General features: G+C 72.3%; 46 protein-coding genes and 1 pseudogene (2 of these 47 cut by a window edge). 23 read left to right on the top strand and 24 right to left on the bottom strand.

Going from position 1 to position 115,343, the window contains the following annotated elements:
* The 9 genes from ACWCO8_RS01525 to eccD all read right to left on the bottom strand — a co-directional run.
* Positions 1-52,852, bottom strand: partial view of a hypothetical protein gene (locus ACWCO8_RS01525; protein WP_451030394.1) — the 5' portion only. 728 nt of this gene lie to the left of the window's left edge; 52,852 of the gene's 53,580 nt are visible here — the first part of the coding sequence; the start codon lies at positions 52,850-52,852; the stop codon falls past the left edge of the window.
* Between the two features lie 44 nt (positions 52,853-52,896).
* A complete protein-coding gene (locus ACWCO8_RS01530) occupies positions 52,897-53,241 on the bottom strand; it encodes a hypothetical protein (RefSeq protein WP_451030395.1) in 345 nt (114 codons plus the stop codon).
* A gap of 156 nt (positions 53,242-53,397) precedes the next feature.
* Positions 53,398-53,910 carry a YbaB/EbfC family nucleoid-associated protein gene (locus tag ACWCO8_RS01535; protein ID WP_451030396.1) on the bottom strand — a complete coding sequence of 171 codons (513 nt, stop codon included), beginning with the start codon at positions 53,908-53,910 and terminating at the stop codon, positions 53,398-53,400.
* A complete protein-coding gene (locus tag ACWCO8_RS01540; RefSeq protein ID WP_451030397.1) occupies positions 53,907-56,708 on the bottom strand; it encodes an AAWKG family protein in 2,802 nt (933 codons plus the stop codon). The genes ACWCO8_RS01535 and ACWCO8_RS01540 overlap by 4 nt, the downstream gene beginning before the upstream one ends.
* 42 nt (positions 56,709-56,750) lie before the next feature.
* Positions 56,751-57,224: a type VII secretion system-associated protein gene (locus ACWCO8_RS01545; RefSeq protein ID WP_451030398.1), complete on the bottom strand. Its 474-nt coding sequence runs from the start codon at positions 57,222-57,224 to the stop codon at positions 56,751-56,753.
* Between the two features lie 29 nt (positions 57,225-57,253).
* Positions 57,254-57,577 carry a WXG100 family type VII secretion target gene (locus tag ACWCO8_RS01550; protein WP_451030399.1) on the bottom strand — a complete coding sequence of 108 codons (324 nt, stop codon included), beginning with the start codon at positions 57,575-57,577 and terminating at the stop codon, positions 57,254-57,256.
* 70 nt (positions 57,578-57,647) lie between these two features.
* Positions 57,648-57,992, bottom strand: coding sequence for a WXG100 family type VII secretion target (locus ACWCO8_RS01555; protein ID WP_451030400.1), 345 nt, complete (start codon positions 57,990-57,992; stop codon positions 57,648-57,650).
* A 123-nt stretch (positions 57,993-58,115) separates the two neighbouring features.
* On the bottom strand, positions 58,116-59,660 hold the full coding sequence (gene eccB / locus ACWCO8_RS01560) for a type VII secretion protein EccB (RefSeq protein ID WP_451030401.1): 1,545 nt from the start codon (positions 59,658-59,660) through the stop codon (positions 58,116-58,118).
* 62 nt (positions 59,661-59,722) lie between these two features.
* The gene (eccD, locus tag ACWCO8_RS01565) at positions 59,723-61,114 is read right to left on the bottom strand and encodes a type VII secretion integral membrane protein EccD (RefSeq protein WP_451030402.1); all 1,392 of its coding nucleotides are present in this window, start codon (positions 61,112-61,114) and stop codon (positions 59,723-59,725) included.
* 185 nt (positions 61,115-61,299) lie between these two features.
* Between eccD and eccCa the strand changes: the two genes are divergently transcribed.
* The gene (gene eccCa / locus ACWCO8_RS01570) at positions 61,300-65,247 is read left to right on the top strand and encodes a type VII secretion protein EccCa (protein ID WP_451030403.1); all 3,948 of its coding nucleotides are present in this window, start codon (positions 61,300-61,302) and stop codon (positions 65,245-65,247) included.
* Positions 65,248-65,277: 30 nt separating this feature from the next.
* Here the strand turns inward: eccCa and ACWCO8_RS01575 are convergent, their stop codons facing one another.
* On the bottom strand, positions 65,278-66,453 hold the full coding sequence (locus ACWCO8_RS01575) for a S8 family serine peptidase (RefSeq protein WP_451030404.1): 1,176 nt from the start codon (positions 66,451-66,453) through the stop codon (positions 65,278-65,280).
* 225 nt (positions 66,454-66,678) lie between these two features.
* Between ACWCO8_RS01575 and ACWCO8_RS01580 the strand changes: the two genes are divergently transcribed.
* The 4 genes from ACWCO8_RS01580 (at position 66,679) to ACWCO8_RS01595 (ending at position 77,363) form a co-directional block, all read left to right on the top strand.
* Positions 66,679-70,068, top strand: coding sequence for a right-handed parallel beta-helix repeat-containing protein (locus ACWCO8_RS01580; protein WP_451030405.1), 3,390 nt, complete (start codon positions 66,679-66,681; stop codon positions 70,066-70,068).
* The gene (locus tag ACWCO8_RS01585) at positions 70,065-72,749 is read left to right on the top strand and encodes a hypothetical protein (RefSeq protein WP_451030406.1); all 2,685 of its coding nucleotides are present in this window, start codon (positions 70,065-70,067) and stop codon (positions 72,747-72,749) included. The genes ACWCO8_RS01580 and ACWCO8_RS01585 overlap by 4 nt, the downstream gene beginning before the upstream one ends.
* 58 nt (positions 72,750-72,807) lie before the next feature.
* A complete protein-coding gene (locus tag ACWCO8_RS01590) occupies positions 72,808-74,376 on the top strand; it encodes a hypothetical protein (RefSeq protein WP_451030407.1) in 1,569 nt (522 codons plus the stop codon).
* A 188-nt stretch (positions 74,377-74,564) separates the two neighbouring features.
* A complete protein-coding gene (locus ACWCO8_RS01595) occupies positions 74,565-77,363 on the top strand; it encodes an AAA family ATPase (RefSeq protein ID WP_451030408.1) in 2,799 nt (932 codons plus the stop codon).
* Between the two features lie 14 nt (positions 77,364-77,377).
* Here ACWCO8_RS01595 and ACWCO8_RS01600 read toward each other — a convergent pair whose 3' ends face one another.
* The 8 genes from ACWCO8_RS01600 to ACWCO8_RS01635 all read right to left on the bottom strand — a co-directional run bounded on the left by ACWCO8_RS01600 (position 77,378) and on the right by ACWCO8_RS01635 (position 87,182).
* Entirely contained in the window at positions 77,378-78,142 is a 765-nt protein-coding gene (locus tag ACWCO8_RS01600; protein ID WP_451030409.1) for an SDR family NAD(P)-dependent oxidoreductase, read from the bottom strand.
* Positions 78,143-78,154: 12 nt separating this feature from the next.
* A complete protein-coding gene (locus tag ACWCO8_RS01605) occupies positions 78,155-79,357 on the bottom strand; it encodes an acyl-CoA dehydrogenase family protein (RefSeq protein WP_451030410.1) in 1,203 nt (400 codons plus the stop codon).
* A gap of 12 nt (positions 79,358-79,369) precedes the next feature.
* Entirely contained in the window at positions 79,370-80,320 is a 951-nt protein-coding gene (locus tag ACWCO8_RS01610; RefSeq protein ID WP_451030411.1) for a 2-hydroxyacid dehydrogenase, read from the bottom strand.
* A 53-nt stretch (positions 80,321-80,373) separates the two neighbouring features.
* The gene (locus tag ACWCO8_RS01615; protein WP_451030412.1) at positions 80,374-81,294 is read right to left on the bottom strand and encodes a carbohydrate ABC transporter permease; all 921 of its coding nucleotides are present in this window, start codon (positions 81,292-81,294) and stop codon (positions 80,374-80,376) included.
* Positions 81,291-82,619, bottom strand: coding sequence for an ABC transporter permease subunit (locus ACWCO8_RS01620; RefSeq protein WP_451030413.1), 1,329 nt, complete (start codon positions 82,617-82,619; stop codon positions 81,291-81,293). Before ACWCO8_RS01620 ends, ACWCO8_RS01615 begins: the two co-directional genes overlap by 4 nt.
* A 13-nt stretch (positions 82,620-82,632) precedes the next feature.
* Entirely contained in the window at positions 82,633-83,967 is a 1,335-nt protein-coding gene (locus tag ACWCO8_RS01625; RefSeq protein WP_451030414.1) for an ABC transporter substrate-binding protein, read from the bottom strand.
* A 38-nt stretch (positions 83,968-84,005) separates the two neighbouring features.
* Positions 84,006-85,682, bottom strand: coding sequence for a glycoside hydrolase family 13 protein (locus ACWCO8_RS01630; protein ID WP_451030415.1), 1,677 nt, complete (start codon positions 85,680-85,682; stop codon positions 84,006-84,008).
* A 228-nt stretch (positions 85,683-85,910) separates the two neighbouring features.
* A complete protein-coding gene (locus ACWCO8_RS01635; protein ID WP_451030416.1) occupies positions 85,911-87,182 on the bottom strand; it encodes an ABC transporter substrate-binding protein in 1,272 nt (423 codons plus the stop codon).
* Positions 87,183-87,344: 162 nt separating this feature from the next.
* On the opposite strand from ACWCO8_RS01635, the gene ACWCO8_RS01640 reads away from it, so the two are divergent.
* Genes ACWCO8_RS01640 through ACWCO8_RS01650 form a run of 3 tightly spaced genes read left to right on the top strand, consistent with a single transcriptional unit; the run spans position 87,345 to position 91,023 of the window.
* A complete protein-coding gene (locus ACWCO8_RS01640) occupies positions 87,345-87,851 on the top strand; it encodes a PadR family transcriptional regulator (protein WP_362012908.1) in 507 nt (168 codons plus the stop codon).
* Positions 87,848-88,615 (top strand): ABC transporter ATP-binding protein, encoded by a 768-nt coding sequence (locus tag ACWCO8_RS01645; RefSeq protein ID WP_362012906.1) that lies wholly within the window; start codon positions 87,848-87,850, stop codon positions 88,613-88,615. Before ACWCO8_RS01640 ends, ACWCO8_RS01645 begins: the two co-directional genes overlap by 4 nt.
* An 11-nt stretch (positions 88,616-88,626) precedes the next feature.
* Positions 88,627-91,023: an FtsX-like permease family protein gene (locus ACWCO8_RS01650; RefSeq protein WP_451030417.1), complete on the top strand. Its 2,397-nt coding sequence runs from the start codon at positions 88,627-88,629 to the stop codon at positions 91,021-91,023.
* Here ACWCO8_RS01650 and ACWCO8_RS01655 read toward each other — a convergent pair.
* The 3 genes from ACWCO8_RS01655 to ACWCO8_RS01665 form a co-directional block, all read right to left on the bottom strand.
* Positions 90,995-91,675: a hypothetical protein gene (locus ACWCO8_RS01655; RefSeq protein WP_451030418.1), complete on the bottom strand. Its 681-nt coding sequence runs from the start codon at positions 91,673-91,675 to the stop codon at positions 90,995-90,997. The two genes, ACWCO8_RS01650 and ACWCO8_RS01655, sit on opposite strands and share 29 nt — an antisense overlap.
* A 111-nt stretch (positions 91,676-91,786) precedes the next feature.
* Positions 91,787-93,271 (bottom strand): sensor histidine kinase, encoded by a 1,485-nt coding sequence (locus tag ACWCO8_RS01660; protein WP_451030419.1) that lies wholly within the window; start codon positions 93,269-93,271, stop codon positions 91,787-91,789.
* Positions 93,268-93,957, bottom strand: coding sequence for a response regulator transcription factor (locus tag ACWCO8_RS01665; RefSeq protein WP_451030420.1), 690 nt, complete (start codon positions 93,955-93,957; stop codon positions 93,268-93,270). Before ACWCO8_RS01665 ends, ACWCO8_RS01660 begins: the two co-directional genes overlap by 4 nt.
* A gap of 292 nt (positions 93,958-94,249) precedes the next feature.
* On the opposite strand from ACWCO8_RS01665, the gene ACWCO8_RS01670 reads away from it, so the two are divergent.
* The 3 genes from ACWCO8_RS01670 to ACWCO8_RS01680 are packed head-to-tail and all read left to right on the top strand — an operon-like array spanning position 94,250 to position 96,766.
* Entirely contained in the window at positions 94,250-95,536 is a 1,287-nt protein-coding gene (locus ACWCO8_RS01670; protein WP_451030878.1) for a ferredoxin reductase family protein, read from the top strand.
* 32 nt (positions 95,537-95,568) lie between these two features.
* Positions 95,569-96,015 carry an FMN-binding protein gene (locus tag ACWCO8_RS01675; protein ID WP_451030421.1) on the top strand — a complete coding sequence of 149 codons (447 nt, stop codon included), beginning with the start codon at positions 95,569-95,571 and terminating at the stop codon, positions 96,013-96,015.
* Position 96,016: 1 nt separating this feature from the next.
* A complete protein-coding gene (locus ACWCO8_RS01680) occupies positions 96,017-96,766 on the top strand; it encodes an FAD:protein FMN transferase (protein ID WP_451030422.1) in 750 nt (249 codons plus the stop codon).
* Here ACWCO8_RS01680 and ACWCO8_RS01685 read toward each other — a convergent pair.
* Positions 96,747-99,707 carry an AfsR/SARP family transcriptional regulator gene (locus ACWCO8_RS01685; protein WP_451030423.1) on the bottom strand — a complete coding sequence of 987 codons (2,961 nt, stop codon included), beginning with the start codon at positions 99,705-99,707 and terminating at the stop codon, positions 96,747-96,749. The genes ACWCO8_RS01680 and ACWCO8_RS01685 overlap by 20 nt on opposite strands.
* An 80-nt stretch (positions 99,708-99,787) precedes the next feature.
* Between ACWCO8_RS01685 and ACWCO8_RS01690 the strand changes: the two genes are divergently transcribed.
* The 12 genes and pseudogenes from ACWCO8_RS01690 (at position 99,788) to ACWCO8_RS01745 (ending at position 112,627) form a co-directional block, all read left to right on the top strand.
* Positions 99,788-100,330 carry a carboxymuconolactone decarboxylase family protein gene (locus tag ACWCO8_RS01690; RefSeq protein ID WP_451030424.1) on the top strand — a complete coding sequence of 181 codons (543 nt, stop codon included), beginning with the start codon at positions 99,788-99,790 and terminating at the stop codon, positions 100,328-100,330.
* A gap of 13 nt (positions 100,331-100,343) precedes the next feature.
* Positions 100,344-101,345, top strand: coding sequence for a GNAT family N-acetyltransferase (locus ACWCO8_RS01695; protein ID WP_451030425.1), 1,002 nt, complete (start codon positions 100,344-100,346; stop codon positions 101,343-101,345).
* A gap of 39 nt (positions 101,346-101,384) precedes the next feature.
* Entirely contained in the window at positions 101,385-101,960 is a 576-nt protein-coding gene (locus ACWCO8_RS01700) for a dihydrofolate reductase family protein (RefSeq protein ID WP_451030426.1), read from the top strand.
* Positions 101,957-102,334, top strand: a complete 378-nt coding sequence (locus ACWCO8_RS01705; protein ID WP_362012888.1) for a VOC family protein — start codon at positions 101,957-101,959, stop codon at positions 102,332-102,334. The genes ACWCO8_RS01700 and ACWCO8_RS01705 overlap by 4 nt, the downstream gene beginning before the upstream one ends.
* A 68-nt stretch (positions 102,335-102,402) precedes the next feature.
* Positions 102,403-103,620 (top strand): glycosyltransferase, encoded by a 1,218-nt coding sequence (locus tag ACWCO8_RS01710; protein WP_451030427.1) that lies wholly within the window; start codon positions 102,403-102,405, stop codon positions 103,618-103,620.
* 39 nt (positions 103,621-103,659) lie between these two features.
* Positions 103,660-104,859, top strand: a pseudogene (locus ACWCO8_RS01715) (glycosyltransferase); the annotation flags it as partial.
* Between the two features lie 9 nt (positions 104,860-104,868).
* Complete coding sequence (locus ACWCO8_RS01720) at positions 104,869-105,600, top strand: SAM-dependent methyltransferase (RefSeq protein ID WP_451030879.1); 732 nt, start codon at positions 104,869-104,871, stop codon at positions 105,598-105,600.
* A 140-nt stretch (positions 105,601-105,740) separates the two neighbouring features.
* Positions 105,741-106,619 carry a hypothetical protein gene (locus ACWCO8_RS01725; protein ID WP_451030428.1) on the top strand — a complete coding sequence of 293 codons (879 nt, stop codon included), beginning with the start codon at positions 105,741-105,743 and terminating at the stop codon, positions 106,617-106,619.
* Positions 106,620-106,992: 373 nt separating this feature from the next.
* Positions 106,993-108,078, top strand: coding sequence for a UDP-glucuronic acid decarboxylase family protein (locus ACWCO8_RS01730; protein WP_451030429.1), 1,086 nt, complete (start codon positions 106,993-106,995; stop codon positions 108,076-108,078).
* A gap of 109 nt (positions 108,079-108,187) precedes the next feature.
* Positions 108,188-110,077, top strand: coding sequence for a glycosyltransferase family 2 protein (locus ACWCO8_RS01735; RefSeq protein ID WP_451030430.1), 1,890 nt, complete (start codon positions 108,188-108,190; stop codon positions 110,075-110,077).
* Positions 110,078-110,112: 35 nt separating this feature from the next.
* On the top strand, positions 110,113-111,135 hold the full coding sequence (gene galE / locus ACWCO8_RS01740) for a UDP-glucose 4-epimerase GalE (RefSeq protein WP_451030431.1): 1,023 nt from the start codon (positions 110,113-110,115) through the stop codon (positions 111,133-111,135).
* 55 nt (positions 111,136-111,190) lie between these two features.
* Complete coding sequence (locus ACWCO8_RS01745; RefSeq protein WP_451030432.1) at positions 111,191-112,627, top strand: UDP-glucose dehydrogenase family protein; 1,437 nt, start codon at positions 111,191-111,193, stop codon at positions 112,625-112,627.
* A 94-nt stretch (positions 112,628-112,721) separates the two neighbouring features.
* Here the strand turns inward: ACWCO8_RS01745 and ACWCO8_RS01750 are convergent, their stop codons facing one another.
* The gene (locus tag ACWCO8_RS01750; protein ID WP_451030880.1) at positions 112,722-114,395 is read right to left on the bottom strand and encodes a right-handed parallel beta-helix repeat-containing protein; all 1,674 of its coding nucleotides are present in this window, start codon (positions 114,393-114,395) and stop codon (positions 112,722-112,724) included.
* 175 nt (positions 114,396-114,570) lie between these two features.
* Positions 114,571-115,343 carry the 3' portion of an alpha/beta fold hydrolase gene (locus tag ACWCO8_RS01755; protein WP_451030433.1) on the bottom strand. The gene runs 16 nt beyond the window's last position, so the window shows 773 of its 789 coding nt (coding positions 17-789); the start codon falls outside the window, past its right edge — the gene reads right to left on this strand; it ends in the stop codon at positions 114,571-114,573.

Raw genomic sequence — 115,343 nt, forward strand, 5'->3', positions numbered from 1 at the left:
GGTCGTCCACCACACCCAACAGGAGTCGCAGCCGCCTGGACGTCAGGGGATCCTCACCCTGCGCCTGCGGGTTGAACATACTGTCGATCGCCGTCAAGCGATTCCCCGGCGAACCGGCAGGGTCGTAGAAGACGTTGTCCGTGCGCAGCGCATCGAAGCGTTTTTCCTCACCCATGAGAGCATCCTCGACGAGCATCGCACCGTACTGATTGAGAGAGATTTCATCATCGAGGAGAGCCAAACGCCCCTCCTCCTCGATGCGTTCGATCGCGACTCCAGGGGCCCGGTCCATGACGAAGAAGGTGTCCCGTTCTTCTTCCTCGGCGGATACAATCAGGTCTTTCCGGGCGTTCATGTCGTCTCGGATTTCATCATCGAATGAGTCCGGATCGGCATCCTCTCCCCAATACTCTTGCGACTTTTCTGCGGTGATCGGACGCAGGATTTGATTCAATTTCTGGCCGCTCGGGGACTTCGCGGAATACAGGCGGCCGTGCGGTGTCGGTACCCCCAGAACTCTCCGCACAAAGGTGTTCGCATAGAAGAAGGTGAATCTGTGGGGACTGTCTGCTTCGACGTCGATCTTGATGACGGCAGTGTTTTCTGAGCCATCCGACACCGCCAGTACGGCCGTCCCCTTGTAGCTTGCGACGGTCAGTTCGTCCGGCCACAGCATGGGGGAGGTCGCGCTGTTGACCATCCCGGCCGCGCCGGGGGCCGTGGCCTGGCTCCGCACGGACGCCTCGGGTGCGGACAGGTCGAATCCCGGGGGCAGGACTTCGTCAGGGGCAGGGGCGGTTCCGGCGTTCGCCTGCGGCAGGACGGGCGTCGGCCGAGTGGCTTCCAGGAGCCGCTGCAGCACGTTCCTCATCGGGTTGTCGCGCCCGGCCTCGGAGGTGTCCTGCGACGACAGCAGGAAGTCCGCGTACGCGTGCATGGTCGCGGCGGTGAGCGGCCGGTCGGCGAACTGCGGGTGCGCCCTACGCCGGGTCTCCAAGGTCGCGTACAGGGTCATGGCCTTCAAGTGGCCATCCACTTGGTCCTCGATGCTGGCCCCGTCGACGTGCCGCACCAGACGAACCAGGCGGAGCGCGGTCTCCACGTCGGGGATCCCGTTCTTGCCGACCAGCTGCTGCAGCTGCGCCTGGTCGGGTTCCGGTCGCCGTTCGATCCACCGCGGGTCGGGGACATCGCTGCGAAGGTTCAGGGACGCCTCGCGGAGGCTTCCGTCCGGCGCTCGCCACGGGACGATGATGGTCACCTTGGCGTTCGAGGCGTAGACCCGGCGACCGATTTCGTTGGCGAGCTGCCCGCCGACGGTGAGGTGGGTGAGCGGATCCTCATCGGGGAGCAGGAGCTCGGAGTTGCATGCGAGAAGCACGACCGGGTCGGCCGCCGGGCGTCCGGACAGACTGGGCCGACGGCGTAGCACCTGCGCGAAGTCGCCGCGGTCGATCGGGTGTTCGTTGCCGTCGCTGCGCAGTACGTGCACCGTCTGGTTGGCGGCGTGGGCACTGAAGAAGTACGGCTGCTCGCCACGCTCCGCCCAGGGCAGCGGGAGGCCGGAGCGTACGACCGCGTTGGCCGCGACGTTGATGACGCCGTGGGTGCGCACGGAGTTCAGCGTTCCGAAGAAGCGCTCGGTCCCGGCCCAGAAGTCCGGGGGCAGCGAGGCGCGACCGATCGCGCGCCCGTCGCCGTCGACCATGGGGTCGCTGATCAGGGGGTCGGTCGGGCCGGTCGGCCCGCTCAGGCCGGGGAACAGGTGGCTGTCGCCGACATCGGACCTGACCCATACTCCGGTCGGCACGTTCCGCCGGTCGTCACGGTGCGCGCCGAAGAGCAGACGGGTGGTCTCCTCTCCGTCCGGGCCCGTCTGGACCACCTCGCGCGGGAAGAGCGTGCTCGTGTACGACCAGGTGGGCCTGCCCACCGCGTTCGCGACCGCGCGCGGGGCCGTCAACGGGCCGCTGCCCATGCCGGATCCGGCAAGCACCACATGCACAGCGGTGGGCTGGTCTTCCAGCAGGGGATCACGGGCCAGCAGCTGCGCCAGTTCCTCGTCACCCAGGTGGTAGTCGGTGCCGGCGTGGTGAAGCAGGAGTCCGAACTCGTCCCGACGCAGCAGGACGGGGTAGGCGTTGCCCTTCGCACGGACCCAGGGTGCGGGCGTCAACACGTCGTACGTGAGCTGGCCTGGGGTGGCATCGGGGACCAGGACCTCGTCGGTGACCAGCGTGCCCAGGTCCGCCGCGGCGTCGTGGACGGCCCAGTTCCGGCCGGGTCGGCCGTGGGCGTCGCGGAAGAGGGAGCCCCCTGCGAGCAGCGGCATCAGGTGGTGGAGGGACAAGTCGGCCAGGGAGGTCAACTCGGCTGCCCGGCCCGCACCGATGACTGCCTCGACCAGGTCGAGCACGGCGATGCGGTGGGATTCGTCCACCTCGCTGCCGGGCCGCAGGTGCAGTACGGTGCCGGCCACCAGGTCCAGGTCCAGCGTGCCTTCGTACTCCCGGCGCCACAGACCTTCCAGCAGGGCCACCACTTCGGCCTCGCCCTCCGAGACCGACTCGGCGGACGGGGAGGAGACTTGCCACGGCTGATGTGCCATGGCGGCGAAGGTGCGGAGGGCTTCGCTCACGGCCTCCGCGGCCTGCTCGAAATTCGTCCGGATGTCGGGGGCGACACCGGCAGGAAGGGAGGCGAGCCCGTACTGGAGATTCGTGTGGAGCTCGTTGAGCCGCCGGCCGATGTCCGACGACTGGAGCAGGGCGTTCCTGGCGTGGGCGGATACCTCCTTGGCCAGCAGGGCTTTGTCGAGGGTGGACAGCACGGGGTGCGGGTTGCCCTCGGAGTCGGGCTGCGCCAGATTGCCTGTGCGTTCGAAGACATCGGCGACCTGGACGACCAGGGGTTGGTTGAGAACGTGCACGGCCTGTTCGGGGGACAGCCTCATGCGGCCGGCCTGTTCGTAGGCCTCGACCGCGAGATCACTGATCTCGTCGAAAGCCCCTTGGAGGACCGCATCCGTCAGGTATCGGCGGTCCTGGCCCGCGGCAGGTCGGGCGGAGTCCGCGCTGAAGTAGCGCAGTTCTATCAGGGCCAGCGGGTTGGCGGTCATACGTCCGCCGTTGTCGTCCAGGTCCGGGTAGTCCTCCATCGCGAGCAAGGCATGCTGGGTGACCTCGGCGCCGGACCGGGCAGAGCCGAGAAGAGCCGTCTCCAGGTAGTCCCTCGTGGATATCGTCCCCTGATTCCAGGTCTCCTCCAGGATCTGCTGCGTGTCGTCCGCGTGTTCGGGGAAGGCCACTCGAAACTCGTCCGCGAGCTTGCGCACGTGGTTCTCGAACAAGGTCGTGATGGCGGCCTCGTGGTCCCGCAGGAAGTCCTTGACCTCTCCGTCCAGTGACCCGCGCAGGACATCGAGGGGCGTCCGGGACGCGGCCGCCAGCATGTTCTTGGCCAGCGTGCTGTACCCGCTCCTCTTCCACAGGGGGAGAGCTGCGACATGGGTGAAGGCCAGCCATGCGTAGCCGTGCAGTTCGTCCAGACCGAGGAGATCGGTCAGGAACAGCGCCTCGTCCGGTGTCACCGGTCGTCCGAGCTGCCCGAGCCGCCGCTGTGCGTAGTCCGCGGCCAGACGGTCCGCGAAGCCACGTCCCTCGTCCATCAGCATGCCCAACCACGGGTACTCCAGGTGGGAGCGCACCAGCTGGAGCAGGGGGCCGAGTCCGGCGGCGGGAACGCCGACGGTGAACTGGGTGTAGGCGGCATGGCCCGCTCCCGCGGGAGACGGAAGGACCTCGACGGGCGTCTCATGCGCCATCTCCCAGCCTTCCTCCGGGGTCAGGAGTTCAGCCAGAGGGAATCGACCCTCTCGGTCGGTCCTCTCCAGGAGCTGACGGGTGCGCACGTGCAGGTCGAACCCCACCTGGCTGTCCACCCACCCGGCGTCCTCCTCCAGCACTGCCAGCGGCGAAGTGACCAACTCGGCGATCAACTTTATTTCCGAACGCGAAACTCCCCCTGATTCCTCGACCGCCTCTTCCCGCGTCCTGTACCAGATGTCGTCCTGGCCGCGGAAGAACTCGCGTTCGTCGGTGAGGATCTCAAACTGGGAAGCGGGATGCCTGGCCACTACCTTCTTGGGAAGAAGACCGACTCCTTCGAGGATGTATTCGAACTCGACTTCCCAGCCGATCTTGCCCAATTCGTGAATGACGGCAGGGTCGACCAGTACGTGTTCCGGTGAGGTGGATTCGATGTGGCCGGGGAGGGCGTCGGCGGCGACCCGGGCGGTGCCGTCGACGACGATCGCGCGTGCCTCGGAAGGTGCGATGAGCGGAGGCTTGTTCCTGATGTGCCGCCGGCTCGGGTCTCGAAGGTCGACCCAGACGACGCGCGTCTTTCCCTTACCGTTGTCGCCGACGGGAAGCGCGTACGCGGCGAAGGCATGACCCTTGTCGTTGGGGCGTCGGGCGAGAACGAACGCGACGCTGCCAGGACCGGTGGCCGCGACTGCGGACTTCACGGATCCCCAGGAGCCGACGCGCTTCCAGCCCTCGCCGAGAGCCAAGGGACCTTCCTGCGGACGGACATCCAGCACGCTGTCGTCCACGGCACGCGGCCCGGCAGGGGCGACGCCCTCCGGGAACAGCCTGTCCCGGAGCGCGTGCAGCAGGATCAGGCATTCCTGCTCGGTCATGGCGTCCGTAGACAGCCGCGCCGGCCCGGAATCGGCCCGGTTGCCCGCTCCCTCGCCCCTCTGTCCCGGGTGAGCGGCCAGAACATCCGCGACCGCCTGCTCAAGGCCCGGCAGATCCAACGCCCGGGGTATGCGCGGCCCGACCTTCTGCCGCACCTCCTCCACGATCTCCGCTTGTCGGTGAGAGGCGCGGTCCGGCTCGACAGTGACGGGAGACGCGAGGCTCAGTCGGTCGTTCAGCCGTGCCGCCACCTGCTCGGCGACGGCCGAGCCATGGGCGCGGTAGAGGTGGACGGCGTAGGCCACCCAAGGCTGCGCCCAGTCCCGTCGGGCGGTCGCCGAGGGCCCGTCCGGGAAGTGACGCTCGACGATGCGCCCGGCCTCCGCCCACGTCTCGGTGAAGACGGCCGGCTCTGTCTCCTGCAACCGGCGCTGTTCGTCGCGCACCCTGTCGGCGGGAAGCGCGGCGATGCTGATCGCCGGCCGGTGCGTGGGCGAGTACCGCGGGTTGGGTACGAAGGTGACCGGCGTCGTGTACCGGCCCGTCTCGCTGTCCAGCTCCGCTCCGTTCACGATCTCGGCGCCGACGATGAAGCGCGGCGCGATGCTGTCCGGGTGGAGCACGGTGTCCTCGAAGTCCGTCCCCTCCGAATCCGGGAAGGTCGCGAGGATGTCGAATCCGCCGGGGGCGTCGATGAACAGTCGGATGCCCACGCCCTCCTCCGCGCCGCCAGTGCTGTCGGAGCGGCTGGTGGCTACATAGCCCATGGTTTCGGGGTCGACCAGATACGTCACGAGGTCCGGCAGGGGTCCCTCGCTCGTCGGCGGGATCCCGTTGGCGAAGACCTGGTCCAGGACGCTCGGGTTGTCGGTTTCGAGGTCGAGGAAGAGCAGACTCTCGTCATACCGGTACTGGGGCGGGGTGCCGTCCTGGTTGGCTCGGATCGTCGTGAAGTCGACCTCTGTCAGGGGAACGTAGCGGGACCAGGGGTTGTGCTGGGTGTGTGCGGAACGAGGTGCGGGCAGCGGGATGAAGCCCGTCGTGAGCGGTGCCGCGTTCTCGTGGAGGTGCACGTTACGGCTCCGCAGCCACTCGGCCGACGTGGGGTCGAGCGGAGGGGGTCCCTGCGGCGGGATGAACTCCGGGGCGGATTCCTGAGACTGGCCGGTGGACGGCGCGGGGGCTTCCGGGCGTGGACCGTCGTCGGCCGGCTGGAAGACCTTCCACGGCTGCCAGTTCTCGTCACCGGTGCGTACGACGTCGCCCGGGCGGGCCACGGCGATCACGGGCTCGAGCCGGCCGTTGAGGTCGCCCTGGTGCACCCGGCCCGCGGGAGCGTAAACGTACGCGTTCAGTGCCGGGACGAGACGCTCCGCCATGCTCTGCGTCCGTGCGAGCACGTCTCCCGCGTTGTCAGCTCCCTCCGGCGCCACTTCTGCCACATCGCCCAAGCCCGCGTTGTCCCAGAGCAACAGAACAGGCTGGCCCTCGACGTACAACTCTCCGCCGGCGTCCGGGATCTCACGGATCCACCGCGCCAACTCCCGCTCACCAATGTTCTCGCCGAAGCTCTTCCTAACGGGGTCATAGACCTTCACATGCGGTCCGAAGCCCTGGGCGTGGACGACGAACGGCCTGCCACCCGGAGTCCGGTCCTCGATCAGCTTCTTGAGAGCGTCGTCCGGAACAAACGGAAGACGCATCCGGGAGTTCCCAGGACCGTCCAGCGAGATCGCACCCGAGAACAGAGGGGACGCCACGGCTACCCGCTTCCGCCCCGACGAAGCGGCCTTGAACCGGATGAAGGGCGTCTCGGACACCTGGTCAGCCGGGTCGTCCGGGGAGACGGCGAGCTCGCCCGACGGCATGAGGAAGACCTCGTACGGCGAGGCGAACGTGTTCGCGCTGTCCAGAGCGTCGGCGACCGCCTGCGCCGCAAGGGTCGCCAGCACAGTCTGCTTGCCCGCCCGGCACCCGACGATGACAATGTTGGGCTCCTTGTCCTGCGCCCTCCAGTGGTCGAGGAATTCCGTGAACGCCGGCATCCTCCGCAGCAGATCGGTGATCGTCTCGGGCGGCACCCGGACGTGTCCGTGTTCGTACGTTGCAGGGAAAAAGCTCTCCGGATACGCGTGCAGGTCAAGATAGGCCGTGGGCCCGCTCCACTGATGCGTCTTGGTGTCCAGGATCTTGCGCGAACCCTTCGGGTCCTTCGGGCTCAGATGGAACACCGCGGAGTCCGCCCCGTCGGGGTTGTGCAGTCTCCATCGGTCGGGCTTGTACGCGCGCTCGTCGTCCGCGAGCAACGAGAACACCTTGGCATGCGGCACAGCGGTGTCCAGCACCCGCAACTGGAACGTCTTGGGCGTCAGCGACCCGGGATGCTCCGCGTCCCAGCCTTTCGCGCGTTCGACGGCGGCCTCCGGAGAGTTTCCGGGCCCATGCAGATCGTTGGCGATCCGCATCAGCTTCTGGTGCCGCTCGGCGTCGCTGAGGCTGAGCGTCGACCATCCCGCGTAGTGCCGCTCGATGACCTCGTACGCGGCCTCCAACCCGGTCCTGAGCAGCGCCGGATCCGACAGGGACGTCCGCAGGACCTCCTCGTCCCGCAGCTGGTCGGCCAGCTTCGCCGCCGCGCCGACGCCGTGCGACCAGTACTCGTGGGCCACCAGCTCCACCGCGGCGTTCTGGCGCCCCGCACCGACCTGCTCCCACAACGAATCCTCGGAGAGCGCCACACGGACCCTCGCCCTCAACTCGGTGAGCCCGTCAGGCGTCAGGTAGAGATTCGTCAGGCCCTCGCCCGCAAGACTCCGCTTCGGAGTCTCCCCGGCCAGCCTCCGCGCCAACACCTTCAGCGCATCCGGCCCCTGCAGCGCCGCCCGCTCCATCTCCGCCTTCGCCCACAACGCCCTCGGCTGCACATCCATCGCATGCCCACCGATCGCACTCATGGCGAAGTCGACGACACGTTCCTTCGTCGGCGGCCGGAACGTCGGGGAGTCGATGGCCCCACTGGCTTCGCCCTCCGCTTCGGGGTCGCCTCCGAGGTCGTCATCGGGCCCAGGGCCGTCCGTCTGCTCCCGCTCCCCGAGGTCCTCGGACCGTGGGGGGTCGACGCGTTCCCACTCGGCGCCCGCCTCGGTGCGGACGCGCGCGATCCCGTCGTCGCCCGCCTCCAGGCGTGACGGTTCGGCGGAGATCCATACCGGTGTGCGCAACCTGTAGGACAGGTGGTCGGCGAGGTCCGGCCGGCCGTCGCCGGTTCCCTCGCCGACCAGGACGTAGGCCGCGGGGACCGCTCCGGCTTCGCGGCCGTGCCGGAGGGTGTCCTCGATGAGCTGCGCCGCCTGGTCGGGGGCGTACTGCTCCGTGATCCCGTCCTGGTCGCTGAGCATCACGGCGTCGTCGTCGATCTCGACGAGAAGGAAGCGCACCCGGTCGGCCGCCCAGGGTGCCGGAACGGGCTCGGGCCCTCCGTCCTCCGCCGGGTGCAGGTGCCGGGTGTCCACCCGGGTTCCCGGCTCCACGTCGCCGTCCGGGCGCAGGTCGGTCAGGGCTTCGGCCGCGGGCAGGTTCGACTCGGCCGGGACGGTGGCGGGTTCGGAGCGAGGCGCGGCGGGCCGCCCCGTCTCCGACTCGACGTCGCTGCCCCCGCGCGGGGCGCCCCAGCTGCCCGGCATCAGCTGTTGGACGCCTCGCGCGGGAGGCTCCCCGCCCACGAGGGGCTCGGTGATGGCCGTCGGTTCGAGCGCCAGGAGCCGCTGGGCCCGTTCCTCGGGCGCGAAGAAGGTGAGGGCGTCCTGCTCCACCGTGACCTGGACACCGGCTCCCGTACCGCCGGACAGCTCCAGGCCGATGTTCCAGCGGGCCCGCCCCACGGAGAGGTGCGCGAACTTGCGCTGGTCCGGGTCGGTCAGCTCCTCGCCCAGCGTGCCCATCGACTTGTCCCCGCTCTCCAGCATGCTGGAGAGGCCCCCACCGCTCTGTCCGATCCCCCGGCTCCGCCCCACGTCCGCACCGACACCGGGCCGCAGGACGTCCGGGCCCTCGGAGGCCAGACCGGAACGCAACGACGCCGAACCCGTCAGACGCAGCGCGGCGTCGACGGCACCGCCGACCGAGCGGTGCGAACGCCGGAAGTCCTTGACGATGGATCCGGTGATCGTCCCCTCACCCGCGCCGTGCGTCGAGATGGCGCTCAGGTCGTCGTGGTCGAGGGACAGGACGAGGGTGAGCCCCTGGCTGGTGAACATGCCCGGGACCGTGAGGGGGACGCGGAGCGTGCCGCCGCTCAGCAGGTGGACGGCCCTCTGGTGCATGAAGGCCATGCTGAACACGGCGGCCATACGGCTTCCGAGGTGGGCGCGGGCCCCGTGCCAGCCGGTGCTGCCCAGCGCCGGGGACACGTTCTCCTCCACCAGGCTCTCCGCCTGGGCCACGAGCTCACGCAGTCCGCCGATGGTGCCGATGAACGACTCGGTCAGGTCCTCGGGAACCGGCCGCAGCCCGGTGCGCGGCCCGGCCCTGTGCGCGGGAACCGTCCGCGGCGCCGGCCGGTCGGTGCCCGTGGGAGGTGCGGGCTGCATCAACTGCTGCGCATGCGCCAGCGTCAGCTCGCCCGACAGGTTCGACTCGGCGAGCTGGTGCCGGGTGTGCTTGCCGACCAGGGAGAGCATCGGGCCGATCACACCGGTCGACGCGGTCGCCCCCCAGTAGTGGTCGAGAGAGAGCGTGACCCGGACGTCGTAGGCCACCAGAGCGGGCGTGTCCACGTGCAGCAGACCAGAACTGCGCGTCTGACCGAGCGAGGAACCGAGATTGCGTCCCTGCCCGTAGGCGGCTCCGAAACCGACACCGCCGCCGCCGTCCACCACGGGCTGGGTCGGGTCGTGCAGCGCGTGCCCGTAGTTCCAGCCGGCGTTGCCGGAGTGCGACCACGCGTAGGAGGTCGAGTACGACACGTCCTCCCGGCGGACGTTCTTGCCCTCGAGGACGTGGAGAGCGTCCGCGTCTCCCGTGTGGCGGGGGTTGGACAGGTCGACCCGGGCCGTGACCACGGCCAGCGCCGTGGACACGGCACCCCGATGGGGCACCACGATCCGGAAGACACCCGAAGCCATCGGCTCCATGGCGGCCTTGGTGCCCTGCCGGGTTGTCAGAGCGGCACGCAGGCGGGTCAGTACGAGCTCGGCGTGATCGGGGTCCAGCTGCTGGAACAAGGTGCGCCGGGCCTGCTCGACCACCGGCCTGAGATCGGGGACGTCGTGCAGCACCGCGTGCCCCAGACCGTCGGCCGGATGGGTGGTGGGGAACGGGCCCTCGCCGCCCGTGACCGACAGCTCCGGGAGTTCCGGGGACGATGTCGAGGGCCCCGGCTCGGCGGTCCCGGTCGACGCGCGCCCCTGAGCTCGCGCGCGCATCTGCTCCGCGAGCCCGGCCGGCATGACCAGCAGGGCGTGGGCGTTGTCGATCAGACGGTCGGCCGTGCGCTCCCCGTAGGTGCGCGCGGTGGCCGGATCGCCGCCCAGGGGCACCGGGCTGCGTGAGGAGAGCGTGGCGACGAGCCGGTAGTCCATCCGGGCGTAGATGTGCTCCTGAGGACCGAGGACGATGTCGACCCGGTCGCTCTGCCCCTCGGCGCTCACCGTCAGAGTGCGCGGAGTTCCTTCCCCGTAGCGGTAACCAACGGTCGGAGTGTGTGAGTTGTCGGTGGCCGCGTTCCGCTCCTCGGCCGTGCCGCCGTAACCGTCGGGACGGGGGTCGGAGGTGAAGGAGGCGTTCGCACCTGCGGATACGTTCCAGTTGACCAGGTCTCGGGTGGCACTGTCACTCACCGAGGCCGTCGTCAGGGTGTGGTCGTACTGGTACGACGTCTGGCTGACTCCCCTGGTCGTCATGTCCTTGACGGTCGCCCGGAGTTGGAATTCGAGCCGGGTCGGCACGCCGAACGCGTCCCGGCCGACGGTGCGGGTCCAGAACGGGTAGCTGCCGCCGATGAAGTCCTCCACGCGCGAGCCCATCGCGTTCAGCGCCGTGTGCAGACCGACCCGCTCCGAGGGCTCGAGATCCACGTCCAGTTCAGTGAGGAGTTCCTCCACCTTGGCGTGCATCCGGCTGGTGTCCGCCATGAACAGGGTGTGCAGCGGCGGGCGTTCGTTCTCGTCCGGCTCGTGGACGAGCTCCTGCCGGTCCGGGTCGAGCACGCGCTCGGCCATCCGCGTGTCGGGGTCCAGGTGCGAGCGCATGCCGACCGAGTCGTGCCACTCCCCGTCCGGCCCCCACTCCTCCAGCAGGTCGTCGGCGACCATCAGCCGCACGTTCAGCGCGACCGGCGCGAGGGTGTCCTCGCCGGCCCGGCCCTCCTCCACGGTGCCCGGATCCGCCTCCCGGCCCTGTTCCGGCGCCCCGGTCGTGGACCGGACGGTCGTCAACTCGACGACGTCGCCGCCGTCCGTGACCGTCGCGGGCGGCTGGGCCTGCTCGGGCGCGGGCGGGCGGGACCGGGTCACCGTGACATCGATACCGACCGCGCCCTCGAAGCCGGCCATGAACCGCGACCCGCCGCCCGAGGCACCCCCCACGGAGAAACCGCCGCCCGTGGTCGCGACCCAACCGGTTCCCACCCGGGGCGCGATACGGCCGCCCGCACCGCGGAAGGTGAACTGGTCGGGCGTCGTGCTGTAGTTCAGCGGCACGTCGAAGCCGCCCTCCAGGGAGGACGCGGTGGACCGGGCACCCTGGAGCTCGTAGAAACCGCCGTAGTACGTCTCGCTGTTGCCGTCCCACATTCCCCGGTGGGTCAGGCCGTCCGGGTCGAGCGTGCCCGAGAGAGTCAGGACGACCTCCTGCGGGCCGGTCGGTCCGGGCCTGCTCAGTACGACGGAGATCCCGCCGTTGAGGATGTCGTGCAGCCGCGCGGCGAGCGGTTCCGGGCGCACCAGGTTGGTGAGGGTCATGAAGTTGGTGTGCTCGTGGGCCTTCGCCCCCTGCACCTGGTCGCCCGGCGGCAGCATGTCCGGGGCCGCCGCGCGCACCGCGCGCACCACCCGCTCCATCAGGCGTCGGGCATCGTCGTGATCCACGGAGTCGACCCGGCTGAGCTGAGGCAGCCAACTGCCCAGCGTCGAGGCGAGACGCAGCCGCCGGTCGGGAGACGTACGGGCGTGCAGTTCGACATTGCCGGCGTGCGGCCCGTCCACGGTGGCCCGGGGAACGGGGAATCCGTCCATCAGCCCGAGCCGGACGGCGTCCTGCAGGAGGATGCGCAGTCGGGCCGTGCCCTCCACGGTCTTCGCACCGCCGCGGCCCTGGACCGTGGTCAGGGTGTGCCCGGAGAGCACCACGCTGGGCTCTTCCAGTTTGACCTTGTGCAAGGTCACCGAACCCGCCTGCTGTCCGGGGTCCGACACCCCCACCGAGCGGCTGCCCCCGAGCGCGGGAACGGACAACGTGGACCCGAACTGCCCGGTGCCCGTGCCCCACAGCCCCGCCGCGGAGAGCGACAGGCCATCACTGCCGCTGTGACGGTGAGCGACGTTGTCGACGTTCACGTCCTCGGTGTCGATGTGGATCATCCAGTCGACCTGAGGAGTGCCGTCCTCGGTCACCAGCTCCACGTCGTGGAAGACGGTGCTCAGCTCGACGGACTCGATCACCCCGCCACGGGTGTTGAAGGGAACGGACAGATAGCCGCCCGCCATGGCCCGGTGCAGGGCGCCGGCGATCGAATGGACAGCCGTGAACGCGTCGACCGCGCTCTTCTCCGGCGTACCGACCCGCGACATCGACGCGGGCAGCACGGAGAACACCGCCCGGCGCAACTCCTCGGTGTGGTCGAAGGATTCGACGACCGACGTACGCGGCACACGCAACGGGCGACGCAACTGATCCGGAACCACCTGCGTGACGGCCGGGTCCGTACCGCCCGCTTCCTCCTCCGGTCGGCCGAACGGCCACCACTCCTGATGGGCGAGGGCGTCCCGGTCGGTGCGTCCCCGGTGCTGCCCCAGGGTTTCCAGGGCGCTCCGGAGCAGGCCGGTGCCGGCGTCCCGGCCGTCCTGAGCCGGGGCGTCCCACCACTCGGAGGTCGCGTGGGTGACCCCTTGCGGAGGCCTGGGCCGGCTCTGCACCAACCGCCGGTCGTGCCGGCCCACCAGCGCCCGTTCCAGAACGGCCTGGCGCTGCCCCGGTGCCATGGAGCTGCCGGCGCCCTGCACGGTCACGTCGTACAGCACGTCGTAGAGGAAATCGACGGCCCGGTACGTGCCCTTGGTGTAGCGGGCGGTGGTCGCTCCCGAGGAGACCGTGCTCGTCGAAGCCGCGCTGTACCCGGCGAGCACCGAACTGAACAACGCCGCCGCCGAAGTGAGGTGCGGAATCGCGTCGAGCGTGTAGTTGAGCACCATCGCGGCGGGCAGGGCGACGCCGTGGGCCGTGGTCCGGCTGCTGCTGACCGACTCGCCCGACTCCAGGAGCTGGCGGGTACGCGGCTCCCGCTTCGCGGACACCGTCAGCGGCAGATAGTCCTCGGTTCCGGACAGGCGGCGGCCGTGCGGATCGGTGATCTGACGCCAGTCACCCACCCGCACGCGGACAGCGGCTTCGATGTGCCTGCCGTCCACATGCAGCCCCAGAACGAGACGGTCACCGATCGCCTGCGGCAGCTCGCTGATGAAGCTCTCCACCGAGAACTGGACGTCCAGTGCCCGCCGCACCTCCTCACGCACGCCCTCGGGGGCCGCCCGCACGATCGCGTCGCGGATCGCCCCGTGCAGACGCCCGTCGGGCAGGTCGAACGTACCCGCCCCGGCGTACTGCCTCAGGCTCGCGGAGGTGACGGTCGCGGGCGGGGCGAAAAGGAGCTCCTCGTCCCGGGTGTCCCGGTCGCGTATCCAGTCCTGCGGGGACCGGTCGGCGACCCGCACCGGGTCGGCAACGGCAAGCGGGTCGGAGCCGGAGCCCGAGGCGCCCGGCGTGGCGAGGTCGTAGTCCGCCGGGTCGTCGGCCGGCTGCGCGCCGCCCTTCTTGGGGGCATCGCCGACGGGCAGATCGCTGAGCACCTCGTGCAGGGCGGTGAGCAGGACGGTACCCCGGGCGGGCGGCTCGCCCTTGTCGGGGTTCTGGGAACCGTGGTGCTCGAGGAGGGCCACCGTCTCACCCGGAGTGTCGTACAGGGCCGCGGCGGTCAGCACCGTCGCCTCGCGGTGCGCGATCTGCTCCTCCGACGTCTCGGCCCACGGCAGCGCGAGGCGGTTGGAAGCCTTGCCCATCTGCCTCTGCCAGGAATCGGGGAGCTCGCGGCGCAACCGGGCCATGGCCCCCGCGGCCAGCGGGCTCAGCTCCGCGTCCTCGGGCTCCGCCTCCTCGTCCGCCGCTTCCCGGTCCACGGCAGCGCCGGCCTCTTCGGGACCGGCGCCCCCCGTGTCCCTGCGCTTGCCGAGTGACCTCTCCGTCCTCGGCTCCTGCTCCGTTGCCGGCTCGGTGTCGCTGTCGGTGTCGCTGTCACTGTCCGGGTCCGGGTCCGACGGCCAGCCGCCCGGTATCAGGCGCCGGAGGCCGCTCTTCGGCGGTTGCGAGCCCACGAGGGCCTCGGTGAGGGGCGTCGGTTCGAGCGCGAGGAGCTGGGCCGCCCGTTCCTCGGGCGCGAAGAAGGTGAGGGCGTCCTGCTCCACCGTGGTCCGGATGCCGACCGCGGTTCCGTTCTCCCGCTCCAGGGCGATGTTCCAGTGCGCACGGCCCACGGAGAGGTGGGCGTACTTCCGCTGGTCCGCGTCGGCCAGTTCCGCGCCCCAGGTGCCCGCCGACTTGTCCCCGCTCTCCAGCATGCTGGAGAGGCCACCGCCACGCTGCCCGGTCCCCCGGGTCTGTCCGGCGTCCGCGGTGACGCCGGGCCGCAGGACGTCCGGGCCCTCCGTGGCGAAGCCGGAGCGCAGCGCCGCCGATCCCCGCAGGCCGAGGGCGGCGTCGACGGCGCCGCCGACCGAGCGGTGCGAGCGCCGGAAGTCCTTGACGATGGTGCCGGTGATCGTCCCCTCGCCCGAGCCGTGGGTCGAGGTGCGGCCCAGGTTGTCGTGGTCGAGGGAGAGGACGAGGGTGAGTTGTTCGTTGACGAACATGCCGGGGTCGGTGAGGGCGACACGGATCGTGCCGCCGCTCACCAGGTGCACGGCGCGCTGGTGCAGCCAGGCCATGCTGAACACGACGGCGAGGCGGCTCGCGACGTGGGCGCGGGCGCCGTGCCAGCTGTTGCTGCCGAGCGCCGAGGACACGTTGTCGTTCAGCAGGTTCTCGGCCTGGGCCAGGAGTTCGCGCAGTCCGCCGATGGTGCCGATGAACGACTCGGTCAGGTGCGCCGGTTCGGGTCGCAGGCCGGTGCGGTCCCGGACCTCGGGGGCGGCGGTCGTCCGCGGCGCCGGCCGGCCGGCGCTCGACGTGGGGGTTTGAGGCTGCATCAGCTGCTGCGGATATGCGAGGGTCAGCGCTCCGGGCAGGTCCGTCTCGACGAGTGTGTGCTGCGTGTGATCGCCGACGAGGGAGAGCATCGGTCCGACCAAGGCGGTCGAGGCGGTGGCGCCCCAGTAGGCGTCGAGGGAGATGGTGACCCGGACGTCGTACGCCACAAGGGCGGGGTTCTTGTCCACGTGCAGCATGCCGGAGCTGCGCGTCTGGCCGAGGGACGAGCTGAGGGAGCGCCCCTGCCCGTAGGTGGCGGAGAAGCCGACGCCACCACCGCCGTCCACGACGATGGGCGGGTTCGCGTCGTGCGGGTTGAACCCGTAGTTCCAGCCGGCGTTGAAGCCGTGGGACCAGGAGTGCGAGGTCGAGAAGGAGACGTCGTCCTTGCGGACGTTCTTGCCCTCGAGGACGTGGAGGGTGTCCGCGTCGCCCGTGTGGCGCGCGTTCGTGAGGTCGACCCTGGCCGTAACCACGGCGAGCGCCGTGGAGGCGTCACCTCGGTACGGCACGACGATCCGGAAGACACCGGAGGCCATGGGCTCGATGGCGGCCTTGGTGCCCTGTCGGGTGGCCAGGCCGGCGCGCAGCCGGGTCATCACGAGCTCGGCGTGATCGGCGTCCAGCGCACGGAAGAGCGTGCCCCGGGCCTGCTCGACCACCGGCATGAGGTCGGGGATGTCGTACAGCACCGCGTGGCCCAGGCCGTCGGAGGGGTGGGTGCTGGGAAGCAGGCCGGCGGAGACGGTGGTCGGGACCTCCGGGACCTCCGGGACCTCCGTAACCTCCGTGGTGCCCGCAACCTCCTCGACCTCCGGGACCTCCGCGACCGGGGCCAGTCGCGAGGGCCCGGGCACGCCCGTATCGGCCACGCGTGGGCGGCCGTGCTCACGCATCCGCTTCGCGCGCCCCTCCGGAATCACGAGCAGGGCGTGGGCGTCGCGGATCGTACGCTCGGCGGTGCGCAGACCGTACGAGCGCGTGGCGGCCGGATCGAGCCCCAGGCGTACGGGGCTTCGGGAGGACAACTCGGCGACGAGCTGGTACTCCATCCGGGCACGGATGTGCTCCTGGGGGCCGGTGACGATGTCGACCCGGTCGCTCTGCCCCTCGGCGCCGACCGTCAGGGTGCGCGGGGCGCCCACTCCGTAGCGGTAACCGGCCGTCGGAGTGTGGGAGTGGTCCGTCGCCGCGTTCCGTTCGTCCGCGGTGCCGCCGTAGTCCTGGGGGGTGGGGTCGGAGGTGAAGGAGGCGTTCACGCCGATGGATCCGCTCAGTTGGAGCAGGTCCCGGGTGGCGCTGTCGCTCATCGAAGCCGTCGTCAGGGTGTGGTCGTACTGGTACGAGGTCTGGCTGACGCCCCTGGTCCGCATCCCCCGAACGACGGCCCGGAGTTTCAGTTCGAGGCGGCGCCGCATGCCGAAGCCGTCCCGGCCGATGGTGCGGGTCCAGAAGGGGCGGCTGCCGCCGATGAAGTCCTCGACGCGTGAGCCCATGGCGTTGAGCGCCGTGTGCAGGCCGACCTGTTCGGCGGGCTCCAGGGTCACGCCCAGTTCGGTGAGCAGTTCGTCCACCGCGGGGTGCATCTGGCTGGTGTCCGACATGAACAGGGTGTGCAGCGGCGGGCGTTCGTTCTCGTCGGGTACGTAGTGGAGCGGCTCCTTCGAGACCGGGCCGACGGCCCGGCGGGGCGCCCCCGTCTCGGGGTGGAGCTCCGAGCGCAGGGCGACCGAGTCGCGCCACGCCCCGTCCGACCCCCGCTCCTCCAGCAGGTCGTCGGCGACCATCAAGCGCATGGCGAGCGGGACGGGCGCGGTGATGTCCTCGGCCCGGCCCTCCTCCGCGGCGGCCGGCGTCGTCTCCGGCGTCTCCTGCGTCGCCACCGTGCCGGTCGTGGGCGGGACGTTCGTGGGCGCGAAGGTCGTCAGCTCCACGGTGTTGCCGCCGTCCGTGACCTGGGCGGGCTGTTGTGCGGGGGCGGCCGGCGCCGGCGCGGGCCGCGGGGACGGGGTCACCTTGACGGTGATGCCGACGGTGCCCTCGAAGCCTGCCATGAACCGCGATCCGCCGCCCGAGGCACCGCCCACGGAGAACCCGCCGCCGGTGCTCCTCACCCAACTGGTGCCGATCCGGGGCCCGATGCGGCCGCCCACGCCGCGGAGTCTGAACTCGTCCGGGTTCGTGCTGTAGTTCAGCGGTACGTCGAAGCCGCCCTCCACGGAGTAGGCCGTGGACCGGTCTCCCTGGAGCTCGTAGAAGCCGCCGTAGTACGTCTCGCTGTTGCCGTCCCACATCATCCCCTTGCGGTGGGTGAGGGAGGCCGGGTCGAGGGTGCCGGAGAGGTTCAGGACCACTTCCTGCGGGCCACCGGGCCCCATCCTGCTCAGGATGACGGAGATCCCGCCGTTGAGGATGTCGTGCAGCCGCGCCGCGAGCGGTTCGGGACGCACGAGGTTGGCGATGGTCATGAGGTTGGTGTACTCGTGGGCCTTCACCCCACGCACCTCTCTTGCCAGCGTGACCAGCAGGTTCCCCCTGTTGTTCTCCTCGGGCGGCAGCATGTCCGGGGCCGCCGCGCGTACCGCGCGCATCACCCGGTCGTACAGCCTCCCGGCGTCGTCGTGGCTGACCCAGTCGACCCGGCTGAGCTGGGGCAGCCAGGTGCCCAGGGTCGAGGAGAAGCGCAGCTGCCGGCCGGGGGCGCTGCGGGCGTGGAGCTCGACGTTGCCGGCGTGCGGTCCGTCGACGGTGGCGCGGGGAACGTACCCGGTCATCAGCCGCATCCGCTCGGCGTCCCGCAGGAGGATGCGCACCCGCGCGGTGCCTTCCACGGTCGCCGTCCGGCCGCCGCGGCCCCTGACCGTGGTGCTGGTGCGTCCGGCCAGGACGACGGTGGGCTCTTCCAGCTTGACCTTGTGCAGGGTCACGGAGCCCGCCTGCTGTCCGGGGTCCGACATCCCCACCGAGCGGCTGCCGGCGAGCGTGGGGACGGAGATGGTGGACCCGAACTGACCGGAGACCGCTCCGAACAGCGCCGCCGTGGAGGCGGACAGGGCGTCGCTGCCGCTGTGGCGGTGGGCGACGTTGTCGACGTTCACGTCCTCGGTGTCGATGTGGATCATCCAGTCGACCTGGGGCTTGCCGTCCTCCCCGGTGACCAGGTCCGCCTCGTGGAAGACGGTGGTCAGTTCGACGAACTCGGTCGCTCCACCGTTGGTGTTGAAGGGGACGGAGTAGTAGCCGCCCGCCATGGCCCGGTGGAGGGCGCCGGCGATCGAGTGGACGCCGGTGAAGGTGTCGATCGCGGCCTTCTCCGGTGTCCCGATCCGCGACATCGAGTCGGGCAGTACGGAGAACACGGCGCGGCGCAGCTCTTCGGTGTGGTCGAAGGACTCGACGACCGAGGTACGGGGGACGTGCACGGGGACGACCGACGGGGTCGGGGTCGGAGGCGTGACGGCCTGGTCCGTGGTGGGGGCGTCGGCGGGGGCGTCGGCGGGGGCCGGGTTCGTGGGAGCCGGGTCCGTACCTTCCGCTTCTTCGTTCGGCCTGCCGAACGGCCACCACTCCTGGTAGGCCACGGTGTTCGGTCCGGCGTTCTCCCGGTGCAGCCCCAGGGTCGGCAGGGCCGTCTTGAGCAGACCGGTGCCGGTGTCCAGGTGCTCCGGCTCCGACTCCGGGTCCGGGTCGTTCCACCACCTGGAGGTCGCGTGGGTGACCTCCGCCGAGGGTCGGGGGCGGCTCCGCAGCAGCCGGCGGTCGTGCCGGCCCACCAGCGCCCGTTCCAGGACGGCCTGGCGCTGGCTCGGTGCCGTGGATCCGTCGGCGCTCTGGACGGTGACGTCGTACAGCACGTCGTAGAGGAAGTCGACGGCGCGGTACGTGCCCTTGGTGTAGCGGGCGGTGGTGGCTCCGGAGGAGACCGTGCTCGTCGAGGACGCGTTGTACCCGGCGAGGACCGAGTTGAAGACGGCCGCGACCGAGCCGAGGTGCGGGATCGATTCGAGCGTCTGGTTGAGCAGCATGCCGGCGGGCAGCGCGACGCCGTGCGCCAGGGTCCGGCTGCTGGCCACCGCCTCGCCCGACTCGAAGAGCTGGCGGGTGCGTGGCTCCCGCTTCTCGGACACCGTGGGCAGGAGGATCCCGTCGGGTCCTGAGAGGGGGCGGCCGTGCGGGTCGGTGACCTGCAGCCAGTCGCCGACCCGGACGCGCACGGCGACCTCGTAGTGCCTGCCGTCCACGTGCAGGCCGAGGACGAGGCGGTCGCCGATCGCCTGCGGCAGCTCGCTGATGAAGTTCTCCACCGAGAAGCGCTGTTCGAGCGCCCGCCGCACGCTGTCGCGCCTGGCCTCGGGCGTCGCTGCCACGATCGCGTCGCTGATCGCCGTGTGGAGGGCCGGGCTCGGCAGGTCGAAGGTGCCGGCCCCGGCGGACTGCCTGAGGTTCACGGCGGTGAGGGCCTCGGGCGGGGCGAAGAGGAGGTCCCGGTCCAGGGCGTCCTGGTCCTGCACCCACTGCGTGGGGGTCCGATCGGGGAGCTTCCAGGGAGCCGCCACGGCGAGCGGCTCGGGAGCCGGGTCCCCGTCCCCGGGATCCGGGTCCTGGCCCCCGCCCGCGAGAGTCTCCGCCGGTTGGTCCGCCGGACCCAGGTCGGTCCTCAGGGCCTCGGGCTCACTGCTCATGAAGGCGCTGGGCCGGAGCGCCACGTCCTCGGAATCCCGCTCCTCCGAGTGGCGGGTGCCGGAGCCCGAGGCGCCCGGGGTGAAGATGTCACCGTATGCCAGCCCGCCGCCGCCCGAGAACGAGCCGCCCTTCTTGCGGTGTTGGCCCACGGGGAGGTCGCTCAGCACCTCGTGCACGGCGGTGAGAAGGGCGGTGTCACGGGCGGGCGGCTCGTTCTCGTCACGGCGCCGGGAGCCGTGGTGGCCGAGGAGGGCCATCGTCTCGTGCAGCGACTCGTGCAGGGCCGCGGCGGTCAGCACCGTCGCCTCGCGCTGCGCGGCCTGGTCCTCCGGCGTCGCCGCCCACGGCAGGGCGAGGAGGCTCGACGCGTCGCCGAGCTGATCCTGCCAAGTGTCGGGCAGTTCGCGGCGCAGCCGGGCGAGGGCCTCCACGGCCATCGGGCTCAGCTGGTCCGCGCCCTCGAACTCCTCATTGCCGTCGCGGACTTCGGCCTTCCCGTCCGTACCGGACGACTCGGTGCCGGAACCCTCCGTGGACCGTCGTTTGCCGAGGGACCTCTCGGAAGGCTGCCGAGTCGAGCCGTCCTCCCCGGCCTCGTCGCTCAGGGCCGACAGCAGCCCGTCGACGGTCTCGTCGACCATCCGCCCCTCGGAGTCGAGCCGGATCAGCAGGTGCAGACCGGCCGGGACGTCGAAGCGGAGTACTCCGCCGACGGTGACCGTGAGGTCCGCCTCAAGGCCGCCGTAGACGCCCTGGGAGACCGCGTTGACCTCCTCGGTACGGCTCTGCCCGCCCGCGGTGTCGTCTCCGGTGGACCTGCCGTACGAGCCGACGAGCCGCTCGAAGAGCCGTACGCCGTCCGTGTCGGCGCCGCCGTCGGGCCCCAGGGTGGTCTCCACTCCGGAGGAGGCGTGGGTGGACGCCTCGGCGGAGCTGTCCGACTGCTGATAGCGCCGGGCCGTGAGGTTCGTGCCCTCGGCCGGCCCGAACCGCCGGACGCGGGAGAGTTCGAAGCGGACCGTCCGCTTGGTGTTCCCGACGGGAACCTCGTACGAGCCGCGCAGCAGGTCCTCCAGGCGCGGGCGCATCACCTCGGGGCTGGTGGCGTGCGCGTACCGCAGACCGGCCATCGTCGTCAGCTCGGACGGGGTCGGCCCCGAGTCCTCCTCCGCCGCGAGGGCTTCGAGGTCGGGGCGCCGCCCGACGGGCGCGGGCGCGTACCTCGCCCACCGCTGTACGGCGTGGGCCGCCGGCATGTCGAGCGGGAGGACGTGGTCCGCGAGGAGCGCGGCCATGTCGACGGGTCCGCGCGAGGCCGGCTCGCCCGAGGCGGTCTCGCGCGGCGAGGTCGCGGCGGTGTCGCCGCGCGGTGCGAGGTCGACCCAGCGCGGGTTGTCGCCCTGGGGGCGATGGATCAGCGGAGACCGCTCCGCCGCGGGTCCGCTCTCGGTCGGAACGGTGAACCGGGTGGGGACCAGGAGGCGCATCGAGCCGTCGACGGTCGCCGAGTCGTGCCATTCCGCGTACCTGCCGAGTCCGGTCCCCAGAGTCGGGTTGAACGGCACTCCGAGGCCCCTCGCGACCACGGGCAGGTTCAGCGCCGCGTCGAGCGCGCCGGTCACCAGGCGGATCGGCGCCGAGACGAGCTCCATGGGCTGCTTCGACATGCTGACGTTCACGCGCAGGGTGAAGGCGTGGCTGAAGGCCGTGGCCCCGCCGACGGTCATCCGGTGGATGTCCAGCTCGGTGGCCGAAGTCGTCGTACCGGCGCCGCGGCTGCGCGAGTAGCCGCCGATCGCCTCGAAGCCGCCGTGCCCGTGGGTCGTGCCGGAGTCCTCGGCGGCGAGCCGCAGCCTGACCCCGGCCTCGGCGCCGAAGGAGCGTCCGGTCGTCTCGTTCTCCGCCTCCTCGGTGGAACCCTGGGCGCGGCCGGTCAGCTCCACGTCGTCGTGGTCCGCCTGCTCGTGGGCGGCGGCCACGGACTCCATGCGCACGCGGACGGCCAGGTACTCGGTCGTACCGAACGGCGACGGCTTCGGGATCACCCGCAGCACGCCCGAGCCGAGCAGGGCCGGGACCTGTGCGCCCAGCGCGCGCGGGGAGAACGCGGAGCGCACGGCGTCGAGAACGCCCGGTGAGGTGACCCCGTGGGCGTCCAGGATCCGCTGGATCCCGCCCAGCACGCCGTCCGCGCGGAACACCTCGGGGTGCGCGACACCGACGCGCAGCAGCTGCCCGTCGTAGGTGTGCGTCGGGGCGTTCGGAGCCGGGTCCGCGACAGCCTCCGGTGCGGGGGCGGGTGCCGATTCCGGTGTCGGTGCCGACGTGAGCACGAGCGCCGGCCGGAGGATCTCCGCCGCGCGGTACGCGGGCATGAGCATCTCCAGGCCGCCCTGGACCCGCAGCCACCGCTCCCCCGTCTCCGTACGGTTCCCCTTGCGGCGTTCGAGCCGCACGTGGAACACCGGGTCCGCAGTGAGCCGGTCCTTCGTACCCGCGTACGTGGCCCGGCTGATGCTCATCATGCCCTCGGCCGTCTTCCGGGAGACGCCGCTGACCGCGCTGCCCGACACCTGGAGGACCCCGGCCGCGCGGTTCTTCGTGGCACCGCTCTGCTGCCCCTGCTCCGAAGTGCCGCCGTCCTCGTCGTCGTCCATCGACGAGCCCTCGTCCCGACCGCCCCAGCTCCCCTGCGGGCCGAACTGGAACGCCAGGGAGGCGGTGGCGGCGCGGCCGTCCTCGACGGCGCGGCGCGAGGTGAGCTGGCTGTACTGCTCGATCTCCACGGGGTCGGAAGTCTCGCCCTGGTTACGGGCGTTGTACGCGGACATCCGCAGCGTCAGGCGCTGCTTCCAGCCGTCGCGGTCGGGCAGGCCGACCTCCATGCCCTCGGCGGAGGTCAGCGCCCCGAAGTACGCGGCCAGGGTGTCCGGCCCCGTCGCCTCCAGGAACTCCTCGGGCCACAGGGCGGAGTCGGCGAGCCAGTGGCCCGGCATCGCGTTCAGCCCCTGGTAGACCTCCGCGATGTGCCGTCCGAGGGCCCGCACCCCGAGGAACGCCGGGCGTACGCCGGAGGAGCCGGTCGTGATGAAGTCGGCGCGGACCTCACCGGGCGCGTCGTCCGGTGCCGTCCCGTGGTGCGTGACCGTCCCGACCGGCGCCAGGACAGCGGGGGCGAGCGGGGTCGTGGGGGCGAACACCTTCGGCAGCAGAACCTGCGCCGAGGACCCTCCCGGCCTGTTCATCTCCCAGACCCTGCTGCTGCGGACGGAACCCGTCGAGGACATCCGGTGGACCGCCAGCTCCCAGCGGAGCTCGTAGTTCCCCTGGTGGACCTGGCCGCCCGTCTCGTGACGGTTGGTCTCCTTCACCGTGCCGACGACGTCCTCGCCACGCTCCCTCTCGTACTCCAGGCGGCCGCGCAACGCGCCCAGTTGCAGGCGCAGCTTGGAGCCCACGGGGACCCGCAAGGCTGCGCCCAGGCCCCCGGAGACGCTCCACCCGGTGGACATGCTGCCGGTGAGGCCCCAGGCCGCGGTGGCCCGTGTGTTGACGGACATCGCGTAGTCGGCGCCGCCGAGACGTCGTCCGAGCGTGGCCCTCAGGCCCAGCCGGTACTCCTTGCCGTTCAGGCGCAGTACGTGCGTCCGCCCGACCAGGAGATCGGACAGCGAGGCCTCCAGGGCGGGAGTGCCGAAGAAGACCGAGAGCCGGCGCAGGACGGGGGCCGTGACGTGAGCCTCGCCCGCCATGGTCCGCAGGGTGTCGGCGAACTCGTCGAGGACGGACTCCGAGCCGGGCAGCGCGAGGAGCGTGCTGAAACCGAGACCCTGCGCCTGGTCGCGGCGCGCCGCGAGGGGCAGCGGCTCGGAGGCGTGTGGCGGTCGCGGGGGTTCCCGGCGCGGCCCGCCGCCGCTCGGCAGGCCGGCCTCCCGCATGAGGGCGAGCACCGCGGGCGAGAGGCTGAACTCGGCCTCAGGGGCCGGGTCCGGGGCCGTGGTCGATTCCGTGATCCCGGTCGTCCGAGGCTCGACGCCGGCGTGGATGTCGAGTCCCTGGGTGCGGACGGCGCCCAGGGTACGGGTCTCCCAGTCGGCCGCGCCCTGCCCGTACCGCCAGGGCACGCCGATCTCGCCGTACGTCTCCTCCACCACGGGCTGGATGTCCGGGTGGGTGTCGGACTCGATGGTGACGGTGAGCCGGACGCTCGCGTCGTAGCGCGCGTACTCCTGGGAGGAGGTGTTGAGCACGGTGTGGCTCAGGGTCTTGGCGGAGGTCGAGAAACCGTCGCTCCGGCTCGAGCCGAAGGAGAGCGCGGCCAGCGGAAGCACACCGCGCGCCCGGTCCTCGACCGGGAGGTGAGTGAGTCCGAGCACGGAGTTGCCGAAGGCGATGGAGGCCCCGCTCGAACCGGTGCGGGACTGCCCGCGGGTGGCACCGAGGCCGAGGTCGGCCCGGGTGCGCAGGGCCTCGGTCACCTCGCGCAGGGTGGCGTCGGCGACCTCCGCGCGGATCACGACGTGGCCACGGAACTCGCCGAACCGGGTGAGCCGGCGACGGATCGGCGCGGCACGGTCGCCGCTGGTGAACCAGAAGCGGCTGCGGTCCAGCGCGGCCGCCTCGCTGACGACCTTCTGGATCTCGCCGGACACCGTGGCCACCGCGTCGGGTCGCAGTCCCGCCCCGCGCAGCCCGGCTTGGATCCTGGCGACGACGGGAACGAGGTCGAGGGCGTGCAGCGTGCCCTGGGTGTGGTCGGCGTCGTTCTCCTGACCGGCCGGGATGTCCGCGGGTGAACTGAGCGAGTCGAGCCGCAGAGGCACGGGCGGCGCTGAGAAGATCTTCGGGAACTCGACCCCGATGTCTCGCGGCACGACGGCGGAGGTCGCCTCCTGGACGCCGTCCACGAAGACCTGGATCCGCAGGGAGCTTCCGAACGTGGCCGTTCCCCTGGTGAGCGGCTTCTGGCCGGAGATGACCTCCTGTTCCCAGCTGCGGGCCCGGCCGCGCGCGAAGTTCAGGCCGAGGTGCGGTACGCCCGCGGTGGCGGCCGAGGCGAAGGAGGAGGCGAGCTGGAAACCGAGCTGGAGCATCGACTCCAGGCCGGTCGTGGTCTCCGTCGAGCGCTCCCCGCTGTCGCTGGTGGAGCCGAAGGCGATGCGGTAGCGGGTGAGCGCGCCCGGCGCGGGCCCGGAGCCGGGCAGCGGGACCTTGAGAGCGGCGGGGGTGGGAAGCAGCCAGACGAGCTTGTCCCCGACGGCCAGCCGGACACCGTCACGGAAGAGGGCGGACCAGGCCTCCGGGGTGTTGTTCAGGAGGAGTTGGACCATGGCGTCCTCGACCTCGGGCCGAATCGACTCGTCCAGTCCGTGGGCGCTCGCGGCGGCCCACAGCCGGGCACGCTGCTCGGTCCAGACGGGGACGGTCTCCACGGTCATCGAGCCGACGGCACCGCCCCGGACGAAGGCCGGCGGCACGACCGGGGGCTTCTCGGACTTCTCCGCCGGAAGTTGGGAGAACGCGATCCGCTCGGGGACGGGCGGCTGCTCGGCGGTGAGGGAGCGCTCCTCGGTCTCCCGCTCCCAAGGCTGCGGCTCCTGAGGCTGCGACTCCTGGGGCTGCGACTCGTCCGTCCGCTCCTCGTTCCGCGACTCCTCGTTCTCCGGGTCCTCCTGGATGGTCTCCAGGGCCTGCTGGTCTTCGGTCGAGGTGGTGACCGGCGGGTTCGGGGTCAGGGTCAGGTTGTACGGCTGCGGGCCGGGGACGATCGGCTTGAGCCGGGTCAGGGCGTTGGCCGCGGCGGTGGGGCTGAAGAGCACCGCACCCTCGGGGATCACGACCCGCGCGGTGGCGGGTGTGCCGCCCTCGGGCCGCCAGGTGAGGGTCCACGCCACGTCGCCGGTCCGAAGGTGCCGGTAGGTGCGCCGGCTGCGCTTCTCGCCGGTGTCCGCGGTGTTGCGGTCGCCTCCGGTCTCCGCGATCCAGTTCGTCGCGAGGGTGCCGATGCCGGTGACGCCCTCGTGCACGTTCCCGGTCGGCGGGGTCGTGCTCGGGCCGGAGACCCGCTGGTTGAGGCGGAGGGACAGGTCTCCCCGGACCAAGGACGCGTGGTACTGGTTGCTCCACGCCTTCTTGCCCGACCGGACGAAGTAACGGCTGGTCGCTCCGGAGATGGTGAGGGCGCCGGGCTTCACGGCGCGGAGGCTCTGGACGTCCGCGGAGACGGTGAGCACTCCGGTCGTGTCGCCGAGCACGCCCGGGATCGTCAGCTCGATGTCCAGACCCGCCTGCGTCATCGGCAGGAAGCGACCCGGCATGGACGCGGGGCCGAAGACCGTTTCGAGAGCCTCGGTGACGGAGATGGGCATCCCGTGCCACGAGTGGGCCGCCGGGGAGAAGCCGCTCAACAGGTCGTGGGCCGCCTGCCGCAGGGTCCCGAGCCCGGACACCGAGGAGACCAGGGTGTCCCTGAGGAGCACCGGGGTGAGGGGCAGTCCGGTACGGTCGGGGGCCGCGTCGACCCGGGTGATCAAGGGCGCGGTGGGGGTTGTGTGGGCGGCGGGAACGGACCGTACGCCGATCTCCTTCGGGAAGGCGAGCCGCAGCTGCCCGGGGAGGTCGGCCGGGCCGATGCGGTGGCTGACGACCCGCCCGACGGCGGGGGCGAGTACCGGAACGGCCATCGGGGGCAGCAACGAACCCACGGCCGGGAGACCCGCCGTCAGGGCGCGGTGGACCCGGATGTCGACGGCCATGGTGACCGTGTGGCCGCTGAGTCGGAGCACGTCCATGCCGCGCAGCGCGCCGAGGACGGTGTGCTCGGTCGACACCGACTGCCGGAAGCCGCCGGTCCGGGTGAGGGTGCCCTGGAGCGTGGTCGTCGCGTCCCGGTTGATGTCCCAGGGCGCGAAGTTGGCGCCGGCCACAGCGAGGTTGCCCTGCGCTCCGTGGGAGGCGACGACGTCGGCCGCGGTCTGGCGCAGCCGGGTGGCGACGGAGGCCCGGTCCCACAGGCGCATCTCGGTCGTGGTGCCCAGCGGCACGCCGCGGTGGACGCTCGCCTTGAACGCGATCTCGGCGACGGAGGTGCTGACCGGGTCACGATCGGGGACGTGCAGGGTGAGCCCGTCCAGCAGGGCGTCCAGTGCCGAGCGGAGGCCGGTGCGCGAGGACAGTTTGACGAACTCCCGCTCCACGGCTGCGGCGTGCTCGCGTCCGAGGTTGGCCCGCATCCACGGCATCACCTGGTCCGCGAGGAACGTCCGCAGGTCGGGTACTTCGCGGACCAGCGTGATCCCGACCGAGCCGTCCTCCTGGACGGGCGCGACCAGTTGCTCGACGGGTCCGTCCGTGGCGGCGCCGTCGACGCCTGCGGCGTCCTCGGGGACCTCGGGCAGAGCCGCGTGGGGGTGACCCTCCGGCAGCAGGTCCATGGCCGCGGCCTCCACGGCGTTGAACATCATCACGCCGTCGACGACCACGTCGTCGTTGCCGGCCCGCTCGTTGAAGCGGCCGAGGCCGAGGGCGCCGCCGACGGCCTCGGGCAGACCGCTCTCGTTCCATGTGGAGAAGCCGAGCCGCAGGCGCACCCGGGCGTCGGCCCACACCTGGGCGCCGATGGAGGCGTCGATGACATCCGTGCGGCCGATCAGGCCCTCGATCGAGGTCTCCGGGGCGTCCTGGGAGTACTGGTAGCCGCCGCGGGCGCGCAGGGTCTGGTCGTCCGGGAGTCCGAAGGGCAGTTCCACGCCCCCGCCGAGGCCGTTGAGGGCGTTGCTCCTGTTCTGGGTGACGACGGTGCGCGCGCTGTGCCCGTACAGGGAGTAGCCCAGGGAGGTGGTGGGGCCGATGGACGTCAGCCCCACGACCTCGGCGTGCAGGGTGACGGTCGCGATCTCCTTGGCCCCCGACCAGTGGGTGCCGACCTCGCGCTGGAACAGCGTCTGGGGTCCTCCGGTGAAGTCCGGCAGCCGCTGGCCGAGCGTGTGCAGGATCGAGCGCAGGGCCGCGTGGTCGACCGCGTGGACGCCGCTGACGCCGAGCCTCGCGAGCCCGGCCTCGATCACGGTGAGCGCCGGGCCCGTGTGCAGGTAGGTGAGGGTGTCGACGGGCAGGTTCCCGGTGGGGTCGGGGGTCCCCACCAGGCCGTTGTCGGCGTGTCCTGTGGGGACACGGACGGCCCGGCCGTCAGGTCCTTCCTCGGACTTCAGGGACATCACGGAGACGGGGTCGTCGCCGTCGGTGGGCGTCTCGTCGAGGAGTTCGTCGGGCAGGACGAAGGACCCGGAGAACGTGACCGCCTGCGTCTTGAGCGTGCGGGGCGTCGCGCCGGCTCCGGCGGTGACGGGGCGCGGGAGCCCGGCGTCGGCGTCGCCCGGGTCCGTGTCCTCCGCACCGACGTCGTTGGCGTTGTCGACATCGGAGTCGGCGTCGTCCGGGTAGGCGCCGGGCATGGTCCCGGTGGTGGTGGTGGCGGGGGGAGCGGGCGTGGGGGCGGGCGCCGGGTCGGGCACCGGCAGTTTCTGCTCCACGCCGACCTGGACCGTGAACTCCGTCGTGAACTCGGTCATCCACTCGGCGAGTACACCCGTGCCGGCGCGCGCGGTGACACCGCTCTGCGTGATCCGCGTGCGGGTCATACCGCGGGAGACGTTGCCCCGGGGCACCACCCCGTCGAGCGGACCGATCCGGGCGGCGGCCACGTTCAGGGACAGGTCGGCCGCGCCGGTGAGGGCGCCCGCGCGCGTGGAGGTCGTCGTCAGGTCGTGCCCGTACCCGCTCAGGATCTCCATGTCGCCGGTGAGGGTGCGGACCTTGGACGCCCGCTCCTGGTCGTAGGTGGCGGTCGCGGTGACGTGGATCTGGTGCTCGTCGTCCTGCCCGGTCAGGACGATCGACTCGCCGACGTTCAGCATGGCGGGGAGGCGACCGCGCAGCTGCTGGCCGCCGAGGAACGCCGTCAGCTTGGTGAGGTTGCCGTGCAGCCGCAGGGTCTCCGCGTCGGCGCGCGGGCCCGGTCCACGGGTGCCCTCGGGCGGCAGGAAGCCGGGGAACTCGGCCCGGACCAGCGCCAGGGTCCGCTCCAGGATCTGCCGGGGGCCCTCCGGGTCGAGGTCGCCGATCCAGGCCGCGCCGGGCAGGTAGTCGCGGAACCTGTCCGGAACGGCGAGGCGGCGCTCGGGGGCCGTGCGGGCGAGCTGCTCCGCACCGTGCGCCTCCGGCTCCTCGGCGGGTTCCGTACGCCAGCCGTCCGGGACCTCGGCGGCGAGCATGCGTACGTACGAGGTGAGCGGGACGGTCTCGACGCGGCCCTGCTCGTCGGTGAGGGTCAGTTCGGTGTCGAACCGGACCACCGTGGAGCGTTCGTGGAGCATCAGCTTGGCCGTGTCGAGCCCGGTTACGGACTCCCCCGGCGTGCTCGTGCGGACGGTACGGGTGCCGGTCAGCCCGAAGTTGGCGGTGAGCCGCGCCCGTGCGGTGCCGGCCGTGAAGTTGACGGAACCGCCGAGCTGCAGCCGGTCCGTCTTGGTGAGCTGGCGCCCGGAGGTCGTGATGTGCGCCCGCTCGAACTCGGTACGGCTGAAGTCGTCGTCGCGCACCACGCTCGGGTTCAGGTGACGGGCCGCGACGCTGATCGTCCCGTGCCGGCTGCCGCCGGCGGAGAAGTACTCCGGCGAGCGGAAGAACCCGTCGGTGGCGTCGTGCATGCCGCCGATCAGGGTGTCGAAGGAGGCGAAGTCCATGAGGGCGGCGTGGCTCGGGTGGCCCACGTCGGTGAACTCGGGCCCGGCGAGCCGGAACACGGCCGCCCGGAAGCCGGCGGCGCCCTGGAGCACCTCGAAGGTGGCGCGGTTGCCGAGGCGTACGGGGGCGGTCGGGTTCGGCGGGGTCGGGACCGGGTTGTCGGCCGGGGTCCAGGCCTGCCAGTCGAGTTGGCCCGCTGCCGCGTTCTGCTCCCGCAGGAGGGAGGCGTTGTCGAGCGCGGCACGCAGCAGGTCGGGGTCGGCCTCGCGGGTGCCGGTCTGCTGGTTCCAGGTGGCGGAGGTGGCGTAGTCGGGTCCGCCCTCGGTACGGGGGCGGGAACGGGCGGCTTCGCGCGCGACGTTGATGAAGAGCGCGTTGTCCCTGAAGCCGTGCCACTGGCCCCGCCCGCCACCCGGCAACAGGACGACGGCGTCCAGGCCGAGGCCGGCCAGGAACGTCACGGCGCGGTAGGAGGAGTGCTTGACGCCCTGGTGGTCGAGGACGGTGGAGCCCGCGTACGTGGTCTCCGCGGTGTTCCCGATCGTCCACGGACCGCGCAGCAGGGCGCCGAGGCCGCTCAGACGGCCGCCCAGGGTGACGGCGCCGGACACGGAGGAGTCCTGCTCGGCCGTTCCGGTCCGGGTACGGCCGGCGAACTGGGTGGCCCGCCGGTCGGTCATCCCGTGGACGCGGGCCTGTCGTCCACCGTCCTCCTCGCGCAGTTCGCGCGTGGTCGTGTCGAACACATCGGTACCGGCGAGGACTTCGCCGCGGGGGTTGGTCAACTGCGTCCAGCCGGCCGGGCGGGCGCGGAGGATGAGGGTGAAGGCGGCGTCGCCGCGGCCGATGGGAAGGATGAGCGCGTCGCTGATCGCGGCGTGCAGGTCGTTGCCGGACGCGAGACCGCTCAGGCGCCGGTCGAGGGCTGGGCCTGCCTGGGCGCGCAGGGACTGCGGCAGCAGCCGGAGCACTTCGTCCCGTACGGAGGTCAGCAGCGCGTCGTCGACGATCTCGTACCCCTCGCTCCCGGTGGCGAGGCGGAAGTCGGCGTCGGTGAGGTGGCTCGGCGGCGCGAACACCAACAGGTCGTCGGCGGCGTCCTGTTCGGCAACCCGGTCGGCCGGCTCGTGCTCGGCCTCGTGCGTCTCGCCCGAGTCCGTCCCCTGTATCGGCGCCACAGCCCCGAGCGGGTCCTCGTCGACGGGGACGGTGGTGGTGACGGGCGGGTTGGGGCGAGCGGGCTGCGGTCCGAGGTCGGACTCGGGCGCCGTCTCGGGGTCGCGTGTGGTCTCGGGGTCGCGTGTGGTCTCGGGGCCCCGTGTGGTCTCGGGGTCCGTCGGGGCGGAGAGCCGGTGGAGGTCGCCCAGGTCGATGCCCTTGACGCGGGAGACCGCGGTGAAGGCCGCCCGGGAGACGGACTCGGACCACTCGGGGGCCGTGACGAGGGCATAGCGGGTCAGCTGGAGGCTTTCCAGCGCGTCGGGGCGCAGGGTGCCGCCGTTGAGGAGCGCACGGGTCTTCTGACCTGTGGTCAGCTGGATACCGGCGTCCTGGAGTTCGCCTGTGGCGATGGCGGAGCCGGTGAGGTCGGCGGGACCGTCCGGTCGGTCACCCTCGATCAGCACACCCGCGACCCACCGGCGCAGCGCCGCCAGGTCGGGGCGGCCGTCGGCGTCCCGAAGGCCGGGCTCCAGGGCGTACTGGGACGCCAGGGCCGCCAGGGCGCGGAACAGGCCCTGCGGGCTCGGGTCGGCCGGCTCGGTCGGCGCGGTCTGCGGGGCCTGCTGCTCCTCGGCCCCGGCCTCATCCTCGGTCCGCGTCCGCTCCGGCTCGCGCGGGATGAGAGGTTCAGTGGTGTCCTGGCGCTTCGGGAACGCCGGGTCGGCCTCCGAATCCGACTCCCACTCCCGCTCGGGCTCCCACTCGGGTTCCGACTCCGGCTCGGTCGAGAAGATGGTCGGCGCCGCGACAGGCTCCGGCCGGGACTCGGGTCCGGTCTCGGTGATCGGGCGGACCGGCTCCGGCTCCGTCTCCGCCTCCGGCATCGCCGGGTAGGAGACGGTGACGACCGCGCTACGGCCACTCGTCCGCAGCTCCGGCTTGATGAGAGCCCGCGCACCGTGCGTCGTGGCGGCGCCGGTGGTGGTGAGGCCGAACCGGTCCGCCGCGCCCGGCGCCGCGCCCAGCGAGGCGAGCTCCTCCGTCACCAGGCGGAGCAGCACCGTGCCCGTTTCCTGGGCGCGCCGCTCGCCCTTCCGCCGGGCGTCGGCCCGGGAGCCGACGAACATCTGCCCGTTGCCGTATCCGACGATCCGGACCTGCGGCACGGCCCCGTGCGTACCGCCGCCCCGCTCGTGTGCGAAGGCCGCGAGCCGCCGGGCCAGCGGACGCAGCGCGTCCGTCTGCGCGGTGCTGACCTGGACGCCCTCGGAGAACATGACGTGGTGCGTCTCGTCCTCGGGGATCGGCGCCGGCTCCACGGGCAACGGCAGCGGGTGGTCCCGGATCACGGGACCCGAGGCGTGCGCGGCCTCGATGGCGGCCAGCGCGTCGTCCGGTACGTCGAGTCCACCCTCGACGTCGGCCATGACTCCCCCGGTCCGCACGGCCGTCGAGTCGGGCGAGGAGCGGAACACGGTGCCTTCGGCGACGTAGCGGTCCGACTCACCGAGGTAGTGGAGCAGTTCGTGGAGCAGGGCGGGGTCCCCGGCCCCGAGGTCGAGGTGCAGCTGGTCCGGCCGCGCCAGCGGCTCCCCTGCCGGGGTCGAGGAGACGGTGATCGCCTCTTCCTCGGTGTTGCCGCGCCTCAGCGCGACGCGTACGTGCAGCTGGTCTCCGGAGTTCGGGAGCCTGCGCCCGTGGTCGTTGAGCGCCCGGTCCAGGAGGCTCTGGAGCCGCTGCTGGAAGACCTCGCGCTCGTCGGGGTTCAGGCCGGTGACCGGGAGGTCCAGGGTCACGTCGCGGACCCACAGGTCCGGGGTCGCCTGGATCCGCCGGATCTGCGACCGGATCAGGGTGGTACGGCCTTCGGCCATGGTGCGCGCGGGGTCGAACCGCTCGGTGCCGAGGGTCGCCACCGGGGCGCCGTCGCGGCGCGTGGCCCAGGCGGCGTCCGCGGGCGTGCCGGTCGTGACAGGCCCGGGTCCCTGTACGCCCAGGCTGAGCAGGTCCGAGGGCGGAGCCTGGGACGGGCGGAGTCCGGTCGGACCCTGCCTGGTGCGGTACGCGTCGACCAGCGTGTCGACCCCGGCCCGGGTCCTCGCGCGCTCGACCGCGTCACGGGAGCGGATCCACTCGGGGGTGTCCTCGACGTAGTCGATCGAGAGCGGGCCGTCGGTGGCCTGGCCGCCGGTGTTCTCCCACACGTAGCCGTTGCCCGTGCGGCCTCCCCGGCGCGTGGCCCGCCCGTAGACCAGCAGCTCCACCGTGCCGTCGTCGGGGTTCACGACGTACATGTAGGAGAGGCCGCCCCAGCCCCTGCCGAGGTGCACGTGCAGGGGACCGTTGAGGTACGCCGATCCCTCTTGCGGGTCCTTCCCTCCCGAGGCCAGCCCGGCCAGCAGCTCCTCGTGCCCGGCGAGCAGGTCCTCGTGCATCCGGTTCACGTAGCGGATCTCGCCGCTGAACTCCCAGGTCCTCGGGTCGGTCGCCGTCAGCCTGGTGAAGCGCGCGCGGACCTGCTCGACCCGCTCCTCCACGGCCGCGCGGCGCGCGTCGTCGGCCCGCCGCCAGGCCGGCCTGATGGCGTCGCGCACGAGCGCGCGGTTGCCGTCCGCCAAAGCGACGTCAATGGAGCCCAGGTACCCGTCCACGTCACGGTCCAGGTCCCCGGTGAGGGGCTCCCGTGCGACGGAGTGGGCGAACGTGAGGGTGGACGCGTCCTCGGGCATTTCGGTGAGGAGTTCCACAAGGTCGGGCCGGAGGACCAGCAGGGCCGCCAGTTCCGGCTCGGCGGGCAGTCGCGTCAGGATCGCGGGGCGGTCCACGAGCCAGGCGGTCAGCTCCTCGTCCTGGGCCAGGAGCGAGGCGATGGTGGGGTCGGCCTCGGCGAGCGCCGCCAACTGTGCCGTGGCGGTCGCCGATCGGCGGTCGGTCACCGGCCCTGGGACCGGTGCGGGTACCGGGTCGGTGGAGCCCGCTGCGGGATCGGTGGCGGTTGTCGCCGGGTCGCCGGGGTCCTGGGCCGCGTCCGGTCCGGGATCCGACGTGGCCGTGGCAACGGGCGGCGCGGTGTGCTGGGCTCCGTACGCGTCGACGACCTCCCGGATCCTGCCGGAGCCGGCCTTCGCGGCCTTGCCGAGCCCGCGCCCCTTGCCGGTGCCGAGAGCGAGCAGGGCGGCCTCGAAGTGGGGCTGGGTGAAGGCGTACCGCAGTAGTTCGGGGTCGCCGAGGACGGCCTTGGCGAGCAGGGGCTGGTTGTTCAGGAGCGTGGTGAGGGCCTGGTCGGCGAAGAGCCGACGCAGGTCGTCGCCGGTCAGCTCCGGGGAGGCTACGGCCATGCTGTCGAGCAGCATCGCCCGGCCGTGCGCCTTGGCCAGGAGCGCGGAGTCGGCCGTGATCGCGGTGACGAGCCCGGGGAGGCGGTCGAGGGCGCGCCACAGCCGGCTCTGCTGGTGGGCGTGGTGGACGAGGACCCGGTGGGACCGGACCAGCGCGAGGACCCCGGGCTTGCGCAGCTGGCCGGAGAGGTCCGGTACGGCGATGAGGGCCTGGGCCAGGCCTTCGAGGCCGTGCAGGGCGGGCACCAGGTTCGGGTCCGCGAGGACGTCGGTGGCCAGGCCCATGGCGCCGAGGGGATGCAGTCCGGGATGGCTGTCGAGCAGGTCGGCGAAGCCGGGGACGGTCCGCAGGGCCTCGGACAGCCGCGGTTCGTCGGCGAACGCGGACAGCAGCTCGCGGGAGGCCAGGATCTGCTCGGTCACGGCGGACGACTGGTCCAGGCCCGCCACCAGGCGGGCGTCGGTCAGGAGGCCGCGTATCTCCTCGGCGTGCTGGAAGGCCTTGGGGCGCGTCGCGAGGGCCGCCGTGAGGATCGGCGCGTCGTAGAGGGTGCGGGCGAGGCCCGGGGTGCGCGCGACGACCGGCAGGATCGGGCTGTCGGCGTCGGCGGTCAGGGCGCGCACGAGCGTGTCGACGCGGTGGAGCCGCTCCGGGGTGCCGTCGCCGCGGAGGGCGAGCAGCTCCTCGAAGAAGGCGTCGTTGTCCAGCAGCGGTGGGAGGAGGCGGAAGCCGTCGCGCAGCAGCGCGTCGGTCATGGCCTCGTTGCGCTCGACGAAACGGTCGCCGGGCGACCCGTAGCGGAAGGCGACGGCCAGGTGCGGAATCCGGATGAACCTGAAGAGGTTCCGGTTCTCGGCGATCCGCTGCCCGGCGTCCCAGTCCCGTGCCAGCTCCTCGACCAGGAACGAGTCCTGGACGAAGGCCTGATGGAGCGGGCCGTTGGTGCGCAGTGCGCGGGTCAGCCCGGTGTTGAGGTGGAGCGCGCGCTGGGCGCGCTTCGAGGGGTCGGTGAGAAGGGGGAGCAGGTCCGGCCGGTGGCGGACGGTGGGGAGGAGTTCCTCGTTCGCGTGCAGCAGGTGGAGGAGGCCCTCGTCGGCCGTGACGGCGTCCCGCAGTCCGGGGACCTCCTGGTACGCCTCTTGGAGAGCGTCGAGCATCCGCAGTCCGGCTTCGTCCCGCGCGCCGCGCAGCACGTTCCGGGCGGCGTCGGGGGGCAGGGCCAGGGTGCGCAACCGGGCCGCGTCATGCGGCGAGATGTCGAGGCCGGTCTCGCTCATGGTCCGCGCGTCGGCGGACACGATCTCGCTCAGGAGGCGGGCGCGGTTGTCGACGAGCGCGGTGAGGCGCTCCGGGTTCTCCCGGATGATCGTGGTGACGGCGGGCCGTTCCACGACCGCGTTGAAGAGCTCGGCGTCACCGGCGAGGAGCGGCAGCAGCGGCGCGGCCCGTTCGGTGGCGAGCGCGTCGAGCAGTCCGTCGTCGAGCAGCAGGCGGGACCAGTGCCCGGTCGTGCGCGTGGTGGTGGGAGAGTCCGGGGTCGGCGCGCTCTCGGGTGTCCGCGCGGCGGCGGCCGCGAGTTTCTTCAGAACGCGGCTGTGCCGGCCGCCCGCCTCCTTGGCTGCGGGAGTGGCGAGAAGCGCGTTCACGACGAGCGGGAACCGGGCCGAGAGTTCCAGGAGCGCGCTGTCCCCCGCCTGCAGCGCGGACAGGGCGTCCGGCGCCTGGTGCAGCAGGCGCATGACGTCTTCGTGCTGGTTGAAGACGGAGAGCAGCAGGCCGTCCCGGCCGGTGCCCTCGGCGAACCCTTCCGTCGTGGTCGCGACGGCGAAGTAGTTCGGGTTGATCATGGCCCGGATCATCCAGGCCCCGCTGCGGACGTACGTCCCCGCCATCTCCGGGCGCTCCCGCAGCCGCTGCGCGAACACGCCGAGTTCCTCGGTGTACACGGTGCTGATGCCCTGGACCCAGCGGTGGCGGAGCAGCGCCCGGAGCACACCGGGGACGAGCAGCGTGTCCGTGTGGGTCAGGAGCAGCTCGCGGGCGTCCTTGCCGTCCCTGGGCCGCAGCAGGCGCCGGTACTCGTGCGGTCGGGTGAGCAGTTCGGGGTTCCGTAGCAGGATGCCGGTCAGTTCCGGGTGATCGGCGAGGTCCGCGACGACGTCCGGCGGGAGGGCGGCCCCGTCGCGGCTGCCGGCGGGCGGCGCCGCCGAGGTGAGGACCTCCTCGATGGTCGCGCGGTCCCCCGCGGCCAGCGCCGCCACGAGTGCGTCCGGCCGGTACGAGAGTGTCGCGGCGAGCCGGGAGTTGGCGTACGCGGTCCGCAGCAGCCCGGGGTCGTCGGCCAGTCTCCGCCCCAGGTACGGCACGTCCAGGAGGACGTCGGAGAGGGCGGGGTCGCTGTCGAGCACGGCCGGGGTGTCGGGGTCCCGGTGCGCGGCGGCCAGCATGCCGGGAACCCGCAGCACGGTCTTGATCTGGGCCGGGTGGGCGCGCATCGCTGCCAGCAGGGGACCGTCGGTGAGGAGCCGGTGGATCTCGTCCGTGTCGGCGAAGCCGTCCCGGCGGTCGTACATCTCGTACTGGAGGTCGAGGTTGTCCTTGAGGGCTCCGAGCACCCGGAGCAGCTCCGTCCTGCCGTCCGGGCCTTGGGCGTGGAGTCCGACGATCAGCTGCGCGACCGGGGGAATGTCGGCCACCAGGACGTCCAGCATGGACAGCTGGTCGTGCCCCATGACGAGCCGCACGAGTTCGAGGTCGCCCTTGAGAGCCATGACGACGCGGTGATTGCGCAGGACGATGTGGCGGACGTTCCGGTCGTCCTCGAGGACGCCCAGGGTGGCGTGGTCCCCCAGGATCCGCCGCACGGCGTCCTCGTCGCGCAGCAGCGGCCCGACCTCACCCTGCAGGTCCGGGTTCCCGAGCGTGTCCAGCAGATCCGGGTGGTCGGCGAGCGGCGCGATGAGCCAGGGGGCGCCGTCGATGGCCTTGGCGAGGTCGGCGGAGCGGCCGGCGGCCTCCATGACCGGCCGGTTCTGGGCGAGCGCGACCAGCGTGGACGGCCGCAGCTTGTCGGGCCGGTCGGGGTGCCGCTGGTGGGAGAAGAGGAACGAGAGCACGGCGCCGTCGACGACGAACCCCGGGACGCTCCGCGTCAGTTCGCCCGCGTAGTCGAGCAGGATCGGCACCGCTTGGTCGAGGAAGTCCTCTCGATCCCCGTCCTCCCGATCGCCGCCCGGGTTCAACGCCCGCCACTGGTCGTAGGCGTCGCCGATGAGTTCGCGGGCGTTGTCGATGGTCAGCGGAGCCGTACTGACCGCGTTCGCCGCTTCGTACGGAGGCGGTGCCGCGGGGCCGGCGAAGGCGGCCGGGTCGATCCCGGCGACCGTGTCGGGCCCGGTCGAGCTGCCGGCCGCAGCGGGCCCCGGCGTGTTCCCGGTGTCCCGTCGCTGCGGGTTCTTCCTGGTGTTCCTGCTCTTGCTCTTGCCCCTGCCGGCGCCGACCCGACGGAGCGGGTCCGGCTCGGCGGGGGGCAGGGTCGCCACCAGGTCGTTGCGGACCGCCCGGGCGGCCGCCCAGTCGTCGCCTCCGTCGGTCGCCATGAAGTACGCCAGCCGCCGTACCACCTGGTCCTCGGGGGACAGTTCCCCGAACGGTGTCCTGTTGTCCACGGACACCGGCGCCACAGGGCGTACCTCGGCGAAGAGCGTGCGCGCCCGCGCCACCGTCCGCCCCAGCTCGCGGCGGCCCCGGGCCGGGCGCATGAGCCGGTCCCAGCGCACGGCGAACACGGCTGCGTCGAACTCGGCGTCCGGCCCGGCGACCGTGGCGGGCGCCAAGGGTGCGGGGCCGCTTCGCATGCCCTCCACCACGGTGGCCAGGTTGCCCGGGTCACGCAGTTGGGCCACCAACTCCTCGGAGGCCCGGAACTCCGGCATCCCCTCCACCTCGCTGATCGGCAGCGGGCCGGCGATCGCGACGCCCCCGTGTCCGTCCCAGCGGTAGTCGTTGTCGTTGCGCCGCGTACTGCGTCCGTACACCAGCGCGTCGATCAGACCGGTGGCCGGATTCATCACGTACGCGAAGGAGATGCCGCCCGTACCGCTGTCCGCGTGCGCGTGCAGCGCCCTGTTCAACCGGATGCGGTTCTCCTCGGCACCGGTGCCGCGGGCGACCCGCGCCACATCGGTCGCGTACTGCGCGAACCAGTCCTTGCCCCGCTTGTCGCCGTACACCACCTCCCCGCTGTGGACCCACGTCTGCCGGTCCACCGGCGAGAACCTCCGCAGGCGCTCACGGATCTCGGAGATCCGCCTGTCCTCGGCCGCCCGGCGCGCGTCCGCGAGCCGCCGCCAGGAGACCATGGCGGCGTTCTTCACCGCCTGGTACCCCTCCGTGGTCGACGGATTGGCGTCCAGGGACTCCTGGTACTCCTGGAAGTCCGCCTCGAAGTTCCCCGACAGCTGCGTCGACGCGGCGAACGTCGTGAACGCGTAGTCCATCAGCGTGCGCGGACGGGACCGCACCGCCTCGTAGACGCCCGGGGCGTGGAACAGCAGCTCCTTCAGTTCCGGGTGTGCGGCCAGGGAGTCGGCGATCTCGGGCGTCGACCCGATCCACCCCGTGATCTCGGCATCGGCCAGGGCGGCGGGGTCCACGGCCGCCTCGGGTCCGGCCGTCGCCGGCCGCTCGTTCCGCGCGGGCCCCGGTACGGGTGCCGCGGTGCTCTGTTCCTGGTCGACGGAGGTCGCACGTACGGGGGCGGGGGCGGCGGCGCGGGCCTCGCGGGCGGCGCGGGCGGCCTCCTTCTTCGCGATCCGGCCGGCGACCTCCGTACGGACCGCCTCCGGGCCGCGCGCGACCAGCGCGGTGAACCGCCGGGACTCGGCGAGCCCTCGGGCCTCGGTGGCGAACTCCGGCGTGGTCAGGGCGTAGTTCAGCAGGTCGGGGTCGGCGAGGACGAGCCCCGCCAGATCGCGGTGCCGTTCGAGGGCCGTCATCAGGCTCTGGTGTGCGAGCAGTGCGGCGGCCTGGTCCCGGTCGAGGGCCATCGGCGAGTCCATCAGGGCCCGTTGGAGTCCGGGCTGCCTGGTGAGCGGGCGCAGCAGGGCGGGCCGGTCGAGTACGGCCTCGGCCAGGCCCGACTGGCGGGCCAGCGCGCTCCACGCGTCGCCATGGGTGATCGCGTCCTGCACCAGACCGCGCTGGACGCGGAGCACGTCCCACAACTGCGGCCGGCCGGTCAGCTGGTCGATCAGGGTGGTGTCGAGAACCAGCGCCGACACCAGTTCGGGGCGGCCGCGCAGGGTGGGCACGGCGGCCGGGTGGTCGGCGAGGGCCGTGATCAGCCCGGGGCGCCGGGAGAAGAGCGCGACGGCGTCCTCGTTGTGGCCGAGCAACTCGGAGAACCCCGGCAGGGAGAGGGCCGCGTCGACGAGTTCCCGGTGGTCGAGCGCGGTGAGCGCGAGCTCGGTCCTGCCCAGGATCAGCTGGGCGACGTCCTCGTTCTCCGAGAGCGCGGCCATCAGGTCGCGGTCGCGGAGCAGCTTCAGGAAGTCGTCACCGGTCGGCAGCACGCCCGGGTGGTCGGCGAGCGCGCGGGTCACCACCGGAGCGCTCACCAGGACGTCGGTGAGACCGGGGTGGTCGACGATCGCGGCGAGGGACTCCGCACCGGTGGTCAGCATGGCCTCGACGAGCACATTCAGGTTCGCGGTCCGCTCCGGCGTGGCCACGGGCACCAGCTCGGTCAGCTGCCGGAAGAGGACGGGCGCCCGCTGGAGGACCTCGATGACGCCCGGGCGATCGAAGGCGGCTTCGGCGAGGGGCTCGCTCACGCCGAGGATGTAGAAGGCACCGTCGTGGTTGGTCATCAGGGTGCCCATGGCGGTGTTGGAGTACACGCGCCATATATGGCGATTCGCCGGCAGCATCGATCTGAGGTTGTCGTTCTTGGCCAGCATGTCGCGGAGGAAGTCGGTGGCCAGGAAGGCCGCGGAGAGCTTGGCGTTGACGGCGAGGGTCCGGGTGAATCGCTGGTCGAGGAGCAGAGTGCGGGTACGCGCTTCTCCCACGACGAGCGGCAGCAGTTCGGGGCGCCGCCGCAGCAGGGGCCCGAAGTGCGGGTTCTCCATCAGGAGATGCCGGATCGAGGCGCTCTCGGCCGCGGCCTCCCGCAGGCCGGGGACCATGTCTTGGGCGAGGTGCGCTTCCGTCAGGTTGGCCAGGTGGGCGGCACGCTCCTGATCGGTGTCGTCGTCCGCCTCCGCCGTCCGGAGCGCGGCCCGGCCGTCGGCGAGCGGTTCGAGCACGAGATCGTGGATCCGCCGCAGCGCGGGTTCGACGCGCCAGCCCTCCTCGGTGAATTCGAGCGGTCCGACGGATGCGATCTCGGCCCGCAGCGCGGCCATGGGATCGACGGGTGCGGCCGGGCCGTCGGCGTTCTCGGGGTCGGTCCGGTCGCGGAGGATGCCCGCGAAACGGTCGGGGTCCGCGAGGAACGCGTCACGGAACGCGGGGCGTCGCACGGCCGAGGCGAGCAGGTCGGGCTCCGCTCCGAACGCCCGGACCAGATCCGTGTTCTCCTCCTCGGCGAGGACCTCCAGGAGATTCTCGTCGCCGAGGAACCGGACCCAGTCGTCCGGGCTCAGCCGCGAGCCGTCCTGGCGCGCCGCGGCGCCGGCCGCCGCCATGACATGGAAGGTGTTGTCCAGGCCCTGGGCGCTGATCAGGATGCTCGGCTCGTTCTGCATCGCCCTGGAGACGACCCGGAACTGCCGCACCAGGTGGGACAGCGCGCCGTCGTCCTCCATGAGCGCCGGCACGACCTGTCGGTTCTGCGCGGCCGCGTACCCGATGTCCGCGTCCTTGTGGGCGGCGGCGAGCAGATGGGCGTCCCTCCTCGCCCTCTCCCAGATTCCCTCGATCCGGGGCAACTTGAGCAACCGCTCGCCCGCGCCGAAGGCCATGAGGAACGCGAGACCAGGGCTGCGAAGGGTGTCGTCCCGGGAGTCGACCGGCACCTCTTCGAGGAACCGCACCATCCTGTCCCGCTTGCCCGGATGTGTCAGGAGGACGCTCACCATCGCGGGGTGCCAGAGGGCCATCCGCAGGACCGCGCGGACCGGGAGGGAGGCGTCCTCGGCCATGGCCTTGCGCAGCGGCTGGGCGTCGTCGCCGAGCAGCCTCCGCAGCTCGTGCGGGTAGCGCAGCTCGCCGATGTGCTGGGCGAGAACCCGGGGGAAGTTCCCTTCCCGCACGAACCGGCCGATCATCTCCCGCTGGTTGGCGAAGAGGGCACGGATCGACGGATGCGCCCACAGCCGGGTCGGCGGCGGCGCGTCGCTCGCGACCCGGCCGGGTGCCTCTGCCTGGTGCGACGCCTGCGCCAACGCCGTCCGCAACTCGTCCGGGCTGCCCAGCAGAGCGTCGAAGACATGCGGATTCGCCGACAGCACCCGCACCAGGTCCGGATTCCCGTACGCGGTGTCGAGCAGCTCCCCCGACCCGGCCAGCTTCAGCGCGAGTTCCGGGCTCTCGATCAGGACGTCGGACAGATCCGGGTCCGTGTCCATGGTCTCCAGGATCGCCGGATCGGCTGCCGCCACATCCAGCATTCCCGGGATCGCCAGCACCGTCCTGGTCTGCCACGGATGATGGCGCATCGTCCGCAGCAGATCGTGACTGGCGAAGAGCTTCGGGTACGCGTCGGCCGGGAGAACCCGCTCGTTGGTGAGCAGCGACATCGTCAGGTCGATGTTGTCGTCGAGCGCCACGAGGACGGCGTTCCGCTCGGTCGCGTTCCGCTGCTTCAGGAATGTCCGGAAGCCGGGGCTCTTGTCGCTGAGCACGACGCCGGCCGTGGCGAAGTCCCGGAACAGGTCACGGAGAATGTCGGTCCGGCCCGGGAAGTACCCGACGAACGCGAAGTCGAGGGTCAACCGGTCCCTGAAGGCGTTGTCCTCCTCCATGGCGTCCAGCAGTTCCGGGCTGTTCAGCAGGACCCGCGTCTCGGCGGGCCAGTTCCCCAGCTTCCGTGCGAAGTCCTGACGGGTGGGATTCGCCAGCAGTCGGCGGAGGTTGGGGCGCGTCGAAAGCCGCTCGGGCAGGTAGGGCAGGGCGGCCGCCAGCTTGGCCGCCGGCAGGGAGTCGGAGACCGCCACCAGCACCTCGGGGTGGCGCACCAACTGCCGAATCACGTCCCGGGACGGTTCGCGCGGGCCGTCGCTGCGCAGGGCGACCAGGAAGTCGGCCACTTCGAGACCCAGTCCGCCGGGGATCTCGGCGGAGTGGCCGACGAGGAAACGGGCGACGGCGTCGGTCGTGCGCGCGCGGACGGTCTCGGTCGGTGGAACCGTGGGCGGGTGCTCCTCGTTCCAGCGTGTGACGGCCCGTTCGGCGAGCCGCCGGGCCTCGGGCAGGGTGATCTGGGTGGCGGCGGCCCGGGTGGTTCCGGAACCGGCCGGAGGAGTCCCGCGGGTGCCCGGAGCCGGGCCCGGGGTGGTGTCGGTGGCGGCCGGAGTGGTGTCGGTGGGGGCCGTTCCGGTGTCGCCGGCGGACGGAACGGGGTCGGCGGCCGTGCCGGGGCCGGTGGAGGTCGAGGGGGCATTTCGGTCCTTGGTCCCCTTGGACTTCTTTCCCTTCTTCCGCTTGAGCGGGGGCCCGCCAACCTTCAGCAGCGGGTTCGGCACGGCGGCGGGCAGCGCCGTCACGAGGTCGAACAGCCTGTTCTGTATCGCGTCCTCGTCCCCGAGGCCGTCGGTCACGGCGAAGTACGCCAGGCGCCGCACCACCTGGTCCTCGGCGGACAGCTGGTCGAACGGGAGGGTGTTGTCGACGAAGGTCGACGGCAGGTGCCGGACCGAAGCGAACCGCACGCGTGCCTCGGCGACCGCGGCTGCCAGCTTCACGCGGTCCTGGCGCGAACCCATGAACCGGTCCCACCCGGCATGGAACGCGGCCAGGTCGGAGTCGCCGGCCGGCCCGTTGTCCCGTGCGCCGTCCGGCCTGTTGTCCCGTGTGTCGGCCGGTCCGTCGACCGGCCCGTTGCCCGGTCCGTCGTCCGTGACCAGCGGCGCCGCCTGATCCTGCGGCGCCGGGCCGCCCCAGCCCGCCGGTCCCTTCCGCAGCCCTTCCACCGCGGCCGTCACACCCTCCGGCGTCCGCAGCGCCTCGACCAGCCGTACCGAAGCCTGCAACCGAGGGTGGTCCTCCGCCTCGGTGATCGTCAGCGGGCCCGACACCGGCTTGCTCCCGTGCCCGTCCCACCGGTAGCCGTTCCTGGTCCGGCGTGTACTGCGCGCATAGGCCAGCGCGTCGACCAGGCCGTCCTCCGGGTTGAGTACGTACGTGAAGGAGACACCGCCCGAACCGCCGATGCCATGGGCGTGCATGGCCGTGTGCACCGCCACGCCACCCTCACGGACGCCCGTGCCGGTCGCGACCCCCGTGAGCTCCCCCTCGAAGGCCGCGAAGTGCTCCCGCCCGTACTCCTCCCCCTTCGGGTGCGCGTACACCACCCGCCCGCTGAGCTCCCACGTCGACGTGTCCACCGCCGAGAACCTGCTCAGCCGCCTGCGGACATCCGCCAGCCACCCCTCCTCGGCCTCCCGCTGGACGGACTCCATGCCCCGCCAGGTCGCGAGGGTCGCGTCCTTAACCGCCCGGTACCCCTCCGGGGTCGACGGCATCACGTCCAGCGACTCGTGGTACGCCTGGAAGTCGGCCTCGAAGTTCCACGAGAGCCCTTCCGACGCGGCGAAGGTCGTGAACGCGTAGGACGTCAGCGTCCCGGGGTCTCGGTGCACCACGTCGAACAGACCCTGCGAGTAGAAGAGCAGGCTCCTGAGTTCCGGGTGCTCGGCGAGCGTCGCGTCCACATCGGGCGTGTCCGCGATCCAGTGCGCGATCTCCTGATCCTGCCAGGGAGGGATCGCCGCCTCGGCCTCCGCCTCGGCCTGCGCCGAGGCCTCCGACCCGGACGTAGGCGGTGTGTCGCTCCGGGGCCCGCTCAGCGGGGAGGCCGGGTCGGCGGGCTCCTCGTCGCTCGTGGTTCCGGCCGACTCGTCCGGGCCCGGGCCCGGACGAGCGGCGTCGGTCTCCGTCTCCGTCTCCGTGGCCGGGCGCGGAGCGTGGCGGTCGGCGTCCTGGGAGGCGATCAACGCCCGGAGCGCGTCGGCACCACCCGAGACCAGGCGCGCCGTCGCCGAACGGCTGCTGGTGTGGTCCTTCACTGTGCGGGCGAAACCCGGGGTGCTCACGGCGGCCGCCAGTAGCTCGGCGTCACTGACGACGAGTTCCGCCACCTCCGGCTGGGAGCCGAGGACCGCCATGAGGCCCTCGGAGCCGAGGAGGCTCCGGGCCTGCCCGGGGGTGAGGACGGTACCCGTGGACATCAGGATCTGCCAGAGTTCCGGCCGGCGTTCGAACCGGCCCAGCTGCCGCGGAGCGTCGATCAGCGCCCCGACCAGACCGGGCTGCGCCACCAGTACCTGCCAGGCCTCCTTCTGCTCCGCGGCGTCCTGCACCAGCACGCGGTGGACCCGCAGCAGGTCCCACAGCATCGGCTGTGCGGACAACTCGTCGACGAGGCGGGGGTCGGCCCACAGCGCGGAGACGAGGTCGGGCCGGCCGCGCAGCGTCGGGACGACCGCCGGGTGATCCCGAATGGTGTCGATCAGTCCGGGGTGCGTGGTGAGCAGCGCGAGGACGTCCGCGTTGTGGCTGAGCAGATTCGCGAGTGCGGGCACCTCGTTCATGGCGACGACGAGCGGCGGGTTGTCGAGGGCGGCGAGCGCCAACTCCCTGCTGCCCAGGACCTGGCGGGCAACCGCCTCCCCTTCCTGCAGAGAAGCCACCAGGTCCACGTCGTCCAGCAGTGCTCGGAAGGACTCGGCTGTCGGCAGGACCCCTGGCTGCTCGCCCAATGCCCTGGCCACGTTCGGCGTGAGGGCCAGCACATTGATGTTCGCCGGGTCGTCGACGACCACGTCGAGCGAGTCGAGGCCAAGGGTCAGCGTGGCCCGGACCACCATGTCCAGGTGCTCGATCCGCTCGGGGGACCGGTCGCCCAGGACCTCGTAGAGGCGGTCGACGACGTCGTGCGCCCCGGCGAGGACGTCGGAGACTCCGGGAACGTCGAAGACGGCTTCGGCGAGCGACTCACTGGCGCTCAGCACCTCGAGGGAGCCCTCGACGAGCGAGAAGATGTCGGTCACGGCCTGGTTCGACGTGACGCGCCACATGTGGCGGTTGTGGGCCATGGCCCATCTGATCGGCTCGTCCCTGTGCGCGGACTCGCGCACTTGCGCGTCGGTCAGGAAGGCGTTGTACAACTTGGGGTTGGTTGCGAGGGCCTCGGTGAAGGACCGGTGCTCCTCCAACGTCCTGCGTACGTCGGCATCGGCCACGACCAAGGGCAGGAGGCCCGGGCGGGTCCGCAACGTCGGCGTGAACGCGGGGCCGGACATGAGCAGGTACCGGATCGACACACTGTCCGTGGCGGCCCGCAGCAGACCGGGGACTTCTTGGAAGGCCAGATGCGCGGCCCGGAGCCGGTCGGTGAGCCGGGCGCGCTCCGACGCGTCGTCCTCCCCAGGCCACCTCCGCTGGATCGCCGCCAGGCCCTCCTCCATCGGCTGGAGCACCAGGTCCAGCGTCTCGTGGAACGACGGGAGGATCTGCCAGCCCTCCTCCGTGAACCCGGCTTCGCCCGTCTCCTCGATCTCCGCGGCCAGCGCGGCGTGATCGTCCCCGTGCCGGGCGAACCGTGCGGGGTCGCTGATCAGGGCATCGCGGAAGGCGGGCCGCCGCATGGCCGAGACCAGCAGCTCGGGGGCGGCCCCGAACGCCTGGGGCAGAGCGGCGTTCTCCTCCCGGGCGAGGACTTCGAGCAAGTCCCCGTCCGACAGGAAGCGGTTCCAGACGTCGGCGCCGACGGCCTTCTCGTCCGGGTACGCGATCGCGGCGGAGTCGGCCATGTCGTGGAAGAGTTCGCCCCGGCCCTGAGCGACGGTGAGGATCTCCGGGTTCTCCCGCATCGCGATGCTGACGTGCCGGAAGGCCCGCACGAGCCGGAACAGGGCGCCCCGGTCCGCGAGGAGAGGCGTCAGGGTCTCGGCGTCCGAGAGGAGCATCCCCGCGTCCAGGTCTTTGAAGAGCGCGGCGAACACCTGGGAGTTCATCTGGGCGTGATCCCACAGGTCTGCCACCGCGGTCACGCTGATGACGGCTTCCTTGGCACCGCTGACCACGAGGAAATGGGCGAGGGCCGGATTCTCGATCAGCGCGTCGATGGCCCCGGGATTCTCGTCGGTGAGCGTTGCCACCGCCAGGCTGACGTTCGCGTCATGGACGAGTGCCTCGCGGAGCGACTCGTGCCGGCCCGCCGCGCGCAGCACCGCGTCGACCGGGAAGTCCGGTGTCGAGGCGAGGACGTCTCGCAGATCGGCGGACTCGTCGCTCAGCAGCCTCCGCAGTTCGTGCGGGAAGCTCAGGGCTCCGATGTGGTCCGCGAGAACCTTGGTGAAACCCGCTTCCCGCGCCAGCCGGTCGAGGAATTCGTGGGGGTCGGGATACGCGGCGACGACCAGCGGCTCGGCCAGCAGCCGCCGCAGCGGTGCCGCGTTCTCGTCGACCTCACCGCGCGGCGGCCACGCGTACGTGTCCTCGGCCACCAGCGCCGCCCGCAGCGACTCCGGCCGGTCCAGCAGGAGGTCGAAGGCGTCCGGATGCGCCGACAAGACCTCCACCAGGTTCTCGTTCCCGTACGCCGCCCCCAGCAGGTCCGGCGATCCGGCCAGCGTCACGGCCAGGTCCGGGCTCTCGATCAACACGTCGGACAGGTCGGGGTTCTCGTCCAGCGTCCGGATGATCGCGGGGTTCTCGGCCGCCCGGTCCAGCATCCCCGGGATGGCCAGCACCGTCCTGGTCTGCCGCGGACGCTCGCGCAACTCCTTCTGAAGTGCGTCATTTCGGAAGAGGGTCCGGAAGGCCGCGGCATCGGGCAGGTTCTGGACGTTGTCGACGATCGCGGCGAGCAGTGCGACGTTGTCGTCGATGTCCGCGAAGGTGAGGTGCCGCTCGTCGTCGTCCAGGGTCCTCAGGAACTCGCTGAACGCCGGAGCCACCCGGACGACCATCATGACCGCCGAACGGAGGTCGGCGACCAGCTCCCGCAGGATGTCGAGCCGGCCCGGGAAGTCGTTCACGACGTACGCGTTGCTGATGATCCTGGAGCGGAACACGTCGTCGGACTCCATGGCGTCGAGCAGCGCCGGGCCGGCGATCATCCTCTCGGTCGCGGCCTCGTCCTGGAGGAGGTTCCAGGCGGGGCGCGGGTAGTCCCGGTCGGTGAGGTACGCGAGGAGGTTCGGACGGGTCGAGAGCTGCTCCGCCAGGTCGGGATGGGTCACCATCAGGCGAGCGGCCAGGTCGGAGTTGGCGGCCGCCACCAGCACGTCGGGGTGGCGTACGAGTTCGCGCAACGTCGGCCGCGGGACGGCCGACATGTCCGAGCTCCGCAGGGCGACCAGGAGGTCGGCGACCTCGATGCGCAGCTCCGGCGGGATGACCGAGGAACGGGCCTCGAGGAGGCGCGCGACATCGGAGATCGCGCCCTCGGGGTCGGCGGCGACGTTCCTCGTGGCGGGGGCCTCGGAGTCCGCCTCCGAGGCGGCGTCGGGGTCCGCGTCGGACGGGGGGACCCACCTCGGGTTCTCCTCGATCCAGCGCGTCACGGCACGCTCGGCGAGCCGCCGGGCTTCCTCGCCCGTGATGCGAGCGGGCGGGGCACCGACCGTGCTCGTGGACGGTGCGTCCTGGCTCGTCGACGGGCCCGGCGCTCCGGTCGTGTCGGGCGTGGAGTCCGTCGCCGGGACCGCCGCCTGCTGCTGATCGTCCTGGGACTGCTTCTTCCTTTTCTTCTTCTTGCCGTTGCCGCCGCCTTCCCGCACGAACGGGTTCGGCGGCTCCTGAGGAAGGTCCCCGACCAGCCGCTCCGCGAGGGCTCGAGCCCCCTCGATGTCGCCGGGCCAGGTGTACAGGTGGTGCGCGGCACGGCGTACGACCTGGTCCCCGGCCTTGAGGCGGGTGTACGGGTCGGTGTCGCGGTCGAAGGCCACGGGGAGCCTGCGCAGCGGGGCCACGAGCTCGTGCGCGTCGGCCAGCGCCTCGTCCAGGACCTCGCTGTGGGCCTCCCGCCGGAGGCTCTCCCAGAGCCTGTCGAACGCGACCGGGTCGAAGGGCGCGGTGGAGCGGCGTACCGCGGCCTCGAAGGCGGCGTCCCCCTCGTTGAGGACCCGCGCGGCGGCCGTCCGGGCCCCCTTGGAGTCGTCGGGGTCGCGGAAGAGGTGGGCCGCCGCGGTTTCGGTGAGCATGATCCGCTGCGCCGGGGTGACCATGGCACCCCGGTCCGTGAGGAGGTCGCTCACCACGGCCCGGGCCTGCCGGGTGACCCTGGCGACCTGAGCCACCTGATCCAGCGCCGAGGGAGCCGTCGCCCCGACGGGGGGCGGGGTGGTGAGGTCTCCCGAGGATCGATCCTTCGAGTCGAACCGCGCGTTCTGGCGCCAGGACTCCACCAGGACCGTGAGGTCGGGATGATCGGCGCGTGCCAGGTCGGGAACGTCCGAGGAATACTCGTCGAGGAAGGGGGCGAGGCCCTGCTCGGGATCCGTCAGTTCCTGCCAGCCGACCTGGTGGTGGGCGGCGACCGCCATGAGCCAACCCGCCCTGCGCCGGGCCTCGGCGATCTGGCGGGGCCGGTAGTCGCGTTCGGCGAAGCTCCAGCGCGCCAGAAGCGTCAGATCGCGCGTCACCACGTTCCCGCCCTCGCGCAGGACCGGACCGAGCACGGCGGAGACGTGAAGGGGGTCGGCGCCGAGTTGGCGGGCGATCGTGAAGAGGTTCTTCGGGGTGACCCCCAGGTCGGCAGCGATCCGCGGCAGGTCGTCGGGGATCCGCCCGATGGTCTCGGCGAGGATGAGGATGTCGGTGCTCTTGCGCAGCCCGATCTCCCGCCGCAGCCGGTCCGTCGCGTTGACGTCGAACCAGCCGTACCGGAGCAGCCGGCGGGCGCGCCGCCGACCGGTCCGCAGGTGCTTGGAGATGACCGCGACCAGTTCGGGCGAGCGGTCGGGGCGTGCGCCACGCCGCGGGTACGAGGGAGCTGCCTCGGTCCCCGTGTAGCCGGGCAGCTCCGGCTCCGGCTCCTGCTCCGCGTACGCGGGCGGTTCCGGCGAGGAGTCGTCCGACGGCGGCAGGAGCGGTGCGGACTCCTCGTCGTCCATGGCGTCGGAGTCCTCGTACACCGTGCTGTCCCCGTCCTCGTCGGGGAGCCGCTGCCAGCCCTCCTCCGAGGAGAGCGAGTCGACGGACGGGGCGGAGGAGACGGTGGAGAAGACGGAGGCGGTGTCGCTCGCGTCGTCCGGAAGCGGGGTGGAATCCCTCCTCGGGACCGGGAACAGCGGGTCGTCGAGCAGCTGCAGCGCCCACGCGCGGGCCTCGTCCCGACGGGCGGGGTCCTTCCGGAGACCCGGGTCGCTGTGGAGGATCTCCGCGAGGCGGCGGGACGCCTGGTCGGCGCGGTCGAGTTCGGCGAACGGAGCGGGCGTGAGGGGGTCGGTGACCCGGCCGTGCTCGGCGAGCAGGGACTGCGCCGTGGCGGCGGCGGCCGCCAGTTCGGGCGTGTCCGTATTGATCTTGTCCCAGCGGCGCTGGAAGGAACGCTCCGTCGGCCGGCCGCCGCGGTCCGGGTCATCCCGCTCGTCCCGCTCGTCCCGCTCGTCCTCGACGAGGGTCTCGGAGTCCGAGCTCGTCGTGGACACGGTGTCGGGCGTCGCGCGAGGCTCCCGTTCGGGTGCCAGGGAGGACTCGGTCTCCGGGCGGGCCGGTCCGGGGTCGCCGTCGAGCAGGTCAAGGGCTCGGGCGAGGGCCTCGTCCCGACGTTCGTCCTTCTGGAGGCCGCGGTCCTCGAAGAGGAGGACCGCGAGGCGGCGCAGGGCACGGTCGTCGTCGCCGAGCCGGGAGTACGGCGTCGAAGAGAGGGGCTCGGTGCTCCGGCCGAGGTCGGCCATGAGCTTCCGGGCCTTGTCGACCGACCGGACGAACCCCATGGTGTCCGTGGGGAGTTGATCCCAATGGGCCTGGAAGTCCCCGTCCGACAGCCGGTCCGTGGACCGGGTCGACTCCTCGGGCCTGGACGCGCCCAGCCAACGGTCGCGGTCCTTGCCGCTCCCGCCCTTCCTGCCCCGGCGGGTGGCCCTGGGCAGCCGTGCGACGGTCACGGGGCGTCCGTCCTGGGCGCCGACGAGCACCGTACCGCCGTTCGGCTGGACGACGTTGACGGTGAGTCCGTACACCTGGCCGGCCACGAGCGGCAGGATGTCGTCCGTGGCGTCGGACGCGGTGGTGTACGTCCGCATCGCCTCGGCCAGCGAGCGCCGTTCGTCGTCGCCCCAGGTGTTGTGGACCCTCTGGAGCTCCTGGGCGTAGATCTCCTGCCGCGACAGGGTCTCCCCCTGGCGCAGCCGGTCCGCCGTACGGTCCTCGGCCACCGCAACCTGCGCCTGGGTGTCGACGGTGCCCCAGAGCGAACGGGAACCGGCGTCGGCGGGCGTGTCCAGCTCGGCCACGAGGGCGTCCGACAGGCGGGCCCGGACGTCGGCCGGCGTACCGGTGACGACATCGGGGGCGGCGGCGCCGAGCGCGAGGACGAGGCTGTCCTCGCCGGGGGCGGAGGCGCGCGGGATCGCGCCCTGGCCGATCAGGAAATCCTGCTGACTTACCGTCAGTTCACGCTGCCCGGGGACCTCCTGTGCGATCAAGGGCGATTCGCCGGCAGTGGTGGTTGTGGTCGTGCTGGTCGTGTCGGTCGTGGTCGTGCTGGTCGCGTCGGTCGTGCTGGTGACGGTGGACGTGTCGGTGGTGGTGTCGGTGATGGATCCGTCGCTGGAGGGGGTGTCCAGGAGCTCGAACTCCAGGTCGCCGGTGTTGAAGTAGCGGGCCTCCGGAGTGGGTGCGAGCACCGGGTCTTCGCCGAGAGTCTGTACCGGATTCCCGTCGACGGTGGGCTCCGGCATCTGCCAGGGCTCCGGCGTGACGTCCCCGGCCACGGGGTTCGCACCCGGCAGGGTTCCGGGAGTGGATCCGGGGCGGCCCTCCGGGATCGAACGATCGTCCCGACCGCCGGGCGCGGGCGTGGGCATGGTCGTGCCGGCGGGGTTCCCGGCCGGGTCGGCCCTGAACTGCTGCGGCTCGTTGGGGAGTTGACCTGAACTCTGGACGGGGCCGCCGCGCAGGACGTCCTGGACGGAGGCGGGCGTCGTGGACGGCGGCGCCGGGGTGTCGCCGCCGGGTCGGTACGTGGAGAGGTCGGGGAGGTCCTGGACGCCGGTGGACACGGATGGAGGGCGGCCGGAGCCGTCCCCGCCGGGCATGCCGGTGCCGTTCGGAACCCCGTTCCTGTTCCCGCTGCCGCTGCCGTTCTCGTTCGTGCCGGTGAAGGTGTTCGGGTTTCCGCTGCCGTCCCAGGTGCTGCTTCCGTTGGGGCCGGGGTTCGTGCCGCCGCTGGTGCTCCGGTCGGGGTTTCCCCCGCCCGAACCGTTGTCTCCGCTGAGGTCCGAGGACGTCTGAGGCGGGCGACGCGTTCCGCCGCCGTTGTCCCGGTCGAGGTTCAGCGGGAACCCGGAGCCCGTACCCGGCCCCCCGTTCGTGCTGCCGTTCGCGTCCCGGTCGGTGTTCCCGTCCTGAGTCCCGTCCGAGCTCAGGTTCCGGGGCGGCCAGACTCCGGAGCCGGTGTTCACCCCGTTCGGGGTCGGCGGAGGGTTCACCCAGTTGTTGTGGAACCAGTGCGCGGCGCCCTCCACGCCCTGCTCCAGGTTCCGTTCGACGACGGAGCTGCCGCCGGCCGAGAGGACGGTCGACCAGGTGAAGCCGGGGCCGCCGAAGATGGCGGCCATCACTCCGGCCGCGAGAGCCTCGCCGAAGCCTTCGGACGCGAAGTCGTTCGCGTTGCCGAACGTCTCCTTGGTGAACCGGTTCCAGTTAGGCGGGTTCATCCAGGAGTCGCCGAAGTCGTTGTCGTTCCGGCCCAGTTTGGACAGGAGGTCCTTGCCTCCCTTGAACACGTTCCCGAAGATCTCACCGATGGCGCCCGCGAAGAAGCCGAAGAGGGCGTCCTTGCCGATGGACTTGAAGTCGAGGGACTCCCGCCGGAAGTTCTTGTTGCCGAAGGCCATGTTGCCGAGCTGGACGGCGAACGCGAGGAGCGCCTCCTCGACCGCCTCGAACACGCCGGGCAGCACCTTGATCCGCTGCATCAACTGCATGATCGAGGCCAGCACGGCGACCCGGGCGCGGTTCAGGATGGCCGTCTGGAGGCCGCCCAGACCGCCGAAGCCGAACGCGGCGAGGAACGCCACCCAGGCGAGCAGCGCCAGCATCTGGAGCAGGGCCGCCATGATCTGCCAGTACATCTCGTACAGGTCACGCGACTTCTGGTCCAGGTCGATCCGCACGTCGCGCAACTGCTGCTGGAACTGGTCCAGATACGTCTTGCCCCGGCCGGAGGTGAAGCTCTTGACGGTCTCCTCGAACTGCTTGCGGGCCTCCTCCGGCATTCCGTCACCGATCTTCAGGGTGACGTCCCGCGCCATCTGCATCATGACGTCGATGTCGCGGGCGAGCCGCTCGTGCACCTGACCGGCGTCCTGGGCCATTTGCGGGATGCCGCTCGGCGGGTCCTCACCGATGAGGATCCTGCACAGGGTCACGGCCCACGGGGGCCACGGTCCGAGGCCGGGGTCGCCGGGGGTGCTCATCCGCGCGGGCCCGACTGGCCGTCCTGCTCCTGCTTGATCGAGGAGAGGACGTCGTTCTGGCGGTTGATGTACTCGTTGGCGTTCTTCACCGTGCCTTCGGCGAGTGCGAGGAAGACCTCGGTGAAGCCCTTCAGCGCATCCCTGATCTTCCCGGTCTGCTCCAGGTAGATCGGCCGCTGCGTCTTCGCGAACTCGTCGTCGCCCTCCCCGGGCCAGCCCTTGGTCGCGTCCGAGTCGGACTCGTAGCGCTGCACCAGGTTGTTGATGTTGGTCGTGAAGTCCCGCAGCACGTTGGAAGCGGTGATGACGTCGTCGGCTGACGCTTCGAACTTCGAGGCCATGGCCTGCTCCCGGAATCTGCCACGCTGCGGCGTGCGGCGGTGGTGCGGTGTCGAGGGGATTCTGCACCCGGAGATCCACAGACGCCTGCGTCAGTTGACGTACGTCGCGGGCCCCGGGCGCACGCGGTGGTGCGGCCGGCTCAGGGTGCGGCCGGCTCAGTCGTTCGCGTCCCCGTCGACCTCGTCGTACAGGGCACGGCCCTTGCGGCGCCTGCCGCCGGCGCCATCGGCGGGACGCTCGGGCTCCGGCGGGGCCGCCGGGCCGAGGAACTGGCCGATCAGCGCGCCCCAGTCGGCCTGCGTGCCGGGGATTCCCGGCAGCGTGGGCATCCCGGACATGGCGCTGAGCGCGTTGACGCTGTCGGTGAGCGGCTTGACCATCTCGGTCACGTCCCGGGACACGAGGGCCCTGGCGCTGCCGAACGCCTCCATCACGGAGGCCGCGAGCTGCGGGGCGGCCATGGTCCGGTACTTGTTCTCCAGAAAGCGGATACCCGCCATCTCGCCGGTGCCCGCGACGGTCACCTCGACGCTGCGGTCCTTGGAGGTGGCCGAGAGCTTGATGCCGCGGACCTGCTCCTGGGCCTGGGCGGCGGCGCGCTCCGAGGCGTCCAGGTCCGCGATGGCCATCGCGAGGCGTTCCTCGATCGAGTGCTTCGACGTGCTCATCGGCTCTCTCCCGTCATGAAGGCGTTCTTCGACCCATTGCTCGTGCCGGGCTCCGCACGGCCGAGGACCGCCGGGTTGACGTCGTCCTCGGTGCCCCAGACGTCCTCCTCCTCGGCGAGCCAGTTGGCCCGCTCGCGGTCGTTGCTCTGGGTCTGCTGACCGTTGCCGTTCTGGCCGCCGGCCGGTGGCATGTACGGGGGTGTGCCGGAGCCCGTGGCGTTGGGATTCTGGGCCATCCGGTTGGGGGAGCCTGCGGGATCGCCCACGAACTCGCGGACCCGGTCGCCGCCGCCCATGCCTCCGGCGCCGCCACCGCCCATGCCGCCCGCACCGCCCATGGCGCCACCCATGCCGCCCATGCCGGGCATCATCGGGGTCCCGGTCGGGGAGCCGCCGTTCGGCGTGCCGCCGAGGGCCAGGTCGGGGCTGCCGCCGAGGGCGTTCACCCCGTAGCCGGGGAAGTCGGTGGACACGTCGTAGCCGGCTTCCTCGTAGCGGGGCGTGGTCGCCTGGAGCGGGTTCCCGCTCCCGCTCTCCAGCGTGCCGCCGCCCCCGCCGCCGGTGACACCGCCGCCGGCGGTGTCGTAGCCGGAGGCGGTGCCCACCCCGGGAAGATCGAGGCCGGGCGGGCTCAGGGAGGGTAGCGGTGGCGTGGTCAGACTGACGTCGGGCCGGTCGCCCAGCGGCTTGCCGTCCGGGCCCAGGTACGAGGTCTCGCCGTCGGGTGAGGTCAGGGTGACGATCCCGCCCGGGTGCAGCACCTTCTTGCTGCCGTCGGGCTTCTCGGTCGTGGTCGTGCCGTCGCGCGTCGTGGTGACCTTCGTACCGTCGGGCTGCTCCGTCAGGATCGTGCCGTCGGGCCGCCGGGTGACCTTCGTACCGTCCGGGCTGGTGGTGACGGAGCTGCCGTCGGGCAGGACGGTCCTGCTGCTGCCGTCGGGGAAGGTGGTCGGCAGGCCCGAGCCGTCCCAGTCCTGCAGCGCGGGCGGCTTGACGCTGAGCCGGGAGCCGCCGCCCCCGCCGGGCACGACGGGGACGGTGGTGCCGTTGGGGCCGGTGGTCCCATCGGGGTTGGTGGTGCCGGGAAGGCCGCTGCCGCCGGAGAGTCCCGAACCGGGTCCGCCGAGTTCGGGCAGGTCCGGCTGCACCAGCCGGGACGACGGCAGGCCGGAGCCCGGGGTGCCGGAACCGGGCGTGCCCATGTCCGGCAGGCCGAGGTCGGGCGCCGGCTGGCTGACGAGGGTCCTGGGGTTGCCCGTGCCGCCGGGGCCGCCGGATCCGGTGCTGCCGGGCAGGCCGCCGGGGGTCCCACCCGGGAGGCCGTCCGGCGTGTTCAGGCCGGAGCCGCCGCCTCCCGGGTTGTTGAGGCCGGGCGGGGGGACGTTCGCGAGGAATCGGTTCGGGTCGCCGAGGCCGCCGTCGCCGCCACCCTGGTTGCCGTTGCCGTTCCTCCCGTCAGCTCCGTTCGCCCCGTTGTTCCCGTCGCCGCCCAGGTTGTTGAGGTCGGGCGGCGGGATCCTCGTGTTGTTGTTGCCGCCCTTGCCGTCGTCGCCGTTCGCGCCGTCGTCGCCGTCGTCCCCGCCGAGGCCCAGCTTGTTCAGGATGTCGTCGACGCTCTCGTTGCCGGAGCCGCCGCCCTTGCCGTCGTTGCCGCCCTTGTTGTCGCTGCCGAGCGGTGAGGTGTTGCGGGTGGCGAGCGGATTGACGAGGTCGGCCGTCGCGCTGATGAAGGCGTTGTTCACGTTGCTCATCTGCTCGGTGCCCTTCGGCACGAGCGTGCTGTCGAGGAAGTCGTTCCAGGCCTTGATGGCGTCGTTGCCGATCCTCGTCCAGGTGTCCAGCTGGCTGAGGTTCCCGTAGGTCGGGTGGTCCTGCCAGAAGGACGGGCCGGGGGCCATCCAGTAGTTGTCGCCGTTCGTGCCGGTGTCCATCAACACCTGGCCGATGTTGTTCCCCTGGATCCAGACGGCGAGGTCGTAGACCACCTTGTTCAGCGTCTGCATCGGGTTGGACAGCGAGTTCCCCGCCCAGTTGTGCCATGCCTGGACGAGCTCGTAGCCCGCCTGGTGCACCGCGTTCGCGGCGCCGATCAGGGCGTCGCCCGGCTTGGTCTGGGAGGCGCCCTGGCCGTACACCGGGTACAGGGCGAAGTTCTTGGGCGAGAAGCCCTCGGGCCTGAGCTGTTCCTTGTACCCCTTGAAGTTCTCCTCCATCCGCCTGATCAGCGCCGCGAAGGCGTCGGCGGCGGTCCCCCGCATGTCCGCGTCCTCGTGGCCGAGGGACTCGGCCCACTTCTTGAGGACTTCCTCCTGATCACGGAAGTACAGGTACGAGCGGTCGTAGGCGCCTGCGACGTCGGAGAAGGTCCGCAGCTTGACGACGTTCTGCGGGTCGACCGCGAGACCGCCGTAGTTGCCGTCCTGGGTGGAGAACGGGTTGTTCACCAGCCGGTTGAGCATGTTGAGCGGACCGAAGATGTAGTTGTCGAGCGGGGTCCCCGGGCGGGCGGGACGCTCGGCCGGGTTCCAGAGGAAATCGATGGTGATCTTGTTGAGGTTGAGGCTGCCCATGTTGCGCTGCGTGTAGTACGCAAGCACGTACGAGTGGCCGTCCACGTTCGGTCCGACGCTCGGTCCCACCTTCGACTGGACCGTCACGCTGTCGAAGGTCTCGATCGTGACGTTCATCAGCGGGACCTTGCCGTCGCTCCCGGAGAGCTCCTGGAAGAGGTTGGACCGCTCGGGCATCGGATAGCCCGTCAGGTTCTTGATGGCGTTCGCCCAGTCGTCCCCAGGCATGAATACCCTCCGCTCTTCCCTCTCGCTCTCCGGGCCGACGGCTCAGGAGTCGGTGTTGGCCGGGTCGTTCGGCAGTCCGGTCGTGTTCGGGTTGTTCGGGCTGCCGGCCGACTTGATCGTGTTCAGGAACTCCTGCGCCTTGATGTCGTCGAGCGTCCCGCCCTGCTTCTTGAGGAACTCGTCGATCATCTTCAGGAGGGTGTCCTTGATCTCCTGCGACAGGTTCTGGATGAACTGGAGGATCTTGTCGATGCTCTCCGTGAAGACCTGCGTGTTGCCGTTCAAGGACTGGCCGTGCATGTTGTCGCTGGTCGTCATCATGCCGATGGCGAGTGGCTTGACCAGCGAGAAGTTGTCCGGGTTGGTGTAGCCCCGGGCGATGTTGCGGGGTGAGAGATCGGTCCCCGAGTCCTTGCCGAGCTGTTCGAGCGTGGCGAGGAACTCGGCGAAGGGCCCGTTGATGAACGCTTGGATCGCCGGGCTGTCCAGCTTGGTGAGGTTCGCCTGGGTGGGCACGTGGACACTCCCTGGGTCCGGAGGGGTGGTCAGTAGACCTGGAGGTTGCCCCAGTCCTGGGCCAGGCCGCGGTCGAGGACGCCGTAGCTCTCGGCGATGTCGCTGAGCAGCTTTCCGCTGCCGGCCACGGCCTGCGCCGCGTGGTCGACGTAGCCGTGCCACTCGACGAACTTCTCGTTGAACGCGCCCTTGTCCATACCGACACAGCTGTCGGACCACTGGGCGATGGCCGTCTGGAGATTGTTCAGGACGGTGTCGATGGCCTCGCTCGCGTTGATGAGCTGGGCGGTCACGCCGTCGGTGGCGCCGTAGTTGATGCTGATGCTGCCGTGGTCGTAATTGGCCTCGGGCACGAGGTCCTCCTTCGTCTGTGTGGTGGTTCGGGGTCAGCGGTGAGGGCCGGTCGGATCGGCCCCTCGCGGGTCAGCCCCTGAGGCCCTCGATGGTGCTCTGCATGCGCTGGATCCGCCCGGTCAGCTCCTCCTGCTGGCCCTGCTGCTGGCCGGAGTTGCGGATCATGGTGTCCTTGACGCTCTCGATGCCCCGCTCGACCTTCATCACGTCCGCGTCCCACGAGGCGAGGAGGTTCTGGTAGGCCTGGCCGTCGGCGCCGGCGTAGCCGTTGGGGCCGACGAGGTCGTTGGCCGAGGTGCGGACGATGCCCCGGATCCGGGTGATGTCGTCGTGGGCGTTCTGCATCAGCTCGGCGACCTTGAGGTTCGCCTCGACTGTGGTTTTGTATCCGCCGCCGGGAATGTCATCGGGCATCGGGTTTCACCCTCTCTGTGGTGGGTCGTGTTCTTGGGTGCGAGCCTGCCTCCGGCCGGGTCCCGGATGCTTGCGTCGCGTTACGTAGCTGCCGCCGCGCGGGACGGATCTACGTCAACTCCCCTACTCCGCTGAGGCATTGACGGCTTGCGTGGGGCCGCTGCCCGGCGTCGTCCCTGGGGAGGCGGCGTCCGCGGCGCCCGGGCAGCTCCTGCGCGGCGCCCCCGAGTCCGCGGCCGGCGGCTGGGCGGCGGCCGCCGCCTCCAGGGGCGCGCCGGTCGGCAGGGTCATGAGCAGGGCCGAGGGCAGACCCCGTACGTCCGCCGCCGTGTAACCGAGGGCCTCCAGGGCTCCGTCCGGGGCGACGGGGTGGCGCACACCCGAGTCGGTGACGAGGAAGATCGTGTCGCCCATCCGGGTGCCCGCGCTGCTGAGGGCCTGGATCAGGGCGCCCTTGCCCGGCGGTACCTCCACCCGGTCCACGGGCAGGCAGGCCGGGGCGACCGAGTCGGCGGGCGGCTGCGCCACGTGGTCCTCGGCGACGACAGCGGGGGCGAAGGCGACGTTGACGCCCATGGCCTTGCCGTCGCTCGGCCGGACCACGGCACAGGGCTCGGTGCCGCCGGGGATCCGGACCAGGCGGGGCGGTGAGGCCGGCAGGCCGCCGCCGCCCGGGCGGCTCGCCGCCGACGCGAGGTGGCCCCGGGCGGCCTCGGCGCCGAGCGGGCGCGCGGCCGGGGTCCGCCCCTCGTACGCGACCTTGCGCGTCTGCGGGTCGCCGAGGACCAGGGCGGTCTCCGTCTCGGTCAGCGGGGTCAACCCCTCCCGCAGCAGCAGGTGGAACTGGCCCGACGCGCCCGGGACTTCGACGCTGAAGACCTGGCCGACGCGGGTCGGCTGCCCGTCGAGCTCGGTCCCTGCCTCGCCGCGCCCCGGTACGGCGGGCGCGGCGAGGTCGGCGCCGGCGGGCAGCGCGACGAGGAAGGCGGCCGAGACGGGGTGGGGGGCGGCCGATCCGTAACCGAGGGAGGTGGCCGCGCCCGTCGTCTCGTCGAGGAGGTGGCGTTCGCCGTCCAGGAGCAGCGAGCGGCGCCCGTCGGGTCCCTGGACGAGGAGCGCCTCGCCCGCGCCCAGCGGGCGTCCGCTGTCGGCGGCGCCGAGGGCGAGCCGGGTCCGTACGACCACCTCGCCCGAGGTCTGGGTGGTGGTGGCCCCGCACACCTGCCACGCCGAGGACAGCAGGCTGCTCCGGCCGGGCAGGTAGTCGGGGGCGCCCGGGATGCCCACGGGCGGGCCGTGCGGGGCGTCCTTCGTGGCGGAGCTGCTGACGGTCGCGGACTTCATCTCGCCGCCCAACAGCAGGCGAGCGGAGGCGTAGTTGAGGACGGGGCGCAGTCGGCCCTGGGCGAAGACGTACCGGTTGCCGGTGTCCTTCTCCAGGACCAGCGTGCCCTCGGCCCGCCAACTGGTCGAGCCACCCGGGGAGAAGAGGCCCCACAAGGCCGAGATGAGGACCGCGACCACGCCGATGATCGCCCCGAAGGCCATGCCTCGGTTGGTGCGCCCACCGGGGGGCTCCAGGTGGTCCGGGTTCTCGCGGAGCATCCCCGAGGTGAGCCGGCCCATCAGGAAGAGATGGGCCTGTACCTGGTCGCGCCTTGACTGCACGGGGCCCTCCGGCCTGCTCGTCGGTGTTCGAAAGGTCTACGGGGGCTCCAGCGCGGCCGGTGTCAGCCGGTCATCCCGCGTACCAGCCCGTACACGCCCAGGACCCACAGGGCGAGGGGCAGCAGCGCGAGCGCCACCAGGAAGTGCAGGATCTCCGCCGCGCGTCCCCAGTAGGGCACGAGCCGTCGTCCCGGTACGGTCCAGATGGCGATGGTGAGGACGATGGCGAGCGCCACGAGGCCCGCCACCAGGCCGAGTCGGCCGCCTCCGCCGTCCAGGGCGTCGGCCCAGGCCATGGCGAGGACGGCGACGCCCCAGACGCCGGGGGCGAGGATCGAGATCCGCTGCCAGACGCTGCCGAGGTTGCGGCCGTGCAGGAGCAGCAGCACCGTCAGGGTGGCCGCGGTGATGGCCTCCGCGAGGCCGAAGTGCTGGGCGAGGACGGTGACGCAGAAGGTGCAGACGATCCCGGTCGCCGCGTACAGGGCGGTGAGCCAGGCGTTCGCCGCGGCCGAGCGCCGGGCCACGTCCTCGCTCTCGTGCGGCTCGATGTCCTGCTGGAGCTCCTCGGGCGAGGTGGGAAGGGGGCGCATCTGCATGCCGGACATCCGGAAGGCGAGCGCGGGGACGAACCCGCCGAGGATCACGGCCCCGACGGCGACCACCGCGGCCACGTCCGGCGCCGGGAATCCGGTGGCGGCGATCAGTCCCCCGGCGGCGGTCGCGAAGGCGGCGACCACCCCGACGGAGAGGAAGACGGCGGCGGAGGCGCCCACCACGGACAGCGCGAGGACGGCGCCACCGGCCGCCGCGGCCCCACCAGACAGGAGTCGGGGGCCGAGCAGCTCGGCGCCTGCCGGCCCGCCGGGCAGCAGCCAGCCGGCCAGGGCCAGGAAGGGTACGGCTGCGCAGCCCAGCATGACGGCGGTGAACGCGTCGCCGACGGCGCGGCTCGCGGTGCCCGCGCCGGCCAGCAGGAGGATCCCGCACAGGGCGGCGGTCAGGCCCCGGTCGACGGACGGCAGTCCGGGCATGGCCAGGACCAGGGCCACGGCGGTGAGCAGGGTGGCGGCGACGACGCGGACGAACGTACGGCTGCTGGATTCGGTCCAGTCGCCGCCGAGGCGTCCCATCACAGTGGCTACCCCGTCGACGATGTCGTCAAAGTGGGCCTCGGGGATGGCGTCGGCGGCCGACCGCAGATAGAGGGTCTCGCCGTCGCGCACCTCGAGGCCGGCCAGCGTGCCCTCCGGGTCGAGCGGCGCCTCGCCCAGGCGCTGGAGCACCCAGCCCTGGCCTTCGACGGTGGTCTCCTCGGCCGCGGTGCCGGCGAAACCGAGCAGCGCCGGCAGCAGGTCGGAGACGGGGATGTCGGCCGGAGCCGCCAACTCGACTCTACGGCCGGGTACTTGGATGGTCAGGCGGCTCAGCCCGGCGAGGGGACTCTCACTCATGGCCCGCACCCTACGGGCGGGGACGCGCCGCTCCCTTCCGACGAATGACGCAATTGCGCGGTGCGGATGACGGTGTTCTCCGGCGAGCCGTCCGGGCGGCCCCGGGGGCGTCCTAGGGTGCGGAAACCCGTAGCGCCGCGCCGGAATCGCCCCGCGCGGGCGTGCGCAGACGAAGGAGCGAGTCCGTGAGCGTGGTCCTCTTCCGCAGGCCGGCCCGTCGGCGCGGGCCGGAGATGCCGGACGGCGAGCTGAGCCTCCAGGAACCGCCGGTCCTCGCCGAGGCCCAGCCGAACGCCGGTGGCGTCTGGACGTTCCTGCCCATGGGCATCATGTCGTTGTCGATGATGATGATGTTCCTGCGGCCCGGCTCGGGCGGCGTGTTCATGTACGTCGCGGTCGGCATGATGGTCCTGGGCCTGGTGGCGATGCTGGTCGGCCAGGCCATGCAGCGCCGGGGCGAGCGCAAGTCGAAGATGAACGGGGAACGGCGCGACTACCTGCGCTATCTGTCGCAGGTACGGCGCCGGGTGCGCCGGGCCATCGTGGAGCAGGGCGACGCCCTGGCCTGGCGCCATCCCGCGCCGGGGGCGCTGTGGTCGCTCGCGCGGTCCCCCCGGCTGTGGGAACGGCGGGTGAGTGACGAGGACTTCGCCGAGGTGCGGATCGCGCGCGGATCGCAGCGGCTCGGGCTGCGCCTCGCGCCGGTGACGACCCGCCCGGTGGAGGACCTGGAGCCGCTGACCGCGCACGCGCTGCGGTGCTTCGTGGAGGCGTACGGGCAGATACCCGACCAGCCGATCGCCGTGTACCTGCGGGCGTGGTCGCGAGTGCTCGTACGGGCCGAACCCGAGGAGTCGCGGGCCTTCGCGCGGGCCGTGCTCGGGCAGTTGGCGACCCTGCACAGCCCGGACGACGTGTGGATCGCGCTGTGCGTCTCGGACGAGGTGAAGGAGGAGTGGGACTGGTCGAAGTGGCTGCCGCACGCGCTGCACCCGCAGGCCACGGACGGCGCGGGGCCGACCCGGATGGCCGCCGCGGCCGTCGGTGAGCTGACCGACCTGATCGGCGCCGAGTTCGCCGAGCGGCCGCCCTTCGATCCGACCGCCTCACCCACCCGGGACGAGCCCCTGGTGGTCGTGGTGATCGACGGGGGCCAGGTGCCCTCGGGGCACCGGTTCGACGGCGCGGGCTTCCGCAACTGTGTGGTCCTGGACCTCACCGGGGAGCTGCGCTGGCGTCCGGGCCGCACCACGCTGCGGCTCGCGCTGACCGAGGGCCGGGTCGAGCTGGTCCGTACGGACAGCAACCGGCGGGAGCAGTCGACGGTGCTCGGTGTCCCCGACGTGCTCGGGCCGAACGCGGCCCGTGCGCTGGCCAAGGAGCTGGCGCCGTTCCGGGCGACGACGGGCGGGGAGTCGGCCGAGCCGCTGGCCTCCGACATCCAGCTGACGGGGCTTCTCGGCATCAACGACCTGCGCCGCCACGAGCCGGCCACCCTGTGGCAGCGGCGCTCGGCCCACCAGCACCTGCGGGTGCCGATCGCGGTGGCCGGGAGCGGCGGGGCGGTGGAGCTGGACCTGAAGGAGTCGGCGCAGGGCGGCATGGGGCCGCACGGCATGCTGATCGGGGCGACCGGCTCCGGCAAGAGCGAGCTGCTGCGGACGCTCGTTCTCGGTCTCGCGCTCACCCACTCCTCGGAGCGGCTGAACTTCGTGCTCGTCGACTTCAAGGGCGGCGCGACCTTCCTCGGCCTCGACACGCTCCCCCATGTCTCGGCGGTCATCACCAACCTGTCCGACGAGGCGGCCCTGGTGGACCGTATGCAGGACGCCCTGCACGGCGAGTTGATGCGCCGTCAGGAGCTGCTGCGGCAGGCCGGCAACTACGCCTCGGCGCTTGACTACGAACAGGCGCGGGCCGGCGGCGCGGCGATCCCCCCGCTGCCGAGTCTGGTGGTCGTGGTGGACGAGTTCAGTGAACTCCTCTCCGCGCACCGGGACTTCATGGATCTGTTCGTGATGATCGGGCGGCTCGGCCGCTCGCTGGGCGTCCACCTGCTGCTTGCCTCGCAGCGGCTCGACGAGGGCCGGGTGCACCAGCTGGAGAGCCATCTGTCGTACCGGATCGGTCTGCGCACGTTCTCCGCGATGGAGAGCCGGGGCGTGCTCGGCGTACCGGACGCCTATCTGCTGCCGCCCGAGCCGGGCAACGGCTATCTGAAGACCGGTGTCGAGGAGCTGACGCGGTTCCGCGCCGCGTACGTGTCGGGGCCGTACAAGAGCCGGGCGGGCGCCGTCTCGACCTCCCGGGTCGCGGGCCAGATCGTGCCGTGGACGACCACCTGGGTGGTGCCGAGGCAGCCTGTGGAGCCGACGGAGGAGGAGGCGCGCGCGGCGAGCGAGGAGGAGTCCGACTCGCTGCTCTCGGTGGCCGTGGACCGGCTGGTCGGTTCGGGCCCCGCGGCCCATCAGGTGTGGCTGCCGCCGCTGGCCGCCTCCCCACCTCTGGACATGCTGCTGCCGCCGCTGGAGCCCCACCACGAACGGGGGCTCACCGCCGTGGACGGGGAGCCTCGGCTGCGGGTCCCGATCGGCGTCGTGGACAAGCCCTTCGAGCAGCTGCGGGACCTACTCACCGTCGACCTGTCGGCGGCCGGCGGGCACGTGGGGATCGCGGGCGGTCCGCAGAGCGGCAAGTCCACGATGCTGCGTACCCTGATCGCCTCGCTGTCGCTGACCCACACTCCGCGCGAAGTCCAGTTCTACTGCCTCGACTTCGGTGGCGGCACGCTCTCCGGTCTGGCCGGGCTCCCCCACGTGGGCGGGGTGACGGGCCGACTCGACGAGGACCGGGTGGGCCGTACGGTCAGCGAGGTGAGCGTCCTGCTGCGGCGGCGCGAGCAGTTCTTCCTCGACCACGGCATCGACACGGTCGCCGCCTACCGGCAGCGCCGGGCGGCCGGGGAGTTCGCCGACGAGCCGTTCGGCGACGTGTTCCTCGTCATCGACGGCTGGCCTACGGTGCGTCAGGACTTCGACCACCTGGTCGACGACGTCAACAAGATCGCCCAGCGAGGGCTCAACTACGGCATTCACGTGATGCTGTCGACGGCCCGCTGGATGGAGCTGACCCCGGTCCTGCGCGAGGCCATCGGCACCAAGATGGAGCTGCGCATGGGTGACCCGATGGACTCCACCATCGACATGCGCAAGGCGGCGACCGTCCCCACGAACACCCCGGGCCGGGGCCTCACCGCCCAGACCAAGCTGCACTACCTCACGGCCGTGCCGCGGATCGACGGCGCCGAGTCGGCGGACGACCTCGCCGAGGGCGTCGCGGGCCTGGTGAGCGCCGTGTCGGACGGCTGGGCGGGGCGCCCCGGGGCGCCCGCGGTCCGGATGCTCCCCGCACGACTCGGATACGGGCAGCTGCCCGCACCCGAGGGGCACAAGCTGCCGATCGGCATCGAGGAGAACGAACTCTCCACCGTCCACCACGACTTCTCGGAGAGCCCGCACCTCGTGGTGGTCGGCGACACCGAGTGCGGCAAGACCAACCTGCTGCGCTCGCTGGCCCGTTCGATCACCACCCGGTACTCGCCGACGGAGGCGAAGATCCTGATCGCGGACTTCCGGCGCGAGCTGGTCGAAGCGGTGCCGCCGGAGTACCGGCTCGGCCACGCCGTGTCCGGGGACGCGCTGCGCGAGTACGCGCAGGGCGTGGCCCAGGCCATGTCCGAGCGGACTCCGGGCGAGGACATTCCGCCGGCCCGGATGAAGCTGTGCGACTGGTGGACCGGGCCCCGGCTCTTCGTCCTCGTCGACGACTACGAGATGGTCGGCAGCGGCTTCAACTCGCCGCTGGAGTCGCTGCTCCCGCACATCCCGCTCGGCTTCGAGGTGGGCCTGCACATGGTTCTGGCGAGGGCCTCGTCGGGCGCGGTGCGCGGCGCGTCGGACGTCATGATCCGGAGCCTGCTCGACGCGAACAGCACGTCCCTGCTGATGTCCTGCCCGCCGAGCGAGGGCACCTTCCTCGGGAACGTCCGGCCGAAGCTGCTGCCGGCGGGACGGGCCGTCCGGATCGCCAGGCGGCGCAGCCTGATGATCCAGACCGCGCTCCTGGAGGACTGAGGCTCGGGGGGGGCGGCTGGGCGGCCTCGCTCAGCCGGCCCGCCAGCCGCGTGCCCGCGCCTTGGGCAGCAGCCGGCCGAGGGCCCCGAGGATCAGGACCAGGGACACGCCGCCGACCGCGATCAGCATGCTGCGCGAACGGGCACCCTCGTCGTCGTACGGCGCCGGAAGGGTGACCGGACCGGACCGCTCCAGGGCCGCCGCGGAGTCCGCGGGCAGCACCCCCGAGACGGCCGCGTAGGGGTCCAGGCGCGGCACGGCGGAGGTGTACGAGCCGCCGAGGAGCCGGGTGCGGGTGTGATCGGCGCCGATGCCGGGCTCGTACGAACGGACCAGGGCGGCGGCGCCCGCGGCGAAGCCCACCGCGAGGGAGGAGCCCGATCCGGTGAAGGAACCCTCGCCTCCCGGGCCCACGCTGACGACCCCGTCCCCCGGGGCTCCCAGGTCGGCGCGGAGCGGGACGCCGGCGTTCTGGGGCCGGGAGCCGTCGGCGCCGAAGTCGAGCACGGACAGCACGCCGGGCTCGGCGGCCGGCCAGTAGTTCTGGGGCTTGACGGCGCCGGTACCGCTCGTGGTCGGCGCCTTGTCCGGCGCGGCGGGCGCGACCACGAGGACGTCGGAGTTCCGGGCCAGCTTCACGGCGGCGGTCAGCCGGGCGTCGCGGCCGGGGAAGGCGTAGGGGACGGCGACGACCTCGGCCCCGGTGCGGACGGCGGCCTCGATCCCCCGGGCCACCTCGGCCGCGGTGACCCCGCCCCGCAGGGTGGTGACCCGTACGGCGAGGATCCGCGCCTCGGGGGCCACCCCGGTGAAGCCGGAGCCTTCGCGCGGCCCGGCGGCGATCAGCCCGGCGACGAAGCTGCCGTGGCCCACGCAGTCCTGGCCGCTGCCGGCCCCGACCGGGGTGACCCGGCCGCGGAGCGCGGGGATCGTGGTGCCGACCCCGGTGCCGACCACGGCGACGTCGACCCCCTGGCCGCGGGTCATGCGCCACACCCGCTCCAAGCCGAGCATGTCCTGGGTCCACGGCGGCTTCTCGGCCCGCTTGTCGGAGGCCGGACGACAGGGCGCGCGATCGGCCAGGGCCTGCACCACCACCGGGAGGGTCTCGTCGGCGGCCTCGGCCGCCGCGCCGGGGCCAGCCGCTGCGGCGACCAGAGCCATCGCGGACATCAGGGGGGCCGCGCCCCGTCGCATCGCTCTCATGGACGCAGCGTAGGAGCGTCGTACCTCAACAGGTGCCCCCGCAAGCGGAGTTCGGCATCCCCGGGGTCCGTATCGGCGAAATCTACGTCATCGGCCGAGCCCGCTACGTCGCGCGAACCAGTCATTGTTCGGTAGTGCCGTCCCCCCGACCCCCGGCAGCCTGTGAGCCCGGCGCGACACGCCTCGCGCACTGCCGATCACCGCACCACCAGGGGAGGCACCGCCGTGGTACGCCAGGTACTCACCGTCGATCACAACGGTTCCGGCGAGTACCGGACCATCAAGGAGGCCCTCGCCCACGCCCGCACGGGCGCGGTGATCAGCGTGCAGCCCGGCCGGTACGTGGAGAACCTCCTGGTGACCACGCAGGTCACCATCGTCGCCGACGGCCCCAAGGGGAGCGTGGAGATCACCCCGCGCCGCGACACCGCGATCACGCTGGCCGCCGAGGCGGTGATGCTCACCGATCTGCTGCTGCGCGGCGGGGAGAGCGACGTGCCCGTGGTCCACGCCGCCCGGGGCCAACTGGCCATGCGCGACTGCGAGGTGGTCGGCAAGGGCTGGACGGCCGTGTCGGCCTCCGACTCCGGCTCGCTCGCCCTGCGGAACTGCCGGATCACGAACCCGGACGGCGCGGGCATCGTGGTGACCTCGGCCCAGCCGAGTGCGGTCGAGGACTCGGTCATCGAGCACCTGGGGACCTCGGCCGTCGTGGTGGTGGACCAGGGCCGGATCAGCGTGCGCGGCTGCCGGCTGCGCGACGCGCGGGGCAACGGGATCCTGGCCAACGGCGAGGCCCGCGGCTCCGTCGAGGAGTGCGAGATCTCCTCGACGGACAAGCCGGCGGTGGCCCTTGAGGGTTCCAGCAGCGTCACCGTGCAGGACGTCACCGTCACCGGCGTGACCGTCGGCGTCTATGTGACCAGCACCTCCCGCACGGTCCTGGAGAACGTCCAGGTGACCGACACCACCGGGCACGGCATGGTCGTCGCCGCGGGCGCGGACCCCGTGATGCGCCGCTGCGGCACGGCCGACACCCGGGGCAGCGGCCTGCTCGTGACCGGCAAGTCCCGTGGCACGTACGAGGACTGTGTCTTCCGTACCTCGGCGCAGGCGGCCGTCCGGGTCGCCGAGTCCAGCGGCCCGGTCCTGACCGGGACGACCGTGCGGGACACCGAAGGCGTCGCCGTGCTGCTGGTGGACGAGTCGGTCGCGGAGATAGACCGGCTCGACGTCCTCGACGCGGGCGGCCACGGCGTCTCGGTGCGTTCGGGGGCCAACCCGCTGCTGCGGCGCGTGCGCGTCAACGGCACGAAGGGGTACGGGATCGAGGTCGCTGAGGACGGCCGCGGCAGGCTCGAGCACTGCGAGGTGGAGAACACCGGTTCGGCGGCCGTGCGCATCGAGGGGCACGGCAACCCGCACATCGGCAACAGCACGATCCGCGGCTCGAAGCAGGCGGGGGTGTCGGTGGGGTCGCTCGGCCGGGGCTCGCTGCGGGACTGCGAGATCAGCGGGACGGGCACCGAGGGCGTGTCGGTGGAGGACGGCGGCGAGCTGGCCCTGACCCGGGTGAACGTCAAGGAGGCAGGCGCCCACGGCATCCTGGTCGCGGCCGGCGGCCGGGCCGCCGTCAACTCCTGCGGGTTCGAGGGCAGTACCGGCGACGGCATCCGCGTCGACAGCACCGAGCAGGTCACCATCACGGACTGCGCGGTCCGCTCCAACCGGGGCGCCGGGCTGCGGCATTCACGGCAGGGCACCCGGCTCTCGGTGGACGGCCTGGTGAGCACCGGCAACGGCGCCGCCGACATCTGGGACGGCGCGCCCAAGCAGGAGATCCCGGCGGCCGGCGCGAACGGAGGCCCGGCGGAGACCACCCCGGGCGGCGCGGCCCCGGAGCCCCCGAAGGGCCCGCTCGGCGAACTGGAGGCCCTGGTCGGCCTGGAGGGCGTCAAGCACCAGGTCAGTACGCTCATCAACCTCAACCGCCTTGCCCAGCAACGCGCCAGCCTGGGGATGCCTGCCCCGCCGATGAGCCGCCACCTCGTCTTCGCGGGCCCGCCCGGCACCGGCAAGACCACCGTGGCCCGGCTGTACGGCAGCATCCTCGCCGAGCTCGGTTCGCTCCCCTCGGGCCACATCGTGGAAGTCTCCCGGGCCGACCTGGTGGCCCAGATCATCGGCGGTACGGCCATCAAGACCACCGAGACCTTCGAACGGGCCCTGGGCGGCGTCCTGTTCATCGACGAGGCGTACACCCTGCTCTCCGACAGCAAGGGCTCGGGCGCCGACTTCGGCCAGGAGGCCATCGACACCCTGGTCAAGCTCATGGAGGACCACCGCGACGAGGTCGTCGTGATCGTCGCCGGCTACTCCAAGGAGATGCAGGCCTTCCTGTCCGCCAACCCCGGTCTCGCCTCCCGGTTCACCCGGTCCATCGAGTTCATCAACTACACCGTCGACGAACTCGTCACCATCGTCGAGAACATGTGCGCCGCCCACGGCTACCAGCTGGCGCCGACCGCCCGCGAGGCGCTCGCCCTGCACTTCACCCGGATGCCCAGGGACGCGAGCTTCGGCAACGGCCGTGCCGCTCGCAAGGTGTTCGAGGAGATGGTGGACCGGCAGGCCTACCGGCTCGCGTCCCGCGCCGAGATCAGCCAGTCCGACCTGGCGGAGCTCGTCGCCGAGGACGTCGGCGAGGAAGAGGCGGCCGCGGTCAGCTCGGGCGTCGAGGAGCGGCCCGCGGACTCGGAGGTCCTCGCCCGTCTCAACGGCATGATCGGCCTCTCCGCCGTGAAGGAGGAGGTCGGGGGCATGGTCGACCTCCTGGAGGCGACCCGGCAGCGCCAGGCCGCCGGTCTGGCCGCGCCCAGGATCAGCCACCACCTGGTCTTCGCCGGGCCTCCCGGCACGGGCAAGACCACGATCGCCCGGCTCTACGCCGACCTGCTCTGCTCCTTCGGGGTGCTGCCCCGCGGCCAGCTCGTCGAAGTGGCCCGCGCCGACCTCGTCGGCCGCTACATCGGACACACGGCGCAGCTCACCCGCGAGGCCTTCGAACGCGCCCTGGGCGGTGTGCTCTTCATCGACGAGGCGTACACCCTCACCCCGCTCGACGCCCCGTCCGACTTCGGCCGGGAGGCGGTGGACACCCTGCTCAAGCTGATGGAGGACCACCGCGACGAGGTGGTCGTCATCGTCGCCGGCTACACCGGCGAGATGGGTCGCTTCCTGGACTCCAACCCCGGTCTGGCGTCCCGCTTCTCACGGCACGTCACCTTCGAGGACTACACCAACGACGAGCTGGTCACCATCGCCGACCGGCACACGCTCGAACTCGGCTACCAGTGCGCCCCGGACACCCTGGAGGCGCTGCGCGGGCTCTTCGAGGCGACTCCGCGCGGCAAGTCCTTCGGCAACGCCCGCCTGGCCCGCCAGATCGTGGAGACCATGATGACCCGCCAGGCCGGCCGGCTGAGGGGCGTGGCCGACCCCAGCCTGGAGGCCCTGAGCCAACTGCTGCCGGAGGATCTACCGCCCTCCGACGGACCCGGCGCGCACGGCGGGCAGCGGAAGGTTCTCCAGCACGACGGGGGTGCCCGCTCATGAGCCTGTGGCAGAGCTTCCTCGGCAGGCGGACGTCGGGCGGCGGGCGCAGCGCCCCGTCCGGCGCCGAGCGGCACGCGCCCGAGGGCGCCGCCGGCGTCTACCTCTTCCACGCCACGCAGCACCCGCCGCAGCACCTGAGCGACGCCGCCCACTGGCTGACGCCGGTGGCCACGGACCAGGTGGTGTTCCTGGTGGACAGCGGGGTGGAGGACGCCTCCTCGCTCCTCGACCAGTTCACCCCGATCCTTGCCGCCGCCGTGGGCCACCGGGTCAACCGCGTGGCGCTCGTCATGGCCGACGGCGCCGACTCCGGGATCGCCCAGCGGATCACCGAGGCCTGGCCGGTCGAGGTGCTCGCCTGCCACGGGATCCCCGTCGTCGGGCCGGGCGGCATCCTCTTCACCCACCACGGCTGGCTGCGCTTCGCCCCCGGCCGCGCGCCCGAGACCGTAGGCCGCCGCTTCCCCGCACCCGTCTGGCAGGCCGCGTTCTCCCGGCTCGCCGCCGACACGGCCGAAGGGCACCGCATCGACCACATCCCGGCCGGGATCATCCTGCGCCCCGACCGGTACGCGGCGCCCCCCGTGCCCGCGCTCGCGCACACCGTACCCATGGAACTGACCAGCGCCGCCCTGCTCGTCGGAGGTCCCGGCGCCGTCGGCACCTCCGCCGAGGCCGTCGCCAGCGTGCTCGCCGCCCTGCCGGACCGGATCCGCCGCGCGACCCGGCTGATCCCCTGGTCCGGGGACCTGCTGCCACTGGCCAAGGAGGTCGCCCACCTGCTCGACACCGAGGTGGAGGTCGCGGGAGGACTGCCGCTGCTGCTCGACGCCGAGGACGGCGAGACGCCCGAGTCGCAGACCCTGCTGGTCAACTCCGAGGGGGACCCGACCTGGAACGCGTACGTGGAATCGGTCGTCTACGGACCCCAGGACGGTCCCGGCGGACGCCTCAAGCGCTGGCGGCCACCGATGCCGGGGCTCACCCCCGGGGCGCAGGACGGGAGTTACCGGCTCTCGGACGAGTGGCAGGTGACGGTGACCCGGGCGGGGCTCTGGGTGGGCCCCGCGGGTCAGGACACCAGCGCGTGGGAACGCCCGGTGGAGGCCGAGGTGCTCGCCATCGACGTCGGGCTGCCCGGTGTCGCCACGGACGACTCGCTGCTGCCCGCGCTCGACGGCATGCTCTCCAGGCTGGAGACGGCGGGCCGCGAGCGGGCCATGCTCCAGGTCCACGCGGACTGCACCGCCGACCAGTTGACGCAACTGCGCCGGATCACGGTCCGGCACGGCATCGGCCTGGCGCGCCGGGGCTGGCTGCCCGGGGTGGGGGCGAACGCGTACCTGCCGGGCCAGGCCCCGGCGGTGGTGGCCGTAGAGCAGCCTCAGCAGGAACAACCCGCCGCCACCGTCGCCTCCGCGCCCGCGTCCCTGATGTCCTCCACGACCCCTTCGCTGGCCCCGGCCGAACCCGAGCCCGCCGCTGCCCCCGCCCCCGAGGCGGTGAGCCCGGAGACCACCCAGGTCCTTGCCCTGCCCCAGGTCGGCATCGCCGAGGGACCGGGCGCGGCCGCCTCCGCGAGCGCCCTGCCGGGCTGGCTGACCTCCGGCACACCGATCCGCGCGGAGGAACCCGCCGCCCAGCCGACGGAGACAGCGGCGGCACCGGCACCCGCTACGACTCCGGCCACAGCTCAGGTGACGGCCGAGCGGACCGCCGAGGCCGAGCCCGCCCCGGCACCGGAGCCCGTACCGGAGACGGCACCGGAACCGGCGCCGGAAGTCGCACCCGAACCGGCTGCCGCGGCACCGACTCCCCCGCCGCCGACCGCCCCCGAACCCGCGTCCGTACTGGCTCCCCCGCCGCCCGCACCCGCGTCGATCCTGCCCGCTCCGGCGGCGCCGACGACGGCCCCCGTTCCCGGGGCGCCCGCCCCGGGACCGGCGGGCGGCGGCGCGACCGATCTGCGTACCCTGCTCGGCCCGGCGTGGGAGCGGCACCACCAGGCGGTGGTCCGCGCGCTGACCCGGCTGCCGTCCGTGCGCAGCCGCGCCGACGACGCGATGCGGTCCGACCTGGTGGCCCTGCACCTGCACCTGACGGGCGAGGCGGGCGTCCTGCCGGAGGGCCGGCGCCGCGAGGCGATCAACGCGGGACTGCGCCGGCTCCCCTCGTACCGGGGACCCGCGCTGCGGAGCACCGGCCCCGGCGCCGGTGCGGACGACCCGGTACCCGGTACGGAGTTGAGCTTCGACGGGCCGATCAGCGCGCTCGCCGCGGACCGGACGCTGCCCCGGGGCAGCGGTGACCGGTACCTGATCTGGTCGGCGACCGCGCGCCGGATCCGGCCGCTGCTCGACGACACGGCCCCGGGCACCGACACCGTCGAGGAGGTCGTGTTCGGCGCGGGGACCCGCCTGCGCGTGATCGGCGTACGGGACGGCCAGGCCGGCGGCCGGCTGGTCCTGCTCCGGGAGATGCCCGACTCGGCCCCGCCTGCCACACCCGGCGAACTCGACCCCCAGGACGCGCTGTTCGAGGAACGGCTCGTCACCTGGCTCGCGGACTCCGAACCGCGCTGGGACGAGTCGACCGCCTGGCCCGAGCGCTGCGCCGGCCGGCTGACGGAGCGGCCCGGTGCGCGGCCCCCGGCAGTCGGCCCCGCACCAGCCCTGTCCTGAGGGACAGGCCCCCCATCCATCGACAGAGGAGATTCCCGTGTCACAAGAGGAACGGACCATGAGCCAGGGCCCTCCAGGGTCCCGGCCCGAGAGCGGCGAACGCCCGAGGATTCGCCAGGCGGTGGCGCTGGGCGGCGCGGGCACGTCGGAACGCCCCGCCTCCGGGCCGGTGCTCGTCTCCCGGCCCACCCCCGCCGACCCGGCGGCCGAGCAGGAGCAGGCACCCTCGCGCCAGGCCAGGCGCGCCCGCCGGCGCTCACGCTCCGCGTCGCAGCCCCGCCCGGCGCTCCGCGCGGTGCCGTCGACGGCGCCGCGCGCACAGGCCGAGACCGCCGAGTCCGCACCGGCCTCCCCGGCCTCGACCGCCCCGGCCTCCCCGACGACGACGGCGGCGGCCGAGCGGCCGGACGAGGGCGGTCCCGCCCCCACGGGCACGGCGGCGGCCGCGCCCACCGCGACGCCCCCGCGCGCCGCGGCGAACAGCTCCTCGCCGCCGACCCGCAGGGCCGCGAGCGGGAGTGGTGGCCAGGGTGGCGGTCGTCCCCTGATGGCCGCGGCGGCCATCGCGGGAGCGGTGCTGGTCTCCGTACCGCTGGTGGTGAGCCAGGGATCGGACAACGACAAGGCGACGCACGCCATCGGCGACGTCACCACCTCCGCCTCCATTCCCGTCGCCCTGCTCGGTGAGCAGGGCGGCGCCACCTGGCCCAGCACGCAGGGTGGTACGGACGAGCAGGTGCGGGAGCACTCCGAGCGGCTCCAGCAGCAGCCCCCGGCGAGCGAGCCGTCCAAGGGCACTCCTCCCGCGAAGGCCAAGCCGGATCCGGTGCAGGGCTCCACCTACACGCCACCGGTGATCACGCCGGCCGACGAGAAGGCGATGGAGTCGACGCGGGCGGCGGACCGCAAGGCGGACGGTCTGCCGACCGGCCCGCTGGGGGCGCTCCCGCCCGTCCGGACCGCCAACCCCGGCACCACGACGCCGGACGCGGACACGGCGGCCGGCGACCGGCCGCTCAAGACCCCCAAGACGGTCGTGGCGGCCTCGAACACCACGGCCGACGAGCCGAAGCCGAACCCCGGGGTCCAGCGGGCTCTGCTCACCGACACCGACTCCGGTTCGGATTCCGGCACCAGGACGGCGAGCAAGCCGGCCCCCGCTCCGGCTCCCAAGCCGGTGAAGGCCGCGGCTCCGAAGCCGGTGAAGGCGGCCGCTCCGGCCCCGGCCAAGACCAGTGCGCCTGCCAAGCCCCGTACCCGGGACGTACGTTCCACGCCGACGGCGCTGGAGGGGCAGACCAAGGTCCTGCACGGTACGTACGTGATCGGGCGCGGCCAGTCGGTCACCACCAACCGCATCTCGCTGACGATGCAGCAGAACGGCAATCTGGTCATCCTCGACAGCAACGGCCGGGCCCGCTGGTCCTCGGGCACGTCCGGCCAGGGTGACCGGGCGGTGTTCCAGGGCGACGGCAACTTCACCGTGCTCGCGGCCGACGGCAGGACCGTGTGGTCCTCCCGTACGGACGGGAACCCGGGGGCCCAGATGGTCCTGCAGGCCGACGGCAACGTCACGATCCAGGCCGCCGACGGCAGGTTCCTGTGGGGCAGCGGCACCCAGTACTGACCTGGGGAGAAGTGCCCAAGAGGCCTCCGTCCGGCAGCAGTCGCCGGGCGGAGGTCTCGCCATTGCCCAGCCGTGCACGCCTCCTGCACGAAGAGGCGGAGAGCGCTCTCAAGGGCGTGAATCCCCTGGTGCCGCGTGCTGTGCTGAAGGTCGTACCGCAGAGCACGCGACGCGAGGGGGCGAACACGATGGAGTCCGCACAGACGAGGACCCCCCGGCAACTGATGGGCAGGGAGCGGGAGTCGGCCCGACTCGACGCGCTCGTGCACGGGCTGACCCACGAGGGCGCCGGCCAGGTGCTGACGCTGCGCGGCCGGCCCGGCATGGGCAGGACCGCTCTTCTCGACCACTGCGCGACCGGGGCCCGGGCCGCCGGGGCCCTGGTGCTCCGGGCGGCGGGCGTGCGCACCGAGGCGTCCCTGCCGTACGCGGCCCTGCACCAGGTCCTCTGGTCCGTCCAGGACGACCTGGACGGGCTTCCCGGGGCGCAGCGCACGACGCTCCGTACCGCTCTCGACACCGGCGACACCTCCGGCGCCGATGTCTTCCGGCTCTCCACGGCGGTCCTGGCCCTGCTCCGGCACGCGGCCCAGGAACAACCCGTCCTGCTGGTGCTCGACGACCTCCACTGGTTCGACCCCGAGAGCCACGCGGTGTTCGGCTTCCTCGCCCGCCGGCTGACCGGCACGCGCATCTCGCTCGTCGCCGCCACCGTTGACGACGCCCGGCCCTTCCTCGACGACGCGCCGACCGCCGCGTGCCCCGTGGGCCCGCTGTCCCCGAGCGACGCGGCGGCGCTGCTCGACGCACGGCACCCCGCCCTCGCCGCCGAGCCGCGGAGCAGGATCGTCGAGGCCGCCGGCGGCAGCCCGCTGGCGCTCGTGCAGCTGCCCGGGGCGCTGTCCGAGGCGCAGCGGGCGGGGCACGAACCGCTGCCCGCCGTCCTGCCCCTCGGCGAGCCGCTCCGCCGGGTGTACGGACCTCGGGTGGAGGCCCTGCCGGAGGATGTACGGGAGTTGCTCCTGTTGGCGGCCCTGGAGGCGCACGGCAGTACGCGTACGGTGTGGGCCGCCTACCGCCACGGCTGGGAGGCCGCGGGCGAAGCGCTGGTGGCCGCCGAGAACGCCGGCGTCCTGCGGATCGCCGGGGAGCGGGGGCGGCTCGTGTTCACCGAGCCCCTGCTGCGCGCCGCGGTGGTCGCGACCGCGGCGGCCGACCGGCTGCGTGCCGCGCACCGGGCGCTGGCCTCCGTACTCGACCAGGAACCGGTCGAGCAGGTACGGCACTTGGTGGCCTCGGCCGTGGGGCTCGACCCCGATGTGGCGGACGCGCTGGCGGCCGGTGCGGCCCGCGCGGCCCGGCGCGGCCTGGAGCACCTGGCCCTCACGGCGCGCGACCGCGCGGCCGACCTGTGCGAAAGCTCCGTCGAGCGCGCCGAGTTGCTGGCGCTCGCCGCCCAAAGTGCCGGGCGCACGGGTCGGTTCACGCTCGCGGCAGATTTCCTGGCCCGGGCCTCCGCGGGCGCGGCGCGACCGGAGGGCCCCGCGTTCGCCCTCGCGCAGGCGCAGTTGCTGGCCGAGCGGGACGGCGACGGCCGGGCCTCCCTCCAGCTGCTCCTGGGCGCCTTCGACTCGTGCGGGGACGCGCCCGGCCCCGACTCCGGCCCCCGTGGCGCCTGGCGCGACGAACTCCTCACCCGGCTCTTCTCCCTCGCCGTGGTCTCCGGAGACGCGGAGCACTGGCACGCGATCGCCTCCCGGCTCAGTACGGGTCCTTCCTGGGCCCGCCTCGTCAAGGAGTTCTCCGCGCCGCTCACCGAGGGGGTCCCGAGGTCCCCGGCGCCGCTGGACGCGGCCGTCAAGGACCTCCCCCCGGACGCCGGCGGCACGGAGGTGCTGCGGCTCGCCCACCTCGCGCTCGCCCTCGACGGACTCGGCCCGCTCCAGGGCCGGTTGCGGACGGTGGTCGAGGCGAGCGAGGAGGGGGGCGCCGTCGTCGACTGCGCCGACGGACTCGGCGTCCTCGGCCTGGACCTCCTCCTCGGCGGCCTGCGGGAGGCCGCCGAGGAGGCGACCTCCCGGATGCTGCACCTCGCCGAGGAGCACGGACTCGTCCTCACGGCCCGGCGCGCCAAGGCGCAGTCGGCGCTGATCGCGGCGGCCCACGGCGACGCGGGCACGGCGCGCACGCTGATTCGCGAACTGACCGCCGTGAACGGTCTCTCGGGCCTCACGTCCCTGATGGTTCATCAGGCGAGCGCCTGGGCGGCCCTCTCCGAGGGCGCGTATGCCGAGGCCTACGCGCATGCGCTGCGGGCCTCGGGCGCGGCGGCGGACAGCGCCGCCCTGTCCCCTCTGCAGCCCTGGGTGTTCCTGACCCTGGTGGAGTCGGCCGTACTGACCGGCAGGGCCAACGAGGGGCAGATGCACCTGGCGGCGGCGCAGGCCGCGGGGCTCCCCCACCGCTCGGCCCGGCACCTCCTCCTCTTCGCGGGCGCGCGGGCCCTGCTCGCGCCGCCGCAGCAGGCGGAGTCGCTCTTCGAGACAGCGGTGGGCGCCTCCGAGCGGGAGCGGCACCCCTTCGCGTACGCCCGTCTACGCCTGGCCTTCGACCGCAGGCGCCGCACCCCGGGCGGCGCCGGAACCGGCGTCGTACCGCAGGCCGAGGTGCGCTCAGGGCCCGCTGTCCGGGCGGTCATCCCCCGGCCGCAGCGCGACCACGAGCGGGCGGCGGTGCCCCCGCTGCTGCCGGTCCCCGCGGGTCCGGCCGACAACCCGGCCGACCTCACCCGGCAGGAGCTCCAGATCGGCCGCCTCGCGGCATCGGGCCTCTCCAACAAGGAGATAGGCCGCCGGCTCTACCTCTCGCCGCGCACCGTGAGCACCCACCTGTACAACCTCTTCCCCAAGCTCGGCATCACCTCCCGGGCCTCGCTCTACCAGAAGCTCTCGGAGCTGGGCTACCAGGAGGAGACCCGGCCGGCCTGAGGGGCTGTACGAGATCAGCGCATGTGGATGCCGCCGTTGATGTCGAAGGTGGCGCCGGTGACGTACCCGCCGTCCTCACTCACCAGGTGGGCGACGAGGCCGGCCACCTCCGACGGGCGGCCCATGCGGCCGACGGGGATGTTCCGTACCGCCTCGGCGACCGCCGACGCTCCGAGCTCAGTCACCGCGGGCGTTTCGACGGCTGCCGGGGCGACCGCGTTCACGGTCACGCCGTGCGGCGCCAGCTCCCGGGCGAACACCTTGGTCAGCACGAGGACGCCCGCCTTGGCGGCGGAGTAGTGGGGGCCTGCCAGGGTGCCGCCCTGCTGGCCCGCGAGCGAGGCGAGGTTGACCACGCGGCCCCATCCGGCGCTTCGCATCGCGGGCGCGCACAGCCGGGTGAGGGCGAGGACGCTGCGCAGGTTGGTCGCCATCACGGCGTCCCACTCGTCCAGCTCGACGTCCCACACCGAACCCGGGGCGGTGCGGGCGGCGTTGTTGACCAGGATCTCGGGTGCGTGCCACCTCCCGGAGACCTCGTCCAGCGCGGCCGCGACCGCGTCGGTGTCGTCCACGTCCACCGGGAGCGGCAGCGTCGTGCGCGCCTCGGGGTCGAGGGTGCGAGCCAGTTCGGTCACGGCTCCGCCGTCGCGGTCGAGGAGCGCCACGCGGTGGCCGAGGCCGTGCAGCCGGGTGGCGATCGCGGCGCCGATGCCGCGTCCCGCACCGGTGACCAGGGCAACGCGGGAGGGGGTTGTCATCATGGTCGGGGTGGTCATGGTCGGCTCCCCTCAGATGGCCGGGTTCGGCGGCAGCGGGGCGCCGAGGAGCGCTCGGCCGTAGATCTCCTTGCTGGTCTGGAGGCTGAGCGCGGCGTGCCGGGACGCCGTCTCGATGTCGCGCCAGGCCCGTTGCAGCTCCGAGCCGTCCGCGAAGCTGCCCGCGCCCGCGGTGTCGAGCAGGAGGCTCACGGCCTCCCGGGCACAGCGCATGGCGTGGGCTGCGTCCATGCGCAGCCGGGCGCGTTCGGTGAGTTCGGGGCGGCGGCCCGCGCGGCCGTGCGCGTCGACCTCGTCGGCGGCGCGGCGCAGGTGCAGGCGCGCGGTGTCGATCAGCGTCGCGGCCTCGGCGACGTTGAGCTGATGGGCGGGGGCCTCCGCGACCAGGTGGTGCAGCGGGGAGACCGCCCGCTTGCCCCGGGCCGCGGCGGTCAGCACCTGCTCAAGCGCGCCCGCCGCGATGCCGACCGCCGTGGCCACGAGGGGCAGGTTGATGGAGAGGTGGAAGGTGATCCGTGGCTCGCCGGGGTGACGTCGCCGGTAGACGCCGTCCGCCATGTCGGTGAGGGAGAGGGTGCGGGAGTCGGGGACGTACACCTCCTCCGCGACGGCCGTGTCGCTGCCGGTGCCCCGCATGCCGGCCATGTGCCAGACGTCGTCGACGGTCAGCGCGGAGGTGGGGACCACGGCCATGCCGCGCTGCGGCTCTCCGTCCGCGCCCGGCCAGGCGAAGCCGAGCACGGTCCAAGCCGCGTGGTGGATGCCCGACACCCAGGGCCACCTGCCGCTCAGGGTCCAGCCGTCGTCCTCGCGCCGCGCCGTTCCCGAGGGGTTGGCGGTGCCGCAGACGATGGTGTCCGGGGCGTCCTGCCACAGCGTCTTACGCGCGGAGTGGTCGAGCTGGGAGGCGAAGAGGGCGCCGCCGTACGCGATGCCCACGGTCCAGGAGCTCGCGGCGCACCCCCGTGCCAGTTCCTCGCACACGTCCACCGCCGTACGGGCGCCGGCGCCCCGGCCGCCGTACTCCTCGGGCGTGCCGAGCCTGAGGAGGCCGGCGCGGCGCAGGGCGGTCACGGCCGTGTCGGTGAGCCGGCGCCGCTCCTCCGTGCGGGGCGCCTCGTCGGCGAGGAGCCGGACGAGTGAGCGGGCGGTCTCCACCAGGGAGTCGGCGCCGGTTCCGTGTGCCGTGTCGGGGGCTGCGGGGCCCATGGTCATTGTCCGCCCTTCTCAGTAGACGACGATGTTGTCCAGCTCCTCGTCCGCGGCGAAGCGCTCCAGCTGCCGGCGGATGAGGGCTTCGAGGCGGGGCCACATGGTGGTGGTGAGCGCGCCGGCGTGCGGGGTGATCAGGACGCCCGGCGTGGACCAGAGCGGGTGGTCGGCCGGCAGCGGCTCGGGGTCGGTGACGTCGAGCGCGGCCCGCAGCCGGCCGTCGCGCACCCGCGCGAGCAGGGCGGCCGTGTCGACGACCGCTCCTCTGGCCACGTTCACAAGGAGCGCGCCGTCCCGCGCGCGGGCCAGCAGTGCGGCGTCGACCAGGTGGTGGGTCTCGGCGGTCAGTGCGGTCGCGAGGACGACGACGTCGGCGCTCGCGATGAGCCGGGGCAGCAGGCCGACGCGGTGCACGGGCCCGCGCGGACTGTCCCGGTCCGTGCGCGCGACACGGGTCACCGCGCAGCCGAAAGGGCTGAGGAGTTCGTCCAGGGCGGAGCCGACCGCCCCGTACCCCACGATGAGTACCGAACGCCCGTACAGCGACACCGACGCCTCGGGCCGCCAGGCCCCGCGGCCCTGGGCGCCGGTGAACTCCGGTATCCGGCGCAGGGACGCGAGGATGAGCGTCAGCGCCAGCTCCGCCGTGCTGCGGGCGTGCACACCCTGGGCATTGCACAGGGTGACCCGGCCCGGCAGCCGGCGAAGCCGCGTCCTCAGCCCGTCGGTTCCCGAGCTGAGGGCCTGGACGGCCTTGAGGCGTGTCATGCGGTCCAGCGGCCTGCTGATGACGCCGATGTCCTGGACGAGGGGAGGTACGTAGAACTCCACGGCGGCCGGATCCGACGGGAACGGCGAACGCCCGTCCCAGTGGGCGTAGCGCAGTCCCGTCGGCAGGCCGGTGAGACAGGTCAACTCCGCGGGGAGCCAGACCTGTCGGGGGTCCGGGGGTGCGCCGAGGGGCACCGTGGTCAGCCTTCCGTCCGGGGCCAAGAGGGCTACGTGTTCATCCTGGCCCCCTACTTCACCGAGCCCGCCATCACCCCCTGGACGAAGTGCTTCTGGAAGGCGAAGAACACCACGAGCGGGACGACGAGCGACAGGAAGGCGCCCGGCGCAAGGACGCCGATGTTGCTGCCGAACTGGCGCATCTGGGACTGCAGCGCCACGGTCAGCGGCTGCGACTCACTGTCGGCGAAGAGCAGCGCCACGAGCATGTCGTTCCACACCCAGAGGAACTGGAAGATCGCCAGGCTCGCGATGGCGGGCCGGCCGAGCGGCAGGATCAGGCGCAGGAAGATCCGCCACTCGCTGCCGCCGTCGAGCCGCGCCGCCTCCAGCATCTCCTTCGGGATCTCCGCGAAGTAGTTCCGCAACAGGAAGACGGCGAAGGGCAGGCCGTACGCCACGTGGAAGAGGATCACGCCCGCGACGGTGCCGAACAGGCCGACCGCGCCGAAGAGTTTGGCCACCGGCAGCAGGCCGATCTGGACCGGCACCACGAGCAGGCCGACGACCACGAGGAAGACGGCGTCCCGGCCGGGGAAGCTCAGCCAGGCGAAGGCGTATCCCGCGAGGGCCGCGATGCCGACGACGAGCACCGTCGTCGGCACCGAGATCAGCACGGTGTTCCAGAAGGCCTGGACGAGACCCGAATCCTCGAAGAGGGCGCGGTAGTTGTCGATCGACAGCTGCGCGGGGTCGATCAGCGAGGTCCACCAGCCGTTCGAGGCGTTGTCCTGCTCCGAGCGCATCGAGGAGAGGAACAGCCCGGCGAGCGGGGTGATCCATACGAGGGCGACGAAGACCAGGAGGGCCTGGACGGCGGTGTTGCTCAGCCACCGCGTCGGACCGGTACGGCTCTTCGTGCCGCCGTGGCTCTCCGTACGGGTACGGCTCTTCACGCCGGTGCGGCTGCTGGTTCCGGTGTGGCTGCTCATGATCCGCCCTTCCGGAAGCGCCGGATGTTGAAGATCATCGCCGGGACGACGAGGGCGAGGAGCAGCACGCTGAGCGCGCTGCCGAGTCCCTGGTCGTTGCCGCCGCCGAAGGAGACCAGCCACATGCGCGTGGCGAGCACGTTGGCCTCCTCCTGCACGGGGCCGGGGGCGATGATGTAGACGAGGTCGAAGACCTTCATGACGTTGATGACGAGGGTCACGAAGACGACGGTGAGGACGGGGGCGAGCAGCGGGACCGTGATCTTGCGGAAGATCTGGCCCTCGGTCGCGCCGTCCACGCGGGCCGCTTCCAGGGCGTCGCGCGGGATGGCCGCGAGCCCGGCCCCGATCAGGACCATCGAGAACCCGGTCCAGACCCACAGGTAGGCGCCGATGATGGCCGGGGTGACCAGCGTCGGGCCGAGCCAGTCGACGCCGGCGTACCCGGCGGCGAAGTTGGACGCGGGGACCCGCAGCGTATAGGCGTCGTCGCCGAGCCCGCCGAAGGTGAACGAGCCGTTGTCGCCCGTCTCCGCGGAGGCGACGACCGTGCCCGCGCGGAGCACCTCGACCGTCACGCCGGGAAGGCCGTTCTCCTTCGGGTCGATCTGGCCCTGCCGGCCGCCCGCTCCCGGCGTGAAGTCCAGGTACACGGCGCCCGACAGGCTCCCGGCCGCAGCCTCCGGCATCCGGGCGGGCACCGCACCCTTGGGTACGGCCTCGGGCGCGATGCCGACGAAGGGCAGGGCGATGTCGTCCCCGGGCCTGACCTCGACGGTCGTGTAGCCCGCGCCGGGGCTGCCGGTCAGCCCCTTGCCCTCACGCGCGCGTGCCGTCGGGTACGGGGAGGGTTCGTCGATCGCGTCGTGGACGCCGACGATCGCCGCGTTGAGCACGCCCCGGTCGGGGTTCTGCTCGTAGGCGAGCCGGAAGATGATGCCCGCGGCGAGGAACGACACGGCCATGGGGAGGAAGAGCACGAGCTTGAACGCGGTGGCCCACCGCACCTTCTCGGTGAGGACGGCGAGGACGAGCCCGAGCCCGGTGAGGAGCACGGGCGCGACGACGACCCAGATCGCGCTGTTGCGGACGGCCTTGAGCGTGGCCGGGTCCTGGAACATCTCCAGGTAGTTGTCGGCGCCGACGAACCGGTCGCCGGTCGCGTCGAAGAGGCTGCGCCCGATCGAGAACACGACGGGGTAGACGACCAGGGCGCCCAGGAGCAGCAGGGCCGGGAGGACGAAGAGCGCGCCGAGGAGGCGCCTTCTGCGCAGGGCGCGGCGCCGCGGGTTGTCCGCGGCGCCCGCCTTCGGGGTGTGGGCCATGACGGGGCGGCCCTCAGTTCCCGTACGCCTTGGCCGCCTCGGCCTCCAGGGCCGCCGCGGTCGCCTTCGGGTTCGACGGGTCCCGCAGGAAGTCCTGGAGCAGCTTCCACTCGCCGGCGCCCTTTGTGCCGCCGAAGGCCGCGGGGGCCTGGTCGGACATGTCGAAGCGGACCGAGTCGCCCGCGGCGACGAGCGAGGCCGCGGTGGCCCGCGTGGTCGGGTCGCCGTACGCGTCGGGATCGACGTTCTTGTTCGGGGAGAGGAAGCCGCCGGCGCCGGCCCACACCTCGGCCGCCTCCGGGGTGGCGAGGAACTCGAGGAGCTTCATGCCCGCGTCGGCGTTCTTGGCGTCCTTGAGGACCACCGCCGCGTCGCCGCCGCTGACCACGGGCGCGGTGCCCGCGCCGACCGCCGGGAACGGGAAGAACTTGGCGTCCTCGCCGGGCTTCTTGCCGAACTCGTCCTTGGCAACGCCGCCGACGAAGTCGCCTTCGTAGACCATGCCGGCCTCGGGCTGCGGGCCGAAGACCTTCTCCACGGAGCCCGGGAAGTCGGTCTGCAGGGCGCCCTGGGCTCCGCCGGCCACGAGCTGCTTGTCCTTGAAGACCTCGGCGAGCGTCGTGAGGGCGGCGACGACGCTCTCGTCCGTCCACTTGATCTTGTGCTGGGCGAGCTGGTCGTACTTCTCCGGTCCTGCCTGGGAGAGGTACACGTTCTCGAACCAGTCGGTGAGCGTCCAGCCGTCCTCGCCGGCGACCGCGAAGGCGGGCCGGCCGGAGTCGGCGAGCGTCCGTCCCGCCGTGAGGAGTTCGGCCCAGGTCTTCGGCTCGTTCACGCCGGCCTGGGAGAGCGCCTCGGGGGCGTACCAGATGGTGGATTTGTGGGCGGCCTTGAAGTAGAGCCCGTAGTACTTCCCGTCGACCGTGCCGTAGTTCTTCCAGACGGGGGCGAGGCCCGCGGTGGCGGTCTCCGTGGTCTTCGGGGAGAGGGGCGTGAGCCAGCCCTCCTTGGCGAACTGCTGGAGCACGCCGACCTGCGGGACGAGCACGACGTCGGGGGCGTTGCCGCCCTCGATCTTGCTCCCCACGAAGGTGGAGACGTTGTCGCCGGAGGGGACGAAGACGGTCTTGGCGCCGGTCTTGGCGCTGAACGCGTCGAGCACCTTCTTGAAGTTCTTCTGCTCGCTGCCGGTCCAGACTCCGGCGACGGTGACCGTCTTGCCGTCGAGTTCGCCGCCGCCGGAGGCGGGTTCGGCGTTCCCGCCGCAGGCGGTGGCGGTGAGGGCCAGGGCCAGCACCGTGGAGGCGGTGGCGGTGGTACGGAGGGCTATGGCGGCGGATCGTCTCATGACGGTCCTTCCTTCCTTGGGGAGAGGGGCGGAGCAGGTCAGGAGGTGGGGGTGTCGACGGACCACCAGGCGGCGGTCGCGCCGGGGAGTTCACCGGGCGGGCAGGGTCCGCTCGCGAGGAGCGGCGCACCAGGCACCGGGGCGGGGACGGTCTCGGAGCCGAAGTTCACGGCGCAGACCAGACCGTCCCCGCGGGCCATGGCGAGGACCTGGGGCGGCGCCTCCAGCCAGCGCAGCTCACCCTCGCCCAACTGGGGCAGTCCGCGCCGCAGTTGGAGCCCGTCGCGGTAGAGGTGCCAGAACGAGCGGGTGTCGGCGAGGGCGCGGTCGGTGGCGTACTCGGCGAACCACTCCGGCTGCGGCAGCCAGGGGCGCACATCGGCCGCGCCTTCGCTGAACCCGAACGGGGACGCCTGGCCCGACCAGGGAAGGGGGACGCGGCAGCCGTCCCGGATCCGCGCGCGGCTTCCCGTGCGGTGGAAGATCGGGTCGGTCAGGACGTCGTCGGGCAGGTCGAGCACCTCGGGCAGTCCGAGCTCCTCGCCCTGGTAGACGTACGCGGCGCCCGGCAGCGCCAGCATGAGGAGCGCGGCCGCGCGGGCCCGCGCGGAGCCCACGTGCTCGGCGCCGGGGCCGCCCGCGTACCGGGTGACGGTGCGGACCTGGTCGTGGTTGTTGAGGACCCAGGTGACCGTGGAGCCCGTACCGGCGATGTCGCGGAGGGCCTCGTCGATGACGGCCCGGAAGGCGGTGGCGTCCCAGGGGGCGCTGAGCAGGTCGAAGAAGAACGCCTGGTGCAGCTCGTCCTCCCGTACGTACAGGGCGTGTTCGCGCGCGGTCGGCACGGACACCTCGCCCACGAGGAGCCGCTCGATGCCGTCGCGCGCGGTGTACTCCTCGCACACGGACCGCCAGCGCCGCCACACGTCGTGGACCTCGGGCTGGTTCCAGGCCAGCGGGTTGACCGAGTCGCGGGTGCGCTCGTCGGCCGTCGGGTCGTCGGAGTCCGGGAGCTCGGGGTGCTTGAACAGGCCGGCGGCCACGTCGATGCGGAAGCCGTCCACGCCGCGGTCCAGCCAGAAGCGCAGCACCTGCTCGAAGTGGTCGCCCACGCGGGGGTCGCGCCAGTTGAGGTCCGGCTGTTCCGGGGTGAAGAGGTGGAGGTACCACTCGCCGGGGGTGCCGTCCGGTTCGGTGACGCGGCTCCAGGCGGGGCCGCCGAACATGGCGTGCCAGTTGTTCGGCGGCAGGTCGCCGTTCGGGCCGCGGCCCGGGGCGAAGTGGAACCGTGACCGGGCCCGGCTCCCGGGCCCTGCGGCCAGCGCCTTCCGGAACCAGCGGTGCTCGGTGGAGCAGTGGTTGGGAACGATGTCGATCAGCAGTTTGAGCCCGAGCCGGTGGGCCTGGGTCACCACGCGCTCGAACTCGGCGAGGTCGCCGTACACGGGGTCGACGTCCTGGTAGTCCGCGACGTCGTACCCGTGGTCGTGCTGGGGCGAGGGGTAGAACGGGCTCAGCCAGACGCCGTCGACGCCGAGCTTCCGCAGGTACGGAAGTCCGGCGCGGACGCCGGCGAGGTCTCCGACGCCGTCCCCCGTGCTGTCGAGGAAGCTGCGGACGTAGACCTGGTAGATCACCGCGTCCCGCCACCAGGGGGTGGCTGCGGAGCGGGGGTGGGAAGAGCGGCCGGCATCGGCCGCAAGAGTGCTGAGCATCTCGCGTCGACCTGTCTGCAGTGAAGGCGAGAGCACCCGATCGGGCCTCTGCTATGCATTCATGTTAAGTATCAGTGACGGCACGATGTCAACGACGCTGCAGAACTTGTCTGTCGAGATGCGCGTTTGGGAAGACTGTTTGAACCATGAGGTAGGACAAAGGGGAAGGCCACTACCCAACAAGCAGGTAGTGGCCCAGGGAGGAGCGTAGGGGGCGGCGCAGGAACCTCACGAGCCGCCCGAGATGGCACCCAGCTCGCGCGTCAGCCGCCGCACGGCCTCCTCGGGGGTCTCGCGGAGCGCCAGCACGTCCTGCCCGACCGCCTGGACGACCAGGCTGACCTGGTCGTACCGCGCGCTCTTGGGGCGGGGCACGGCCGCGAGCACGCTCTGCCGGAGGATCGGGAGGTACGGATGGGAGGCGACGAGGGCCGGGTCGTCGTAGAGCGAGGCCCGCACCGGCGGCAGGGCGCCCCGCGTGAGCACCTGGCGCTGCACCCGCTCGCTCGTCATGTACGCGAGGAAGTCGGCGGCCGTGGCGGCGCTCTTCGAGCGGGCGGAGACGGCGAGGTTCGATCCGCCGAGCACGCTCGAACCCGGCCCGTCGAGACCGGGCAGCGGCACGGCGCCGAAGCGTCCCGCGACCTTCGACCCGGGGCCGTTGGCGTCGGAGTACACGTACGGCCAGTTCCGCAGGAAGAGCAGCCGGCCCTCCTCGAAGGCGGCCCGGGACTCCTCCTCCTTGTACCGCAGGGCCTCGGCGGGGATCCAGCCCTCGCGCAGCCCGTCCGCGAGGAACGCGAGGCCCGCCCGCGCCGCGTCCGAGTCGACCGCGACCCGTGTGCCGTCGTCGCGCAGGACGGTCCCGCCCGCGGACTGGATCGCCTCGGTCACGTTCACCGTCAGGCCCTCGTAGGGCAGGAACTGCCCCGCGTACCCCTCCAGGCCGTGCCGCGGCGCGAGTGTGCGCGCCTGTCGGGCGAGGTCGGCCCAGGTCGTCGGCGGCTTCTCGCCGGCCGCGTCCAGAATGTCCTTGCGGTAGTACAGCAGCCCGGCGTTGGTCACGTACGGGACGGCGTAGAGCCGCCCCTCGAAGGTGGCGGTGTCGACCACGGGACGCAGGAAGGCGTCCAGCTCGAACCGGTCGCGGTCCAGCGGGCTGATCAGACCGGCCGCGGCGAACTCCGAGGTCCAGGCCACGTCGAGGTTGAGCACGTCGAACCGGCTGCTGCCGGAGCGCAGTTCGCTGAGCATCTGTGCCCGGGTCTCGTCCGCCGAGTCAGGCAGCTCGACGAGCGTGACCCGCTCGCCCGGATGCTCCCGGTTCCAGTCGGCCACCAGCGGACCGAGGTAGGCCGTGAGGTCGCCCGCCGTGACGAACGTCAGCGGACCCCGGCCGCCGGCCGCCGGCTCACCGGCACCCTGCGCGACGCCGGTGTACCCGGCCAGCACGATCGCCGCCGCGAGAATCCCCCTCCGTACGGCTCGCATCCACCGCATGGGCTCCTCCTGCACGTGGTCCCGGACGCGACGGGGACCATCGTGGCATATGTCGAGCCGGGGGAATCGGGGATACTGGGCCCCCAGATCACTTGGCCGTCGCCCGATCCACCGGTCACAGCTCCGCCATCGGGTGCCGGAACGACACAGAAGGGGGAGCGTGTGCGGCAGCAGTTGCTGGCACTCCTCACCCGGGGTCCTGCCCACGGTTACGAGCTCAAGCAGGGCCTTGAACAACTCCTCGGCTCCGCATACCCTCAGCCGAACGTCGGCCAGGTCTACGTGACCCTCGGGCGACTGGAGAAGAGCGGTCTGATCAAGGGTGAGGATGTCGAACAGTCCGGTCGCCCCAACAAGCGGACGTACGAGCTGACGGACGCGGGGCGCGACGCCGTCTCCGCGTGGTTCGAGGAGACCGCCGACGAGCCGAGGGTCCGCGACGAGTTCTTCATGAAGCTCGCGCTGGCTCCGTTGTCGGGACTCGCCGACCCGATCACCTTGATCAACAAGCAGCGGCGCCAACACCTGAACACCATGCGCACCCTCTCCAAGCTCGCCGCGACCGAGGACCGCGGCAACAAGATCGCCCAACTCCTGATCGAGGGAGCCATGCTGCACCTGCAGGCCGACCTCGACTGGCTGGAGCGCTGTCAGGAGGAGCTGGAATGACCGGAGGTCCCGTCGCGGCGCCCCCACAGGAGACGATCGTCCACGCCGAGGGTCTGACCAAGACCCATCACGGCGACAGCGCCCCTGTCCAGGCGGTACGAGGCGTGGACCTGACCGTGCGGCCGGGCGAGTTCGTCGCGATCACCGGCCCGTCCGGGGCCGGGAAGTCCACCCTGCTGCACCTCGTCGGCGGCCTCGAACGGCCCGACAGCGGGCGCCTGTGGCTGGACGGAGAGCAGGTCGACGGCTACTCCGAGGCCCGCTGGGCGATGCTGCGACGCCGCCACATCGGCATCGTCTTCCAGTTCTTCAACCTGGTCTCCAACCTCACCGTCGCCGACAACATCGAACTGCCGGCGCTCCTCGCCGGGGTCTCTCCCAAGTCGGCGCGGAAGAGCAGAGCGGAACTCCTCGAGGAGCTGGGGCTGGAAGGCCGCGAGCGGTCGATGCCGGGAGAGCTCTCCGGCGGCGAACAGCAGCGGGTCGCGCTCGCCCGCGCCCTGGTCAACAACCCCGCGCTGCTGCTCGCCGACGAGCCCGCGGGAAGCCTCGACAGCAAGGGCACCCGCGACGTCGCGCGGCTGCTCTCCCGCTTCCACGCGCGCGGCCAGAGCATCCTCATGGTCACCCACGACGCCCGGATGGCCAGCGCCGCCGACCGGGTCATCAGCTTCTTCGACGGCCAGGTCGCCGACGACGCGGCCCTCGGCGACGGCGGCACCGCACGGCCGGGAGTCTCCGGCGTGCTCGAACTGCGAGACTGAGGCGGTGCGTCGTGCGGGCCATTCTGCGGTGGGCTCACTCCGACCTGCGCGCCCATCGCGGCGAGGCCCTGTTCGCGGTCCTCGCCAGCGCCGGCGTGATCGCCTCGCTCCTGCTGTCCGGGGCGCTCCTCAGCTACGCCGTCAACCCCTGGCAGCGGGTGTTCAACCAGTCCGAGGGCGCGCACATCTGGCTGCACACCCGGGGTGACCTCGACGCCTCCTCGGTCGCCTCGCTCGCCTCCCTCGACGAGGTCGCCGGGGTGTCCGGCCCCTTCCGTACGACCGAGGCCACCGTCGAGGTGGCCGGCGCGCGGGCACGGGTCGTCCTGCGGGGCGCGGGCCCCCAGGCGCCCACCGTGGCCCGCCCCCTCATCACCGAGGGAGGCTGGCTGGAGTCGGCGCCCACCGGCGCCGGCCCGGGCGAGATCGTCCTGGAGAGCGGGCTCGCGCGGGCCCTGTGGGCCGATCCCGGCGAGACGGTGACGGTCACCGGCGCGGACGGCGCGCCGCTCGCCCTGCGCATCGCGGGCATCGCGGAGAGCGCCGAACCCCTCTACCGGGCCGGCCAGGGAGCCGGCGTGGCCTGGGTGCTGCCGGGGGCGCTCGACCGGGTGGCCTCGGCAGGTACGGGTACGGGCCAGGCGGCCTCGACCGGTGCTACGGGTCAGGCGGCCTCGACCTCGGCCGGTACGGGACAGAGTGTCGGGCTGCGGCTCAAGGACCCGGACGACACCGACTACGTCGTCCAGCGGGCCGTGACGCTGCTGGGCGCGCACCGAGTCGACCGGGTGACGAACTGGCAGGAGGCCAAGGCCGATGTGGGCGGCGACGACCGGATGCTCGGCCAGATGTTCGCCGCCTTCGGCCTGGCCGCCCTCTTCGCGGCGGCGGTCGCCGTCTCCGGCGCGGTCAGGGCGCGCGTACGGAGCCAGCTGAAGGACATCGCCGTCCTGAAGGCCATCGGCTTCACCCCGGGCCAGGTGACGCGCGGGTTCCTCGTCCAGCACCTGGGCTTCGCGGTCCTCGGCGCCGGGCTCGGTACGGTCGCGACCCTGACGCTCGGCCGCTGGATACCGGGCCGGATCGGCGAGGCGGTGGTCCTCTGGCCCGAGCTGCCCGGACACCGGGCGATCGTGGCAGGACTGCCCGTCGCCGCCGTCCTCCTCATCGGTACGGCCACCGGGCTCGCCGCCTGGCGGGCCGGCCGCGTCCCGCCCGTCCCCGCCGCCAGGTCGGCGCTCCTCACCGCCGCCCCGCTCACCCGCCTCGGCCGCCGCGCCATCGCCCTGCGCCTGTCGCCGGCCCTGGTCCTCGGCTGGCGCTCCGCGTTCTCCGGCCGCGGCCGCAGCCTGGTGCCGATATCCCGGCTCGCGCTCCCCGTGGCCCTGATGACCGTGGCCCTCGTCGCCTGGTCGACCCTGGACCAGTTCGGCAGCGACCCCGCCCGTATGGGCCGCGCCGCCGCCCTGACCGTACGCGCCGAGAAGCCGGGTCCGGCCGACGATCCGGCGCTCGCACGGGCCCTCGCCCAGGTCCCGGGCGTCGAAGACAGCTTCCCGGGCGCGGAGTTCGTCGCCCTTGTCCCCGGCCAGACCGGGACGATCACCCTGCGCGGCCTGGGCAGCCAGGAGCGACCGTACCCGCACAGCGTCGTGGAGGGCCGGGCGCCGTCCGGCCCGGACGAGGCGGTCGCCGGGCAAGGGCTGCTCGACCTGCTCGGCGTACGGGTCGGGGAGTGGGTCCGGATGACGGTCGAGGGCCGCCCGCAGATCCTGCACGTCGTGGGCCGCAGCGTCGAACCCGAGCAGGGCGGCCGCGTGATCTCCACCTCGCTCGACAGCCTCAGGGAGGGCGACCCGGCGATGCAGGCGCGCTTCCACGCGCTTGTCCTGAGCCCGGGTGCCGACCCAAGGGAGGTGGCGGCCGCCGTCTCCGGAACCGTCGACGGCGCCCTGGAGATACGGGAGACCCCCACCCCCGCGGATCGCCTCGACACCCCGCGCGGAGTCATCGCGGCGCTCATCGCCGTCCTCGGTTTCATCGCCCTCGTCGAGCTGCTCACGCTGATCAGTTCCGGCGTACGGGCCCGGATCCGCGACCTCCTCGCGATGAAGGCCATCGGCCTCACCCCCCGCCAGATCGGCGCCGTCATCGTCACGGCGGCAGCGCTCACCACCCTGGTCGCCGCCCTTCTGGGCACGGTAGTCGGAGCCGCGCTCGGGCGGTGGCTCGTCGACGCGGAGGGCCGCTCCAGCGGCATCGGCTCGGGCATCGCCCACGTCCCCTCACCGCTCGTCCTGGCGACCCTGGTCGCCGCGGCGACCGCGGTCGGCGCGGCCGCCGCGCTGGCGCCCGCCGTGAAGACGGCCCGCCGCCGGCTCATCGACTCGGCGAGCGAGACGCTGTAGGGGATCGCGTCGGGTGCACGGTGATGGTGTCGGCTCCCCACCTCACCGTCCTCCCGCACGCGAGGCCCCGTTCCGCGAGGTGCGGACCGAGCCGCTGGATGCGACCCCTCAGGGCGGGAAGCGTCATCAACCGCCCCGGCGCACCGAGGAGTCGGCGGATGTCGTGACAGCAGACGGGTCCGGGGAGCGCGCAGAGGACCTCGAGGAGCAGGGCCTGCGTACGGAACGACGGAGTCGCTTCCTCTGCGTCCCCGTCCCGGGTGGGCGCGGGCCTGATCCTCCGTAGCCAGCGCAGATCCGCGCCGAGCCGGGCGCCCAGGACTCCCGGCAGGGCGTTGCGGTCCAGGACGTTGACCGCCCCGGCGGTGAGGAGCGCGGCCGAGTTCCCGGCCTGCGCGGTCGCCACGACCACGTGGGTGACGAGGGCCAAGGACCTTACGTACGACTCCAGTTCGCCGGTCGCGCGCGGGGTCGCGCTGTCGAGCAGGGTCAGTCGGCCGCGCCGGCCGTCCCGCCCGCGCTCGACGGCCTGGCTCCAGGTCAGCGGGACGAGGGCGTGGCCGCAGGCACGCCGGAGCATGGCCACCCATCCTTCGTCCCCGTCGAGAGAGACCACCGCGATGTGAGCGGGGCTCGCGGACGCGACCACCATGATTCCCCTCCATGGCCCGTGTTGATACCGCGAGCAATCTACTTACCTGTTAGGTAGGAGATACCTCGCAAAAGCCACTGCCGCCGACAAACGGCTCACGATGGTGTGCGGTCATGCAGAACCCCGAGCCGATCGGGCAACGGCCGCCGGAGGCCCCGGAGGCAGCTCCACGCGCGGCAGCTCCAGGACGAAGGCGGTGGCGCCCGGCTCGCTGCGCAGGGTCAGGGTCCCGCCGTGCGCGGTCACCAGGGAACGGGCCACCGCGAGGCCGAGGCCGCTGCCGCCGTTGTCGCGGCTGCGGGCCTTGTCGACGCGGTAGAAGCGGTCGAAGATCCGGCCGTGGTCGGCGTCCGGTATGCCGGGCCCCGTGTCGGCCACGATCACGCGGAGGGCCTCCGCCGTCACGCCGACCGTCACGGACACGTGCGTCCCCGCGGGCGTGTGGACGGCCGCGTTGGTGAGCAGGTTGTCGAGGACCTGGCGGATGCGGACCGGGTCGAGGCTCAGGGGCAACGGCCCGGACCCGGCGTCGAGGGTGAGCGGATGGCCGGGGTGGGCGGCGCGGAAGGCGTCGGCGGCCTGCCGGACGAGGTCCGCCAGATCGTACGGTTCAAGGCGCAGCGGCGCGTCCACCTCGGCGGCGTCGAGCCGGGCGAGCAGCAGCAGGTCGTCGAGAAGGACGCCCATGCGGGCGGCCTCGGAGCGGAGCCGGGCGAGGTGCCGGTCGCGCTCCTCGGGGACGTTGGCGGCGGCGTACTGGAACAGGTCCGCGTAGCCGCGTACGGACATCAGCGGGGTGCGCAGTTCGTGCGAGGCGTCGGCGACGAAGCGGCGCAGCCGCTGCTCGGCCTCGGCGCGCACGGCGAGCGAGTCGTCGATGTGCTCCAGCATGGTGTTGAAGGCGGTCCGCAACTCCTCGACCTCGGGACCTCCGCCGGCACGGTCCGCGCGCAGCGGCAGCCGGGCCGCCGATTCGCTGAGGTCGTGCGAGGCGATGCCGTGGGCGGTGTGCGCCATGTCGCTGAGGGGTTTCAGGCCGCGGCGCAGCAGGATCCGCCCGAAGACGACGAGGGCGAGCAGGGCGACCGTGAACGCGATCACCTGGACCGTGATCAGCTGCTCCATGGTGTCCTCGATCTCCGCCATCGGGGCGGCGCTGACCAGGACGACTCCGGGCACGACCTCGCAGGCCCGCAGCCGGTAGGCGCCCTTTCCGTCGACGTACGTGGTGCTCGTCATGTCACCGGTGGCGTCGGCGCGCGCCTGGGCGAGGGCGGTGAACCCCGCGGTGTCGTCGGGCACGTCGGCGGGCCTGCGCAGCGCGGCCGTACCGTCGCTGACGTCGTACACGGCCGTGTACCACCCGTAGTACGGCTGCCGCTTGACCGTACCGTGCTGGGCGGCGTCCTTGGCCTGGACGTTCTGCACCAGCTTCAACTGGGCGACCTGCTGGTGGCCGAGGTAGTCGCGCATGTACGCGGTCAGGCCCGTGCCGACGACGGCGAACGCCACGAGCGACAGCACGCCGAGGCCGAGCGCGAGCCGGGTTCCGAGACGGAGTCGGCGGTACGTGTCGCGCAGCCGCGGCCTGCTCATGCGGCGGCCTCCCGCACCACGTAGCCGAAGCCGCGCACGGTGTGGATCAGCGGGCTTCCGGTGGCGTCGAGCTTGCGGCGCAGCCGGCTGACGACCAGCTCGACGACGTTCGAGCGGCCACCGAATCCGTACTCCCACACGTGGTCGAGGATCTGCGCCTTGGTGAGCACGGTCGGGGACTTGCGCATGAGGTAGCGCAGCACCTCGTACTCGGTCGGCGTGAGCGTCAACCGGTCGTCCCCGCGTCGCACTTCACGTGTGTCCTCGTCCATCGTCAGATCGGCGACGCGCAGGACGGACCGCTCGTATTCCGGCCCGGAGCTGCGCCGCAGCACGGTGCGCAGCCGGGCCATCAGCTCCTCCACGGCGAACGGCTTGACCAGGTAGTCGTCGCCGCCGCGAGTCAGCCCCGCGACCCGGTCGGCGACGGTGTCGCGCGCGGTGAGGAAGACCACGGGCACCATCGTCCCGGCCGCGCGCAGCCCGTCGAGCACACCGAAGCCGTCGATGTCGGGCAGCATCAGGTCCAGGACGACGATGTCGGGGGCGAAGTCGGCGGCAAGCCGCAGCGCGTCCCGGCCCGAGTTGGCCGTGACGGCGTCCCAGCCCTCGTAGCGGGCGACCGTCGCGACGAGGTCGGCGATCGGCGGATCGTCGTCCACCACCAGCACACGTATCTTCTCCACCCGCCCATCTTGCGCCACGCGCGCGGCGGCGCGACCCCCGTCGATCAGGGCCGGGGCACTTCGATACGGAGTTGAAAGTCTCCTGACAGGGGATCGACAGGTACCTGCGGCCAAGCTCTCTCCAACGGGTCGACCGACGCGACCCGCTCGACCTGCTCGGCCAACTCGACCCACTCGATCCCGGAGGTTCCGGCCCGTGACCGCTGTTGTCCCCGCGACGTCCGCGCCGCCGTCCCCGACGCCGGCCCCGCCCGATCCCCGCTCCGATCCCCGCTCCGGGCCGCGCCCCCGGGTGGTGGCCCGCACCGGCCTGTACGCCCTGCTCGCCGCGAACGCGGCGGTCGTCGCGTACTTCTTCTCCCAGGCGGGCTTCGCGTCCAACGCGCTGATCGTCCTCGGCCGCCTCTTCGGCCTCTACGGCGCCCTGTTCATGGCCTTCCAGCTGCTGTTGGTCGCCCGGCTGCCGTGGTTCGACCGACGGATCGGCATGGACCGGCTCACGTCCTGGCACCGCGTGACCGGCTTCGGGCTGCTGTGGACGCTGGTCGGACACGGCGTCTTCATCGCCTTCGGCTACGCCGAGTCGTCCTCGCTCGGCCCGGTCGACCAGCTGATCGACCTGGCAGAGACCACCGAGGGCGTGCTGCGGGCGATCGTCGCGATGGTCCTCATCCTGGTCGTCGGCGGGGCCTCGGCCCGCTGGGCGCGGCGCCGACTCGCGTACGAGACCTGGCACTTCATCCACCTGTACACCTATGTCGCGGTGGTCCTCGCCTTCACGCACCAGGTAGCGGCCGGCACCACGTTCACGACCTCACCGGCGGCCACCGCGTACTGGTACGGCCTGTGGGGCTGCGCGCTCGGCGCGGTGTTCGTCGGCCGCGTCGCCCTTCCGCTGCGGCGGAACCTGCGGCACAAGCTGCGGGTGTCGGCGGTCGTGCCCGAGTCCGACCACGTCGTCTCGGTGTACCTGACGGGCCGCGACCTGGACCGGCTCCCCGCCCGCGCGGGCCAGTTCTTCCTGTGGCGGTTCCTGACGAAGGACCGCTGGTGGCAGGCGAACCCGTACTCCCTGTCGGCAGCCCCCGACGGCACCCACCTGCGGCTGACCGTGAAGGCATCCGGCGCGGGCTCCGCGTCCCTGCGCCACCTTCAGCCCGGGACCCGGGTCTTCGCCGAGGGCCCCTACGGCGCCTTCACCACCCTCCACCGCACCCGCCAGGACGCCCTGCTGATCGCGGGCGGAGTCGGCATCACCCCGATCCGCGCGCTCCTGGAGGAGCTGCACGGCCACGCCGTGCTCGTCTACCGCGTCTCCGCCCCGCAGGACGCGGTCCTCTACGGCGAACTGCGCGAACTCGCCGCCGCCAAGGGCGCGGAGCTGCATCTGATCAGCGGCCCGCCGACCCCCGACCCGCTGGCGCCGGACGCGCTGTCCGCGCTCGTCCCCGACCTCGCCGAACGCGACGTCTACGTCTGCGGCCCGCCCGGCATGACCGGCGCCGTGCTGCGCAGCCTGCGCACCCTGGGCGTACCCAAGCGGCAGGTCCACTTCGAACGCTTCAGCCTGGCCGGCTGACCGGCGACACAGCAGACACAGAGGACCCTCACGTGAAGCGAGCAATCCCCGCCCTGGTCCTGTCGGTCGCGGCCCTGATCCCGGTCTGGTTGTACACGCCGGGGATCGCCACGTCCTCCGAGCAGCCGCCCCCCACTCCGGCGGAGGCACTCCCCGCACCCGCCCCCTCCTCGACCTCGACCACTCCCCCGACGTCCTCCCCGACGGCGCCCTCCACCACCCAGGTGATAGCCGGCTCGACGGTCCCGACCGAGAAGGGCGAGGTCCAGGTCGAGGTGACGCTGACAGCGGGCCGGATCACCGCGGTCCGCGCACTCAAGGCGCCCCCGCACCCGCAGACCACGTCGGCCCTGCCGAAGCTGGTCGAGTCGACCCTGGAAGCCCAGAGCGCCGACATCGACGCGGTCACGGGGGCGACGATCACCAGCGACGGCTACAAGGAGTCCCTCCAGGCCGCCCTCGACAAGAAGAGCGCCTGACGTGAACCGGGTCGAGCACGTCATGGGCCTGCCGGTCTCCCTGCGCATCGACGACGCGTACGTCCCCGAGGGGGCCGCGGACGCGGTCTTCGCGTGGCTGCGCGAAGTCGACGCACGATTCAGCCCGTTCAAGCCGGACAGCGAGGTGTCCCGCCTGGACCGGGGCGAGCTGAGCACGACCGAGATCAGCGCGGACCTCGCCCATGTCCTGGAGCTGTCGGAGCAGTACCGCAAGGAGAGCGGTGGCGCCTTCGACGTACGGCTCCCGGGCCGGGGGCTTGACCCGTGCGCCGTCGTCAAGGGCTGGTCGGTGCAGCGCGCCGCCGAGCTGCTGTCGGCGGCCGGGGTACGGCGGTTCTGCCTGAACGCCGGCGGCGACGTGGTCGCGGCCGGCGGCCCCTGGCGGGTGGGCATCCGCCACCCCGAGGAGGCCGACCGGCTCTGCGCGGTCCTCGAACTGACCGACGCGGCGGTCGCCACCTCCGGCCACTACGAACGCGGCGCCCACATCCTCGACGCCCGCACCGGCCGCCCCGCCACCGGCCTGCTCTCCCTCACGGTCGTCGCCCCGACCCTCACGGAGGCGGACGCGACGGCGACGGCGGCGTTCGCTCTGGGCCCGGACGGCATCGCCTGGGCGGCCGCCCGCCCCCACTGCGAGGTCTTCGCCGTCAACACAACCGGCAAGGTCGTCCAGACGCCGGGTCTGCCCACGGCGCCCACCAATGGGCTTACGGCGGCCAGGAGTTGACGGTGGGCTCGTTCGCGGTCGGCGGCAGTTCGGTGAGGAAGGTGCGGATCTCGTCGGCCTCGGGGACGGCGAGGGCGGTGTAGAGGTCGAGGGCCTGTCGGGCGTGGTCGTGGGCGAGGTCGATGTGGCCGAGGTCGCGGTGGACGTGCGCCAGGCCGTCGTGGGCGCGGGCCTGCTCGGGGCGGTAGCTGAACTCGCGGGCGAGGGTCAGGGCGGTGTCGTGTTCGGCGGCGGCCGTGGCGAGGTCACCCATGGAACGGGCGGCTTCCGCGAGGGCGTTGAGCGACTCGGCCTCGTCCCCGGGAAAGTCGAACTTCCGGCTCAGCTCCAGGGCCTGGTGGTGATGGCGCCGGGCCTCGTCGTGGCGGCCCTGTCGTTGGTACAGCAGGCCGATGTTGTTCTGCACGACGGTCTCGCCGATGCGGGATCCCACCTCGCGGTACGCGTCCAGGGACTCCCGATGGTGCTCGTGGGCTTCCTCGTAGGCTCCTCGGCGGCCGTGGACGATGCCGAGGTCGGTCAGGCACCTGGCCTGGCCCACGCGGTCGCCGAGCTCGCGGAAGAGCGCGAGGGCCTGCGCGCTGTGGTCGTGGGCCTGGTCGAATTCTCGCCGCCGCCTGGAGACGTTGCCGAGGGCGTGCAGCGCGGCGGCCGCGGTGCCCTGGTCGCCGGTCTCGCGCGCGAGGTCCAGGGCGCTCCGGTAGTGCTCGGCCGCCTGCTCGTAGGCACCGTGCCACCAGAAGTGCACCTGGCCGAGATCGATGAGCGTACGGGCTTCGGCGGCTTTGTCGCCGCTCCGGCGGGCGGCTCGCAGTGCGAGGTCACCGAGGGCCAGCGCGTCGGCCTGGTGGGCGTGGCCGAGCAGGTAGCGGTGCAGGGTGGCGGCCAGTTGGCCGGCGTGCGGGAGCCGGTCGTGCTCGGCCGCGTGGTGGCCGGTCGCCAGGAGGTTCGCGCGTTCGGTGTTCAGCCAGGTGATCGCCTCGGCCTCGTCCTGCGGGAGCCAGGTCGGGGTGTCCGGGGCGGGGATGCGTGGCCTGCGGTTCTTGCCCTCGGGGTAGAGGTGGTCGATGGCCGCGCTCGCGGTGTGGAGATAGTGGTGGAACAGCCGCCCGAGGGCCTCGCTCCGGTCGTCGGCGGACTCCTGGGCGGCGGCGGTGGCGAGGGCGTGCTCGCGCAGCAGGTCGTGGAAGGTGTAGCGGCCCAGCTGATGCTGGGTCAGGACGTGGGCGTCCAGGAGGTCTTCGAGGAGCATCTCGGCATCGTCCAGCGGGAGGTCGGCCAGCGCGGAGGCCGCCTCGGGGCTGATGTCACGACCCGGCTGGAGCCCCAGGAGCCGGAACATGCGCTGCTGATCCGGAGTCAGCTGCTCGTACGACAGCGTGAACGCGGCCGCCACTCCACGCTCCGACGTGGCCAGTTCGGAGAGCCTGCGGCGCTGGTCGCGCAGCCGGTCGGCCAGGTACGCGACGGTCCAGCGGGGCCGGTGGTGCAGGCGGGCGGCGGCGATGCGGACGGCCAGCGGCAGGAAGCCGCACAACTGCAGGACATCGAGGACGGCGAGGGGTTCGGCGGCCGCCCGTTCGCCGACGATCGCGGTGAACAACTCCACGGCGTCCGCGGCGGGCAGTACGTCCAGGGACAGAGCGTGGGCCCCGTCCAGGTCGGTCAGCCGGCGACGGCTGGTGATCAGGACGAGGGCGCGGGAGGTTCCGGGCAGCAACGGGCGTACCTGGTCGGCGCCGAGGGCGTTGTCGAGCACGGCGAGGACGCGTCGGCCGGCGAGTTCGGACCGCCACAGCGCGGCGCGATCGGCGACCGACGCGGGTATCTGCTGGGCGGGCAGGCCGAGTTGTCCCAGGAGGAGTTCGAGCGCGGCACCGGCGTCGAGCGGCGCCTGGCCCGCGGTGTGCGCCTGCAGGTCGACGAAGAGCTGTCCGTCCGGGAACTGTTCCGCGAGGCGGTGCCCCAGGTGGACCGCCAGCGTCGTCTTGCCGACCCCGGCCATCCCGTCGATGGCCGAGATCGTCACGACGCCGCCGTTGTTGCCCGACCACAGGCGGATCAGCCCGTCGAGCTCGCCTTCGCGTCCGGTGAAGTCCGGGACGTCGTACGGCAGGAAGTTGATCCCCTGCGGCTTCGCCGGCGGCGGCGCGGTGACCGGCGGCTGTAGATCGGGGGCGTCCCGCAGGATGTCCTGTTCGAGCTTGCTGAACGCGTGGCCAGGGTCGAGGCCCTGCTGTTCGGCGAGGGTGGCCCGGAAGGTTCTCGCCGCCTCCAGCGCGTCGGTCTGGCGTCCGGCGCGGTGCAGGGCGAGCATCAGCTGGCAGCAGAGCCGCTCCCGCAAGGGGTGGGCCGCCGCGTGGACGGACAGTTCGTCGATGAGGTCCTCGTGCCGGCCCCTGGCCAGTTCCAGCTCGGCCAGGCGCTCGACGGCGGTCAGCCGCTGCCCGGTCAGACGGGCTCGGGCGCCCTCGGCGTAGTGGGCGGTGATGCCGGCCAGCGGCTCGCCCTGCCACAGGGCCAGCGCGGCACGTATCTGATCCGCGAAGTCCGCGGAGTCCGCCGCGTCCCCGGTGTCCCCAGCGCCCCCTGGGACGTCGGAGACGGCCGGGGCCTTGGCGACCAGGCCGGTGAACTCGTCCAGATCGAGCTGTCCAGGCTCGGGAGTGATCACGTACCCGGCGGGCCGCGTGGCCAGCATCCCGTCGGCTCCCGAAGCGCGCAGCATCCGTCGGATCGCGGCGATCGTGGTCTGGATCTGTGCGCGGGCGGAGTCCGGCGGCAGCGGCCCCCACATGGCGTCGATCAGGCGATCCGTACTGATCACGACCCCTGCGTGCAGCAGCAGATAGGCGAGCACGGCGCGATGCCGGGGTGCCAGGCCGGGCGCGTCCGAACCGGGTGCCACGGCCTCCACCGGTCCGAGGATCGTGAACCGCATGCCGTCACTCCAGGGGTCGCCGGCTCGTGCATCGAGGAAGCATCGGGAATGTATCAAGATCGACCTGCATGGTTACCGGCATGTCACTCCACACCGTCGAACCGGAGATCGCGACCGGTGAGTCCGCGGCTCTGTTCACCGCCACCCACCAGGCCCTGGGGGTCGTCCCCAACCTGGCCAGGGTGATGGCCAACAGCCCGGCCGTACTGAAGGGGTACGTGGACCTCCTCACCACCCTGAACACGGAGGGGACCCTGTCGGCGGCCGTGCGCGAGAGCATCGCGCTTCTGGTGGCGCAGGAGAACGGCTCCGACTACTGCCTGTCCGTGCACACGTTCCGCGGGACCAGGACGGCCGGTCTGAGTACGACGGAGGCCACCCTGGCGCGCCGGGGCAAGGCCGACGACCCCTGGGCCGCCGCCGTCCTGGACCTGGCCGCCGTCGTGGTCCGTGACCGCGGAACCGTCGCCGACGAGCAGCTGGCCGCGGCCCGCCGCACGGGCCTGTCCGACGGACAGATCGTCGAGGTCGTCGCCCATGTCGCGCTCAACGTGTTCACCAACTACCTCGCGGCGGCCGCCCGTGTCGCCATCGACTGGCCGCTCGTACGCCACACCGACTGAAGGAACCATCACCTTGCCCACATCGATACAGATCAACCAGCTCCACAGCGTTTCGGCCGCCGAGGCCCTCGCCTGGCACCAGGTCGTCGTGGCCTCGATGGCCCACGACCTGCCCGGAGAGCCGACCCCCGACCCCGGACAGATCCACGCCCAGCTCACCGGGCCCGCCCTGGGCAGCCACCGGCTCACCTGGCTGGCCACGGACGCGGACGGCGCCCCGGTCGGCGTCGCCGCCCTGCGGGTGTTCACCTCCCCCGGTCAGGATCACCTGGCCGAACTGGAACTCCACGTCGACCCCGCGCACCGCCGCCTGGGAACCGGCTCCCTCCTGCTGGAGGCGGTCGTGGCGGCCTGCCGCACCGAGAACCGGCGCAGCCTGATCACGACGGCCCCGGCCGACGGCCCGGGCGAAGCCTTCGGCGCACGGCGGGGCTTCCGCCGCGCCCTGACCCTGAACCACCTCACGCTGCGCCTCGACGAGCCCGCCCGGGCCGACCTGCTCCGGTACGCCGATGCCGAGCACCCCGGCTACCGGCTGACCGGCTGGACCGGAACGGTTCCCGACGGCCTCGCCGACGCCTTCGCCGCGGCCAAGAACGCCATGAACGACATGCCCGTCGGTGACCTGGACTACGGCAGCGTGGCCTGGGACGCGGACCGCGTCCGCGCCATGGCCAAGGTGGTAGCTGATCGCGGGGATTCGCTGCTGACCCTCGCGGCCGTCCACGACGACGGCACCATGGCCGGCTACACCGAGATCCTGCTCCCGCAGGGCGCCGGGCCGCGCGCCCAGCAGTACGACACGGCGGTGGTTCCCGAACACCGCGGCCACGGGCTCGGGTTGTGGGTCAAGGCCGCCATGGTGCGCCGGCTGGGCGCCGAGCACCCCGACGTCGTCGAGATCGAGACGGACAACGCCGACGACAACGTCCACATGCTGGCGGTCAACGACCGGCTGGGGTTCCACGCCTACCGCCGTACGCGCGAGTTCCAGCTCGACGTGCCCACGACCTGACCGTATCCACACCCACACCCACCTAGAAACGAGAAGCACTTGCGCAAGCTGATCTACTACATCTCCGCCACCCTCGACGGCTTCATCGCAGGACCCGAGGGCCAGTACGACTTCCTCCCCTTCGACGGGGAGGAAGCGGCGGCGATCCTGGCGGACTTCCCCGAGACCATGCCCACGCCCGCACGTGCGCCGTTCGGCGTCGCCGACCGGCCCGCCCAGCGGTTCGACACCGTCATCATGGGCCGCGCGACCTACGACCCGGGCCTGAAGGCCGGGCTCACCAGCCCGTACGCCCACCTGACGCAGTACGTCGTCTCCCGCACGCTCGTCAGCCCCGATCCGGCGGTGACCGTCGTCGACGACCCGGTCGCGCTCGTCCGAGAGCTCAAGGAGCAGGACGGCGGCCTGGACATCTGGCTGTGCGGCGGCGGCAAGCTGGCGGCCGTCCTGCGCGACGAGATCGACGAACTGATCATCAAGCGCCACCCGATCTTCCTCGGCTCCGGCATCCCCCTGTTCGACGGCCCGTTCACTCCGACGAGGTTCGCGCCGGTCGGCACGCGATCTTTCAACTCCGGTTTCTCCCTCACTCACTTCGCGAAGGTGCAGTCATGAACGTCTCCTCCTCCACCCTCTCCCTGACCGTCGCCGACGTGGACGCCTCCCGCGCGTTCCTGTGCACCCACCTCGGCTACGAGGTGGCCATGGCCGACGACGGATTCGCGTCCCTGACCCGCGGGGACGCCGCCGTCGATGTCGTCCTGCTCCGCGCTGGTACGGAGGTCCTCCCGCCCGAGCAGCGCGACCAGCGCGCGGCCGGTCTGATCCTGGCGCTCACCGTCACCGACCTCGCGGCGGAGGAGGCCCGGCTGCGCGCGGCGGGCGCCCCCATCACCATGCCGCTGCGTGAAGAGCCGTGGGGCGAGCGGCTGTTCCAGATGACCGACCCGAACGGCGTCGTCGTCCAGCTCGTCGAATGGGCGGCGTGACCACGGGGTCACAGCCACAGAATCCACGGAATCCGAGTAAGAAACCACAGAAGCAGGAGATTCACGAAGTGCGAGTGCTGTTGTCGACGTATGGGTCGCGTGGGGACGTCGAGCCGCTGGTGGGGCTCGCGGTCCGGCTGAGGGAACTCGGTGCGGAGGTGCGGGTGTGCGCGCCGCCGGACGAGGACTTCACGGAGCGGCTCGCCGGGGTGGGCGTGTCCGTGGTGGGTGTCGGGCAGTCGGCGCGCGCGCTGACGACCGCGGCTCCGCCGCCGTCGAAGGCCAATCTGCCGCAGCGCGCGGCTGAACTGATCGCCAGTCAGATGCGGGTGATGCCCGCGGCGGCCGAGGGATGCGACGTCCTGATGGCGACGGGTGCGATGCCGGCCATCGCCGGGGCGCGGTCGGTGGCCGAGAAGCTGGGCATCGGCTATGTGTCCGCGATCTTCCAGCAGTTGACGCTGCCGTCGCCGCACCGCCCGCCGCTTGCCTACCCCGGGCGGCCGTTCCCGCCGGAGGTGACCGACAACCGGGCCCTGTGGGAGCTGGACGCGCAGAGCATCGACGCGCTGTTCGGTGAGGCGCTGAACACCAACCGGGCGTCGATCGGCCTGCCCCCGGTGCGCAACGTCCGCGACTACGGCTTCGGCGACCGGCCGTGGCTGGCGACGGACCCGGTGCTCGACCCGTGGCTGGAGACGCCGGACCTCGACGTCGTACAGACCGGCGCGTGGACGCTGCCCGACGAGCGGCCGCTCCCGGCGGACCTGGTGGCCTTCCTGGAGGCCGGCGCGCCGCCGGTGTACGTCGGGTTCGGCAGCATGGCCGTACGTGCGGGTGAGGAGGCGGCCCGGGTGGCCATCGAGGCGGTCCGCGCGCAGGGCCGTCGGGTGCTCGTCGGGCGCGGCTGGGCGGAACTGGGCCTGATCGACGACCGGGACGACTGCTTCGCCGTCGGTGAGGTCAACCACCAGCGGTTGTTCGGCCGTGTGGCCGCCGTCGTGCACCACGGCGGTGCGGGTACGACGACGACGGCCGCCCGGGCGGGCGCTCCGCAGGCGGTGGTGCCCCAGCTGGCGGACCAGCCGTACTGGGCCGCCCGCGTGGCCGACCTGGGCATCGGCGCGGCGCACGACGGCCCGACCCCGACGTTCGAGTCCTTGTCGGCGGCGCTGAGGACGGCCCTGGACCCAGAGACGGAGGCACGGGCGAAGGCCGTGGCCGCCAGGGTCCACACCGACGGTGCGATGCGGGCGGCACGGCTGCTCCTCGACACCGTCGGCTGAAGAACTCCCCCCACTACGGACAGAATTGAGCAACACGACATGCGTGTGCTGTTGATGGCGTACGGATCCCGCGGCGACATCGTGCCGCTGGCGGGGTTGGCGGCGCAGTTGCGGACCCTCGGCGCGGAGGTGCGCGTGTGCGCGCCGCCGGACGAGGAGTTCGCGGAGCTCCTTGCCGGTGTCGGCGCGGAGCTGGTGCCCTTCGGGCGGGACGTACGGGCGCTGCGGACGGGGGCTCCGCCGTCGGACGCGGCCGCGTTCGCGGCCGAGTTGGTCGCCGCGCACTTCGACACGGTCGGCAAGGCGGCCGAGGGCTGTGACGTGCTGGTGGCGAGCGGTCTGATGCCGGCCGGCGCGCGCTCGGTGGCCGAGAGGCTGGGCATCCGGTACGTGTACGTGGGCTTCCACCCGTTCGAGATGCCCTCCGCGCACTACCTCCCTTCGGGGCGGCCCGGCCCGCCGCCTCCTGCCGACATGACCGACAACCAGGCCCTGTGGGACTTCGACGCCGAGAAGGTCGACGCCCTCTACCTCCAACCCCTCAACACCCACCGCGCGGCGATCGGCCTCGCACCGGTGGCAAACGTCCGCGACCACGTCTTCACCGAACGGCCGTGGCTGGCGGTCGACCCGGTCCTCGGCCCGTGGCAGCACCTGACCAACCTCGACCTCGTACAGACCGGCGCGTGGATCCTGCCCGACGAACGCCCCCTGTCCGCGGACCTGGAGGCGTTCCTGGACGCCGGCACGCCACCGGTGTACGTCGGCTTCGGCAGCATGCCCATGAGCACGGCCACGGACATCGCCCGGACGACCGTCGAGGCGGCCCGCGCGCAGGGCCGACGCGTACTCGTCTCCCGCGGCTGGGCAGACCTGGGTCTGGTGGACGACGCGGACGACTGCTTCGCGGTCGGCGACGTCAACCACCAGGCTCTGTTCCGCCGGGTAGCGGCCGTCGTACACCACGGCGGCGCGGGCACCACGACCACGGCCGCCCGAGCGGGCGCACCACAGGTGGTGGTCCCCCAGTTCGTCGACCAGCCGCACTGGGCCGCGCGCGTGGCCGAGTTGGGGATCGGCGCGGCCCACGACGGCCCGACCCCGACCTTCGCATCCCTGTCGGCGGCACTGAGGACGGCCCTGACCCCGGAGACGGAGACGAGGGCGAAGGAAGCGGCAGCCACGATCCGCACGGACGGCGCGGAGGTGGCCGCGAAGCTGCTCCTCGACACGGACGGCCACGCCGCGATGAGCCGCGAGCAGATCTCCATGATCGCCCACACCGACCACCCGATAAAGTCCCCGCTCGCCGACGACTCGGTCACCCGTCTGCTCGCACACGGCCTCCCTCGGGGCGACGAGCGCGTGCTCGACCTCGGCTGCGGTACGGCGGAATGGCTCCTGCGCGCCCTGAAGACCCACCCGCACGTGCGAGCCGAAGGCGTCGACGTCTCCGAACTCTCTCTGACCCAGGCCCGCGAGGCGGCGACCGATCGCGGAGTGGACGACCGCCTGACCCTCCACCGCCAAGAGGCGGCGGACTTCACGTCGACACACCCGTACGACCTGGTGATCAGCGTCGGCGCGGCCCACGCCTTCGGCGGCCTCCTCCCCACCCTCGCGGCGGCCCGCGAGCACCTGGCCCCCGGCGGCCGCGTGCTGATCGGCGAGTCGTTCTGGGACCGTGCCCCTTCGCCGGCGGCGGTCGAGATGTTCGGCGACCTCGCGGACCTGGCGACCACGGTGGACCGCGTCGTCGCCGACGGCTGGACCCCCGTCCACGGCCACGTGAGCACCCGCGCTGAGCTGGACGCCTACGAGTGGGCCTGCTGGGGCTCCCTGGCCTCCTGGGCCCTGGACCACCCCACCGACCCGGCCGCCGCCCAGGCCCTGGAGACGGCGAACGCCCAGCGTTCGCAGTGGCTGCACGGCTACCGGGACAGCTTCGGCTTCCTCTGCCTGGTCCTGCGCCGGGCATAGGGGCACGGGTCGGGGGGCGGGACACCAGCGTCGAGGATGCCCGCCCGGCGGGCCGGTCTCGGGGATCCTGACAGGGATCGAAGTCCGTTCCGCACCCCGGGAGGTGTGTCGTCGACAGATCCGCCTCCGCGCTGCTCGGCGTGTACAAGGGGTTCGGCGCCGAGGCCGTCGCCGCGACGGTCCGGCACGAGAGCCTGCTGGGCCGGCCCGTCGAGATCGGCAACGACTATCTGCCGCACGGAAGTTGGAAGGAGTTCGACCCGGCGACGATGCGCCGGTATCAGCTCGATCCGTGGCGCGCCTGGCGGGACGAACGCCCGGGCTCGGCGTTCGTGTACGGCATTCCGCCGCTGGTCGACGGTTTCGACGGTGCGTTCGCGCGGGGGGTGGCGGGCGAGTTCGACGCCGCATACGGGCGGGCGGCACGGGCGATGGTGGAGTCGGGGCACGGCGACGCGGTCGTCCGGCTCGGCTGGGAGCCGAACAACCGGGCGATCGGCCCGTGGCAGGCGACGGACGACCCAGCCGGCTACGCGGCTCTGTTCCGGCACGTCGTCGACGTGTTCCGCGCGACACCGGGGGCGTGCTTCACGTTCGAGCTGTCGAGCTCGCTCGGAGTGCAGCCAGGACGGCGGCTGCGCGCCTTCGCCGACTACTACCCGGGGGACGGGTACGTCGACTGGCTGGGCATGAACGCCTACGACCTCAAGTGGGGCGCCGCGACGGTGTCCCCGGCCGACCGCTGGGCCTGGATCCGGTCGCAGGAGTCGGGCCTCGACGCACATGTGGCCTTCGTCCGTGCGCGCGGGAAGCGCAATGTGTGCTCCGAGTGGGGTCTGTACCGCCGCGGGGACGCGTTCGCGGGCGGCGGGGACAACGCGTACTTCGTCGATCGGATGGTCGAGTACTTCTCCTGGGGCGAGGTCGCGTACCAGTCGTACTTCGACCACGACTGGGGCGGCGGCACCCTGACGGACTTCCCCGCGGCGCGGGCCGCGTACGTGGGGTGGTTCCGGTGACCACGCACGGGCGACGCACCTGGGCGGAGCCGCGCCTTTCGAACTCACGCACCAAGGTCACATGTGCGCATGCGCCGGTCGTCGATCGGGCATACGCGACCCGACCTCACACATGCGTGTGACCCGGACGGATTACGCCGTTCGAAAGCGGGATGAGCCCCGAACTGGGCGGTGACCCGGTGCACTGCCCCACATGACCGCCGCCGAACAGCCCAGCCCTCGAGTTGCCTCCGCAAAAATCACAACACATGCCCATATTCTCGTCCTACCTTCCGAGGGCGCTCCGCTTGTCGGCTCGTCCGGTCATCTGCCATTCACCTGTCCGTGCAAGCGGGGCGTGAGGCCATTCCGCTTCTCATTCCTGGAGAAACACATGCGCGTTGCCGTAACCGGTGGCGGTGGTTTCCTTGGGTCACACTTGTGCGAGGCGCTCCTGCGGCGCGGCGACTCAGTGGTGTGCCTGGACAATTTCTCGACCGGCGACCCCGCGAACATCGCACATCTCCGGTCCAACCCGGCCTTCGACTTCCAGCACGCCGACGTGAGCGTGTCCATGGAGGTCGCGGGCCGCATCGACGCCGTCGCCCACCTGGCGTCCCCCGCCTCCCCACCCGACTACCTGCGTCAGCCGCTGGAGACTCTCGCCGTCGGCAGCCGCGGCACGGAGAACGCGCTGCGTCTGGCGCTGCGCCACGACGCCCGTTTCATCCTCGCGTCGACGAGCGAGATCTACGGCGATCCCCTGGTCCACCCGCAGGAGGAGGCGTACTGGGGCAACGTCAACTCCATCGGCCCGCGCAGCGTCTACGACGAGGCGAAACGATACGCCGAGGCGGTCTCCGCCGCTTACCGCCGCACGCACCACCTCAATGTCGGCATCGCACGGATCTTCAACACCTACGGCCCGCGGATGCGCCCGCACGACGGCCGTGTGGTGTCCAGCTTCATCACCCAGGCCCTGACCGGGGAACCGCTCACCATCTACGGCGACGGCAAGCAGACCCGCAGCTTCTGCTACGTTGACGACCTGATCCGCGGTCTCGTCGCGCTCCTCGACTCGTCCGAGATGGGCCCGTTCAACCTCGGCAATCCGGTCGAGCGCACCGTCTCCGAGCTCGCCGAGATCGTGCTGACCATGACCGGCTCGTCCTCCGAGGTGAAGTACCACCCGCTGCCGGTCGACGACCCGGTCCGCCGCCGCCCCGTGATCGACCGCGCCCGCGACGTGCTGGGCTGGGAGCCGGAGGTCGACATCACCGAGGGCCTGCGCCGGACCGTCGCGTACTTCAGCGCCCGCCCGGACCGGCTCGGCGCGTCCGCCGCGGCGATCCGCGGCGGCCAGGGCGAGACGGTCCCGCTAGACGCGGTCAAGACCATGATCACCACGCCGCAGACGATCCCCGGCCCGCAGGCCGCGGCCACCGGCGTGGCGTCCGGCTCGCCCGCGTCGGGGAGCTGATTCCGCGCCGCGGCCGAACGGTCCGCCGGCCCGGCCGCGGCGCGCCCCCGACGCCCGCTCCCTCCCCTGCCCCACGGCCCGAATCGAACCGCCCGGAGAACTCGCTGTCATGACGTCGTTGGAGCAAGGTCCCGCGCTCGGGACCGGCACCGCCCAGGATCTCCCCGTCCTCGCCCCCGCCCCGGGTTCACCGGACGAATGGGCAGCGCTGGGGAACGAGATCAAGGCCCTCTCGAACGGCTCGGTGGCCTCCATCGGCCCGGACGGACCCGTCCTGGCGATGCCTCGGCACAACTTCGAGACCCGCCCGAACAGCTTCGTGCGGGCGTTCTCCCGGGGCGACCGCTTCCTGGTCGCCCTGCTCTCCCTGGGCTGGGCGACCTGCCTGGTCTGGTTCTGGACGTGGTGGCTCGAGCCGTCCCACCGGATCGGCTGGCTCGGTCTCGTCGTCAACAGCGCCCTGCTGCTCTACCTGGCCTACCTGCCGGTGCACTTCCTGGTCGCGCTGATCCGGATGCGGCGCTTCGACCCGGCCGTCGAGGTGCCGGTCCTGCGCACCGCGTTCGTCGTCACCCGTGCCCCGTCCGAGCACTGGGACATCGCCCGGGCGACCCTGGACGCGATGCTCGGCCAGGAGTTCCCCCACGCCTACGACGTCTGGCTGTGCGACGAGGACCCCAGTGAGGAGATCCTCGCCTGGTGCCGCGCCCACGGCGTCGGCGTCTCGTGCCGGCGCGGCCGCGCCGACTACCACCGGGCCGACTGGCCGCGGCGGACCCGGTGCAAGGAGGGCAACCTCGCCTTCTTCTACGACCACTGGGGGTACGAGCGCTACGACGTCGTCGCCCAGCTCGACTGCGACCACGTGCCGCACCCCCGCTACCTCGCCGAGGTGGTCCGCCCCTTCGCCGACCCGGCCATCGGCTACGTCGCCGCCCCCAGCGTCTGTGACGCCAACGCCGATCAGTCCTGGGCGGCCCGCGGTCGGCTTCAGCGCGAGGCCCTCTTCCACGGCCCCGTGCAGCTCGGCTACTCCGCCGGCCTCGCCCCTCTGTGCATCGGCTCCCATTACGCCGTCCGCACCAGGGCGCTGCGGGACATCGGCGGCCTCGGCCCCGAGCTCGCCGAGGACTTCTCGACCTCCTTCCTGCTCAACTCGGCCGGATGGCAGGGCGCGTTCGCGATCGACGCGGAGGCACACGGCGACGGTCCGATCACGTTCGGCGCGATGATCACCCAGGAGTTCCAGTGGTCGCGCAGCCTGGCGGTGATGTTCTTCGGGATGCTGCCGCGCCACCTGAGCCGTATGCCCGGCAAGCTGCGCCTTCGGTTCTCCTGCGCGCTCCTCTACTACCCGCTGCTCGCCCTGACGACCACGCTCGGCATCCTGTTGCCGCCGATCGCGGCGCTCACCGGCACCCCGTGGATCAACGTCAACTACTTCGAGTTCCTGGCCCGCTTCTGGACCATGTCCGTCTGGCTGATGCTGCTCACCCTGCTCTGCCGGCGGCGCGGCCTGCTGCGCCCCAAGGACTCCCCCGTGGTCAGCTGGGAGATCTGGCTCTTCGGTCTCGCCCGCTGGCCGTATGTCGCCTGGGGCGTCGGCGCGGCCCTGATGCAGAAGCTGCGGCCCCGTCCGATCACCTTCAAGGTCACGCCGAAGGAGCGCGACGGTCTCGAGCGGCTTCCGCTGCGCGCCGTGGCCCCGTACCTGCTGATCACCACGGCCCTGTCGAGCGCCGCTGTGGTCGGCCAGTTCACCGGCCCCGCCGTGGGCTACGTCTTCCTCTGCATCCTCGGCGCCTTCTCGTACACGGCGGTGACGCTCGCGATCGGTGTGCTGCACATCGGCGAGACGGCACGCGCCGCGGGCGTCCGGCGCCACCGGGCGCTGCGGACCGCCGCCGCCCCGCTGTCGGCCGGGCTGCTCTCCCTGGTGCCCCTGGCGCTCGCCGTCGTCGTCTTCCCCACCTACCTCGCCGGCTTCTACGCCTGGTGACGGCCCTCGCGGCCGAACGAGAAATGAGGTCCCCCGTGCCCCGAACGGTCCTGGTCACCGGCGGCGCCGGTTTCATCGGCAGCCACACCTGTGTCGAGCTCCTCCGCTCCGGCCACGAGGTCGTCGTCCTCGACGACCACTCCAACAGCTCCCCCGAGGCCCTCGAACGCGTAGTGAAGATCGCGGGGCGTCCTTTCGCCGCAACCCACATCGCGGACGTGCGTGACCGGCGGTCCCTGGACGCCGTCTTCGAGAGCCACCGGATCGACGCGGTCATCCACTTCGCCGCGAAGAAGGCCGTCGGCGAGTCGGTGCGGATCCCGCTCACGTACTACGACATCAACGTCGGCGGCACCACCGCCCTGGTCTCGGCCATGCACGACCACGGAGTGCACCGGCTGGTGTTCTCGTCCTCCTGCTCGATCTACGGCGACGCGACGACCGTCCCGCTGACCGAGGACTCCCCGGCCTCGCCGACCAACCCGTACGCCACCACCAAGTGGACCTGCGAGCAGGTCCTCGCGGACCTGTGCCGGCACGTGCCCGAACTGCGCGTGTTGGCGCTGCGGTACTTCAACCCGGCCGGCGCCCACCCCACCGGGCTCCTGGGCGAGGACCCGCGCGGTGTGCCGAACAACATCATGCCGTTCCTCTCCCAGATCGCCGTGGGCCGCCGCGACGAGCTGCACGTCTTCGGCGACGACTACCCGACGCCGGACGGCACCGGGGTGCGGGACTACATCCACGTCGTCGACGTCGCCGAGGGGCATGCCGTGGCCCTCGACCACATCGACGACGAGCCCGGCATGCGGGTCTTCAACCTCGGCACCGGGCGCGGCGCCTCCGTCCTGGAGCTCGTGCACGCCTTCGAGAAGGCGTCGGGGCGGCCGATCCCGCACCGGATCACCGGGCGTCGGCCCGGCGATGTCGCGGAGCTCGTCGCCGATCCGGCGAAGGTCGCCGCGGCCTGGGGCTGGAGCGCGCGGCGCGACCTGGACGAGATGTGCCGCGACGCGTGGACGTTCCAGGAGCAGAACCCGTACGGCTACACACCCTGACCTGTTCCACCCCGTCCCCTCCCCCCACCTCCGCACCCAGACAGGAGAACAGCGCATGCGGTTGACCGTCATCGGTACGGGATACCTCGGAGCTGTGCACGCCGCGTGCATGGCCAGCATCGGGCACGATGTCCTCGGCGTCGACGTCGACGCCGAGAAGATCACGGCCCTTGCCGAGGGCAGACCACCCTTCTACGAACCGGGTTTGGACGACGTCCTGACCCGGGCACTCGCCACCGGACGCCTGCGCTTCGGTACCAGCCTGCGCGAGGCGGCGCTGCACGGCGAGGTCCACTTCGTCTGCGTGGGCACCCCACAGCAGGCCGGCTCCCAGGCGGCCGACCTGCGGTACGTGGACGCCGTCGTCGACGGGCTCGCGCCGCACCTCCCCGCGTCGTGTCTGGTGGTCGGCAAGTCCACCGTCCCGGTGGGCACGACCGCACGTCTGACCAGCCGCATCGCGGGTCTCACGCCGCCGGGTGTGCGGGCGGACGTGGCGTGGAATCCCGAGTTCCTGCGCGAGGGCTTCGCGGTCGAGGACACGCTGCGGCCGGACCGGCTCGTCGTGGGCGTCACCAGCCGGAAGGCCGAGGCGACGTTGCGCCGGGTGTACGCCCCGATGCTGGAGGCGGGAGTCCCGTACATCAGCACCGACCCGAACACGGCCGAGCTGGTGAAGGTCGCGGCCAACTCCTTCCTCGCCACGAAGATCTCCTTCATCAACGCCATGGCCGAGGTCTGCGACGCCGCGGACGCGGACGTGGTCACGCTCGCCGACGCCCTCGGTCACGACACCCGGATCGGCCGGCGGTTCCTGAACGCCGGTCTGGGCTTCGGCGGAGGCTGCCTGCCCAAGGACATCCGGGCGTTCACCGCCCGCGCGCGGGAACTCGGAGTCGGTCCCGCGGTGGAGTTCCTCGACCAGGTCGACGAGATCAACCAACGCCAGCGGACCCGGACGGTCGCGCTCGCCCGTCAGATGGTCGGCGGCGATCTGACCCGCCGCCGGGTGACCGTCCTGGGAGCCACGTTCAAGCCGAACAGCGACGACGTACGCGACTCGCCGGCGTTGGCCGTCGCGATGGCGCTGCACCGGCAGGGTGCCGACGTCCGAGTCCACGACCCGGAGGGCACCGCGAACGCCCGGCGCGCCCACCCGGAACTGCACTGCAGCTCGGACCTGCAGACGGCATGCCGGGGTGCGGAGATCGTCCTGCATCTCACCGAGTGGGGCCAGTACCGCGAGGTGGACCCGGTGAAGCTGGCCCGCGTGGTCCACGAACCGGTCCTCATCGACGGGCGGAACGCGCTCCCGCACGACGAGTGGCGGGCCGCCGGTTGGACCGTCAAGGCGCTGGGCCGCCCCGCGCCGTCGGCCGGGCCGTGGGCCGCTCGGACCGAGGAACCCCTGCGGGCCACGATCGCGTCCCCGGCCTCCGAGCCGGACCGCGCCGGGGCCATGGCTCAGGCACTGCCGACCCACAGGGCCTGAGGTCTCTCGTCCGGATCCGACCGGCTCTGCCCCGCGCTCATGGTCCTCGACCGGTGAGCGCGGGGCAGAGCCATGCCATGGGCGTCCGCTCCGGTCAGCGGAGCGTCTGCGCGGCCCCGGCCGTCGGTGACTGCGGGACCCGGTTGCCGAAGTAGTCGACGGGGCCCACGTCGACACCCGACGCCTCCGGGCCCAGACCGACGGACATCTCGTCCTCGCAGCGCGGCACCAGGTTCCTGGGACCGGCCTCGTCGGTGACCGGGGCGACCAGAGCACGCAGGCACGGGTCGTCGCTGGAGCCGGTCGGCTCGCCGTCGAGCAATTCCTGGCGGGACGTGGTGCGCCAGTCGTCCAGCGCCGCGAAGCCCCGGGTGCCCCACTCCAGCGACCAACGGCCGGTGCTGTAGTAGACGTTGCCCTGGAGTCGGAGCGTGCCCGGCCGGTACGACGACTGAGCCTGGACCAAGGGGCCGCCGTCGGTGGCGAAGATGTTGCTGTGGACACGGACGCCGCGCATGCCGTCGCGCAGCCGCAGCGCCGGAGGCCGGTTCAGCCCTTCCGCCGAGGCCAGGTCCTCGGTCCGCATGACGACCGTGTTGTGGTAGATGTCCAAGTCCGTCAAGCGGGAGCCGTAGGCGACGATGCCTCCGTACTCGGGCAGCTTCCGTGCGTCGTCCCAGCTCATGTTGAACCGGACGACGTTGTTCTTGTGGGCGCCGGTCGCCTGGCCTGAGTAGACGAGGAACCCCGGCCCATCGTTGCCGTACGCGAGGTTGTACTGCATGACCGAGGAGGACACGTTGTTGTCCAGACCGAATCCGCCGCCGTCGACCCGTGAGCCGGTGCGGTTGCGGTACGACTTGTTGTTCTCCAGGACCACTTGGGTGGAGTCGTACGCCCAGATGCCCTCCGGGCCCTCCTGGGCGTCGGCGGCGGACCTCGCGCCGTTGTCGTGGGCCACGGAGCGCATCACCTTCGCGTCCCGGACGCTGCCGAGCGTGATGCCGCTGCCCGTGTTGCGCGAGCCGCTTTCCGGGTCGCCCATGTTGGAGTAGGCCTTGACCCGCTCGATCCGGATCCCCTCGTGTGCGTAGGCAGGGCGATCCTCGTCGAACTCGGGCCCGTGGAAGACGAGTCCGCCCTCGAGATTGTGATGCACGGAGGCGTCGGAGATCCGCACGTCGCTGTAGCCCCCGACGGCGTCCTTCTCCGCGCCGACGCTGATCCCGTTCTGGAAGCCCCTCACTTCCACGTTCGAGACCCTGACGTGGTCGAGCCGCCGGGCGCCCGGGAGGCTGTTGCGGAAGGCGATCCCGCCCGCCTCGCGCAGCGCCTTCCGGTCGCCGACCAGCGAGACGTTCCTGATCTGCACGCCGCCGGTGTTGTGCACGGTGATGCCGGACGTGCCCCGTGGAGCGATCGTGGCGCGGCCGGTGCCGTACGACTCGATCACGACCGGCTTCGTCGAGCTGCCCGCCTCGCCCTTCTCCAGGGTGATGTCGCCGCGGAACCGCTCACCGCCCTCGAGCCGGAGCCGGTCGCCCGGCTGGAAGCGCACGCCGTTCGCATGCTCGAGGGTCCGCCAGGGCTTCTCCGGCGAGAGGCCGTCGTTCTCGTCGTCGCCCTCGGGGCTCACGTAGAAGGTGTACGGACCGCCGGTGGCGGGGCGGGCCGGCCGGTAGACCCCAGGCACGTCGCACCCCGCCAGCAGCAGCAACACTGCGGCCGAGACTCCAGCGGCGGTCGCCGTCGTCCGGCTCCGCTTCACCGCGTTCAAGCGCACTCCCTAGGAACGTTCCTGCGTCACATAAAGCACACAACGGACCAGACTGCCAGAAACAGTGCATACGAAACAGCGACGACAACGCGGCATCCGAGTCACCTGTGCGGTGGGCTCAGGAGTGAGGGCGCCTGTGCGGTGGGCTCAGGATTGGGCGCGCTGCTCAGGAGTGGGCGCGGCAGAAGCCGCGCACGGCCCGGTTGAACTCCTCGGGCCGTTCCAGGTTGCTGACGTGTCCCGTGCCGGGGAACACGACCAGCTCGGCGCCCGGGATCGATTCCTGGAACTGCCGTGCGACGGCGAGCGGCGAGCGCACGTCCCGCTCTCCCCAGAGCAGGAGGGTGGGCACGGCGACGGTGGGCAGGAGATCCCGCTGGTCCGTCTCGGCCATGAGCAGCAACTGCGCCCGCAGGGTGTCCGGGCGTACGGCGGCGTCCATCGCGTCCAACAGCGGTACGTACGCGGCGGGCCGTTCGCCGGCGAACAGTCCGGGCAGGGTCGGATCGAACTCGTCGCGCGGTACGGCCAGCATCCTGCGCGCGCCCTCGACCCGGGCCCGCACTTCCCGCGCCGGCAGCGAGCCCTTCCAGCCCGCGTAGGTGTCGGCGAGGACCAGCGTCTTCACGAGGTCCGGGTGCCGGCGGTAGAACTCCAGGGCGAGAGTGCCGCCCCAGGACAGACCGGCGATGTGCGCCGGACCGAGCCGCAACGACTCCACGACCGCGGCCAGACAGTGGGCGTAGTCCGGGAGGCCGTAGGACGTCGGCAGGTCCGCGGAACGGCCCGCTCCGGGCTCGTCCCACGCCACGACCGTGAACGCGTCCGCCAGGGCGTCGAGCTGCGGCCGCCAGAGGCGGGCGTCCGACGCCGCACCGTGCAGGAACACCACGGGCGGACCATCGCCCACGCGGTCGTAAGCGATCCTCAACCCATCGA

It is taken from the genome of Streptomyces sp. NPDC001927 (genome assembly GCF_053594455.1).

Excerpts from the sequence above, each read along its gene's own strand:
- ACWCO8_RS01530 (WP_451030395.1), bottom strand. The coding sequence starts at position 53,241 with ATGGCCTCGAAGTTCGAAGCGTCAGCCGACGACGTCATCACCGCTTCC.
- ACWCO8_RS01535 (WP_451030396.1), bottom strand. The coding sequence starts at position 53,910 with ATGAGCACGTCGAAGCACTCGATCGAGGAACGCCTCGCGATGGCCATC.
- ACWCO8_RS01540 (WP_451030397.1), bottom strand. The coding sequence starts at position 56,708 with ATGCCTGGGGACGACTGGGCGAACGCCATCAAGAACCTGACGGGCTAT.
- ACWCO8_RS01555 (WP_451030400.1), bottom strand. The coding sequence starts at position 57,992 with ATGCCCGATGACATTCCCGGCGGCGGATACAAAACCACAGTCGAGGCG.
- eccD (WP_451030402.1), bottom strand. The coding sequence starts at position 61,114 with ATGAGTGAGAGTCCCCTCGCCGGGCTGAGCCGCCTGACCATCCAAGTA.
- ACWCO8_RS01575 (WP_451030404.1), bottom strand. The coding sequence starts at position 66,453 with ATGAGAGCGATGCGACGGGGCGCGGCCCCCCTGATGTCCGCGATGGCT.
- ACWCO8_RS01585 (WP_451030406.1), top strand. The coding sequence starts at position 70,065 with ATGAGCCTGTGGCAGAGCTTCCTCGGCAGGCGGACGTCGGGCGGCGGG.
- ACWCO8_RS01590 (WP_451030407.1), top strand. The coding sequence starts at position 72,808 with ATGAGCCAGGGCCCTCCAGGGTCCCGGCCCGAGAGCGGCGAACGCCCG.
- ACWCO8_RS01595 (WP_451030408.1), top strand. The coding sequence starts at position 74,565 with ATGGAGTCCGCACAGACGAGGACCCCCCGGCAACTGATGGGCAGGGAG.
- ACWCO8_RS01600 (WP_451030409.1), bottom strand. The coding sequence starts at position 78,142 with ATGACCACCCCGACCATGATGACAACCCCCTCCCGCGTTGCCCTGGTC.
- ACWCO8_RS01605 (WP_451030410.1), bottom strand. The coding sequence starts at position 79,357 with ATGACCATGGGCCCCGCAGCCCCCGACACGGCACACGGAACCGGCGCC.
- ACWCO8_RS01615 (WP_451030412.1), bottom strand. The coding sequence starts at position 81,294 with ATGAGCAGCCACACCGGAACCAGCAGCCGCACCGGCGTGAAGAGCCGT.
- ACWCO8_RS01620 (WP_451030413.1), bottom strand. The coding sequence starts at position 82,619 with ATGGCCCACACCCCGAAGGCGGGCGCCGCGGACAACCCGCGGCGCCGC.
- ACWCO8_RS01625 (WP_451030414.1), bottom strand. The coding sequence starts at position 83,967 with ATGAGACGATCCGCCGCCATAGCCCTCCGTACCACCGCCACCGCCTCC.
- ACWCO8_RS01630 (WP_451030415.1), bottom strand. The coding sequence starts at position 85,682 with ATGCTCAGCACTCTTGCGGCCGATGCCGGCCGCTCTTCCCACCCCCGC.
- ACWCO8_RS01635 (WP_451030416.1), bottom strand. The coding sequence starts at position 87,182 with ATGCGGTGGATGCGAGCCGTACGGAGGGGGATTCTCGCGGCGGCGATC.
- ACWCO8_RS01645 (WP_362012906.1), top strand. The coding sequence starts at position 87,848 with ATGACCGGAGGTCCCGTCGCGGCGCCCCCACAGGAGACGATCGTCCAC.
- ACWCO8_RS01655 (WP_451030418.1), bottom strand. The coding sequence starts at position 91,675 with ATGGTGGTCGCGTCCGCGAGCCCCGCTCACATCGCGGTGGTCTCTCTC.
- ACWCO8_RS01660 (WP_451030419.1), bottom strand. The coding sequence starts at position 93,271 with ATGAGCAGGCCGCGGCTGCGCGACACGTACCGCCGACTCCGTCTCGGA.
- ACWCO8_RS01685 (WP_451030423.1), bottom strand. The coding sequence starts at position 99,707 with ATGCGGTTCACGATCCTCGGACCGGTGGAGGCCGTGGCACCCGGTTCG.
- ACWCO8_RS01690 (WP_451030424.1), top strand. The coding sequence starts at position 99,788 with ATGTCACTCCACACCGTCGAACCGGAGATCGCGACCGGTGAGTCCGCG.
- ACWCO8_RS01705 (WP_362012888.1), top strand. The coding sequence starts at position 101,957 with ATGAACGTCTCCTCCTCCACCCTCTCCCTGACCGTCGCCGACGTGGAC.
- ACWCO8_RS01720 (WP_451030879.1), top strand. The coding sequence starts at position 104,869 with ATGAGCCGCGAGCAGATCTCCATGATCGCCCACACCGACCACCCGATA.
- ACWCO8_RS01730 (WP_451030429.1), top strand. The coding sequence starts at position 106,993 with ATGCGCGTTGCCGTAACCGGTGGCGGTGGTTTCCTTGGGTCACACTTG.
- ACWCO8_RS01735 (WP_451030430.1), top strand. The coding sequence starts at position 108,188 with ATGACGTCGTTGGAGCAAGGTCCCGCGCTCGGGACCGGCACCGCCCAG.
- ACWCO8_RS01745 (WP_451030432.1), top strand. The coding sequence starts at position 111,191 with ATGCGGTTGACCGTCATCGGTACGGGATACCTCGGAGCTGTGCACGCC.